At 65.8% G+C, this 115,343-nt stretch carries 98 protein-coding genes and 1 tRNA gene (1 of these 99 running past the window's edge); 52 read left to right on the plus strand and 47 right to left on the minus strand.

Going from position 1 to position 115,343, the window contains the following annotated elements:
• Positions 1-203: 203 nt before the first annotated feature.
• The 5 genes from yidD to ACFPAH_RS13605 all read right to left on the minus strand — a co-directional run bounded on the left by yidD (position 204) and on the right by ACFPAH_RS13605 (position 3,644).
• A complete protein-coding gene (yidD, locus tag ACFPAH_RS13585; protein ID WP_379746162.1) occupies positions 204-968 on the minus strand; it encodes a membrane protein insertion efficiency factor YidD in 765 nt (254 codons plus the stop codon).
• A gap of 20 nt (positions 969-988) precedes the next feature.
• Entirely contained in the window at positions 989-1,177 is a 189-nt protein-coding gene (yacG, locus tag ACFPAH_RS13590) for a DNA gyrase inhibitor YacG (protein WP_379746165.1), read from the minus strand.
• Positions 1,178-1,195: 18 nt separating this feature from the next.
• The gene (gene zapD, locus ACFPAH_RS13595; RefSeq protein ID WP_379746168.1) at positions 1,196-1,951 is read right to left on the minus strand and encodes a cell division protein ZapD; all 756 of its coding nucleotides are present in this window, start codon (positions 1,949-1,951) and stop codon (positions 1,196-1,198) included.
• Positions 1,952-2,130: 179 nt separating this feature from the next.
• Complete coding sequence (gene coaE / locus ACFPAH_RS13600; RefSeq protein ID WP_379746171.1) at positions 2,131-2,775, minus strand: dephospho-CoA kinase; 645 nt, start codon at positions 2,773-2,775, stop codon at positions 2,131-2,133.
• A 5-nt stretch (positions 2,776-2,780) separates the two neighbouring features.
• Positions 2,781-3,644 carry a prepilin peptidase gene (locus ACFPAH_RS13605; RefSeq protein WP_379746174.1) on the minus strand — a complete coding sequence of 288 codons (864 nt, stop codon included), beginning with the start codon at positions 3,642-3,644 and terminating at the stop codon, positions 2,781-2,783.
• A 208-nt stretch (positions 3,645-3,852) separates the two neighbouring features.
• On the opposite strand from ACFPAH_RS13605, the gene ACFPAH_RS13610 reads away from it, so the two are divergent.
• Positions 3,853-4,527 carry a hypothetical protein gene (locus tag ACFPAH_RS13610; protein WP_379746176.1) on the plus strand — a complete coding sequence of 225 codons (675 nt, stop codon included), beginning with the start codon at positions 3,853-3,855 and terminating at the stop codon, positions 4,525-4,527.
• Positions 4,520-5,188, plus strand: coding sequence for an RES family NAD+ phosphorylase (locus ACFPAH_RS13615; RefSeq protein WP_379746179.1), 669 nt, complete (start codon positions 4,520-4,522; stop codon positions 5,186-5,188). Before ACFPAH_RS13610 ends, ACFPAH_RS13615 begins: the two co-directional genes overlap by 8 nt.
• Before the next feature lie 15 nt (positions 5,189-5,203).
• Here the strand turns inward: ACFPAH_RS13615 and ACFPAH_RS13620 are convergent, their stop codons facing one another.
• Positions 5,204-5,470, minus strand: a complete 267-nt coding sequence (locus ACFPAH_RS13620) for a hypothetical protein (protein WP_379746182.1) — start codon at positions 5,468-5,470, stop codon at positions 5,204-5,206.
• 346 nt (positions 5,471-5,816) lie between these two features.
• Between ACFPAH_RS13620 and ACFPAH_RS13625 the strand changes: the two genes are divergently transcribed.
• A complete protein-coding gene (locus ACFPAH_RS13625; RefSeq protein WP_379746185.1) occupies positions 5,817-6,995 on the plus strand; it encodes a pyridoxal phosphate-dependent aminotransferase in 1,179 nt (392 codons plus the stop codon).
• Positions 6,996-6,997: 2 nt separating this feature from the next.
• Here the strand turns inward: ACFPAH_RS13625 and ACFPAH_RS13630 are convergent, their stop codons facing one another.
• Positions 6,998-7,171, minus strand: coding sequence for a hypothetical protein (locus ACFPAH_RS13630; RefSeq protein WP_379746188.1), 174 nt, complete (start codon positions 7,169-7,171; stop codon positions 6,998-7,000).
• Between the two features lie 11 nt (positions 7,172-7,182).
• Positions 7,183-7,542: an NADH-quinone oxidoreductase subunit A gene (locus tag ACFPAH_RS13635; protein ID WP_379746191.1), complete on the minus strand. Its 360-nt coding sequence runs from the start codon at positions 7,540-7,542 to the stop codon at positions 7,183-7,185.
• Between the two features lie 162 nt (positions 7,543-7,704).
• Between ACFPAH_RS13635 and ACFPAH_RS13640 the strand changes: the two genes are divergently transcribed.
• Together ACFPAH_RS13640 and ACFPAH_RS13645 are read left to right on the plus strand one after the other, a co-directional pair.
• Positions 7,705-8,619, plus strand: a complete 915-nt coding sequence (locus tag ACFPAH_RS13640) for a LysR family transcriptional regulator (protein ID WP_379746194.1) — start codon at positions 7,705-7,707, stop codon at positions 8,617-8,619.
• A 444-nt stretch (positions 8,620-9,063) separates the two neighbouring features.
• Positions 9,064-10,662, plus strand: a complete 1,599-nt coding sequence (locus ACFPAH_RS13645; protein ID WP_379746197.1) for a methyl-accepting chemotaxis protein — start codon at positions 9,064-9,066, stop codon at positions 10,660-10,662.
• Here ACFPAH_RS13645 and ACFPAH_RS13650 read toward each other — a convergent pair.
• From ACFPAH_RS13650 to uraH, 9 genes are all read right to left on the minus strand, one after another.
• Positions 10,659-10,853, minus strand: a complete 195-nt coding sequence (locus ACFPAH_RS13650) for a hypothetical protein (RefSeq protein WP_379746200.1) — start codon at positions 10,851-10,853, stop codon at positions 10,659-10,661. The genes ACFPAH_RS13645 and ACFPAH_RS13650 overlap by 4 nt on opposite strands.
• Positions 10,841-11,044, minus strand: a complete 204-nt coding sequence (locus tag ACFPAH_RS13655; RefSeq protein WP_379746203.1) for a hypothetical protein — start codon at positions 11,042-11,044, stop codon at positions 10,841-10,843. The genes ACFPAH_RS13650 and ACFPAH_RS13655 overlap by 13 nt, the downstream gene beginning before the upstream one ends.
• 108 nt (positions 11,045-11,152) lie before the next feature.
• Entirely contained in the window at positions 11,153-12,388 is a 1,236-nt protein-coding gene (locus ACFPAH_RS13660; protein WP_379746206.1) for a type II secretion system F family protein, read from the minus strand.
• 13 nt (positions 12,389-12,401) lie between these two features.
• Complete coding sequence (pilB, locus tag ACFPAH_RS13665; RefSeq protein WP_379746211.1) at positions 12,402-14,138, minus strand: type IV-A pilus assembly ATPase PilB; 1,737 nt, start codon at positions 14,136-14,138, stop codon at positions 12,402-12,404.
• A 341-nt stretch (positions 14,139-14,479) separates the two neighbouring features.
• Complete coding sequence (locus ACFPAH_RS13670; RefSeq protein ID WP_379746214.1) at positions 14,480-16,048, minus strand: methyl-accepting chemotaxis protein; 1,569 nt, start codon at positions 16,046-16,048, stop codon at positions 14,480-14,482.
• Between the two features lie 124 nt (positions 16,049-16,172).
• Positions 16,173-16,580: a hypothetical protein gene (locus ACFPAH_RS13675; RefSeq protein WP_379746217.1), complete on the minus strand. Its 408-nt coding sequence runs from the start codon at positions 16,578-16,580 to the stop codon at positions 16,173-16,175.
• 10 nt (positions 16,581-16,590) lie between these two features.
• Complete coding sequence (locus ACFPAH_RS13680; protein ID WP_379746220.1) at positions 16,591-17,844, minus strand: hypothetical protein; 1,254 nt, start codon at positions 17,842-17,844, stop codon at positions 16,591-16,593.
• 294 nt (positions 17,845-18,138) lie between these two features.
• Entirely contained in the window at positions 18,139-18,696 is a 558-nt protein-coding gene (locus tag ACFPAH_RS13685) for a ClpP family protease (protein WP_379746223.1), read from the minus strand.
• 87 nt (positions 18,697-18,783) lie between these two features.
• On the minus strand, positions 18,784-19,137 hold the full coding sequence (uraH, locus tag ACFPAH_RS13690) for a hydroxyisourate hydrolase (protein WP_379746226.1): 354 nt from the start codon (positions 19,135-19,137) through the stop codon (positions 18,784-18,786).
• A gap of 264 nt (positions 19,138-19,401) precedes the next feature.
• Here uraH and xdhA point away from each other — a divergent pair, with 264 nt between their 5' ends.
• From xdhA to ACFPAH_RS13740, 10 genes are all read left to right on the plus strand, one after another.
• Positions 19,402-20,880 carry a xanthine dehydrogenase small subunit gene (gene xdhA, locus ACFPAH_RS13695; protein ID WP_379746228.1) on the plus strand — a complete coding sequence of 493 codons (1,479 nt, stop codon included), beginning with the start codon at positions 19,402-19,404 and terminating at the stop codon, positions 20,878-20,880.
• A 10-nt stretch (positions 20,881-20,890) separates the two neighbouring features.
• Positions 20,891-23,242 carry a xanthine dehydrogenase molybdopterin binding subunit gene (gene xdhB / locus ACFPAH_RS13700; RefSeq protein ID WP_379746231.1) on the plus strand — a complete coding sequence of 784 codons (2,352 nt, stop codon included), beginning with the start codon at positions 20,891-20,893 and terminating at the stop codon, positions 23,240-23,242.
• On the plus strand, positions 23,242-24,339 hold the full coding sequence (xdhC, locus tag ACFPAH_RS13705; protein ID WP_379746234.1) for a xanthine dehydrogenase accessory protein XdhC: 1,098 nt from the start codon (positions 23,242-23,244) through the stop codon (positions 24,337-24,339). Before xdhB ends, xdhC begins: the two co-directional genes overlap by 1 nt.
• Positions 24,339-25,658, plus strand: coding sequence for a guanine deaminase (gene guaD / locus ACFPAH_RS13710; protein WP_379746237.1), 1,320 nt, complete (start codon positions 24,339-24,341; stop codon positions 25,656-25,658). Before xdhC ends, guaD begins: the two co-directional genes overlap by 1 nt.
• A 203-nt stretch (positions 25,659-25,861) precedes the next feature.
• Positions 25,862-27,370 carry an adenosine deaminase gene (locus tag ACFPAH_RS13715; RefSeq protein ID WP_379746240.1) on the plus strand — a complete coding sequence of 503 codons (1,509 nt, stop codon included), beginning with the start codon at positions 25,862-25,864 and terminating at the stop codon, positions 27,368-27,370.
• 571 nt (positions 27,371-27,941) lie between these two features.
• Positions 27,942-31,334 carry a TonB-dependent receptor gene (locus tag ACFPAH_RS13720; protein ID WP_379746243.1) on the plus strand — a complete coding sequence of 1,131 codons (3,393 nt, stop codon included), beginning with the start codon at positions 27,942-27,944 and terminating at the stop codon, positions 31,332-31,334.
• 172 nt (positions 31,335-31,506) lie between these two features.
• Positions 31,507-33,225, plus strand: coding sequence for a bifunctional metallophosphatase/5'-nucleotidase (locus tag ACFPAH_RS13725; protein WP_379746246.1), 1,719 nt, complete (start codon positions 31,507-31,509; stop codon positions 33,223-33,225).
• A 46-nt stretch (positions 33,226-33,271) separates the two neighbouring features.
• Positions 33,272-34,339, plus strand: a complete 1,068-nt coding sequence (locus ACFPAH_RS13730; RefSeq protein ID WP_379746249.1) for a S1/P1 nuclease — start codon at positions 33,272-33,274, stop codon at positions 34,337-34,339.
• A gap of 210 nt (positions 34,340-34,549) precedes the next feature.
• Positions 34,550-35,395, plus strand: coding sequence for a MipA/OmpV family protein (locus ACFPAH_RS13735; RefSeq protein ID WP_379746252.1), 846 nt, complete (start codon positions 34,550-34,552; stop codon positions 35,393-35,395).
• 128 nt (positions 35,396-35,523) lie between these two features.
• Complete coding sequence (locus ACFPAH_RS13740) at positions 35,524-36,903, plus strand: hypothetical protein (RefSeq protein ID WP_379746255.1); 1,380 nt, start codon at positions 35,524-35,526, stop codon at positions 36,901-36,903.
• A gap of 213 nt (positions 36,904-37,116) precedes the next feature.
• Here the strand turns inward: ACFPAH_RS13740 and ACFPAH_RS13745 are convergent, their stop codons facing one another.
• The 6 genes from ACFPAH_RS13745 to ACFPAH_RS13770 all read right to left on the minus strand — a co-directional run bounded on the left by ACFPAH_RS13745 (position 37,117) and on the right by ACFPAH_RS13770 (position 43,834).
• Positions 37,117-38,082 (minus strand): ABC transporter permease, encoded by a 966-nt coding sequence (locus ACFPAH_RS13745; RefSeq protein ID WP_379746258.1) that lies wholly within the window; start codon positions 38,080-38,082, stop codon positions 37,117-37,119.
• A gap of 3 nt (positions 38,083-38,085) precedes the next feature.
• Positions 38,086-39,171, minus strand: coding sequence for an ABC transporter permease (locus ACFPAH_RS13750; protein ID WP_379746261.1), 1,086 nt, complete (start codon positions 39,169-39,171; stop codon positions 38,086-38,088).
• A 4-nt stretch (positions 39,172-39,175) separates the two neighbouring features.
• Entirely contained in the window at positions 39,176-40,705 is a 1,530-nt protein-coding gene (locus tag ACFPAH_RS13755; protein WP_379746264.1) for an ABC transporter ATP-binding protein, read from the minus strand.
• 93 nt (positions 40,706-40,798) lie between these two features.
• Positions 40,799-41,794 carry a BMP family lipoprotein gene (locus ACFPAH_RS13760; protein WP_379746267.1) on the minus strand — a complete coding sequence of 332 codons (996 nt, stop codon included), beginning with the start codon at positions 41,792-41,794 and terminating at the stop codon, positions 40,799-40,801.
• Positions 41,795-42,193: 399 nt separating this feature from the next.
• Positions 42,194-43,075 carry an alpha/beta hydrolase gene (locus ACFPAH_RS13765; RefSeq protein ID WP_379746270.1) on the minus strand — a complete coding sequence of 294 codons (882 nt, stop codon included), beginning with the start codon at positions 43,073-43,075 and terminating at the stop codon, positions 42,194-42,196.
• A 219-nt stretch (positions 43,076-43,294) separates the two neighbouring features.
• A complete protein-coding gene (locus tag ACFPAH_RS13770) occupies positions 43,295-43,834 on the minus strand; it encodes a DUF2231 domain-containing protein (protein ID WP_379746273.1) in 540 nt (179 codons plus the stop codon).
• A 174-nt stretch (positions 43,835-44,008) separates the two neighbouring features.
• On the opposite strand from ACFPAH_RS13770, the gene ACFPAH_RS13775 reads away from it, so the two are divergent.
• Positions 44,009-44,311 carry a YciI-like protein gene (locus tag ACFPAH_RS13775; RefSeq protein WP_379746528.1) on the plus strand — a complete coding sequence of 101 codons (303 nt, stop codon included), beginning with the start codon at positions 44,009-44,011 and terminating at the stop codon, positions 44,309-44,311.
• An 81-nt stretch (positions 44,312-44,392) separates the two neighbouring features.
• On the opposite strand, the gene ACFPAH_RS13780 is transcribed toward ACFPAH_RS13775, so the two are convergent.
• Positions 44,393-45,583 carry an SMP-30/gluconolactonase/LRE family protein gene (locus ACFPAH_RS13780; protein WP_379746276.1) on the minus strand — a complete coding sequence of 397 codons (1,191 nt, stop codon included), beginning with the start codon at positions 45,581-45,583 and terminating at the stop codon, positions 44,393-44,395.
• 275 nt (positions 45,584-45,858) lie between these two features.
• Here ACFPAH_RS13780 and ACFPAH_RS13785 point away from each other — a divergent pair, with 275 nt between their 5' ends.
• From ACFPAH_RS13785 to pcp, 3 genes are read left to right on the plus strand one after another with little or no spacing between them, the layout of a single operon-like run.
• The gene (locus ACFPAH_RS13785; RefSeq protein WP_379746279.1) at positions 45,859-46,551 is read left to right on the plus strand and encodes a DUF969 domain-containing protein; all 693 of its coding nucleotides are present in this window, start codon (positions 45,859-45,861) and stop codon (positions 46,549-46,551) included.
• Positions 46,548-47,507, plus strand: coding sequence for a DUF979 domain-containing protein (locus ACFPAH_RS13790; RefSeq protein ID WP_379746282.1), 960 nt, complete (start codon positions 46,548-46,550; stop codon positions 47,505-47,507). Before ACFPAH_RS13785 ends, ACFPAH_RS13790 begins: the two co-directional genes overlap by 4 nt.
• Before the next feature lie 13 nt (positions 47,508-47,520).
• Complete coding sequence (pcp, locus tag ACFPAH_RS13795) at positions 47,521-48,165, plus strand: pyroglutamyl-peptidase I (RefSeq protein ID WP_379746285.1); 645 nt, start codon at positions 47,521-47,523, stop codon at positions 48,163-48,165.
• 192 nt (positions 48,166-48,357) lie between these two features.
• Here pcp and ACFPAH_RS13800 read toward each other — a convergent pair whose 3' ends face one another.
• The 3 genes from ACFPAH_RS13800 to ACFPAH_RS13810 are packed head-to-tail and all read right to left on the minus strand — an operon-like array spanning position 48,358 to position 51,334.
• Positions 48,358-49,260, minus strand: a complete 903-nt coding sequence (locus tag ACFPAH_RS13800) for a LysR family transcriptional regulator (RefSeq protein ID WP_379746531.1) — start codon at positions 49,258-49,260, stop codon at positions 48,358-48,360.
• Positions 49,261-49,270: 10 nt separating this feature from the next.
• Complete coding sequence (locus ACFPAH_RS13805; protein WP_379746288.1) at positions 49,271-50,197, minus strand: pseudouridine-5'-phosphate glycosidase; 927 nt, start codon at positions 50,195-50,197, stop codon at positions 49,271-49,273.
• 39 nt (positions 50,198-50,236) lie between these two features.
• Positions 50,237-51,334: a carbohydrate kinase gene (locus ACFPAH_RS13810; RefSeq protein WP_379746291.1), complete on the minus strand. Its 1,098-nt coding sequence runs from the start codon at positions 51,332-51,334 to the stop codon at positions 50,237-50,239.
• 361 nt (positions 51,335-51,695) lie between these two features.
• On the opposite strand from ACFPAH_RS13810, the gene xapA reads away from it, so the two are divergent.
• From xapA to ACFPAH_RS13855, 9 genes are all read left to right on the plus strand, one after another.
• Entirely contained in the window at positions 51,696-52,550 is an 855-nt protein-coding gene (gene xapA / locus ACFPAH_RS13815; protein ID WP_379746294.1) for a xanthosine phosphorylase, read from the plus strand.
• A 15-nt stretch (positions 52,551-52,565) separates the two neighbouring features.
• Positions 52,566-53,759 (plus strand): phosphopentomutase, encoded by a 1,194-nt coding sequence (locus ACFPAH_RS13820; RefSeq protein WP_379746297.1) that lies wholly within the window; start codon positions 52,566-52,568, stop codon positions 53,757-53,759.
• Positions 53,756-54,712, plus strand: a complete 957-nt coding sequence (gene deoC / locus ACFPAH_RS13825; RefSeq protein ID WP_379746300.1) for a deoxyribose-phosphate aldolase — start codon at positions 53,756-53,758, stop codon at positions 54,710-54,712. The genes ACFPAH_RS13820 and deoC overlap by 4 nt, the downstream gene beginning before the upstream one ends.
• Positions 54,713-54,730: 18 nt before the next feature.
• Positions 54,731-57,109: an aldehyde dehydrogenase family protein gene (locus ACFPAH_RS13830; RefSeq protein ID WP_379746303.1), complete on the plus strand. Its 2,379-nt coding sequence runs from the start codon at positions 54,731-54,733 to the stop codon at positions 57,107-57,109.
• Positions 57,110-57,326: 217 nt separating this feature from the next.
• Complete coding sequence (gene deoA, locus ACFPAH_RS13835; protein WP_379746306.1) at positions 57,327-58,658, plus strand: thymidine phosphorylase; 1,332 nt, start codon at positions 57,327-57,329, stop codon at positions 58,656-58,658.
• Positions 58,655-59,059 carry a cytidine deaminase gene (locus ACFPAH_RS13840; RefSeq protein WP_379746309.1) on the plus strand — a complete coding sequence of 135 codons (405 nt, stop codon included), beginning with the start codon at positions 58,655-58,657 and terminating at the stop codon, positions 59,057-59,059. The genes deoA and ACFPAH_RS13840 overlap by 4 nt, the downstream gene beginning before the upstream one ends.
• A gap of 165 nt (positions 59,060-59,224) precedes the next feature.
• A complete protein-coding gene (locus ACFPAH_RS13845) occupies positions 59,225-62,083 on the plus strand; it encodes a type VI secretion system Vgr family protein (RefSeq protein ID WP_379746312.1) in 2,859 nt (952 codons plus the stop codon).
• A gap of 9 nt (positions 62,084-62,092) precedes the next feature.
• Positions 62,093-63,499 (plus strand): hypothetical protein, encoded by a 1,407-nt coding sequence (locus ACFPAH_RS13850; RefSeq protein WP_379746315.1) that lies wholly within the window; start codon positions 62,093-62,095, stop codon positions 63,497-63,499.
• A gap of 2 nt (positions 63,500-63,501) precedes the next feature.
• On the plus strand, positions 63,502-64,224 hold the full coding sequence (locus ACFPAH_RS13855; protein WP_379746318.1) for a hypothetical protein: 723 nt from the start codon (positions 63,502-63,504) through the stop codon (positions 64,222-64,224).
• A 251-nt stretch (positions 64,225-64,475) separates the two neighbouring features.
• On the opposite strand, the gene ACFPAH_RS13860 is transcribed toward ACFPAH_RS13855, so the two are convergent.
• The 4 genes from ACFPAH_RS13860 to ACFPAH_RS13875 all read right to left on the minus strand — a co-directional run bounded on the left by ACFPAH_RS13860 (position 64,476) and on the right by ACFPAH_RS13875 (position 67,051).
• Positions 64,476-65,234: a LytR/AlgR family response regulator transcription factor gene (locus ACFPAH_RS13860; protein WP_379746534.1), complete on the minus strand. Its 759-nt coding sequence runs from the start codon at positions 65,232-65,234 to the stop codon at positions 64,476-64,478.
• On the minus strand, positions 65,234-66,124 hold the full coding sequence (locus ACFPAH_RS13865; RefSeq protein WP_379746321.1) for a sensor histidine kinase: 891 nt from the start codon (positions 66,122-66,124) through the stop codon (positions 65,234-65,236). The genes ACFPAH_RS13860 and ACFPAH_RS13865 overlap by 1 nt, the downstream gene beginning before the upstream one ends.
• Before the next feature lie 2 nt (positions 66,125-66,126).
• The gene (locus ACFPAH_RS13870; protein WP_379746324.1) at positions 66,127-66,378 is read right to left on the minus strand and encodes a hypothetical protein; all 252 of its coding nucleotides are present in this window, start codon (positions 66,376-66,378) and stop codon (positions 66,127-66,129) included.
• Positions 66,379-66,472: 94 nt separating this feature from the next.
• A complete protein-coding gene (locus tag ACFPAH_RS13875; protein WP_379746327.1) occupies positions 66,473-67,051 on the minus strand; it encodes a GNAT family N-acetyltransferase in 579 nt (192 codons plus the stop codon).
• A 423-nt stretch (positions 67,052-67,474) separates the two neighbouring features.
• Here ACFPAH_RS13875 and ACFPAH_RS13880 point away from each other — a divergent pair, with 423 nt between their 5' ends.
• The 9 genes from ACFPAH_RS13880 to ACFPAH_RS13920 all read left to right on the plus strand — a co-directional run bounded on the left by ACFPAH_RS13880 (position 67,475) and on the right by ACFPAH_RS13920 (position 79,015).
• Complete coding sequence (locus tag ACFPAH_RS13880; RefSeq protein WP_379746330.1) at positions 67,475-68,791, plus strand: aspartate aminotransferase family protein; 1,317 nt, start codon at positions 67,475-67,477, stop codon at positions 68,789-68,791.
• 12 nt (positions 68,792-68,803) lie between these two features.
• A complete protein-coding gene (locus ACFPAH_RS13885) occupies positions 68,804-70,306 on the plus strand; it encodes a CoA-acylating methylmalonate-semialdehyde dehydrogenase (protein ID WP_379746333.1) in 1,503 nt (500 codons plus the stop codon).
• Positions 70,307-70,581: 275 nt separating this feature from the next.
• Complete coding sequence (locus ACFPAH_RS13890) at positions 70,582-71,967, plus strand: NAD(P)-dependent oxidoreductase (protein WP_379746336.1); 1,386 nt, start codon at positions 70,582-70,584, stop codon at positions 71,965-71,967.
• Positions 71,955-73,316 (plus strand): NAD-dependent dihydropyrimidine dehydrogenase subunit PreA, encoded by a 1,362-nt coding sequence (gene preA, locus ACFPAH_RS13895; protein WP_379746339.1) that lies wholly within the window; start codon positions 71,955-71,957, stop codon positions 73,314-73,316. The genes ACFPAH_RS13890 and preA overlap by 13 nt, the downstream gene beginning before the upstream one ends.
• 101 nt (positions 73,317-73,417) lie before the next feature.
• The gene (locus ACFPAH_RS13900) at positions 73,418-74,920 is read left to right on the plus strand and encodes an NCS1 family nucleobase:cation symporter-1 (RefSeq protein ID WP_379746342.1); all 1,503 of its coding nucleotides are present in this window, start codon (positions 73,418-73,420) and stop codon (positions 74,918-74,920) included.
• 18 nt (positions 74,921-74,938) lie between these two features.
• Entirely contained in the window at positions 74,939-76,330 is a 1,392-nt protein-coding gene (gene hydA / locus ACFPAH_RS13905) for a dihydropyrimidinase (RefSeq protein WP_379746345.1), read from the plus strand.
• 96 nt (positions 76,331-76,426) lie between these two features.
• Complete coding sequence (locus ACFPAH_RS13910) at positions 76,427-77,668, plus strand: Zn-dependent hydrolase (protein WP_379746348.1); 1,242 nt, start codon at positions 76,427-76,429, stop codon at positions 77,666-77,668.
• A gap of 139 nt (positions 77,669-77,807) precedes the next feature.
• Positions 77,808-78,137, plus strand: coding sequence for a hypothetical protein (locus tag ACFPAH_RS13915; RefSeq protein ID WP_379746351.1), 330 nt, complete (start codon positions 77,808-77,810; stop codon positions 78,135-78,137).
• Between the two features lie 8 nt (positions 78,138-78,145).
• Positions 78,146-79,015, plus strand: coding sequence for a DMT family transporter (locus tag ACFPAH_RS13920; protein ID WP_379746354.1), 870 nt, complete (start codon positions 78,146-78,148; stop codon positions 79,013-79,015).
• Between the two features lie 84 nt (positions 79,016-79,099).
• Here ACFPAH_RS13920 and ACFPAH_RS13925 read toward each other — a convergent pair whose 3' ends face one another.
• Complete coding sequence (locus ACFPAH_RS13925; protein WP_379746357.1) at positions 79,100-80,038, minus strand: LysR substrate-binding domain-containing protein; 939 nt, start codon at positions 80,036-80,038, stop codon at positions 79,100-79,102.
• A 224-nt stretch (positions 80,039-80,262) separates the two neighbouring features.
• Here ACFPAH_RS13925 and ACFPAH_RS13930 point away from each other — a divergent pair, with 224 nt between their 5' ends.
• The gene (locus ACFPAH_RS13930; protein ID WP_379746360.1) at positions 80,263-81,495 is read left to right on the plus strand and encodes a urate hydroxylase PuuD; all 1,233 of its coding nucleotides are present in this window, start codon (positions 80,263-80,265) and stop codon (positions 81,493-81,495) included.
• 25 nt (positions 81,496-81,520) lie between these two features.
• Here ACFPAH_RS13930 and ACFPAH_RS13935 read toward each other — a convergent pair whose 3' ends face one another.
• From ACFPAH_RS13935 to ACFPAH_RS13945, 3 genes are all read right to left on the minus strand, one after another.
• Entirely contained in the window at positions 81,521-83,218 is a 1,698-nt protein-coding gene (locus tag ACFPAH_RS13935) for a vWA domain-containing protein (RefSeq protein WP_379746363.1), read from the minus strand.
• Between the two features lie 104 nt (positions 83,219-83,322).
• On the minus strand, positions 83,323-85,647 hold the full coding sequence (locus tag ACFPAH_RS13940; protein WP_379746366.1) for a hypothetical protein: 2,325 nt from the start codon (positions 85,645-85,647) through the stop codon (positions 83,323-83,325).
• A gap of 81 nt (positions 85,648-85,728) precedes the next feature.
• Positions 85,729-88,098 carry a S9 family peptidase gene (locus tag ACFPAH_RS13945; RefSeq protein ID WP_379746369.1) on the minus strand — a complete coding sequence of 790 codons (2,370 nt, stop codon included), beginning with the start codon at positions 88,096-88,098 and terminating at the stop codon, positions 85,729-85,731.
• A 260-nt stretch (positions 88,099-88,358) separates the two neighbouring features.
• Here ACFPAH_RS13945 and ACFPAH_RS13950 point away from each other — a divergent pair, with 260 nt between their 5' ends.
• The gene (locus ACFPAH_RS13950) at positions 88,359-89,606 is read left to right on the plus strand and encodes an ROK family transcriptional regulator (protein ID WP_379746372.1); all 1,248 of its coding nucleotides are present in this window, start codon (positions 88,359-88,361) and stop codon (positions 89,604-89,606) included.
• Positions 89,607-89,714: 108 nt separating this feature from the next.
• Entirely contained in the window at positions 89,715-91,742 is a 2,028-nt protein-coding gene (locus ACFPAH_RS13955) for an acyltransferase family protein (RefSeq protein ID WP_379746375.1), read from the plus strand.
• Positions 91,743-91,846: 104 nt separating this feature from the next.
• Here ACFPAH_RS13955 and ACFPAH_RS13960 read toward each other — a convergent pair.
• Positions 91,847-91,923 (minus strand) — tRNA-Pro (locus tag ACFPAH_RS13960).
• A 58-nt stretch (positions 91,924-91,981) separates the two neighbouring features.
• Positions 91,982-92,971, minus strand: a complete 990-nt coding sequence (gene ispB, locus ACFPAH_RS13965) for an octaprenyl diphosphate synthase (protein WP_379746378.1) — start codon at positions 92,969-92,971, stop codon at positions 91,982-91,984.
• 269 nt (positions 92,972-93,240) lie between these two features.
• Between ispB and rplU the strand changes: the two genes are divergently transcribed.
• The 5 genes from rplU to proB all read left to right on the plus strand — a co-directional run bounded on the left by rplU (position 93,241) and on the right by proB (position 96,699).
• Positions 93,241-93,552 carry a 50S ribosomal protein L21 gene (gene rplU / locus ACFPAH_RS13970; RefSeq protein WP_082493710.1) on the plus strand — a complete coding sequence of 104 codons (312 nt, stop codon included), beginning with the start codon at positions 93,241-93,243 and terminating at the stop codon, positions 93,550-93,552.
• A gap of 36 nt (positions 93,553-93,588) precedes the next feature.
• Positions 93,589-93,867, plus strand: coding sequence for a 50S ribosomal protein L27 (gene rpmA, locus ACFPAH_RS13975; protein ID WP_379746381.1), 279 nt, complete (start codon positions 93,589-93,591; stop codon positions 93,865-93,867).
• Positions 93,868-94,050: 183 nt separating this feature from the next.
• Complete coding sequence (gene obgE / locus ACFPAH_RS13980; RefSeq protein WP_379746385.1) at positions 94,051-95,166, plus strand: GTPase ObgE; 1,116 nt, start codon at positions 94,051-94,053, stop codon at positions 95,164-95,166.
• Positions 95,156-95,584 (plus strand): hypothetical protein, encoded by a 429-nt coding sequence (locus ACFPAH_RS13985; RefSeq protein ID WP_379746388.1) that lies wholly within the window; start codon positions 95,156-95,158, stop codon positions 95,582-95,584. The genes obgE and ACFPAH_RS13985 overlap by 11 nt, the downstream gene beginning before the upstream one ends.
• A complete protein-coding gene (gene proB / locus ACFPAH_RS13990) occupies positions 95,581-96,699 on the plus strand; it encodes a glutamate 5-kinase (protein WP_379746391.1) in 1,119 nt (372 codons plus the stop codon). Before ACFPAH_RS13985 ends, proB begins: the two co-directional genes overlap by 4 nt.
• Before the next feature lie 135 nt (positions 96,700-96,834).
• Here proB and nth read toward each other — a convergent pair whose 3' ends face one another.
• Positions 96,835-97,518, minus strand: a complete 684-nt coding sequence (nth, locus tag ACFPAH_RS13995) for an endonuclease III (RefSeq protein WP_379746394.1) — start codon at positions 97,516-97,518, stop codon at positions 96,835-96,837.
• Positions 97,519-97,535: 17 nt separating this feature from the next.
• Positions 97,536-98,252 carry an electron transport complex subunit RsxB gene (gene rsxB / locus ACFPAH_RS14000; protein ID WP_379746397.1) on the minus strand — a complete coding sequence of 239 codons (717 nt, stop codon included), beginning with the start codon at positions 98,250-98,252 and terminating at the stop codon, positions 97,536-97,538.
• A 169-nt stretch (positions 98,253-98,421) separates the two neighbouring features.
• Here rsxB and ACFPAH_RS14005 point away from each other — a divergent pair, with 169 nt between their 5' ends.
• Positions 98,422-98,625, plus strand: a complete 204-nt coding sequence (locus ACFPAH_RS14005) for a hypothetical protein (RefSeq protein ID WP_379746400.1) — start codon at positions 98,422-98,424, stop codon at positions 98,623-98,625.
• A 231-nt stretch (positions 98,626-98,856) separates the two neighbouring features.
• On the opposite strand, the gene ACFPAH_RS14010 is transcribed toward ACFPAH_RS14005, so the two are convergent.
• The 5 genes from ACFPAH_RS14010 to ACFPAH_RS14030 all read right to left on the minus strand — a co-directional run bounded on the left by ACFPAH_RS14010 (position 98,857) and on the right by ACFPAH_RS14030 (position 104,222).
• On the minus strand, positions 98,857-100,092 hold the full coding sequence (locus tag ACFPAH_RS14010) for a polyhydroxyalkanoate depolymerase (protein ID WP_379746403.1): 1,236 nt from the start codon (positions 100,090-100,092) through the stop codon (positions 98,857-98,859).
• Positions 100,093-100,431: 339 nt separating this feature from the next.
• Positions 100,432-101,529 (minus strand): NAD(P)/FAD-dependent oxidoreductase, encoded by a 1,098-nt coding sequence (locus ACFPAH_RS14015; protein ID WP_379746406.1) that lies wholly within the window; start codon positions 101,527-101,529, stop codon positions 100,432-100,434.
• Positions 101,530-101,689: 160 nt separating this feature from the next.
• Positions 101,690-102,013 (minus strand): ferredoxin FdxA, encoded by a 324-nt coding sequence (fdxA, locus tag ACFPAH_RS14020; protein ID WP_379746409.1) that lies wholly within the window; start codon positions 102,011-102,013, stop codon positions 101,690-101,692.
• A gap of 362 nt (positions 102,014-102,375) precedes the next feature.
• The gene (locus ACFPAH_RS14025; protein WP_379746412.1) at positions 102,376-102,657 is read right to left on the minus strand and encodes a protealysin inhibitor emfourin; all 282 of its coding nucleotides are present in this window, start codon (positions 102,655-102,657) and stop codon (positions 102,376-102,378) included.
• Positions 102,654-104,222: a hypothetical protein gene (locus tag ACFPAH_RS14030; RefSeq protein WP_379746416.1), complete on the minus strand. Its 1,569-nt coding sequence runs from the start codon at positions 104,220-104,222 to the stop codon at positions 102,654-102,656. The genes ACFPAH_RS14025 and ACFPAH_RS14030 overlap by 4 nt, the downstream gene beginning before the upstream one ends.
• 178 nt (positions 104,223-104,400) lie before the next feature.
• Between ACFPAH_RS14030 and ACFPAH_RS14035 the strand changes: the two genes are divergently transcribed.
• On the plus strand, positions 104,401-104,682 hold the full coding sequence (locus tag ACFPAH_RS14035; RefSeq protein ID WP_379746419.1) for a polyhydroxyalkanoic acid system family protein: 282 nt from the start codon (positions 104,401-104,403) through the stop codon (positions 104,680-104,682).
• Between the two features lie 40 nt (positions 104,683-104,722).
• Here ACFPAH_RS14035 and ACFPAH_RS14040 read toward each other — a convergent pair whose 3' ends face one another.
• Entirely contained in the window at positions 104,723-104,977 is a 255-nt protein-coding gene (locus ACFPAH_RS14040) for an acyl-CoA-binding protein (RefSeq protein ID WP_379746422.1), read from the minus strand.
• Between the two features lie 187 nt (positions 104,978-105,164).
• Positions 105,165-105,521 carry an FKBP-type peptidyl-prolyl cis-trans isomerase gene (locus ACFPAH_RS14045; RefSeq protein WP_379746425.1) on the minus strand — a complete coding sequence of 119 codons (357 nt, stop codon included), beginning with the start codon at positions 105,519-105,521 and terminating at the stop codon, positions 105,165-105,167.
• A gap of 187 nt (positions 105,522-105,708) precedes the next feature.
• Between ACFPAH_RS14045 and ACFPAH_RS14050 the strand changes: the two genes are divergently transcribed.
• The 4 genes from ACFPAH_RS14050 to ACFPAH_RS14065 all read left to right on the plus strand — a co-directional run bounded on the left by ACFPAH_RS14050 (position 105,709) and on the right by ACFPAH_RS14065 (position 113,860).
• A complete protein-coding gene (locus ACFPAH_RS14050) occupies positions 105,709-106,530 on the plus strand; it encodes an EI24 domain-containing protein (RefSeq protein ID WP_379746428.1) in 822 nt (273 codons plus the stop codon).
• Between the two features lie 333 nt (positions 106,531-106,863).
• A complete protein-coding gene (locus ACFPAH_RS14055) occupies positions 106,864-110,442 on the plus strand; it encodes a transglycosylase domain-containing protein (protein WP_379746431.1) in 3,579 nt (1,192 codons plus the stop codon).
• 1 nt (position 110,443) lies between these two features.
• Positions 110,444-111,853: a TAXI family TRAP transporter solute-binding subunit gene (locus ACFPAH_RS14060; RefSeq protein ID WP_379746434.1), complete on the plus strand. Its 1,410-nt coding sequence runs from the start codon at positions 110,444-110,446 to the stop codon at positions 111,851-111,853.
• A 63-nt stretch (positions 111,854-111,916) separates the two neighbouring features.
• Entirely contained in the window at positions 111,917-113,860 is a 1,944-nt protein-coding gene (locus ACFPAH_RS14065) for a CocE/NonD family hydrolase (protein ID WP_379746437.1), read from the plus strand.
• A gap of 143 nt (positions 113,861-114,003) precedes the next feature.
• Here ACFPAH_RS14065 and ACFPAH_RS14070 read toward each other — a convergent pair whose 3' ends face one another.
• Positions 114,004-114,459 (minus strand): rhodanese-like domain-containing protein, encoded by a 456-nt coding sequence (locus tag ACFPAH_RS14070; RefSeq protein WP_379746440.1) that lies wholly within the window; start codon positions 114,457-114,459, stop codon positions 114,004-114,006.
• 339 nt (positions 114,460-114,798) lie between these two features.
• Here ACFPAH_RS14070 and glnA point away from each other — a divergent pair, with 339 nt between their 5' ends.
• Positions 114,799-115,343, plus strand: partial view of a type I glutamate--ammonia ligase gene (gene glnA / locus ACFPAH_RS14075; RefSeq protein ID WP_379746443.1) — the 5' portion only. It continues 871 nt past the right edge of the window; the window shows 545 of its 1,416 coding nt (coding positions 1-545); the start codon lies at positions 114,799-114,801; the stop codon falls past the right edge of the window.

Here is a 115,343-nt window from a genome sequence, read left to right on the forward strand (position 1 = left end):
CGCCGAATGCACGGCACAGCGCCCGTACATTGGCTCCCGGAGCCAACGCCAACATCACGAACTCGAGACGAAAGGACATTTTGGAACTCTCCTTCCAAGGCATCGCACGCTCCCAAAGTCAGCAGTGCAATGATCATAAAAGGTGTTACCTATGTCCCTAGCCAAGTGTTTAGGATGTCCCTGTGCTGAACAGAGTGCCCACCCTACGTCTTGGGATTTCGTTTCGGGCGCACCGTGCTTTGCCCAATTGCCTTGCGTTTGAGGCGGTAGGACAAGCTGGTCAGACCCATGCCGCAGAAACCGGCCGCCAATCCGCCCAAGATCCAGCCGCCGCCCAGACCCGCCAGGAGGAGACCTGCTCCTGACGACACCAGCCCGGTGCCGTAGACGAGCCGCGGGATGGTGATCACGCTTCCATCCTTTTTCAGCAGGTAGTACTCGTACGCGAGATCGATTTCTTCGCGCTCGCGAAGCATGGCTAGTTCCTCATTCATCTCCGGCGACGGCGCCGGCTGCCTGGGCGGCGTGCGTTCACGGGTACGGCGCCAGGCGCGGCCGTTTGCGCGCTGGCGCCAGATCCTCCAGCGGCGCTTTGCGCGCTCGTATTTCCTGTCCAGGTAGCGCTCGAGCGGGTCGCAGCTGCAGTCGCAGGGATTGGAGCCGGAGGTGTCGCAAGGCATGGAGCAGGAGGTGTCGCAAGGCAAACCGCAGTCGCATTCGCCGCGCTGGTAATGCAGCACCGGGTTGGGAATGGCCGCACGGCGGCGATGCGTGTCGCCGCACAGGCGCAGCCGGCGCCGCAGCAGCGACAGGCCGGTGCGCACGCCAAAGCGTTCGATGACCCGATAGCCGTAGCCCGAGCACCCATCGCGCCCGGTCGCACGGCGGTAGGCGCAGGAAAAGCCTTTATGGGGGGAGAGGTAATGCTGGTAGCCGCGGATGGCGCACAGGGACAGCCTGGCAAGCAATCCGGGCCTGGACGCCAAGGTCAGTGCTTGTCTTCGTCCAGCGGATTGTCCTGCGACTCGCCCGGTGCGGCGCCGGGGATGGTGTACTTCTCTTCGGCCCAGGCGCCCAGGTCGATCTGTTTGCAGCGCTCCGAGCAGAAGGGGCGATACTTGTTCTCAGGCGTCCATTCGACTTTCTTGGCGCAGGTAGGGCAGGCGACGACGGTCATGGCAATACTCGATAAAACTTAGAAATTACAGAGGGTCAGCTCGAAGGGCACGTCTTCTTCCAGCGACTTCGGTTTCAGGTCGCCACCCTGGGTGGTGAAGCGCACCCACAGCATGTACTTGTTGGCGGAGATCTCGGGGATCGCGCCCAGCGACTCGTCGATGCCGAGGCGCAGCATGTGATAGATCTTACCTTGCAACATCTGCTGGTAGCTGCCGGAGACCGCGATCATCTTGGTCGGACGGCCCGAATCGCGCAGCAGGCGCAGCACGAGGGCGAGGGCGTCGCACAGCGGTGCCAGCGGGCCGAACCAGCCCATGATGTCGGCGTGGCGCTGCGCGGCCGGGCGTTTCTGCCAGGCGTAATACGACGGTAGGTCGAATTCGCAGGCGCCGCCGGGGATGATGGTGCGGCCGCGGATACTCATCAGCCACTCGTTGTCGCGCACGTTCTGCCCGGTCTTGCCCTGGGCGGCGACGAGGGCGCTGCTCACCTGGTCGAGTTCGCCGAGGACGGCGTCCAGCGCGTCGGCCGCGACGGCCGGGTTGCTGCGGTAGGTCAGCAGGCTTTGCTTCTGGCGTTCGAGTTCCTGCAGCAGGTCGGATTTGAGGTCGGCGCGGCCGGCCACTTCCAGCATGTCGAAGATCGTCGCGAGCGCGACGTGGTGTTGCATGGGATGTTCCTGTTGCACGAAGAACTTGAATTTCTCGTACAGGTCCTCCAGCCGCAACAACGTGCGAATCCGCTCGTTGAAAGGATATTCGTAGACGATCAAAGTGACATTCCCCTGGATGTGGGCTGGCGAGCAACCCCGTGATTCTGAACCATGCGGAGCAAAATTACAAATCCCTTTGAGCGCCTAACAAAACCGCCATGGCCGCGTTGCAGCGCCTTGCCGTACCTTCGTACTGTCTTCGGCGCCGCGCCTTGCCCTGCCGGCTTTGTTAGGCGCTCTCATACGGACGGCGGCGTGGCGGCCATCCGCTGCGCCTCGGCCAGATAGAACGCATGCAGGCGCTCGACCTGGGGCGCCAGCGCCTCGATGCCGTCGTCGTTGAGGATCACGTCGTCGGCGGCCGCCAGGCGCTGGGTGCGGCTCGCCTGCGCGGCCATGATGGCCCGCACTTGCTCCTCCGACAGCTTGTTTCGGGCCATCACGCGCGCCACTTGCGTTTCTTCCGAACAGTCGATTGCAAGAATCCGCGCGACGCGCTCGGCCCAGGTGCCGGACTCGATCAGCAGCGGCACCACGAAGATGATGTAGGGGCCGCTCGCCATCGCCGCGGCGGCGGCGGTCGCCTCCCGGATGCGCGGGTGCAGGATGGCTTCCAGCCGCGCGCGCGCGCCGGGATCGGCGAACACCAGTTCGCGCATCTTCGCGCGGTCGAGCGCGCCTTCGGGCATCGCGAAACCGGCGCCGAATTCGGCCAGGATGGCCGGCATCGCAGCCCCGTGCGGCGCCGTCAGCGCATGCGCGATGGCGTCGGTATCGACCAGCGAGGCGCCGAGCGCGCCGAACATGTCGGCCACGGTGGTCTTGCCGCAGCCGATGCCGCCGGTCAGTCCAACGGAAAATGCGGGAGCGTGGGCGGCCGTCATGCTGCTTACGCGAAGTGGCCCAGGAACGCGGCGCCGATCTGCTCGCCGTAGAGCAGGGCGATCATGCCGGCGGCGGCAAGATAGGGGCCGAACGGGATCGGCTTGTCGCGCCCGCGCTTGGCGAACACGATCAGGCCGATGCCGACCAGCGCGCCGACGATCGAGGACAGCAGGATGATCGTCGGCAGCATCGCCCAGCCGAGCCAGGCGCCGAGGGCGGCCAGCAGCTTGAAGTCGCCGTAGCCCATGCCTTCCTTGCCGGTGACGAGCTTGAACAGCCAGTACACGGCCCACAGCACCAGGTAACCGGCTGCGGCGCCGATGACGGCGTCGCGCAGCGGCACGAAGGTGCCGTCCAGGTTGACCAGCAGGCCGGCCCACAGCAGCGGGAAGGTCAGGTCGTCCGGCAGCAGCTGGGTGTCGAAGTCGATGAAGGTCATCGCGATCAAGAGGTAGGCAAACAGCAGGGTTGCCAGGCCGGCCGTGCCGGACCCAAAAGTCCAGACCAGCAGCGCCGACAGGGCGCCGGTCAGCAGTTCGACGGCCGGGTAGCGCGCCGAGATCGGCGCCTTGCACTTGCGGCACTTGCCGCGCAATGCCAGCCAGCTTAGCACCGGAATGTTTTCCATGGCGGTGATCTGGTGCCCGCAGCAGGGGCAGGCGGAGCGGGGCACCATCAGGTTGTAGCGTTCGGTGTGCGGCAATTCCTTGCCGCTTTCCTGGGCAACGTAATTGTCGGACTCGCGCTGCATCATTTTCGGGATGCGGTGGATCACCACATTGAGGAAGCTGCCGATGAGCAGGCCGAACAGGCCGGCGACCAGGGCAGGGCCGAGCGATGCCGGGGCGGCGAAGAGAAGAGTTTCCAAAGGCTGGCGTCCAAAAAGAAGAATGGTTCCGTAGATCAACGTATTTTAGGGTGTTTCGGGCCCTTTTGCGAAGCAAGCTGTATCGCGACGACGCCTGGCCTGTTTCCTGGCAGGCGTATGGTTGTTTCTTACGCCCTTCGTGGTGCGAACCGGTTATATGGGTTATGATGGAATGCAGTTAGCCAGCATAATCTCATGAGGAGGCGCCATGATCGCACTGGAACACGAGATGCCGGGTATTTCGACCCTCACCGGCGATCCCGACGAGGTCCGCAAGGGCCTCGACCGGGTCGACGCCGAGCAGGTCGTGGCCGTGGCGCTGGCCCATGCCAGCCCGCGCGAAGCGGAGGCGATCGCGCAGACCTTTGCCAGCATCGCCGGGCTGGTCAAGACCCTGGTCGGCAACCACCGTCGCGCATCGCTCGAAGCGATCGTCGAGGCGCTGGTGCCGAAGGTGCCGCCCACGCCGAACGAGCTCAAGGAAGCCACCATGCTGGCGCGGGCCCGTACCGCGGTGATCGACAGCGGCGACTGGATGACGGCGGCCGAGATCGCCTCGGCAGCGGGTTTTAGCGCCAGCAATCCCAGCGCCCAGCCCAACAAGTGGAAGCGCGACGGCGCCATCTTCGCCATCCGCCACAACGGCATCGACTACTTTCCCAGCTATGGACTCGACCCGCAGTCCGGCTACCGGCCGCGCAAGGCGCTGGCGCAAGTCCTCGACACCTTCGGCGACACCAAGGACGCCTGGGGCCTGTCCTACTGGTTCATGTCCGCGAACAGTTTTTTAGGCGGCAAACGTCCGCGCGACCTGCTCGCCACCGACCCCGGACGGGTCATCGCGGCAGCGGCGGACGAACGCGAAGGCGTACTGCATGGTTAAGGGTCCGGCCGCGAGGCCGGACGCCGCCAGGCCTGCGCCCGTACTGCACGTAACAACCACCAGCTGGCCGGCCGGCACCCTCATCCACCGGATACACCACCTCCAGTACGGCGCCCTCCAGTTCAATCCCGGCGTGCGCGGCAATGCACGCTTCAGCCCCATCCGGAATGCGGACGGCGGCGCCGTGCCGACGCTCTACGGCGGATCGAGCTTCGCCTGCGCGGCGATGGAATCGGTGTTCCACGACGTGCCGTTCGCGCCCGGCTTCAAGGCATGGGACAAGAACAGGCTGGACGGGCAGCTGCATTCGCGCTTCGCGCCGGACCGCGCGCTGCTGCTGGCAGACCTCGGCAGCAAGGCCTTGCGCAAGCTCGGGGTCCAGCGCAATGCCCTGATCGACACCGAGAAGGACCAGTACCCGCTGACCCGGCTGTGGGCCGAGGCCATCCACGCCCAGTGCCCGCAAGTGCAGGGATTGTGCTGGACCTCGCGCCAGGACGACAGCGCGCGCTCGCTGGTGCTGTTCGGCGACCGCGTCGATGGCGCGGCCTTGCGCCAGCTTGCGCCCTCGCGCGGCCTGGCGGCGGATGCGGCCGCCTATGGCGAATTGCTGGCACTGGCCGAGCAGATCGGCGTCGAAATCGTCCCCGGCCGTAGCTGACGGCAGTGCGGCGCCTTACTGCCCGGAGGAATTGAGCGGACGCGCGGACTGGTCGAGGGCATCGCGCGCGTCGCGCGAGCCGACGGTCCTGAGCGCGCGCTCGGTCGTGGTGCGCTTGGCGAGGCGGGTGCCGGTCATCGGCTGTTCGTCGCGGGGCACGGCCTCGGCGCCGGACGCGGATGAGCCAGCGATCAGCTCGCCGTCCGTTTTCCGTTCCGGCACGGCGCATCCCGCCAGTGCCACCACCATGCCAAGCGCCAAGCCTGCTGCCACAGTCTTCATGTCTTGCTCCTCGAAGTGAACATGTTGCTGGATCGTCAGCAGGCGGACCCTGCCAGGCGAAATCGTAGCATCTTGTCCATGCCCGCAGTTCGCCTGGTGCAAAAAAATCCATCTTGCATGGCGCCGGGGCGCCGGTCCCCGGTCAGCCGTGGACGCTGTCGATCCGCGCGCGGGCAGTGGCGGGTTGCTTTGGTGAGAGTTGGGTAGAATCCGTCAGGCTTGGAGCGCCTAACAAAACCTCCATAGCTGCGTTGCAGCTCCTCGCCGTACAATCGTACTGTCTTCGTCGCCGCGCCTTGCTCTGAAGGTTTTGTTAGGCGCTCTTAGTAACCATCGAACCTCGAACATGAAAATTTCCCAACGCGCCCAGTCAGTCGATCCCTTCTTTGCCATGGAGTTCGGCAAACGCGCCGCCGCCCTGGAAGCGCAAGGACACCCCGTCATCAAGCTCAGCCTGGGCGAACCCGATTTCGGCCCGCCACCGGCCGTGCTGGAAGCGGCGCGCGCGGCAGTGGAGGGCGGCTCGCTGCCCTACACCGCGGCACTCGGCATGTGGCCCCTGCGCGAGGCGATCGCCGGCTTTTATTTGCGCGAGCACGGCGTCACCATCTCGCCGCACCGTATCATCGTCACCGCCGGGGCATCGGCCGCGCTGCTGCTGGTGACCGCGGCGCTGGTCGATCCGGGCGACGAAACCATCGTCGGCGACCCCTCGTATCCGTGCAACCGCCAGTTCCTCAGCAGCTTCGGCGCACAGGTCAAGCTGGTCGCGACCGACGCCGGCAGCCGCTTCCAGCTGAGCGCCGCCAGCGTGCGGGCCGCCTGGACGGCGCAAACAAAGGGGCTGATGATCGCCACGCCCTCGAACCCGACCGGCACCTCGGTGCTGCCCGGAGAATTGCGCGCAATCTGCGACTGGGCGCGCGAGCACGGCGCCTGGCGCATCGTCGACGAGATCTACCTGAATTTGGGCGACCGCGATGCCGCCGGCCGGCCGCCGCAGACGGTGCTGGCGGTCGACGACGGCGCCATCGTCATCAACAGTTTTTCGAAGTATTTCGGCATGACCGGCTGGCGCCTGGGCTGGGCCGTGGTGCCGGAGGAACTGGTGCCGACCATGGAGCGCCTGGCCCAGAATTACTATATTTGCGCCTCCGCGCTATCCCAGCAGGCAGCGCTGGCCTGCTTCACGCCGCAGTCGCTGGCCGTCTGCGAGGAGAGGAGGGGCGAGTTCGCGCGGCGCCGGGAACTGGTCTTGAAAGGTCTCGCGGAAATCGGCCTGCCGGTGCCGGTGCCGCCGGACGGCGCCTTTTATGTGTACTTCGATGTGAGCGCGACCGGCTTGAGCGCCTGGCAGTTCTGCGAGCGGGTGCTGGACGAGGCGCATGTGTCGCTCACGCCGGGCAAGGATTTCGGCAACGCGGGGGCGGAGCGCTACGTGCGCCTGTCGTATGCCGCCAGCGCCGAAAGCCTGGCGGAGGCGATCCGGCGGCTCGGGGCCTTCATGGGCCGCCTTGGCAAGTAGGGCTACCAGCCGTACAAATACACGTAGGCGCCGGTCGCTGCGCTGACCGAGAAGGCCAGGTTCGCGCAAAACGACAGCACGCGGCTGTCGCGTTTGTTGTCCTTCTTGCGCTCCTGCCTGGCCGCATAAGCCAGGCCGAGCGCCGTCAGGCAATTCAGGATCAAGAGATTGGTCATGGCCGCCGGCCTCAATCCCATTCCATCGCGCCCTTCTTCCACTCGTAGATGAAACCTACGGTCAGCAGGAAGAAGAAGAACATCACCGACCAGAAGCCGACCGCGCCGAGTTCGCGCATCGCGGCGGCCCAGGGCACCAGGAACACCACTTCGAGGTCGAAGATGATGAACAGGATCGCGACCAGGTAGTAGCGCACGTCGAAGCGCATCTGGCCGCCTTCGAAGGCCTCGAAGCCGCATTCGTACTGCGACAGCTTCTGCGGGTCGGGCCGGTGCGGGCCGAGCACGCGCCCCAGCACCTGGGGCATGATGCCGACCAGGGTGCCGACGATGACGAAGAGGAGGACGGGGAAGTACTCTGAGAGGTCCATGGAGCTGAGGCCGAAGTGAATGTTGCTGTTCAAACGCTACGCAAGCGACGCTTTGCGCGATGGACAGGCGGGCACCCGCAGTTGCCGCACCGCCTGAATTTCGCGTATGGTATGTCGTCTTTATTGCTAATAAAAGTTAGCTGCTATCAGTGGAACTGATATATGGCCTTTGACCTCGATAACTTGAATGCGTTCCTTGCGGCAGTCGACCGCGGCTCTTTCTCGGCCGCGGCCCGTTCCTTGAACCGGGTGCCGTCGGCGATCAGCATGGCCATTGCGAACCTGGAGGCCGAGCTCGGCCTGCAACTGTTCGACCGCAGCGGGCGGGAACCGAAGCCGACCGTGCACGCGCTGTCGCTGCTGCCGCAGGCGCGCCTGCTGGCCGAGCAGCGCGACCGGCTGAACATCCACGCGCTCTCGCTCACCCAGGGGCTGGAACCTGCGCTGACGATCGCGCTGGTGCCGGAACTGATCGCCGCCGCTTCCTGGAGCGCGGCGCTCCACGCCTTGTCGCTGGAATACCCGCTGCTGGAAGTGGAAGTGCTCACCGCGCCCCAGGCGGACGCCCTCGGCATGCTGCAAAGCGGCCGTGCCCACCTGGCCCTGGTCTTCGAGCGCTACGGGTTGGCTGCGCACGAGGCCTTCCAGGAGATCGCGGAGGAAAGGCTGGTGGCGGTCGTCTCGCCCCAGCATCCGATGCTGGGGCGCGTCGTGGGCGGCTCGGTACGCGATGCCGACCTGCTGTGCGAGCGCCAGATCGTGGTCGCCGGCCGCGATTCGGCCGAGGTCGACAAGCGCATCGCGGTCTCGCGGCTGCAATGGAAAACCGACAGTCCCGCCGCGGCGCTGTCGCTGGTGGCGGCCGGCGCAGGCTGGGCCTGGCTTCCCTCGGCCTTCGTGCGGCCCTACCTCGCCGACGGCGCGCTGGTGGAAATCCCGACCGAGAACCTGACTAACGTCCTGCGCTTCTTCGTCGATATCGTGTGGACCACCGAAAGACCGCTGGGGCTCGCTGCCAAGCGCTTTATCGAGTTGCTCGATCCTAGCCGGGCGACGGGAAGCGGGCGCTGGGATTAGGCCGGCCCCCAAAGCAGTCGCTGCGTATTGACCCAGTATAAAAAATCACATACCGGTTATCGAGAACGTTTGCTGTCGTAATGTTTTCGGCTTGCGTACATCTACGTATCACAAGCGTTAGCGATCCAGTACCACCAGCCATGACGACATGGTGGGCAACGCGGCCGGTGGAGAGCCGCCAGCCGCCGGCGCCCGCCGGCGCGCGCGGCGACGGGCGCGCAGGTCCGGCATTTATTCCCTGACATTCATAAAATCTATCGGAATGATTCACGGGATTTTGTTTTCTTGCTTTAGTGCAACACCTATACTTTCTTCCCATAGCGCATAAGCGACATAACAAGACCATACGACATCTGCCGCGCGTCAAAGCGCGGCGCTCTGTCATCCGGTACTAACTGTCGCGCCCGGCAGCCGCCCCATCCCTACCCACCTAAGAAGCAAAAAATGAGACAACTGAAAATCGGCCCGCGGCTGGCGGCGGCATTTGGACTGGTGCTCCTGGTTCTGGGCGGCATCACCGTATTGAGCCTGGCGAGACTGTCCGAACTGAACGACAAAATCGAATCGGCGGTGCGCGACCGCTATCCAAAACTCCTGCTCATCGGCGGGGCCTTCGAAAACGTCAAGGATTCATCGATTCATCTGCGCAACCTGCTGATTCTCGACGATCCCGCGCGCGTGCAAGCCGAGCGCGCCGCCCTCGATGCGTCCGACGCGAGCGCAACGGATTTCCTGCAACAGTTCACCGCGCGCATGACCGCGCCGCAGGCCCGGCAGATCGTGGCCGACCTGTACGCGGCAAAACGGGCGTACGAAGCGGACAAGGCGGCTTACCTGCAGCTGCTGGCCGATGGCGACCGCGAAGCGGCGACGGCCCTGATCGCCGGCAACCTGTCGACCCATCTGTCGGTCTACGAAGGATCGGTGGGCAAACTCAACAAGCTCGGCGGAAAGCTGATGAAAACGTCGGCGGACGAGGCCGAAAAAGCCTACCGCGACGGGCAGTTGATCATCTCCGGCATGGCGCTTGCCGCGCTGCTGCTGGCCTCGGCGCTGAGCTACTGGATCAGCCGCAGCATCACGGTGCCGCTGCGCAATGCCGTCGCGCTCGCAGAAACGATTGCGACCGGCAACCTGGCCAGCGACATCGACTGCCGGGAGAATGACGAAACGGGCCGCTTGCTGCAGGCCTTGCAGGCGATGAATACGAGTCTCGCAAAAATCGTGGTGGATGTGCGTGCCAACGCGCAGGCGATCTCGGGCAGCGCCGGGGAAATCGCCGGCGGCACCATGGACCTGTCCTCCCGCACCGAAGAGCAGGCCAGTTCCCTCGAAGAGACGGCGGCCTCGATGGAAGAACTGACCAGTACAGTCAAGCAGGGGCTCGGCACGGCCCGCGAAGCGCTCGAACTTTCCCGCAGCGCGGCACAGGTCGCAGAAAAAAGCGGTGCGCAAGTGCATCAGGTGGTCGAGCGCATGGCGACCATCGAGGCAGCGTCGCGCAAGATCACCGACATCATCAACGTCATCGACGGCATCGCCTTCCAGACCAATATCCTGGCACTGAACGCCGCGGTCGAAGCGGCGCGCGCCGGGGAGTCGGGCAGGGGATTTGCCGTCGTGGCCAGCGAAGTGCGCAACCTGGCGCAGCGTTCTGCCGGCGCGGCGCGCGAAATCAAGGAGCTGATCGAGGATTCGGTCGCCAAGATCGCTGCCGGCAACGAGAACGCACGCGAAGCAGGCCTGACGATGGCGCTGGTGCAAGCCGAGATCAAGCGGGTCGCGCTCCTGATGAACGAATTCGAATCGGCAAGCCGCGAGCAAACGATCGGTATCGAGCAAATCAACCGCGCCGTGGTCCAGATGGACCATGTCACGCAGCAGAATGCTTCTCTGGTTGCGCAAACGGCCCATGCTGCGGAAAGCATGCATCGGCGGACGGAAGCGATGGTGGCCTCGGTACAGGTGTTCGTCGTGAAAGACGAATCCGAGGCCAGGCCGGCCCGTCCGCGCCTGGCGGGCCCCGTGACGGCAGCGCTCTAGCGCGGCAGCGCGGACCGGTCAGGAACCAGACGCGCGGCCGGTCCGCCATCGGCAAACAGCTCGACCACGACAGAACGCAGCCAGTTGCTCTTCGGGTCCTGGCGAAAGCGCCGGTGCGCCGCGATTTGCTGAGCATCGCCGAAACCAGGCTCGCCGTCGCCGACCGCTATCAGGTGCATCAGGATGCGCAATTCTGGTTCACGCCACCGACAGGGCGGCGCCAGCCGAGACGCTGGAAACAATGGGTGCTGTCCTCGATCGCCGTCTTTCCGCTGACCGTGCTGCTGCCGCAGCGGGTCGCCCAGATCGCGGCATGGATCGCGCCGTCGTTGCCGCATCCCGTTGTCGCAGCCGTGTCGGCGATGGCCATCTCGGCTTGCATGGTGTATCTATTGATGCCGGTTTTGATTCGCCCGGCCGGGGACTGGCTGCGGCGCCAGGCGCGGCCGTGGCGTGCGCGCCAGCCACCGGGCTGGCGCTTTTCCCTGCCTTACACCACCGCCCCCAGCTTGAAGATCGGCAGATACATCGCCACCACCAGGCCGCCGATCAGCACGCCCAGGATGACCATGATCAGCGGCTCCATCAGCGAGGACAGGGCGGCGACCGCCTCGTCGACCTCGTCTTCGAAGAAGTCGGCGACCTTGCCCAGCATCGAGTCGAGCGCGCCGGATTCCTCGCCGATGGCGACCATTTGCGTGACCATGCTCGGGAACACGTTCGCGTTCTGCATTGCCGTCGTCAGGCTGGTGCCGGTCGAGACCTCGAGCTGGATGCGGCGCGTCGCGTCGAGATAGACGGCGTTGCCGGAGGCGCCGCCGACCGAATCGAGGGCCTCGACCAGCGGCACGCCGGCCGCGAACATGGTCGACAGGGTGCGCGTCCAGCGCGCGATCGTCGCCTTGCGGATCACGGCGCCGAAAATGGGCAGGCGCAGCAGCAGCCGGTCCATCGCCTGCTGCATCTTGAGCGAGCGGCGCCAGGACTGGAAGAAGAAATAGATGGCGCTGAACAGCGAGCCGAAGATCAGCCACCACCACTGCACGAAGAATTCCGACATCGCCATCACGATCAGGGTCGGCGTGGGCAGGTCGGCGCCGAAGCTGGCGAACACGGATTTGAAGGCCGGCACCACCCAGATCATGATCACGGCCACCACGATGAAGGCCACCGCCAGGATGGCGATCGGGTAGGTGAGGGCGGACTTGATCTTGGACTTGATGGCGAGCGTCTTTTCCTTGTAGATCGCCAGGCGGTGCAGCAGGTCTTCCAGGATGCCGGCCTGTTCGCCGGCGCCGACCAGGTTGCAGAACAGCGGGTCGAAATAGCGCGGGTACTTGCGGAAGGCGTTGTTCAGGCTGGTGCCGGTTTCGATGTCGGCGCGCAGGTCGAGCACCAGCTTGGCCATCGACGGGTTGGCGTGGCCCTTGCCGACGATGTCGAAAGCCTGCAGCAGCGGCACGCCGGCCTTCATCATCGTCGCCAGCTGGCGCGTGAACATGGTCAGGTCCTTGTCGGTGATCTTCTTGCCGGCACGGTAGACCTTCTTCTTGACCTTGGTGACCATGATGCCCTGGCGGCGCAGCGTCACGTTGACGATCGCTTCGCCGCCGGCACGCAGCTCGCCGCGCACGGTCTTGCCGGCCTTGTCTTTGCCTTCCCAGGCGTAGACGGCTTCCTTGACTTGCGCGCCGGCGCGGCTTCGGGTGGTGAGGGAGCTTGCCATAGTTATTCGTCGCTTATTCGTTGGTGCAGCCGAGCACTTCTTCGAGGCTGGTCAGCCCTTGTTTCACTTTCATCAGGCCCGAGCGGCGCAGCGAGTTCACGCCGTCCTTCTCGGCCTGGGCGGCGATCTGCATCGAATTGCCGTGCGCCAGGATCAAGGTTTCGATCGCCGGCGTGATCGGCATGATCTGGTAGATGCCGACCCGGCCCTTGTAGCCGGAACCGAGGCAGCGCTCGCAGCCGACCGGGCCATACGGCTTCCAGTCGCCTTCCAGGTCGGTCTCGCGGTAGCCGGCCGCCAGCAGGGCCTCGCGCCCCATCTCCAGCGGCTGCTTGCAATGGCACAGGCGGCGCGCCAGGCGCTGCGCCGTGATCAGGATCACCGAGGAAGCGATGTTGAACGGGGCCACGCCCATGTTCATCAGGCGCGTCAGGGTCGAGGGCGCGTCGTTGGTGTGCAGCGTGGAAAACACCATGTGGCCGGTCTGGGCGGCCTTGATCGCGATGTCGGCCGTTTCCAGGTCGCGGATCTCGCCGACCATGATGATGTCGGGATCCTGGCGCAGGAAGGATTTCAGGGCGACCGGGAAGGTCAGGCCGGCCTTGTCGTTGACGTTGACCTGGTTCACGCCGGGCAGGTTGATCTCGGCCGGGTCTTCCGCGGTCGAGATGTTGATGCCGGGTTTGTTCAGCACGTTCAGGCAGCTGTACAGCGAGACCGTCTTGCCGGAGCCGGTCGGCCCGGTCACCAGCACCATGCCGTAGGGGCGCGAGATCGCGTCCATCAGCAGGTCGCGCTGGTCGGGGTCGTAGCCGAGCGAATCGATGCCCATCTGGGCCTGGGTCGCGTCGAGGATACGCATGACGGTCTTTTCGCCGAACAGGGTCGGCAGGGTGCTCACGCGCAGGTCGATGGTGCGGGTCGGCGACAGGATCAGGCGCATGCGGCCGTCCTGCGGCACGCGTTTTTCGGAAATGTCGAGCTTGGCCAGGACCTTGATGCGCGACACCAGCTTGTCGCGGATCGAGAGCGGCGGCATTGCGTGGTCGCGCAGCACGCCGTCGACCCGCATCCGGATCCGGTAGTACTTTTCGTAGGGCTCGAAGTGGATGTCGGAGGCGCCCAGGTTGACCGCGTCCATCAGGATCTTGTTGAGGAAGCGCACGACCGGCGCGTCCTCGATCTCGTTGCTCGCTTCCAGCGGCACCGCGGCCGCTTCTTCCTCGGCGAACTCGATATCGGCGCCTTCGCCGGCCAGGTCGTTCAGGCTTTGCTCGGCGCTCTTGGTGAGGGTGGCCAGCAGGGCCAGCAGGGTGTCGTGCGCCACGATCACGGGCTCGACCGCCGCTTCGCTCTGGAATTTGATCTGGTCCAGGGCCTGGGTATTGGTCGGGTCGGAGATCGCCACCGACAGGCGGTTGCCGCGCTTGGCCAGGGCGATCACGCGTTGCGCCGCCATCAGCTTGGTGTCGATCGCGCCGCTCGGGAGGGACTCGGGGCTGAAACTCGAGAGGTCGAGCAAGGGGTAGCCGAAGGTCTCGGCGCAGAACACCGCCAGCGATTGCGCATCGAGCGCGCCGCCGGCCAGGATGGCGTCGATGAAGGTGCTGCGCTCGAGTACGGCTTTCTTCTGAAAGGCGTCGGCCTGCGCCGCGCTCAGGCGGCCGGCCTGCACCAGCGCGCGTGCCAGTCCCGACATGTGAGCCGACATCGGTGTGCCTGAAGTCGTGTTCGGGAGGACTGCCGCCATATGAGCCAGTGGATAAAGTGCAAAAGGGTGCGAAACCGGGCCGCGCAGCATGCTGCCGGAGCCGCGGGCTCTTCGGATGATGCCTACAGGCATCAAATTTGTAAAGCGTTTCGACCGCGCAAGATGCGTGCGCACCACGTAGACGAAATGATACAGCGCCCCCCGGCCGCATCAGACTGTTGGCGGGGTAGTAAAGGGTGTTGTCGGCTTGATCAGGGCCTTGTTTGCAACCGGTGCACCTGCGTTGTCGCCGCATGCGGCTCCCGATCGCCTCTTTAAAACGATACCGGCGCCCTGGGGCGCCGGTTCGATCTTGCGCAAGCGTGCGCGGGCAGCGTTCGCTAGCGCAGCGCCAGGGGCGCCCGGCCCTGTCCCAGCGCCGCTGCGCCGCCTTGCCCGTCGAGCTTGAATACCGACAGCGCGCTGGTGAGCTGGGTCGTTTGTCCGGTCAGCGATTCCGCGGCGGCCGAGGCTTCCTCGACAAGTGCCGAGTTCTGCTGGGTCATCTCGTCCATGCTGCCGATGGCCCGGCCGATGTCCTCGATGCCTGCGCTCTGGCGCTGGCCGGCCATGGTGATCTCGACCATGATGTCTTGCACTTTCTTGACCGATTCGACGATCTGTCCCATCGTCAGACCGGCCTGGTCGACCAGCGCGCTGCCGGCGTTGACCTTTGCGACCGAGTCGCCGATCAGTTCCTTGATCTCCCTGGCCGCCGCCGCGCTGCGCTGTGCCAGGTTGCGCACTTCGCCGGCCACGACCGCGAAGCCGCGGCCCTGTTCGCCGGCGCGGGCCGCCTCGACGGCCGCGTTCAGCGCCAGAATGTTGGTCTGGAAGGCGATGCCGTCGATCACCGAGATGATCTCGACGATCTTTTTAGCCGAGTGATTGATGTCGCCCATCGTGCTGACCACGCCGCCTACTACTTCGCCGCCGCGGGTGGCGATGCCGCTGGCATTCACCACCAACGCGTTCGCTTCGTTGGCGTTGGCCGCATTCTGGCGCACTTCGCCGGTCAGGTTTTCCATCGCGCGCGCGGTGCGCTCGAGGTTGGCTGCCTGCGATTCGGTGCGGCCGGCCAGGTCGGCGTTGCCGCTGGCGATTTCTGCGCTGGCTACGGCGATCGTGTCGGCCGAGGACTTGATCTCGGCAACCATCGTCGCCAGGCGCGCGCGCATGTCTTTCAAGGCCACCAGCAGGCTGGTCGTATCCTTGGGGGCGGTGCGGATGTCCATTGCCAGGTCGCCGGCAGCGACGGAACGGGCGATCTCGCGCGCATATTCCGGCTCGCCGCCGAGCTGCTGCCAGATGGCGCGCACCACGAACCACGACACCAGGGCCAGGCTGAGAACGACAACCAGCGCGGTCAAGATCATCGTCCACAGCACACGGCGTACGTTCGCTTCGCTGCTTGCAATTCCAGCGGTGAACTGTTCACTGGCGCGCACTTGGGTCTTCTCGAGGTCGGCGGTCAGGGTTGCCAGCGAGCTTTGCATCTTCGGCACGACCACCTGCGGGTCGCCCTGCTCGAGATCGAGCATGATACGCGCCGCGGACAGGGCCGGCGCATAGTAATCGTCGAACTCTTTCAGGAGGCGAGCGCCGTTCTCGCGCTGCCCTTCGATCTGGCTGAATTGCCGGAGGTGGTCGCGTACCTTGCCGGCCTGTTGGCCGACGCTGTCGATACGCGCCTTGTCGCCTTCGGTGACGGCGTCGGCGAGGCCGGCGGTGATCTCCCGGACCTCGAGCGCGATCGCCTTGGAGGCATCGAGCACCGGATAGTCGGTACGTCCGGTGGAAGCGATCGAGGTCAGGGCATCGTTCGCGATCGTCGCGCTGACGCCGAGGCCGAGGCCGAAGACCAGGGTCGAGATGACAGGTAGTGCCCAGATTTTGCGCTTGATGCTCATGTTCGTGTGTCTCTCATTTTCGGCTCGGTCTTGCATTGTTTTGAAGGCGGCACAGCTTTCATGAATACGCCCTGCCGACATGAAGCGGGCAGGGCGGACTTTGACCACTGTGTTGCAGTCTTGCTTACGGCGCGGTGTAGACGACCTTGACGCTGGCGTCGACTGCGCTCTTCTCGATGTAGCCGATCGCCTTCGGATTGGCGGCGACGGCAGCCTTGACTGCCGCGCTGTTGGCGACTTCTTTCGGCATGGTGGCCTTGCCGGTGAAGACCAGCTTCGACCACAGGGCTTTGGCTTGCGACGCGTCCTTGTCGGTCACCTTCTTGTAGAACTCGCCACGGACGGGTGCGTCCTCGGGCTGGTCGATCGGGGTCATCGCGCTCGATTTGCCGAGGAAGAACTGGGCGACCTGGTCTTTCGACAAGGCCGCTTCCGCGGCCTTCGGGTTCACGATCACGACCACTTCCGCCAGTGCCGGCGCCGATGCCGCGAGAACGGCAGCGGCCAGGGCCGCTTTCAACAGTTTGTTCATGACGTGTTCCTTAGAAGACGAAGTCGAGGGCGACGGCGCCGACCGTGACATCCTTGTGGAAGCCCGGAGCAGCGTTGAGCAGCAGGCCGCTGCCGGCTTCCGGCTTGACGCGGTCGACCTGCGCCTTCAGTGCAACCGAACGGTAGAGGTCCCAGCGCACGCCAATCGAGGTCGTGCTCTGCTCGCCCTGGCCGGTGCCGGTGTAGGGCAGGCGCGCCGCGCCGGCGCGCAACGCGGCCATGGTCGGGGTGCAGGCGCCCGGGTAGCCGGCCGGGCAGGCAGCCGGCACGGCATTGGCCGGGAAGCCATCGATCGAGAGCTTGCTGTGGATGATGTAGGGCAGGACCTTGCCGAAGCGGTAACCGCCCATCAGGTACCAGGACGTGGTGTCGTTGACGTAGGTATCGGTCTTGCGCTTGGCAAATTCGGACTGGACGATGACATTGTTCCAGTCCATGCCCAGGCCGAGCGAAGTGAAGGAGGCGTCTTTCTCGGTCGCGTCGAGCTGGCCGGCCATGGCATTGAGCTGTGGGAAGCCATAGCCGGTGCCGGCCGCGCGCAAACCGGCGAGCAGCGCGTTCAGGCTTGCCGAACCGCTGATCGACACTTTGGCGTCCACGCGGCTGATGCGGGCGCTGAACGGTCCGTGCTCGGCGTACAGGTTAACGGCAAACATCTCCTTGCCCTTGGCGGTCAGGCCGCCGGCGACCGGGGCTTCGGCACGGCCGACGCCCAGCTGGCCGGTCAGGCTGGTGTCGCCGAAGTTCTGCTGCCAGGTCAGGTCGACGCCGTCCATGCTGTTGAACGGTACTTGCGAATACATCTCGACCGGCGGACGCAGGAAGGTATTGGCATAGCCGACGTTGCGGTAGTCCGAAATCATGAAGGCCGGCAGGCCGATGCGGCCGGCGCGCACGCTGAACTGGTCGTTGATGCGTGCTTTGGCGAATGCCCAGCCCAGCTCCGCGCCGTAGTCGTCTTCGGCATCGCGGCGCACCAGGCCCTGGCCAGTGAAGGAAAGCCAGTCGTTGATGCGCAGGTCGGCTTGCAGGCCGAGGTTCGAGTCGACGCCGGTACGCGGGTTTTTCTTTGCGCCGCTGGCCTGGTTGGGACGGCCGAATTCGGCGTTATTCGTATTGGTCCAGGTAAGGGCAGCGGTGCCGAAGCCGCTGACCTTGACCGAAGGACCTCCCGCATCTTGTGCGAAGGCCGACGAAATTGCCAGTGGCATAGCCAGCAGGGCGAGGATGATATGCTTGTTCATTAGACAACCTGTAACAGCTACTGCGTTTATAAGATGTGCTTCTTCTTTCCGTCTTCAGCACCCAAAATGGGTAGAACTGGCCGGAATGATTGTATCCACGCGGAAACTTAAACCCAAGAAAAAGCACGATCATGCGAAAAAACGACGGTATTTACCGTGATCGCGTTGCAGAAGTGAAACATCGTGTTGTCGGAAGCGAAACGGGGCAGCACCGCAACCGGATGTGCAGCGGGGCGCTACACCTACCGCGTGCAGCAGCGGCCGCGGGCGGGGAGCGCGGTGGGAGCGCGCGGCTCAGTTAAACCAGTGCGTGGCCGCGCCCCGCGCCGGCAAGCGGGCCTGGGCAGCCTCGTGGACGAGGCCGGCGCGGACGGCCTGTTCCGCGGTATAGATGCGGGCATTCCCGAACAGGTGAGGGCGGATGTCGTGGGTTTCGGGCGCGCCGCGGGTGGCTTCCTCGAAGATGCTGGCATAGCGTTCGGCGTCGAAATCGAGGCATTCGCGCCATTCCGAGACACGCGAGTGGTCGGCCGCGACCAGGTTGCCGAAACCCCAGTGCAGCGGGTGGACCAGGAAACGTGCGCCCGGACAGGCAAAGCGTTTTTCTCCGGCCAGGAAGATGACGACGCCGACCGATTCGACGCTGCCGATATTGAAGGTAGTCAGCGGCACCGGCAGCGATTTGAGGAAAAAGTAGAGCGCGAAGCCGGCCGTCATGTTGCCGCCTTCGGTCGACATGTGCAGTTCGATCTCGCTGGCGCCGCTTTGCAGGGCCTGCAGGCACAGGTTGCGCACGTTGCTGGCGGAGTTATGGTTGATCGGACCGATGAAATGAACGATATGCAGGGACATGGGGCGCTTCCTCCTGGCTGCTCAGGATAGCAAGTTCCCGGCGCGGGCAGCGCCCGGCTCGGCTCAGCTTCCCCTTCAGCTACCCCTTCAGCTACCGCGATAGGTCGAGTAGGACCAGGGCGTGACGACCAGCGGTACGTGGTAGTTCTGGCTTGGGTCGGCCACGCCGAACGCGATCGTCACGCGGTCGACGAAGCGCGGTTCCGGCAGCGCCACGCCTTGCGCCGCGAAATAGTCGCCGGCCGCAAACACCAGTTCATAGCACCCTGCGCGCAGGGCCTCGCCTTCGAGCAGGGGCGCAGTGCAGCGCCCGTCCGCATTGGTGAGCGCCTGCGCGAGCAGGGTGCGCTCGCCGTCGTCGACGCCGTACAGCTCGACGGCCACGCCGGCGGCCGGACGGCCGTGCGCGGTGTCGAGCACATGGGTACTGAGCTTGCCCATCGTTTCTCCTGTGTGCGCGGGTTGAAATCCGCTATCCATGGGATGATATACCCTTGCACTTGCGTCAACATATGATGGGCGATATACCCCGCATGCTGGGCCTCGCCATGCAGGGACGGGAACCGGCCTACAATGTCCCGGGCAGGGCACGTCGCCGGGTCCGGTTGATATATCCGTTTGGCAATAAGCAATATCATCGCGTGGATATAGTAAGCCGGTGCCGCCAGCAGGTATCCTGCACGCTGGGTTAAATCCGAGACAAGCATGGCCGAACCGATCCGCTTTTATTTCCGCAACGCCGTTCACGCAGTGACGGACGTGGCGCCGACGCAAACCATCCTGCAGCACCTGCGGGAGGATTTGCGCTGCACCGGCACCAAGGAAGGCTGCGCGGAGGGCGACTGCGGCGCCTGCACGGTGGTCGTCGGTTCGCTCGAGAACGGGGAGCTGGCGCTGAAGGCCGTCAATTCCTGTATCCAGTTCACGCCGACCCTCGACGGCAAGGCCTTGTTCACGGTCGAAGACCTGCAACTGCCCGACGGCCGCCTGCATCCGGTGCAGCAGGCGCTGGTCGAATGCCACGGCTCGCAGTGCGGCTTCTGCACGCCGGGCTTTGCCATGTCGCTGTGGGGCATGTACCTGAAAACGGAAGGGGCAGCCCCCTCGCGCTGCCAGGTCGACGATGCGCTCTCGGGCAACCTGTGCCGCTGCACCGGCTACCGGCCGATCATCGACGCGGCCGCGCGCATGGTCGAATTGCCGCGCGCCGAATTCGACCGCGCCGCCGTCGCCGCTCATCTGCAGGCGCTGCAGCGCGGCGACACGCACACTTATACCCATGAAGGGCGCAGCTTCCACGCGCCGCGCACGATCGATGCACTGGTCGCCCTGCGCGCGGCGCACCCGCAGGCGCTGATCCTGGCCGGCTCGACCGACGTCGGCCTTTGGGTGACCAAGCAGATGCGCGAGCTGAACGACATCCTCTATCTCGGCCACGTGGACGAGCTGAAATCCGTGCGCGAACGCGAGGGCATGCTCGAGATCGGCGCCGGTGTCACCCTGCAGGATGCCTATGCGGCCGTGTGCCGCCACTATCCCGACGAACTCAAGGAGCTGTGGCAGCGTTTCGCCTCGCTGCCGATCCGCAATGCCGGCACCCTGGGCGGGAATGTCGCCAACGGTTCGCCCATCGGCGATTCGATGCCCTGGCTGATCGCGCTCGGCGCGCAGCTGGTGCTGCGCGGGCCGCAAGGCGAGCGCGTGCTGGCGCTCGAGGATTTCTATCTCGGCTACCAGCAGAAGGACATGGCGCCCGACGAATTCGTGCAGGCGCTGCGCGTGCCGCTGCCGCGCCCGAACGTCCGTTTCCGTACCTATAAACTGGCGAAGCGCTTCGACCAGGATATCTCGGCCGTGTGCGCCGCCTTTGCCTTGCGCATCGAGAACGCGAACGGGCAGGAGCGCGTGGCCGAGGCGCGCATCGCCTTCGGCGGCATGGCGGCGACCCCGAAGCGTGCCGCCGCTGCCGAGGCGCTGCTGACCGGGCGCGCCTGGGACGAGGCGGCATTGACGGAGGCCATGGCCGCGCTGGCCCAGGATTACGCGCCGCTGTCGGACATGCGCGCGTCCAGCGGTTACCGCATGAAGACGGCGCAAAACCTGCTGCGCCGCTTCTGGCTCGAGACCCGCAGCGAGAACCCGCTGCCGGTCGCCGCCGTCAACCCATTCGCGGTCCAGGCCTGAGGAGAACCCCATGAACGATCCAGGCGCACCAGCATTCAAGGCCGCGGCGTGGAGCGCGGTCGGCCGCGCCCGGCCGCACGAGTCGGCCACGCTGCACGTGCTCGGCCAGGCCACCTATACCGACGACATCGCGGAAATGGCGGGCACCCTGCACGCGGCGCTCGGCTTGTCCAGCAAGCCGCACGCAAACATCGTCGCGCTCGACCTGGCGCCCGTCGCCGCCGCGCGCGGCGTGGTCTCCGTGTTGACCGTGCGCGACATCCCCGGCACCAACGACTGCGGCCCCATCATCCACGACGACCCGATCCTCGCCGACGGGAAGGTCGAGTATGTCGGCCAGCCGCTGTTCATCGTGGTCGCCGATACCCACGACAACGCCCGCCGCGCCGCGCGCCTGGCGCAAGTGGAATACGAAGAGCTGCCGGCCATCCTCACGCCGCAGGAGGCGCACGCCGCGCAGTCCTATGTCGTGCCGCCGATGCGCCTCGCGCGCGGGGACGCCGAAACCGCCTTCGCCAACGCTCCGCATAAAGTGGCGGGCAAGCTGTTCGTCGGCGGCCAGGAACAGTTTTACCTGGAAGGGCAGATCGCCTACGCGATTCCCGGCGAAGATAACGGCATGCTGGTGCAGTGCTCGACCCAGCACCCGAGCGAGATGCAGCACGTGGTGGCGCATGCGCTCGGCCTGCACTCGCACCACGTCGTGGTCGAGTGCCGGCGCATGGGCGGCGGCTTCGGCGGCAAGGAATCGCAATCGGCCCTGTGGGCCGCCGCCGCCGCGATTGCCGCCGCAAAGTTGAAACGCCCCGTGAAACTGCGCGCCGACCGCGACGACGACATGCTGGTGACCGGCAAGCGCCACTGTTTTTATTACGAGTACGAAGTCGGCTACGACGAGACCGGCCGCGTCCTGGCCGCGAAAGTCGACATGGTCTCGCGTGCCGGCTATTCGGCCGACCTCTCCGGCCCGGTCGCCACGCGCGCCGTCTGCCACTACGACAACGCCTATTATTTGTCGGACGTCGACATCCGTGCCGCCTGCGGCAAGACCAATACCCAGTCGAATACCGCCTTCCGCGGCTTCGGCGGCCCGCAGGGCGCGATCGCGATGGAATACGTGCTCGACGAAATCGCGCGCAATCTCGGCGTCGATGCGCTCGACGTCCGCAGGCGCAATTTCTACGGCAAGGAGGAGCGCAACGTCACGCCCTACGGCCAGGCCGTGGTCGACAACGTGATCCACGAACTGGTGGCCGAGCTGGAAGAAACCAGTGAGTACCGTGCCCGGCGCGCGGCGGTCGAAGCCTTCAACCGCAGCAGCCCGGTGCTGAAAAAAGGGCTGGCGCTGACGCCCGTAAAATTCGGGATCGCCTTCAACGTCACCCACCTGAACCAGGCCGGCGCGCTGGTGCACGTGTATGTCGACGGCTCGGTGATGGTGAACCACGGCGGCACCGAAATGGGGCAGGGCATCAACACCAAGGTGATGCAGGTCGTCGCGCACGAACTGGGCATCGACATGGATCGCGTGCGCGCCACCGCCACCAACACCAGCAAGGTCGCGAATACCTCGGCCACCGCCGCCTCCACCGGGGCCGACCTGAACGGCAAGGCGGCGCAGGACGCCGCGCGCCAGATCCGCGAGCGCCTCGCCGTGTTTGCCGCGGGCGAGTACGGCGGCGAGGCGGACGGGGTGCGCTTCGCGGCCGACACGGTGTTCGTCAACGGCATGGAGGTGCCGTTCCCGCACCTGGTACAAAAGGCCTACCTGGCGCGCGTGCAGCTCTGGTCCGACGGCTTTTATGCCACCCCCGGCCTGTCCTGGGATGCGAAGACCATGAACGGCCGCCCGTTTTCCTATTTCGCCTATGGCGCGGCGGTGTCCGAGGTCGTGGTCGACACGCTCACCGGCGAGTGGAAGCTGCTGCGCGCCGACGTTTTGTACGACGCCGGCAATTCGCTGAACCCGGCAATCGACATCGGCCAGGTCGAAGGCGCCTTCATCCAGGGCATGGGCTGGCTCACCACCGAGGAACTGTGGTGGAACCCGGGCGGTAAGCTCATGACGCATGCGCCCTCGACTTATAAGATCCCGGGCGTGTCCGACTGCCCGCGCACCTTCAACGTGCGCCTGTTCGAGAACCGCAACGTCGAGGACAGCATCCACCGCTCGAAGGCGGTCGGCGAGCCTCCGCTGCTGCTGCCGTTCTCGGTGTTCTTCGCGATCCGCGATGCGGTCTCCAGCGTCGGCGGGCACAAGGTCAACCCGCCCCTGAACGCGCCGGCGACGAGCGAGGAGATCCTCGACGCGATCGCCGCCGTCGAGGCCGCAGTTGCACCCGCAGCCGCACCCCAAGCGTGATGGACGACTGGCTCAGCGCTGCGCTGCGTGCGCCGGCCGTGCTGGTGACGGTCGCCATTGCCCAGGGTTCGGTGCCGCGCGAACCCGGGGCGAAGATGCTCGTCATGGCGGACGGCTTCGCCGGCACCATCGGCGGCGGGCACCTCGAGCACCGCGCGCTGGAGATGGCGCGCGCGATGCTGGCGCAAGGTGGCGAAACCAGGCTCGAGCGTTTTGCGCTGGGGCCGAGCCTCGGGCAATGCTGCGGCGGGGTGGCCTGGCTGGTGTTCGACCCGGTCAGCCGCGACCAAATGGCATTGCTCGATGCGCGCCGCCATGTCGATACCATCAGGGTCGTAGGGTGGACGGGTTCCCCGTCCACGCGTTCGGAGCACGGTGGCGATCCGGAGCGTTCGGCAGCACCAGCGCCGCCTGAACGCGTGGACGGCGCAGCCGTCCACCCTACGGGTACGCCATCATGGGCGCTGCTCGACGGCGCCGGGCAGCCGCTCGCCGGCGACGCCGTCCCGGCCTTCGACCGTACCGCTGGCACCCACGTGTTCACCGACGCCGCCGGCCGCAGCTGGCTGGTCGACCCCATCCTGGCCCCGCGCGCCCATTTGATGCTGTTCGGCGCGGGTCACGTCGGCGCCGCCATCGTGCGCGCGCTGGCCGAGCTGCCGTGCCGGGTCACCTGGGTCGACGAGCGCGAGGACATGTTTCCAGACGTGGTGCCGGCGAATGTCGCCGTCGAGGCCACCGACACGCCCGAGGCGCTGGTGCAGGCTGCCGCGCCCGGAACGACCTTCCTCGTCATGACCCACAGCCATGCACTTGACCTGCGGCTGTCGATCGCGATACTGTCACGGCCCGGCCGGGATTGGTTCGGCCTGATCGGATCAAGCACCAAGCGCCGCCAGTTCGAGCACCGCCTGCGCGAGCGCGGCATCGACGCGGCCCGGATCGAGGCCATGGTGTGCCCGATCGGCCTGCCCGGCATTGCCGGCAAGGCCCCGGCCGTGATTGCCGCCTCCGTCGCGGCACAACTGCTGACCGTCTGGGAGGCGTTTGAAACCGGCGCGCCCAGCCTTCCCCAAGTTTCTTCGGAACCCAACTGATGTCCACCGCACCACAGACCGTGCAAGCCTACCGTGCGAGCTTGCTGCATTTTCACGCCGACCCGGCCTTTGCCGAGGACGCCCATTCCTGGTTCGAGGACGGCCTGCTCGTCGTCGAGAACGGCCGCGTCCAGGCGGCCGGCGACTACGCCCGGCTCGCCGCCACGCTGCCGGCCGGCCTCGAACCGGTCGACTACCGCGGCCAGATCATCACGCCCGGCTTCATCGACACCCACCTGCATTATCCGCAGACGGACATGATCGCCTCCCCGAGCCCGGGCCTCTTGCCCTGGCTCGAGACCTACACCTTTCCGACCGAGCGCCAGTTCGGCGACCCGGCCCACGCGCGCGCGACCGCCGAGTTCTTCCTCGACGAGCTGGCCCGCTGCGGCACCACCACCGCGGTGGTCTACTGCACCGTGCACCGCGAATCCGTGGACGCCTTTTTCGAGGCGAGCGAAGCGCGCAACCTGCGCATGGTGGCCGGCAAGGTGCTGATGGACCGCAACTGCCCGGACTTCCTGCGCGACGTCGACGGCCAGCTCGGCGAGAGCGAAGCGCTGATCGGCAAGTGGCATGGGCACGCGCGCTCGCTGTACGCGATCACCCCGCGTTTTGCGCCGACCTCGAGCGCGGCGCAACTGGCGGCGATTGCCGAACTGGCCAAGGCCCATCCGGATGTCTTCATCCAGACCCACGTCTCGGAAAACAAGGACGAGTGCGACTGGGTACGCACGCTGTATCCGGACGCGCGCAGCTACCTGGGCGTCTACGACGGTTACGGCCTGATGCGCCCGCGCGCGTTGTTCGGCCACTGCATCTGGCTCGACGACGAGGACTTCGCGCGCATGGCCGCCACCGGCTCGGCGGTGGCGAGCTGCCCGACCTCCAACATGTTCCTCGGCAGCGGCCTGTTCGACTTCGAGAAGGCCGACGGCGCGGGCGTGGCCGTGACGCTCGGCACCGATGTCGGCGCCGGCACCTCGTTCTCGATGCTGCAGACGATGAACGAAGCCTACAAGGCGGCGCGCCTGAAAGGCAGCTACCTGCCGGCGCTGCGCATGTTCTATCTCGCCACCCTGGGCGCGGCGCGCGCAATGGACCTGGAAGGCACGATCGGCAGTTTCGCCGTCGGCGCCGAGGCCGACTTCATCGTGCTCGACCCGAAGGCGACACCCCTGCTGGCGCGCAGGAGCAGCCATTGCCATTCGCTGGAAGAGCAGCTGTTCGCGCTGGCGCTGCTGGGGGACGACCGGGCGGTGCGGGCGACCTATGCGGCAGGCGCCAAGGTGCACGAGCGGAGCGGGGCTGTTGCCTGACCCGTTATCGGTGCCTCCGGTCCGCGTGGGCAGTCGTGCCCACGCCGATCCAAGGTACCAATAACGGATCAGGCAATAGCCTCACGTCCGTCCGCCTCCCCGCATTGCCAACCTTGAACGAACCCGTTAGAGTTGCGCGGTCGCGCCCACAGCCGAGCTTGCCTGTGCCCGCGGCGTCGTCAACCCAATACGAAAGACCCGTCATGCAGAACACATTCGGCACCAGCCTGCTGATCGCCCTGGCTTTGTCGGCCGCGCCGGCGCTGGCAAAGGAACCGTCCAGCGCAGCGCGCCTGGCCAACGAGGCGGCCACCGCCCGCCATTACGCCACCCTGATCGCAGGCAGCGAGCCGAAGATGGCCGAGCTGACCATGTTCTTCACCCAGATGCCCAAGGGCGGCGACCTGCACCACCATTATTCGGGCTCGATCTATGTCGAGCAGTACCTCGAATTCCTCGACAGGCAGGGCCTGTGCGTGAACAAGCAGAGCTACCGCATCGAGACCGACAAGGCCGCCATCGCCGCCGAGCGCGCGAAACCGGCCAAGGAGCGCAACTGCCTCTCGAGCGCGGAAGTCTATGCCGACGACCACACCTGGCGCGAGCTGCTGCAGCGCTGGTCGAACAAGGATTTCAATAACCACGGTGCGATCCAGCCGCCGCCGGATCGTCTGTTCTTCCAGACCTTCGGCTATTTCGGCCCGGTCTCGAACGCGAACTTCGCGGAAGGCCTGCAGGAACTGAAAAAGCGCGCGATCGCCGAAAATGTGAGCTACATCGAGACCATGTTCAAGATGTCGCCTTTCGTCACCAATCCGGAATTCGACGCGCGCGCCTGGCAACTGGCCGGCGACGACGCGGGCTTGCAGGTGGAAATGCGCAAGGCGATGGAGGCGCTCGACCGCGATCCGGCCTTTGCCAAGTCGATCGCCGACTTCGTCGCCAAGATCGAAGACGCGGCCCAGGGCATCGACGACGAGCGCTTCACGATGCGCTACCAGACCTATGTGCTGCGCCTGCTCAATCCGTCGCAGGTGTTTTCCTCGATGCTGGCCGCTTTCAAGTCGGCCTCCACGGGCGGCAAGGTGGTCGGCGTCAACATCGTCGGCCAGGAAAGCACCCACGTGTCGATGCGCGACTATGCACTGCACATGAAGATGTTCGGCTTCCTGAAGTCGGTGTATCCGAACGTGAAGGTCGCCATGCACGCGGGCGAGCTGGCGATCGGCGACGTGCCGCCGGAAGGCTTGAAGTTCCACATCGACCAGGCCCTGAACGTGGCACGCGCCGACCGCATCGGCCATGGCATCGACCTGGCGCACGAGTCGAACGCGATCCAGATCATGCACAAGATGCGCGCCAACGACATCCCGGTCGAGATCAACCTGACCTCGAACGCTTTCATCAGCGGCATCGAAGGCGCCAACCATCCGGTCACGCTGTACCGCAAGTATGGCGTGCCTTACGTGATCTCGACCGACGACGCCGGCGTCACCCGCCATACGCTGTCGCAGGAATACGTGCTCTTCGCCAGCCGCTACAAGCCGAACTATGCGGAGATGAAAAAGACCTCGTACAACAGCGTGCGCTATGCCTTCCTGCCGCCACCCGAGAAGCTGCGCCTGACGCGCCAGCTCGACGCGCGCTTTGCCGCATTCGAAGCCGACATGGCGAAACTGGCGAAAGCTGCGGCGTCCTCGCCACGTAAATGAAAGCTGTGGCGTACCCGCCACGAAGATCACCCCGTTAGCATGAAGCACCCACGGCAGCCCAAGGCTGCCGTTTTTTTTTGCTGCACCATGCAGTGCATCATTATTGAACAGACGAAAGTTAGCTCGCAGCTAACATTTGTGGTGGAGCCACCACAAATTTCCGCCCCTGCCGGGGTGAACACTGAATTTATTTATCAAAATATTTCAGCAAAGAATGCACCCCTTATAATCCCGCCTTGTGATTTTGCTGGGGGAAACCCCCGCGCGGCGCGTCAAATGCCCGTTTTTGGGACGATTCAGAGGACAGGCCTCTGAATGGCGAATAAAAAACGTATTTGTCTCGGCTGTGACGCTCATGCATATTTGGCGGCGTTGCTCAATATGCTTGAAGTTTTTTCAAGGGGCGAGAGCGTAACGAGGATGAAACATTTCCTTCATACAATCGTCCCGGTCCACGGAAGGCCGGCTGTACGCCGCTGCGGTTGGCGGCAATTAAGGTTGCAGTACTTGTAAAGAGGGGCGCCTTTCGGGGCGCCCAAATAACTATTAAGTCTAATTTGGGGTTTTAACAATGATCACTCAACAACAGATCCGGCTGACCAAGCTGGCGCTGGCTTTGTCGATTGCGTTGTCGGCGGCGCCGACCTTCGCACAGAACACCACCTCGGCCATCAGCGGTCGCGTCGCCGGTCCGGATGGCAAGCCAGTGGCAGGTGCACAGGTCCAGATTCGCCACGCCGAGTCGGGTTCTGTCAGCACGGTCACGACCGATGCCGAAGGCCGTTACGTCGCGCGCGGTCTGCGCGTCGGTGGTCCATACACGATCACCATGACCAAGGATGGCGCTGTTGAGAAGGTCGACAACGTGTTCACGCAACTGGCCGAAACGGCTGCCGTGGACGCGACCCTGGGCCAGCAGATGCAGGTCGTGAAGGTGACCGGCCAAGCCGTTTCCAACAAATTCAACAGCACGAACATGGGTTCGGGTACGAGCATCGGCCGCGCCGACATCGTAGCCCAAGCTTCGATCAACCGCAGCCTGGCGGACTACGCGCGTAACGATCCACGCCTGTCGCAGACCGACAAGGAGCGTGGCGAGATCTCGGCCGGCGGCCAGAACTCGCGCTTCAACTCGATCACCATCGACGGCGTGTCGATCAGCGACACCTTCGGCCTGGAAGCGAATGGCCTGCCGACCAACAAGCAGCCGATTTCGATCGATTCGATCCAGTCGGTTCAGGTCAACATCTCGAACTACGACGTCACCCAGAAGGGCTACACGGGCGCGAACATCAACGCCATTACCAAGTCGGGCACCAACACCTGGCACGGCAGCGTCTATCAGGTTTACCGCGACGACAGCATGGTCGGCAAGCGCTACAACGCAACCGACGATACCTACTTCGATGCGCCTGAGTTCAAGGAACGCACCACCGGTTTCACCGTCGGCGGCCCGCTGATCCAAGACAAGCTGTTCATCTTCGCCAGCGCTGAAAATTCGAGCAGCACCAAGGCATCGCCGGAATTCGGCATCCTGGGCAGCAACCTGACCAACGTCGGTATCACCGAGTCGGCGATTTCGGGCCTGCAGGATGCGGCCAAGCGCACCTATGGCATCGACGTGGGCAGCGGCGAGACCCCGACCGGTCTCGAGCAGAAGGTCGAAGACCGCCTGGTGAAAGTCGACTGGAACATCAACGACAACCACCGCGCAAGCTTCCGCTGGCAGAAGACCGAGCAGAACGAGCCGGCATTTGCGGGCTATTCCGCATCGGGCATCGCGCTCTCGTCTTACCTGTGGAACGAGAAGAAAACCATCGAGTCGAGCGTCGCCCAGGTGTTCAGCGACTGGTCCCCGACCTTCTCGACCGAGTTCAAGCTGTCGCGCCGCGATTCCGGCAAGACGCACGACAATAACTCGCGCCTGCCGGCCATGGCCCTGCAGTTCGGCGGTGCACTGCCAGCCGGCACCCCGTCGTCGGTCCGTACCGGCAACCGCTTCATTAACTTCGGTACCGAACAGAGCCGCCAGTTCAACGAACTCGACACGACGACCTGGGACAGCTACGCCGGTGCCACCTGGCTGAACGGCGACCACGAAATCAAGGGCGGCGTCGATTACAGCCGCAACGAGATCTTCAACGCGTTCTTGCAGAACGTGAACGGCAACTACACGTTCCGCTGCGACAACACCACCGGCCTGACCTCGCAGCAAGTCGAGCAGTGCGTCCTGAACAACTTCGTCGCAGGCCGTCCAAGCTCGTACACTGCCCAGCTGGCTTCGCCTGGCTATACGCTGACGGACGCTGCTGCAAAGTGGACCCTGGCCAATACCGGCCTGTTCCTGCAGGACACCTGGAACGTCAACGATCAGTTGAAGCTGACCTACGGCGTGCGCTATGACCGTGCTTCGACCAACGATCGTCCGCTGCGTAACGCCGCAGTGGCCGGCGCCCGTGTCGCCGGTTCGTTCAACGCCGCTACCGGCGCCCTGGTGCGCGACACGGGCGGCTTCGGCGTCGACAACACCGTCACTATCGACGGCGACGACCTGATCCAGCCACGCGTCGGCTTCAACTACCGCCTCGACACCAAGCGCGCGACCCAGATCCGCGGCGGCGTCGGCCTGTTCGGCGGCGCAGCCCTGAACGTCTGGCTCGGCAATCCGTTCGCCAACGCCGGCATCGCAACCTATACGGTCGGTTGCGGCACCGGTAACTTCGGCGCCTGCCCAACTACCGGTCCTAGTATCTTCAGCGCCAATCCGGATGCCCAGCGCGCCCTGCCTGGTGTTTCGCCAGCAGCCAACGTCGACGTCCTGGCACGCGGCATCAGCCAGCCGTCGGTGTGGAAGGCCAACATCGCCGTCGAGCACGAACTGCCATGGTATGGCATGGTCGTGAGCCTGGAATACCTGCGCACCGACGTCAACAAGGGCGTGTACTTCCGCCAGCTGAACCTTGGCGGCGCAACCCGCACCGGTCCTGACGGCCGTCCGCTGTACTGGACCGCACCTGGCTACAACGCAGCCTGCGCCACCGGTACCGGCAGCATCACCTTCAGCACCAGCGGCGCCTGCACCGGCTTCCGCGCTCGTGCCCTGTCGAACGCTTCCTTCGCCAACGTGATCGAAGTGGCTGAAACCAAGAAGGGTGACGGCAACGTCGCTACCATCCAGCTGAGCAACAGCCGTTCGCGCGGCCTGCGCTGGAATGCGGCTTACACCTATACCGACGCGACTGAAGTGAGCAACCTGAGCTCGTCGACTTCGGGTTCGAACTTCGGCGCCCGTGCAAGTTTCGATCCGAACGAAGACGTGGCAGCGAACTCGGCTTACCTGGTGCGCGACCGTGTCAATGCGTCGATCAGCTGGGAAAAGGCCTTCTTCGGCACCTACAAGACGACCTTCGGCGCATTCTACGAAGGCCGTACTGGCAAGCCGTACAGCTGGACCTACAACAACGACATGAACGGTGACTCCGTCACCTCGAACGACCTGATGTACATTCCGACCGCTTTCGGTTCGGGCGAGGTCGTGTTCCGTGGCGATACCGGTACCAACCGTGCTAACGAGCAGAAGTTCTGGGACATCGTGAATGCGAACAAGGAACTGCGTAACTCGGCAGGCAAGGTGATCAGCCGTAACAACTCGTTCGCACCGTGGACGAATAGCATCGACATGCGTATCACCCAGGAAGTGCCGGGCCTGTTCGCCGGCCACAAGGGCGCGCTGGCGATCGACTTCATGAACGTCGGTAACATGCTGAACAAGCGTTGGGGCCGTATCAACGAAGTCGGCTTCGCGAGCCAGGGCGGTAACTCGCGCAGCTTCGTGGACTACGCTGGTATGCAAGACGGCAAGTACGTCTACCAAGTGCGTGATCAGGTCGAAGACTACGTGACCAAGCAGTCCCGCGGCGAATCGCAGTGGGCAGTCCAGGTGACCGCACGTTACGAATTCTGATTCGTTTCGACAGCGTTTGACCTGAAAACGGCCGGTGGCGACACCGGCCGTTTTTTATTCTTTAAGTGAGGGCAGGGCGCGGCCGCAAAGATGGCCGTGAACTAGCCTACGTGCAATAATTCCGCCTGCCCATGCGGCGCGTTCCGTATTCTTGATCAGTAAAAGGTAAGTCATGACCGTTTCTCCGCGCCTGCGCGCCCGTTTGTCGATCCTGGCGCTCGCGCTTGCCGTTGCCGGTTGCGCCACCGCGCCGCGCGGTCCGGCCGCTCGTGGCCCGGTCACGCTCAACCTGGTCGCCATCAACGACTTCCACGGCAACCTCGAGCCGAGCAAATACACGTATACGAGTGCCGCGACCGGCAAGACCGAGACCCTGCGCGCCGGCGGCATCGAGGCCATCAGCGGCGCGCTGGCGGCGTGGCGTAAAGAGGACGAAAACCTGCTGTTCATCGGCGCCGGTGACCTGATCGGCGCCAGCCCGGCGCTGTCGTCGATGTGGGCCGACGAGCCGAGCATCGAGGCGATGAACCTGATCGGCCTGCGCCTGTCCTCGGTCGGCAACCACGAGTTCGATGCCGGCCGCAAGGAACTGCTGCGCCAGCAGGCCGGCGGCTGCGATTCGCCGCGTCCGGCCAAGGCCTGCAAGCTGATGCCGGGCTATGCCGGCGCGCGCTTTACCTATCTCGCCGCGAACGTGCTCGACAGCGCGACCGGCAAGCCCTTCATGCCGGCCTACCGCATCGAGGACGTCAAGGGCGTCAAAGTCGGCGTGGTCGGGGCCGTGCTGCAGGGCACGGCCTCGGTCGCGGTGGCCTCGGCGATTGCCGGGTTGTCCTTCATCGACGAGGCCGAGGCCATCAACCGCGAACTGCCGCGCATGCGCGCCGACGGCGCCAAGGTCTTCGTGGCCCTGATCCACGAAGGCGGCAAGACCGACGAGGCGCCCGACCAGCCCGCCTGCAGCAACCTGAAGGGCGGCATCGTCGACATCGTGAAAAAGCTCGACCCGGCGATCCGCCTGGTCATTACCGGCCACTCGCACCAGGGTTACCTGTGCAATGTGGATGGGCGCGTCGTGACCCAGGCCGATGCCGCCGGCCACCTGCTCTCGCGCATCGCCATGACCGTCGATGCCGGCAGCGGCGCCGTCTCCGACATCCAGGTGCGCAACGTGGTGATGAACCCGGAACAGTTCCCGGCCGACCCGAAAGTCTCGGCCTTCCTGTCCGGCGTCAAGGAGAAGAGCCGCGCACTGCTGGCCCGTCCGATCGGCAAGCTCGGCGCGCCGCTGGTGGCACGCAAGGCCAACGAGGCCGGCGAATCGCCGCTCGGCAACCTGATCGCCGACGCCGTGCTGGACGCGACCCGGGTGCACGGCGCCCAGATCGGTTTCATGAACAACGGCGGCATCCGCAAGGACCTGGAAACGGCCGATGCGGCGCTGACGACCCACTTCGGCCATGCCCAGGCAGTGCTGCCTTTCGGGAACTGGCTGATCGTGATGGATTTGACCGGCGCCCAGCTCAAGCGCCTGCTCGAGCAGCAATGGCAGCGCCCGAGCGCGTCAGGCGCCACCATCCTGCAAGTGTCGCAAGGCCTCACCTATACCTGGGACGAGAAGCGCCCGGTCGGCAGCCGCATCGTGCCGGGCAGCCTGAAGTTCGAGGGCGCACCGGTCGAGGACGGCAAGACCTACCGCGTCGTGGCCAACAACTTCCTGGCTGAAGGCGGCGACAACTTCCCGGAATTTGCCAAGGGCACGAACCGCGTGGACACCCAGGTCGTCGACCTCGACGCGCTGAGCCAATTCATTGCAAAGCATCCCGGTAGCGGTGGCACCGGTACCGGGTTTGCTCCTCCTACCATGCGCATCAACAAGGCGCGCCCGTAATACACCGCAGTACCTTCGCTGTACTGTATCAACACCGGAGAATTTCATGAAAAAACTGGCTTGTGTCCTGGCGCTGACGAGCGCTTTCGTTTCGATGGATGCGCTCGCGTGGGGCAATGACGGCCACCGCGCCGTCGGCGCCATCGCCGACAAACTGCTTAAGGGCAGCATTGCCGAGAAGCGCATCGCCGAGCTTTTGCTGCCGGGCGAAACGCTCGAGTCGATCGCCAACTGGGCCGACTGCGTGAAGGGCACCTATTGCGGCCCGCAAAAGCCGGAAATGGTCGACTACGTGAACGCCAATCCGAAGCACGGCAGTTACCACTACACCGACGTGCCCTTCCAGCTCGAGCGCTACCACGACCACGGCGTCGGCACCTTCGACGAAGACATCGTGCAGACGCTCAAGCAGGCGATTGCCGTGTTGCAGGGCAAGACCGACCCGGCCCTGAATCCGCACAAGTTCACCAAGCGCCAGGCGCTGCTGCTGCTGGTGCACATGACCGGCGACATCCACCAGCCGCTGCACGTGGGCGCGGCCTTTGTCAGCAAGGACGGCAAGTTCGTGGTGCCGAAGACCCATGCGGAAGTCGACGAGGCGGCGATCTTCGATTCGCGCGGCGGCAACAACCTGCTGCTGGACGACCAGAAGCTGAGCGAGCTGAGCGCAAAGCTGATCCCGCCGGGCGAGCCGAAGCCGGTCCGGGAAGGGGTGCCGCAGGCGCTGACCAAGCCTTTCCACTCCTACTGGGACAGCACGACGGTGGACTACGCGTTCCGCCGCCTCGTCACCAAGACCCCGGAGCAGTTTGCCCAGAAGGCTATCGATAACCAGGCCACCGAGAAAAAGTATGCCATCAAGGCCAACAGCGGCGAGCCGATGACCTGGCCCTACCAGTGGGCCGACGACGCCCTCGTCGTCTCCAAGCTGGCCTACAAGGATGTGGTCCCGGGCAAGCTGGTGCCACAGACCAGCAAGAAGGGCGAGACCTACTACACCTTCACGCTCGAAGTGCCGGCCAACTACCCGGTGCCGAGCTCGGAAATTGCCAAGGAACAGCTGGTCAAGGGCGGCTACAAGCTGGCCGAAATCCTGAAGGCGATCTACGGCTGATCGCGCGCGGGCAGGGCGTGCGCGTCCGGCCCGGACCGGCTGTCGTTCGCACGCAAGAAGACGCCGCAGCGGCTCGCTGCGGCGTTTTTTTTCGCCGCCTGTCGCCAGCGGGGAACGGGAATGCAATTTTCATACTGAACATGCGGCTGGGCCGGCTCGCCGCGGCTAGAATACGCCTTCCGGCGCACCGCGCCTTCACCTGGTCACCGCATGAATCACCTTTTGCTTTCCTGCACGGCGCTTGCCTGCCTCCTTGCGGCCCCGGCGCTTGCCGCGCCTCCCGTCGAGCCCGCCGGGCCGCCGGCCCAGCCGCTGTGGGAGATCGGCCTGGCCGGCGGCGTGGTCAGCACGCCATCCTATCCGGGTGCCGAGGACCGCGAAACCCGTGGCCTGGCGTTGCCGACCCTCATCTACCGCGGCAAGATCTTCCGTGCGGACCAGTCGGGGATCGGGGCGCGCCTGTTCCAGAGCGATGTCGCCGAGCTCGACGTCGGGCTGGCGGCCTCGCTGCCGGCCCGTTCGGACGACGTGGCGGCCCGGGCCGGCATGCCCGACCTGGGCGGCCTCGCCGAATTCGGGCCACGCCTGCGGGTGCGGCTGGCCCAGCTCGACGAGCGTAGCGCGCTGCGCGCCGATTTCCCGCTGCGCGCCGTCATCGAAGTGCGCGGCGGCCTGCGCCACCAGGGTTACACCTTCGAGCCGCGCCTGGCCTACGACCAGCGCAGCCGCGACGGCAAGTGGCGCTTCGAGGCCCATGTCGCCGCGGTCGTGGGCGACGGCAAGATCAACCGCTACTTCTACGAAGTGCGCCCCGAGTACGCCACCAGCACGCGGCCTGCCTATGCGGCCGATTCCGGCCTGATCCTGGCCCGGGTCGGCGTGTTCGCGGCGCGCTCCATCAACCGCGACCTGCGCGCGTACGGCTTCCTGCGTGCCGAGAACTACGGCGTCGGCAAGAACGACAGCAGTCCCCTGCACCGGCGCGACAATGGCGTCTCGGCGGGGCTGGGCCTGTCCTGGACCTGGAAGCGTTCGCTGGCGATGGCGAACGACTGAGCGGCCGGGCGCCTGGGCGAGCGCCCAGGCTGATCGTTTCTTAATCACAATCTGTTGTCCATGCACAAGGGGAGGGCGCCGGCAGCGCGGAAGAATGGGCAGTTCGCATTCCACCGGAGGAAACGACCATGCCCTTCCGCTGCTTCTGCCGCAACTTCGGCCGCTGCTTTTGTCTGTTCCTTGCCGCCACCCTGTGCGGCCCGGGCGCCGCCGCGCCGCCCGACCCCTATCAACACCATGATGGCCGGGTGCCAAGCGGGTATGCGGGACCCTTGTTCAAGCTCAGCCACGACTACCCGAGCCGCTTGCCGGCGCCGCCCATGCCCTGGCGCGACGCCATCAAGCAGCTTCCGCTCGGCACCGGGAATGCCGCCGCCTATACCGAGGCGCTGAAGGCAAGCGTGGCCCAGGACATGGCGGCCCTGCTGGCGGCCGACGGCCGCTGGGATGCGGGGGCGCGCGGCTGGTACAACGACCCCTGGCTGGGGTCGCAGCGCGAAGCGCTGCACGGCATGCTGGTCGGGATCGAACGGGTCGACCCCGCGCTGTTCCCGAAGAGCGGCCTGCGCAAGCCGTTTACGACCTATGTCGTCACCTATTACGACCGGACCGCAGCCCAGACCATCGGCCGCATCTGGGCCGGCAATCCGCACGCGCCGCAACTGGCCGGCGGCGCGACCCAGTACGCGGAAGGCTCGCTGACGGTCAAGCTCGCCTTCACCACGGCCGGCCCGGCCGAGTGGCCGGCGATGCGCGGCGCGCTGTCCTGGCCGATCGCGATGACGGCCAACGCCACCACCGGCCACTTCGACCGGCCGACCCTCGCCAGGGGCTACCTGATGCAGGTCGATATCGCCGTCAAGGACACGCGGTCGAGCCCGCAGACGGGCTGGGTCTTCACCACCTTCGTGTACGACAGGGACGCGCGGCCCGCGGGCGGCGCCATCTGGGACCGGATGGTGCCGCTGGGGGCGCAGTGGGGCAACGATCCGGCGGCCGACAGCGCGCGCGACCCTGCTGCGCCCTTGCGCGAAACCTGGATCAACCCGCAAGCCCCGCTGTACGCGCGCGAAACCCTGGGCTGGGGCGGGCGCCTGTCGGGACCGAACGACCATGGCGTCAACGACATTTCGGTGGCGGGGCGGGGCACCCGCGTCCTCGTCCGCAACGCGCGCAACTCTTCCTGCCTGAGCTGCCACGGCAGCTCGCAGTGGAACCCGTCCAATCCGGACAAGGGGATGGCCTCCTTCATGATGCCGCTCGCCGCGCCTGCGCCCGGCGCGGCGCCGAACGCCGGCGCGCCCTACCTGAATTCGCCCGTGCCGGGTTCGGCCGAATGGCTGCGCTGGTTCCAGAACCGGCCGGGGAACGTGCCGATGGATGCCGGCAGCATCGCCGGCGACTACGACCTGGCACTGACTTTCCGGGTGCTGCCGGCCTGGCATGCGGCGACGACGGGGCAGGCGCATACCCTGCAAAAACTCGATGCAGGCGGCGCGCAGCGGTAGGGTGGCCGGCTATACCGTGGTGGCCGAATCGACGCTGCTTTGACGCCGCCCACGCGTTCAACCGGTGGACGCATTGACGCGTAGTTTCGGGAGCCGGTTGAACGCGTGGGCGGCGCAAGGGCCGCGTGGGTGCGTGTTCTCGGGTATAGCCGTCCACCCTACGCCAAACAAAAAGGCGGCCTACAGGCCGCCTTCGATTGCATCGAGCGCCGCTCAGCGCGATTTCACGAACGGCTTGCCGATCGCCTTCGGCGCCACCGACTTGGCCATCAGGCCGGCCAGCACGATCACGGTCACGACGTAGGGGATCATCTGGATCAGCGAACCCGGGATGCGGCCCACGACCGGCAGATCCACGCCTTCGATCTGGATCTGCACGGCCGAGAAGAAGCCGAACATCAGGCAGCCGAGCACGGTCTGCAGCGGGCGCCAGTTGCCGAACACGAGGGCGGTCAGGGCCAGGTAGCCGGCGCCGGCCGACATGTCGCGCAGGAAGAAGCCGCTCTGGACGATCGACAGGTAGGCGCCCGAGAACGAGCACAGCACGCCGGCGACAAGCATTGCCGTGTAGCGGGTCTTTTCGACCGAGACGCCGGCCGCATCGGCTGCGTGCGGGTTTTCGCCGCAGGCGCGCAGGCGCAGGCCGAAACGGCTGTGGTAGACCACCCAGTGCACGAGCGGCAGCAGCAGGAAGGCCAGGTAGACCAGCGGCGAATGACCGCCGATCAGGCTGTTCCAGACCCAGCCCAGCACCGGCACGTCGGCCACCGCCGCCGCGCCCGGCAGCACGATGTTCGACAGGCGCGCCGCGCCCAGGTCCGGCGTGCGGCCGCCCTGCTGGAAGATGTATTGGGCGACCACGAAGGTCAGGCCGCTCATGGCGATGTTGATCGCGATGCCGGCCACCAGCTGGTTGCCCTTCTGGGTGATCGACACGAAAGCCTGCACCATGGCCAGCAGCACGGAGACCGCGATGCCGGCCGCGATGCCGGCCCAGGGATTTTGCGTCGTGTAGCCGACGGCGGCCGAGACGAAGGCCGAGGCGAGGATCTTGCCCTCGAGGCCAATGTCGACCACGCCGCTGCGTTCGGCGAACAGGCCTGCCAGCGCCGCGAACATCAGGACCGGCGCATTGCGGATCGTCGAGACGACGATATTGGCGATATCAAAGCCTTCCATGGATTATCCCTTGCGTGTTGCGTTGATCAGTTTCAGGAGCGCGGGTGCGTAGAGGTTTTCCATCGCGCCGCAGAACAGGATGATCAGTCCCTGGATGAAGACGAAGGTCTCGACCGGGATGTTCGGTTTTTCCAGCGACAGGTCGAAACCGCCCTGGATCAGGGCGCCGAACAGCACCGAGGACAGGAAGATGCCGACCGGGTGCTGGCGGCCCATCAGGGCGATGGCGATGCCCACGAAGCCGGCGCCGGCCGGGAAGTTCAGGCTCAGGTAGTGGGTCGAACCCATGATCGAGTTGACCGAGGCCAGTCCCGCCAGGGCGCCCGAGATCAGCATCGCGACGATGATCATGCGGCTGATGCGCACGCCGGCGTAATGGGCCGCATGCTGGTTCAGGCCGGTGGCGCGCAGCTGGTAGCCCCAGGTCGAGCGCGAGACCATGACGCCGTAGATGACGAGGGCGGCGATCGCGATCGGGAAGCCGATGTTCAAAGGCGTGTCGCCGAAGAAGGGGAACCAGGTGTTCAGGGTCGGCAGCGCGGCCGATTCGGCGAACACGCGGCTGGCCGGATTCTGCTCGCCTTCGGGGATCAGGTACTTCACGATGATGAAGTTCATCAGGCTGGCGGCGATGAAGTTGAACATGATGGTCGTGACCACCACGTGGCTGCCGCGCTTGGCCTGCAGGTAGCCGGGCAGGAAGGCCCACAGGGCGCCGAACACGGCGCTGCCGAGCATGGCCAGCGGGATCAACAGCCAGGGCGACAGGGTCGCGTCGAAGGACAGCACGGCCAGGGTCAGGCCGAGGCCGCCGAAATACATCTGGCCTTCGGCGCCGATGTTGAACAGGCCCGCCTTCATGGCGATCGACACGGCGAGACCGGTGAAGATGAAGGTGCTGGCGTAGAACAGGGTGTAGGCCAGGCCCTCCGGATTGACGATGGCCGAGTCGATCAGGATGCGCATCGATTCGACCGGGCTTTCGCCCAGCAGGTGGATCACCAGCGCGGCCACCAGCAGCGCCGAGAGCAGGTTCAGGAGCGGCAGGGCGATGCCCGTCGCCCAGCGTGGGAGTTCGGTTGTTTTCATGTGTTTAATGCTTGTGCATTCCGCCCATCAGCAGGCCGATGCGGGTGGTGTCGAATTCGTCGATATTCAGTTCGCCGGTGATGCGTCCACCCGACATGACCACGATGCGGTCGGCCAGGGCGCGCACTTCTTCCAGCTCCACCGAGACCAGCAGGATGGCGACGCCTTCGTCGCGCAGGCGCAGCAGCTGGGTGTGGATCGATTCGATGGTGCCGATGTCGACACCGCGGGTCGGCTGGCCGACCAGCATCAGTTTCGGCTGGGCCGACACTTCGCGCGCGATCACGACCTTTTGCTGGTTGCCGCCCGAGAGCAGGCCGATGCGCATGTCGGGATTGTTCGGGCGCACGTCGAAGGCCTGCAGCAGGTGGGCGCAGCGCTTGGCGATGGCGTCGAAGTCGAACAGGCCCCAGCGGTTACGCACGCGGTCTTCGTAGCCGAACACGGTATTCTGCATCACCGAAAAATCCTTGATCACGCCGTCGCGCAGGCGGTCTTCCGGCACGTGGCCGATGCCGAGCTGGCGGAAGGCGGCGGGCAGGCCGTCGGCATTCGCGCGGCGGCCGAATGGCAGGGCCTTGCCCTCGAGTTCGATGTTGCCGGAGGTCGGCAGGCGCATGCCGGCCAGGATCTCCATCAGTTCGCTCTGGCCGTTGCCCGAGACGCCGGCAATGGCGACGATTTCGCCCGCGCGCACGTTCAGGTCGATGTCGGCCAGCAGCTGGACGCCGTTCGCGTCCTGCAGCTGCAACTTGGAGACGTTCAATACCGGGGCGCCCGGCTTGAAGGGCTTGCGCGGCAGGTTGCCTTCGATCGGACGGCCCACCATCATGTTGGCCAGCTGCTCCTTCGAGGTCTCGGCGGTGGTGACGGCACCGGCCACGCGGCCGGCGCGCATCACCGTCACCTGGTCGGTGATGTCCATGATCTCCTGCAGCTTGTGGGTGATCAGGATGATGGTCTTGCCCTGGTCCTTGAACAGGCGCAGGATTTCGAACAGCGAGGCCGTTTCCTGGGCCGTCAGGACGGCGGTCGGCTCGTCGAGGATCAGGATGTTGGCGCTGCGGTAGATCTGCTTCAAGATCTCGACGCGCTGCTGGGCGCCGACCGAGAGGTCGTGGATGGTCGCCAGCGGATCGACGTCGAGGCGGTAGCGCGTGCAGATCTCGCGCAGCTTGTTTTCGACTTCCTTGCGCTTGCTGGCTAACTGGAAGCCGCCTTCGGCACCCAGCATCACGTTGTCGAGCACGGTCATGTTGTCGACCAACATGAAGTGCTGGTGCACCATGCCGATGCCGAGATCGATGGCCTCGTGGCTGGTGCGGATGGTGCGCTCCTGGCCGTCGATCAGGAGCTGGCCGCTGTCGGCGTTGTAATAGCCGTACAGGATGCTCATCAAGGTGGATTTGCCGGCGCCGTTCTCCCCGATGACGCCGTGGATCGAGCCCTTGGCGATCGAGAAGCTGACGTCAGCGTTCGCTTGCACCGGCCCGAAGGCCTTGCTGATGTTGCGAAATTCTACGGCTGGCTGCATAGCGATCAGTAGTGAAAAAGGTGAGTCATGCATTCAAAAGCGCGCCGGACCGGAAAATCCGGTGCGGCGCGCCTCTTGTGAAACGTACTTAAATTAGACCGGGCAGCGGCTGGCGGCGCGGTAGTCGATGACCTTGATCTTGCCGTTGATGATGTCGGCCTTCACGCCATTGACGCGCTTTTCCATCTCCGGGCTGACGACCTTGCGGTTGTCCTTGTCCAGCACCCAGTCCACGCCGCCTTCCTTCAGGCCCTTGTGGGTGACACCGGCTTTCCAGGTGCCGTTCTTGACCTGCATGAACGAGTCGTAGACGGCGACGTCGACGCGCTTGACCATCGAGGTCAGCATCGAGCCCGGATGCAGGTAGTTCTGGTTCGAATCGACGCCGATGGCCAGCTTGCCTTTTTCCTTGGCCATCTGCAGGGCGCCCATGCCCGAACCGCCGGCCACCGCGAACACGACGTCGGCGCCGCGGTCGAACTGCTGGCGTGCCAGCTCGCCGCCCTTGGCCGGATCGTTCCAGGCCGCGCTGGTGGTGCCGACCATGTTCTGCATGATCTCGATCTTCGGCTGCTGCGCCTTGGCGCCCTGGCCGTAGCCGCAGGCGAACGCGCGGATCAGCGGAATGTCCATGCCGCCGACAAAACCGATCTTCTTCGACTTCGAGGCCATTGCCGCGGCGACGCCGACCAGGTAGGAGCCTTCTTCTTCCTTGAACATGATCGAGTTCACGTTCGCGCCCGGCGCGATCGAGTCGATCAGGACGAATTTCACCTTCGGGAATTCCCTGGCGACCTTGGCCACGGCCTGGGTCTGCGAGAAACCGATGGCGGCGATCATGTCGACCTTCTTGCGCGCGAGACCGCGCATGACCTGCTCGGCCTGGGTATCGCTGTTGGCCTGGACTTCGATGTAGGGGATCTGCGTTTCTTTCTTGAAGCGCTCAGCGCCTTCGAAAGCGGACTGGTTGAACGATTTGTCGAACTTGCCGCCGGCGTCATAGACGATGGCCAGTTTCGGATTCGCCGCGACTGCGCCGCCGGCGACGCACAGCGCCGCAATGGTCATGCTGAGTTGCTTGAATTTCATGAATTAGCTCCTGGAATTTCGATATTGTACCCGGCGCAACGGCTGCGTTGGGGAGGGGTTACCTAGAGGCAAGGCTCAACATGCAGACTCAACTCTGACGCCGGCCGGCTGCGCGCTACGCAAGCGCCCGTTCGATGCCGTGCGGATTGTGTCAGTCCCGGACATTTCATGCGGTTACGATTTGTATCGGAGCCCTTTCGGGGAGGCGCTGCGTGCGCGGATGTCGCGTCATCGCAACAGCAAACGTCCTGAAGAAGGGCAGCCAGGGGCCATACGGTACCAGTGCAGCTCAAGCTGCCAAATATGCATCAGCCCACCAACACAAGGCAAATACGATTTTACTTGGCAATTTATTCGGTGGAAATATAAATGCCGACAACTATCGGCAAATTTTTTCCATCAAGCCACAGTTTCCAGCAATTCGGGCATGAGCTGGGGCGTGGGCAGGGGCGCGGCAAAGCGCTCGGCCAGGAAGCCCGCGATGCGTCGTTGCGTCGCTTCCAGATAAGGAATGGTCAGGTGGTTGGAGCCGGGCACGACCTCGTCGAGGATCAGGTTGGCCAGCTTCTCGCACAACTGGTCGGTATGCGAGTGGGGCACGATGTCGTCGAGCTCGGCGCGCAGCACGCAGGTCGGCACCTTCAGCGAAGGGGCGTACTTGATCGACTCGAAGCGGTGGCGCAGCATGTATTCGATCGGCATCGCGCGGAACTTGCGCTTGGCAATTGCCAGGATCGAATCGTAAGGGGTGATCAAGACCACCGAGTGCGCCGCCCGTTCCTTGGCGACCTGCACCGCCACGCCGGAGCCGAGGCTGCGGCCGACGATGGCGATGCGGCGCGCGTCGACCTGGCCCAGGCTGGCGAGCCAGTCGAACAGGGTGCAGCCATCGTCGATCATCAGGGTTTCGTCGGGAATGCCCTGGGAGTTGCCGTAACCGCGGTAATTCATCGCCAGCACGGTCATGTTCGGGAACAGGTTGCCGGCATCGCGCACGACCCACGAGACTTCTTCCGAGCGGCCGCCGAAATACAGCACGGCAGGGCGCGGGCCGGGCGTGCGCGGGGTCATCAGCCAGCCGCAGAGCCGGGTGCCGTCCTTGGCGCGCAGGACAATCGGACGGGTACGGTGGCCGGCGCTGCGCGGACTGGCCACTTCCGGGGTGATGGTCGGGTTGAACACCAGCCTGCGCTGGTTGGCGGCAACGGCAGCCGTCAGGCCCAGCCACAACACGCTGGCAAACCCTGCCATTCCCGCCGCCATTTTTTTCGAAGTGTTCATGGCGCCAGTGTAACGCGGCGTTATGAAATGTTCTGTGCGCCATATCGCCATGCATCGCAACATGGATTGTGCTCGGCGGGACAGTATGGTTTTCGCTACACGCGCATGGACCGGGCGAGCTGACCGCAGAGGCGGACGCAAGCGGCCGCGCAGGCGGCGGGGCGGCCCGGCAAGCGCCGGCCAGCGCCGCCCGGGCGCTGCCGGGCGGCCTTTCGTAGATCAGCGCGCCACCGGTCCGCCGGCCGGCATGTGCCGTTCGGCCGCGATCATGGCGCGCACCATCGTTTCGTCGCCTGGGGCCTTCAGTTCCGGTGCCTGCTGCACCGGGCTGACGCCATTCACGCGCATACCTTGCTCGTAGACGAGGCGCCCGCCGAACCAGCCCGACAGCACCACCCCGGCCGCGGCCAGCGCCGACATGGCCAGCGAGCCGCCGCGGTGGCTGTGCGTGTCGCGCCGCATGACGACATTGGCTGTGGTCAGCGCCAGCGCGCCCGCGTTCAGGAGCGCGTGGACGTTGGCGGTGCGTTTCACGTCGGTGTCGCGTTCGATCGTCATGTAGTCCATCGCGCCGGCCACGCCCGCGGCCAGCCCGCCGACCAGGCCACCCGCCAGGCTGTAATAGGAGGCGCTGGCGTAATCGTCCTTGCCGGTCGCCCGGTGCATGGCGTCGAGGATGAAACCGAAGGGAATCAGGGCGGCCGGGGCGACGACCAGCATCGGGTGCAGCGGATGGCCGGCGAGGGTGGATTTGGGCATGGCAGGATCTCCTGGCGTTGTCGGTAGGTCGAGTGAGTCTGACACAAGCCCGTGATCGCTTCCGCACCGTTAGCCCAGGCAATATCCCAGGAAATTCCGGCGCGCGTCCGGCGTGTGCGCTGGCCGGCTTCGGGTAAGATGGGCCATCTATTGCCTATCCAACAAGGACGCGCCGTGCACTTCCTGCTGACCTACGATCTCGCTCCCGATTACCTCGAACGGCGCGCCGAATTCCGCAACGCACACCTGAAGCTGGCGTGGGAGGCACAGGCGCGCGGCGAGCTGGTGCTGGCCGGGGCGCTCGACGAGCCGGTCGAGCGGGCGCTGCTGGTTTTTAACTGCGACAGCGCCGAGACGCCCCAGTTGTTCGCCGCGCGCGACCCGTATGTCACGCACGGCCTGGTACGCGCCTTTCATGTGCGCGGCTGGAACACGACGGTGGGCGACATGGCGACCACGCCGACGCGCCCGGAATAATCACGGGCTGCACGCGCCTGCAACTCCGGCACCGGCAGGCGCAGGCCGGGCGTGCCGTGCGCGGCCGCGCCCCGCGCCGGATCAGCGCGGCACCAGTTTCAACACCAGGTTCTGCGAGGTTGCCGCCAGCGTTCCTGCGCCCAGCACGGCAATGCCGCGGGGCGCGTTCAGGCCGCCCGGCAGCGGGCCGAGCACGTTGTTCTGGCTGCCGGCCACGCCGATCACCGTACTCACGGAGCCCCGGGTGTCGATGCGGCGGATGGTGCCGTTGCCGGTGTCGGCCACGAACAGGTTGCCGGCGCCGTCGATGGTCAGCCCCGCCGGGTGGCAGAAGCGTGCCGCCGCCAGCGTGCCGTCGGCGCTGCCGCATTGCCCGGCCACCCCGGCCAGGGTGCGCACCTCGCCGGCGGGCGAAATCTCGCGGATGGTGGAATTCAAGGTGTCGGCCACGTACAGGTAGCCATCCCGGTCGACTTCGATGTCCTGCGGTTCGCAGAAGCGCGCCGCGTTGCCGCGGCCGTCGCTGCTGCCGCAGGAGCCGGCCACCCCGGCAATCGTGGTGACGTTATTGGCGCGGTCGATACGGCGGATGATGTGGTTCAGGGTATCGGCCACGTACAGGTTGCCCTGGCGGTCGAGCGTGATGCCCTGCGGCGCGCAAAAGCGCGCGGCGCGCGCGTTGCCGTCGACGCTGCCGCACTGGCCGGCGGCACCGGCGAGGGTGGTGACGGCCCCGGCGGGACTGATCTCGCGGATCGTGGAGTTGCCGGTGTCGGTCACGTACAGGTTGCCGTCGGCATCGGCCTCGAGCCGGGTCGGCGTGTTGAAGCGCGCGCTCGAGCCGGCGCCATCGAGGCTGCCGATCGCACCCGTGCTGCCCGCGAGCGTGACCGCCACGCCTTGCGGCGTCACCTTGCGGATCGTCGCGCTGTTCGTTTCGGCGACGTACAGGTTGCCGTCGGGCGCGGCGACGATGCCCTCGGGGCCATCGAAACGGGCGTTCGAGCCGGAACCGTCGAGCGAGCCGCCGCATTGCGGACACAGGCCGCCGGCGATCAGGAACACGCCGGTGTCGGCGGGCGCCGGCGGCGGGCCCGGGTCGTGGTGCCGGTCGTGACCGTCGTAATCGGTGTAGCCGAAGCCGAGCGAGACGCCGCCACCGCAGGCAGCCAGCGCGGAGCACAGCAGGAAGGGGCCGAACCGGCGCGCATGGCGGGAAGCGCGGCCGGACAGGAACCGGCGCAGCAGCTGGAGGAAGGCTGGCATGGGCATGGCGTCTCCTTGGCGGTGTCAGGACATCCGGCAGGACATCCCGCTTTTTATTCTACCGAGCTTAATCAGCGCTTGCCCCGCGCATATGAGCGCGATCAAGCGTGCACGGGTGGACGTGGGGACGGCGCGACGCAGCAGCCGCCGCGCTGATCCCGGCCGTGCAAACGGCCCGCATCCGGCCGCCATCCGCGCCCGGAAAACGACGGTTTTGTTTCGCGATTGCAAGCGACCTTCGGTTACACTTGCCCGGCTATTCAATCCGAGTGAGACACCGCATGCAAACTGCCGTCAACCTGTGGCCGCTGCTGGGCGTGGCCGTCATCGCCGCCGGCTTCCTGCTGCGCGCCAATCCCGTGCTGGTCGTGGTCGCCGCCTGCGGCGTGACCGGCGCCGCGGCGGCGATGCCCTTCATGCACGTGCTCGAGTCGCTCGGCACGGCCTTCCTCAAGACCCGCAACCTGCCGCTGGTGCTGCTGCTGCCGCTGGTGGCGGTCGGCCTGCTCGAGCGCTACGGCCTGAAAGAGCACGCCATGGCCAGCATCGCGAAGATCCGCTCGGCCACCAGCGGGCGCCTGTTGATCGTCTACCTGTTCCTGCGCGAGATCTCGGCCGCCGCCGGCCTCACCAGCCTCGGCGGGCAGCCGTCGATGGTGCGCCCGCTGGTGGCGCCGCTGGCCGAAGGGGCGGCCGAGGCGCGCATCGGCAAGCTGTCCGACCGCCTGCGCTACCGCATCCGCGCGATGGCGGCGGCCACCGACAACGTCGGCCTGTTCTTCGGCGAGGACATTTTCGTGGCCTTCGGCGCGATCGTGCTGATGCAGACCATCCTGCGCGCCGAGGGCATCGAAGTCGATCCGCTGCACATGGCGCTGTGGGGCATCCCGACCGCGGTGTGCGCCTTCATCATCCACAGCTGGAACCTGCGCCGCCTGGACGCCGCGATCCGCCGCGAAGGGGCGGGCGCATGATTTTTTCGCTCGAATTGTTGTACGTGCTGGTCGGCCTGCTGCTGGCCTTCGTCGCGCTGCTGACCGTCCTCGACCGCGACCACCCGCGCCGCGTGACGTCCAGCCTGTTCTGGGGGCTGTATGCCACGGTCTATCTCGGCGGCGATGTCATGGCCCCGGCGCTGGCCGGCGCCATCATGATCGCGATGGCGCTGCTGGCCGGCTGCGGCTTCGTCAAGCCGGGCAAGCACGGCACGCTCGACGCGGACACCCGCCGCGCCAGCGCCGCGCGCCTGGGCAACCGCCTGTTCCTGCCGGCCCTGGTGATCCCGGTCGTCACGGTGCTCGGCGCCACGCTGCTCAAGGACGTGCGGATCGGCGAATGGGCGCTGTTCGACAAGGCGCACCTGACGCTCGCCAGCCTCGGCATGGGCGCGCTGCTGGCCATCGGCGCGGCCTGCTGGCTGACCCGCGCCAGCCCGCTGCAGGGCCTGCGCGAAGGACGGCGCCTGGTCGACGCCATGAGCTGGGCAGTAACGCTGCCGCACCTGCTGGCCGTGCTCGGGCTATTATTTACCGAAGCCGGGGTCGGCAAGGCCGTGGCCCAGGTAACGACGACCTGGTTCGCCGTCGACTCGCGCTTCGCGGCCGTGGCGCTGTACTGCATCGGCATGGCGCTGTTCACGATCATCATGGGCAATGGCTTTGCCGCCTTCCCCGTGATTGCGAGCGGCATCGGCGTGCCGATCCTGGTGGGGCAGTACGATGCCAATCCGGCGGTGATGGCTGCCATCGGAATGTTCAGTGCGTATTGCGGTACCTTAATGACGCCGATGGCAGCGAACTTTAATATCGTCCCCGCGGCCTTGCTGGAGTTGCCTGACAAAAACGCCGTGATCAAGGCGCAAATCCCGACGGCGCTGCCGCTGCTGGCGGCCAACATCGTCCTTCTCTACTTCCTGATGCACTTTTCCTGACCAAGCGATCGCCATGAAAAAAACTGTGCTGCTCACTGGATTCGAGCCCTTCAATGGGGCGACCATCAACCCGGCCTGGGAAGCGGTGCGTGCGCTCAAGGGCTGGAGCGGCGAGGACTTTTTCGTGGAAGTGCTGCAGCTGCCCTGCGTATTCGGCTTCGCCAACCGCGTGCTGCGCGGCGCGATCGACGAGATGAAGCCGGATGTCGTGATCTGCGTCGGCCAGGCCGGCGGGCGCGCCGACCTCACGGTGGAGCGGGTAGCGATCAATATCGACGACGCGCCGATCCTCGATAACGACCGCCAGCAGCCGGTCGACGCACCGATCGTTGCCGGCGCGCCGGCGGCGTATTTCGCGACGCTGCCGGTGAAGGCAATCGTCGCCGCCATGCGCGAGCGCGGCCTGGCCGCCTCGGTGTCGCAGACGGCCGGCACCTTCGTGTGCAACCACGTGTTTTATGGCTTGATGCACCACATCGACGGCAGCGCGATGCGGGGCGGGTTCATTCACGTGCCTTACCTGCCGGAGCAGGCGGCGGCCATCCAGGGCGCGCCGTCGATGGCGCTGGCGGAGATTGTCGAGGGGCTGCGGGTGGCGGTGGAAGTGGCGGTGCGCGGGGGGCAGGATGTCGCGTTGGCGGGTGGGGCTACCCACTGACACGTAGGGTGGGCGGCTCCACCCGGGCGCGCGGTTCAATGCGGCATGAGCGCCGCTCACGCGTTCAACGCATGGTTGAAATGACGCGAAGTTTTTGAGGCCGGTTGAACGCGTGGGCGGCGTCCCGGCCGCAAGCAGGCAAATATCCGGGTGGAGCCGCCCACCCTACGCCCCTTCGATACATCGTTGACCTCAAGCCCCGTCCGGCTTCAGGATCTTCAAGAACGCCCGCACCACCGGCGCGTCGTCCTGGCTGGTGTACGTGATGTACAGATTCGCCGACGGCGGATTGGTCCTGATCGGCAAAAACACCACGCCCGGCCAGCCGATGCGGCTGGTCGTCTCCGGCATCAGGGCTACGCCCAGGCCGGCGCCCACCATCGCCAGCAGGGTTTGCGGCTCGGCCGCTTCCTGGAAGATGGCCGGCTGGAAGCCGGCATTCACGCAGCACTGGATCAGGTAACGCGGTTCGGCCGACTGGTTCAGGTGCAGGGTCAGCATCGGCTCGTTGGCGATGTCGATCAGCTCGATCGCATCGCGCCGCGCCAGCGCGTGCTCCTTGTGGACGGCCACGCAGACGTGCTCGCGAAAGCAGAGTTCCTGGCGCAGGCTGGCCGCCTTCAGTTCCTCGTCTTCCAGGCGCGGCTCGCGCCAGAAGCCGACGTCGATCTGCTTCGAGCGCAGCGCCTCGAACTGCTGGTCGGGGCCGAGTTCGTGCAGGGTCCAGGTCACGCGCGGGAACTCGGTCTGGAAGCGCTCGAGCAGGCTCGGGATCGGGCCCCACATGGCGGAACCGACGATGCCCACGCGCAGGCGCCCGACCTCGCCGCGGTCGATCTGGCGGATGGTGTCGATCGTCATGCGCATGCGCCCCAGCAGCTCGGAAGCTTCCGCCATCAGCGCCTTGCCGGCCACGGTCAGCTCGAAGCTGCGCGTGGTGCGCGCGAACAGGCGCACCCCGAGTTCGGATTCGAGCTTCATGATCTGCTGCGAGAGCGGCGGCTGCGAGATGTGCAGCCGCTCGGCGGCGCGGCTGAAACTCTTTTCCTCGGCCACGGCGAGAAAGTACTTCAGTTGTTTCAGGTCGATCGACATGGGGCGCGCTTCAGGCAGCGTGGGCAGGATGGGCATTGAGCGCCACGGCCAGGCGCGAGCCGACCAGGGCGTTGTGCTTGACCAGCGCGATGTTGGTGGCCAGGCTGCGGCCCTCGGTCAGTTCCTTGATGCGCGCGAGCAGGAAGGGCGTGACCTGCTTGCCCGTCACGCCCTGCTGCGCCGCTTCCCCCAGGGCCTGTTCGGTGATGCGGTCGATCTCGTCCTTCGGCATCGCCGATTGCTCCGGCACCGGGTTGCTGACCACCACGCCGCCCGCCATGCCGAGCTGCCATTTGGTGCGGATGAAGTTCGCCTGGTCGGACGCAGCGTCGAGCTGGAAGTCGGCCTTGAAGCCGGACTCGCGCGTGAAAAAGGCCGGGAAGCCCGGCTGGCCGACGCTGATCACCGGCACGCCCTGCGTTTCCAGGTATTCGAGCGTCAGGCCGATGTCGAGGATGGATTTGACGCCGGCGCAGACGACGGCCACGCTGGTCTGGGCCAGCTCCTGCAGGTCGGCCGAGATGTCGAAGCTGGTTTCGGCGCCGCGGTGCACGCCGCCGATGCCGCCGGTGACGAACACTTCGATGCCGGCCAGTTGCGCGCAGATCATGGTCGCGGCCACGGTGGTCGCGCCCAGCAGGCGCTGCGACAGCACATAGGCCAGGTCGCGCCGGCTCACCTTGATGGCGTCCGGCGCCGTGCCCAGCTGCTCGAGCTGGTCTTCCGACAGCCCGATGCAGATCTTGCCGCCGATGATGGCGATCGTCGCCGGCACCGCGCCGGCGTCGCGGATGATCTGCTCGACTTCGCGCGCGGTCCGCACGTTCTGCGGGTAGGGCATGCCGTGCGAAATGATGGTCGACTCGAGGGCGACGATGGGCAGCCCGGCATTGCGGGCGGCGGCGACTTCAGGGGAAAACAGCAGGAACGATTGCATGATGGTCCAGTCAATAAGCCAGTCAATAGGCCAGTCAGGTTAATCCGGGATGAGGGCGCCGAAGGTGTCCGGCGCCAGTTGCGGGCAGACCGTCTCGCGGCAGGCGATGGTCAGCGCGGCCAGCTGCAGGCCGCGGCGGCAGGCCAGCGCCAGGTCGTTGCCGCCGCCTTGCAGCGACAGGCAGACCGCGGCGGCGAAGGAATCGCCGGCGCCGGTCACGTCGACCACTTCGGCATCGGGCGCGGCCAGGTGCTCGACACCGCCCGGGCAGGTGAACAGCACGCCGCGCGCGCCGAGGGTGACGATCACGTCCAGGGCTCCTTGCGCCTGGACCTCGCGGCAGGCTGCCGCCAGGTCGGCGTCGTTGTCCAGGGTGCGGCCGACCCGCGCGCCGAGTTCGCCCGCGTTGAGGATCAGGAGGCGCACGCCTTCGAGCGAATGCGGCAGGTGGTTCATCTTCGGCTCCGACACTGCGACCAGCACCACCGCGATACCCTCCTGCGCAGCGTCGCGCTGGAGGGTGGCGATGGCCTCCAGGGACAGGTTCAGGTCGGCCACGATCAGCGAGGCGCCGGCGCGCTGCTGCTGGCGCGTGTCGAGGAAGGCCGGGGTGATGCGGTCGTAGAGGGCCATGTCGGCCAGCGCCACCATCATCTGGCCGTCGGCGTCGAGCACCGCCGTATAGGTGCCGCTGCCGGCGCCGTCCAGCCTCAGGCAGCCGCGGGTGTCGATGCCGGCGCTCTCGGCGTGGGCGAGCAGGGCGCGTCCCGAGGAATCGTCCCCGACCGCCGTGATGAGCGCCACCGCCGCGCCCATGCGCGCCAGGTTCTCCGCGATGTTGCGGGCGACGCCGCCGAAGGATTCGGTGCCGCTTGCCGGGTTCGAGGTACCCATCAGGAGCGGGCCGCTCGCGCGCAGCTTGCGGTCGATGTTGGCCGCGCCCACGCACAGGATCGGGCGCTGGTCCGGCAGCACATAGGCGCGCCCGAGCAGGCGGCGTTCGCGCACCAAGGCAGCGATATGGCCGGCCACGGCCGAGCGCGACAAGCCGAGTTCGGCGGCGAGCTCCTGCTGCGCAATAAAAGGATTGGCGCGGATCAGCTCGTACAACTGTTCTTTTTTCGAGAGTTCAGTCACGGTCGGGCACTATTCAACAAATGTTTGTCAATGGTAGACAAATGTTTGGAGGTGGTCAACGGATATTCATCGGTCCATTGTCACCCTGGCCAGACTGTCGCGATCGCCCAACGGAGCACCACGCCAATCTACGCCGATTTATTTGCCAGTCATATAAATGAGCAAGAGAAATGGTATTTGCCATACATATCCGGGATAATGCATAGTTAGAAGAATTTTTGGCGCATCTGTCCACGCCCGGTGCCCGACTCCCGCGCCCCCGGCCGCTCCCCGACAGTCCGCACGACCGCCCTGCATCGACGCATTACCGGCCGCATTCATCGCTCACATTCATCGACCAGATTCAACAGAAGGAAAGCCCATGTCCAGCAATACCCCATTCGAAGCCGCCGACATCATCCGTGCCCGCAAGCCCGGGTTCGAGCCACGCGTGGCGATGATCCTCGGCTCCGGCCTCGGCGTCCTGGCCGAGCAGATGACGGACGCGGTCTCGATCAGCTACAGCGAACTGCCGGGCTTCCCGATCAGCACCGTGCACGGCCACGCGGGCGAACTGGTGCTGGGCACCCTGGCCGGCGTGCCGGTCGTGTGCATGAAGGGGCGCGGCCATTTTTATGAGGGCTATGGCGCCGCCGTCATGACTTCGGCCGTGCGCACCTTCAAACTGCTCGGCTGCGAGATGCTGCTGGTGACGAATGCGGCCGGCTCGCTGCGCGCGGAAGTCGACGCCGGCAGCGTCGTCGTCCTGAGCGATCACATCAACCTGCTGCCGGGCAGCCCGATGGCCGGCCCGAACGACGACCGCTTCGGCCCGCGTTTCTTCAGCATGGCCAATGCCTACGACAGCGAACTGCGCGAACTGGTGAAAGCCACCGCGGCAGACAAAGGCATCACCGTGGCCGAAGGCGTCTACCTGGCCGCCCCGGGCCCGAACTTCGAGACCGCCGCCGAAATCCGCGCCTTCCGCACGCTCGGCGCCGACGTGGTCGGCATGTCGGTGGTGCCGGAAGTGATCTCGGCACGCCACTGCGGCCTGAAAGTGGTCGGCATCTCGGCCATCACGAACCTGGCCGAAGGCCTGACCCCGTTCCCGCTCTCGCACGAGCAGACCCTGAAGTACGCGGCGATCGCCGCCAAGGACCTCGTTACCCTGATCCACTCGTTCACCGAGCGCCTGGGTTCCATCCCAGTTGTTAAAAACCCGGCTGCGGCCTAATCGATAGAGGACTTCATGTCGCGCGCATTCATTCTCCTGCTCGATTCCTTCGGCCTGGGCGCGCTGCCCGATGCCGACAAATACGGCGATGCCGGCGCCAACACCTTCGGCCACATCGCCAAGTGGGCGGCGAACGAAGGCAAGCCGATGTCGCTGCCCAACCTCGAGCGCCTGGGCCTGGCCGCCGCCGCCCACAAGGCCAGCGGCGAATGGGCCGCCGGTTTTACGCAACGCGAGGGCTTTACCGGCGCCTGGGGCGTCGCGAGGGAACAGTCGACCGGCAAGGACACGCAGAGCGGCCACTGGGAAATCGCCGGCGTGCCGGTGCTGTTCGACTGGGGCTACTTTCCGAAGACGGTGCCGTCGTTCCCGCAAGAGCTGACGGATAAACTGCAAGAGCTGACCGGCGTGCCGGGCTGGCTCGGCAACTGCCACGCCTCGGGCACCACCATCATCGACGAACTCGGCGACGAGCATGTCGCCAGCGGCAAGCCGATCCTCTACACCTCGGCCGACTCCGTGCTGCAGATCGCGGCCCACGAAGAGCATTTCGGCCTGGAGCGCCTGTATGAAGTCTGCGAAGCGGCCTATGAGCTGGTCAAGCCCTACAACATCGGCCGCGTGATCGCGCGTCCCTTCCTGGGCGCAAACGGCAAGTACAAGCGCACCGCGAACCGCCACGACTACGCCGTGCCGCCCACAGGCCCGACGCTGCTCGATCACGTCAAGAACGAAGGCGGCGAAGTCATCGCCCTCGGTAAAATCAGCGACATCTTCGCGGCCCAGGGCGTGACCCAGCTGATCAAGGGTGCCGACAACATGGCCCTGTTCGACCGCCTGGTCGAAGTGGCCGACAGCGCGCCGTCGAAGTCGCTCACGTTTGTGAATTTCGTCGACTTCGACATGCACTTCGGCCATCGCCGCGACGTTGCCGGCTACGCGAACGCGCTCCACGAGCTCGATGCGCGCCTGCCCGAATTCATGGCGAAACTGCAGGATGGCGACCTGGTCGTGATCACCGCCGACCATGGCTGCGACCCGACCGCGCCCGGTTCGGACCACACCCGCGAACACATCCCGATGATCTTCTTCGGCCCGCAGGTCGCGCCGCAGGAACTGCCGGTCGCGGAGACCTTTTCCAGCATCGGCGCCACGCTCGCGAAGCACCTCGGCGTCAAACCCCTTTCCAACGGAACCGCACTGCTATGACCCAGAACCTGGACTTCAAACGTAACACCGCCGTCGGCCTCGACCTCGGCTGGGTGAACCACATCAAGGTCAACCGCAATGCGGCCGACCGCCGCGCCGCCAGCCTGGCGAACCGCCGCACGGTCAAGAAGGAATACCAGGCCGCCTGGCTGGTGCGCGCGGTGCAGTGCATGGACCTGACCACCCTGGGCGGCGACGACACGCCGGGCCGCGTCGAGCGTCTGTGCATGAAGGCGATGCGCCCGCTGCGCGCCGACCTGATGCAGGCCTTGGGCCTGGAGTCGCTCACCACCGGCGCCGTCTGCGTGTACCACGAGATGATCCAGCCGGCCGCGAAAATCCTGCAGGGCCGCCTGCCGATCGCCGCCGTGTCGACCGCCTTCCCGGCCGGCCTGTCGAGCCTGGAAACCAAGATCCGCGAAATCGAACTGTCGGTGGCCGCCGGCGCGACCGAGATCGACATCGTCATCACCCGCCAGCACGTGCTGACCGGGAACTGGCAGGCGCTGTACGACGAGATGGTGGCCTACCGCGCCGCCTGCGGCGACGCCCACGTCAAGGCCATCCTCGCCACCGGCGACCTGGTCACGCTGGACAACGTGGCGAAAGCCTCGTGGGTCTGCATGATGGGCGGCGCCGACTTCATCAAGACCTCGACCGGCAAGGAAGGCGTCAACGCCACCATCCCGGTGTCGCTGGTGATGGTGCGCGCAATCCGCGAATACTACGAGCAGACCGGCTTCCAGGTCGGCTACAAGCCGGCCGGCGGCGTGTCTACCGCCAAGGCCGCGCTGCAATACCTGACCGTCATGAAGGAAGAGCTGGGCAACGACTGGCTGCAACCGCACCTGTTCCGCATCGGCGCATCGAGCCTGATGACCGACATCGAGCGCCAGCTCGAGCACTACGTGACCGGTGCCTACTCGGCCGCCCATCGCCACGCGCAACCTTAAACACCGAACGGATTCGTCATGCCAACAATTAACGAGATTTTGCAAACCATGGATTACGGCCCCGCACCCGAGAGCACCAAAGAAGCACAGGCGTGGCTGGACCAGCATGGACGCCGCTTCGGCCTCTTCATCGACAACGCCTGGAGCGAAGGCGCCGAGACTTTCGCCTCGAACAACCCGGCCGACGGCTCGGAACTGGCGCAGGTCACGCAAGCGACCAGCGACGACGTCAACCGCGCCGTCGAAGCCGCGCGCCGCGCGCAGCCGGGCTGGGTCGCCATGGGCGGCCACGGCCGCGCCAAGGTCATGTACGCGATCGCGCGCCTGCTGCAGCGCCACGCGCGCCTGTTCGCCGTGTTAGAGACCCTGGACAACGGCAAGACCATCCGCGAAACCCGCGATGCCGACTTGCCGCTGGCCGCACGCCATTTCTACCACCATGCCGGCTGGGCCCAGCTGCAATCGGAAGAATTCGCCGACTACCGCGCCGTGGGCGTGGTCGGCCAGATCGTGCCGTGGAACTTCCCGGTGCTGATGCTGGCATGGAAAATCGCGCCGGCGCTGGCCGCCGGCAACACCATCGTGTTTAAACCGGCCGAATACACGTCCTTGACCGCGCTGCTGTTCGCCGAGATCTGCCAGCAGGCCGGCGTGCCCGCTGGCGTGGTCAACATCGTCACCGGCGACGGCCGCGTGGGCGAAGCCATCGTGAATCACCCGGGCATCGACAAGCTGGCCTTTACCGGCTCCACCGAAGTCGGCCGCATCATCAGGAAGGCCACGGCCGGCAGCGGCAAGAAGCTGTCGCTGGAACTGGGCGGCAAGTCGCCCTTCATCGTCTTCGACGACGCCGACCTGGATGCGGCCGTCGAAGGCCTGGTCGACTCGATCTGGTTCAACCAGGGGCAGGTGTGCTGCGCCGGCTCGCGCCTGCTGGTGCAGGAGTCGGTGTACGACCGCTTCATCGCCAAAGTCAAAGTGCGCATGCAGAACCTGCGCGTCGGCTCGCCACTGGATAAATCGAACGACATCGGCGCCCTGGTCGACCCGGTCCAGCAGCAGCGCATCCACGGCCTGGTGGAAGCGGCGCGCGCCGAGGGCTGCGAAATCTGGCAACCAAGCTGCGAAGCACCGAGCGCCGGCTCCTGGTACCTGCCGACCCTGATCACCGGCGCCTCGACCTCGGCGGCTGTCGCCCAGACCGAAATCTTCGGGCCGGTGCTGGTGGCGATGAGCTTCCGCACCCCGGGCGAAGCCGTCCAACTCGCAAACAACACCGTGTATGGCCTGGCCGCCTGCGTCTGGTCGGAATCGATCTCGCTGGCGCTGGACGTTGCCCCGCAAATCAAGGCCGGCGTGGTCTGGATCAACACCGCGAACCAGTTCGACGCGGCCTGCGGTTTCGGCGGCTACAAGGAGTCCGGCTTTGGACGCGAAGGCGGCAAGGAGGGCATGTACGAGTACCTGACCCCGCTGTCGGAAGATGCACGCCCAAGCGCACCGATCGTGGCCGAAAAAGGCAAGGTACGCCAGGCCGAAGGCGGCAACCCCTTCGCCGTCGACCGCACTGCCAAGCTCTACATCGGCGGCAAGCAGGCCCGCCCTGACGGCGCCTACAGCCGCGCGATCAACGGCGCCGACGGCACCTTCCTGGCCGACGTCGGCGAGGGTAATCGCAAGGACATCCGCAACGCCGTGGAAGCCGCCCACAAGGCTGCCGGCTGGTCGAAGGCCACCGCGCACAACCGCGCGCAAGTGCTGTACTACATCGCCGAGAACCTGGCGATCCGCGCCGAGGAATTCGCTGCTCGCCTGGCCGCCATGACCGGCGTGCGCGACCCGCAGCGCGAAGTGGCCGCGTCCATCGAGCGCCTGTTCTACTGGGCCGCCTGGGCCGACAAGTACGACGGCGCTGCCCACCAGCCACCGATGCACGGCATCACCGTCGCGCTGAACGAGCCGGTCGGCGTGATCGGCGTGATCTGCCCGAACGAGAATCCGCTGCTCGGCTTCATCTCGCTGGTCGCGCCTGCGCTGGCCTTGGGTAACCGCGTCGTCGCGGTGCCGTCGGAAGCGCACCCATTGTCGGCAACGGACCTGTACCAGGTGCTCGACACCTCCGACCTGCCGGGCGGCGCGCTCAACATCGTCACCGGCTCGGCCGACGAGCTGGCGCGCACGCTGGCGACCCACGGCGACGTCGATGCCGTCTGGCGCCACGACGGTTCGGCGCAAGGTTGCGCCGAAGTCGAGCGTCTCTCGTCCGAGACCCTCAAGCGCACCTGGGTCGGCGGCGCCAAGGGCCGCGACTGGTTCGATGCGAAGCAGGCTTGCGGACGTACGGTCTTGCAGCACGCGAGCCAGGTCAAGAACGTCTGGATTCCTTACGGCGTTTGATCGCTTCAAAAAATACGGTCACGTTTGCAAGGTGACCGGTAGGGTGGACGGGTCCCCCGTCCACGCGGTGATAGTTGACGTATGCCGGTTCGAGCACGAAACCGGAGCCGATAGCGATCACCGCGTGGACGGCAGAGCCGTCCACCCTACGTCGTTTCAACGCGGCCGATACGGTCGCGTCATTTGAATATTTGAATTGTAGAGAGGCGAACATCCCATGTTCCTCCCCCAAGAAATCATCCGCAAGAAGCGCGACGGCGGCATCCTGAGCGCCGAGGAAATCCAGTTTTTCGTGCGCGGCATCCCTGACGGCAGCGTCACCGAAGGCCAGATCGCGGCCCTCGCGATGGCCGTCTACTTCAACGACATGACGATGGACGAACGCGTCGCCTTCACGCTGGCGATGCGCGACTCCGGCCAGGTCATGGAGTGGAAATCGCTCAACCTGCCGGGCCCGGTGGTCGACAAGCACTCGACCGGCGGCGTCGGCGACGTGGTCTCGCTCATGCTCGGGCCGATGATCGCCGCCTGCGGCGGTTTCGTCCCGATGATCTCGGGCCGCGGCCTGGGCCACACCGGCGGCACGCTGGATAAATTCGATTCGATTCCGGGCTACAGCACGGTGCCGGACCCGGAGAAATTCCGCCAGGTCGTCAAGGACGTGGGCGTGGCCATCATCGGCCAGACCGCCCAGCTGGCGCCGGCCGACAAGCGCTTCTACAGCATCCGCGACACCACGGCGACCGTCGAATCGGTGGCGATGATCACCGGCTCGATCCTCTCCAAAAAACTGTCGGCCGGCCTCGATGCCCTGGTGATGGACGTGAAAGTGGGCAGCGGCGCCTTCATGCCAACCTATGAAAAATCGGTCGAACTGGCCGAAAGCATCGTCAGCGTCGGCAACGGCGCCGGCACCCGCACCTCGGCCATCCTGACGGGCATGGACGAGTCGCTGTGCCATGCGGCCGGCAATGCGCTCGAGGTGCGCGTCGCCATCGACTACCTGACGGGTAAAGCGCGCCCGGCGCGCCTGCACGAAGTGACGATGGCGTTGTGCGCCGAGATGCTGGTGATTTCAGGCCTGGCCGCCAACGACAACGAGGCCCGCGCCAAGCTGCAGGCGGCCCTCGACTCCGGCGAAGCGGCCGAGCGCTTCGCGCGCATGGTGACCGCGCTGGGCGGCCCGGCCGGCCTGATGGACAAGCCCGACGCCTTCCTCGAAACCGCCCCGGTCATCGTGCCGGCCCCAAGCCTGCAAGCCGGCTACGCCACCTCGGTCGACACCCGCGGCCTGGGCCTGGCCGTGGTCGCGCTGGGCGGCGGACGCGTGCGTCCGCAGGATGCAATCGACTTCGCCGTCGGCTTGAGCTGCCTCGTCGAACTCGGCGACAGGATCGAAGTCGGCCAGCCGCTGGCCATGGTCCACGCGCGCAGCGCGCAGGCGGCGGAGCAGGCCGTGCGCCAGGTGCAGGCCGCCTACCGGGTCGGCGCCGAGCAAGCCGCGCCGGCTCCGATGATCCACCGTACCATTCGTCCGGAAGCCGTATGAAATACGACAAGCTGATTGCCGAAGCCAGGGCGGCACGCGAACTGGCCTACACGCCGTATTCGAAGTTCCAGGTCGGCGCCGCCCTCGAATGCAAGGACGGCCGCATCTTCCGCGGCTGTAACGTCGAAAACGCCTCCTACGGCCTGTGCAACTGCGCCGAGCGCACCGCGTTCTTCTCGGCCATCGCCCACGGCTACAAGCCGGGCGACTTCGCGGCGCTGGCCGTGATCGGCCAGACCGACGGCCCGATCGCGCCCTGCGGCGCCTGCCGCCAGGTCATCCTGGAGCTGGGCGGCAACGCGCTGCCGGTGGTGCTGACCAACCTGAAGGGCGACATCCACGAGACGACGGCGGCCGGCCAGCTGCCGAACGCGTTTGGCGGCTGGGACCTGAACAAGTAATCCTGTCGTTCATACGATGAAAAGCGCTGCACGCGTCAAACGCTGCAGCGCTTTTTTTGTACCCGTCTTTCCCATGCGGCTAGGCAAGCTGACTGATTTTCCTCAAGAGCAATACCGCGATCTCGACGTGTAATCGCTGGGTTCACGTCCATCGAGGGGAAAGAAATGCCAGAGCAGGCCGATGTCGCCGGACTCCTTGCATCGTTCAAGCGTCACACCCAGGACACGCGCCTGCTGCGCCTGGCGACGCCGCTGGGCAAGGACTTGCTGGCCGAATGCGTGCGCGGCGAGGAAGCCATCAGCCGCGGCTATGCCTTGCGCATCGACGCGCTATGCCTGGACGCGCATCTTCCGCTGAAAAGCCTGGTCGGCCAACCGGCGCTGCTGCAGCTGCTGACCGCCACCGCCGGCGTCCTGCGCCCCTTCCATGGCTACGTCACGGCAGCCGAGCTGACGGGCGCGAACGGCGGCTTCGCGCGTTACGTCCTGACCCTCGAACCCTGGACGCGCTTTCTCTCGCTGGGCCGGGACAGCCGCATCTTCCAGGACATGACGGTCCTCGAGATCCTCGACAGCGTGTTCCGCTCCTGGGCCGGCCGCGGCAGGCTGGCGCCCGACTGGCGCTTCGACCTGGCCGACAGCCGCGTCTATCCGCGGCGCAGCTTGAGCACCCAATACCAGGAAAGCGACTGGGCCTTCGCGGAACGCCTGATGCACGAGGAAGGGCTGTTCTATTTTTTCGAGCACGACGGCGATCCGGACACGCCCGCGCTGGGCGGGCACACCCTGGTCATTGCCGACCACAATGGCGCTTTTCAACCGAATCCGGCGGCAGCGGTGGCGTTCACCCAACCGGGCGCCGTCATGCGCGCCGACGCCATCGACCGCTGGCGCACCGCATCGCGGATGGCGACCAACGCGGTCGAGATGGGCAGCTGGGACTACCGCACGCTGCGCCAGCGCCAGGTGAGCGCGGCCGGCATCGATGCCGAGGCGCCGCTGGCCAGCCGCGATGCGCCCGGCGTGTATGCCTGGCAGGACCGCGAGCAGGGGCAGCGCATCGCGAGCAACCAGATCGAAGCGATCGAGGCAGGACGGCAGGTGCACGTCGCGGCCGGCACCGTGCGCAGCTTCGTTCCCGGTACGACGTTCAGTCTGCACAGTCATGCGTGCGTCGACGATGGGTGCCGCTTCCTGATCACGCGGGCCGTGCACCTGATGCACAACAACCTGGGTGCCGACCTGCTGGGCGGGGTCGCACAACTGCTGGGGCAGGGCGGGGTTGCAGCGGCTGCGGCCGGCGAATTCCGGCTGTCCGAGACGCGCCCCTTGTACCGCAACCGGATCGATGCGCTGCCTGCCGCGGTTCCTTACCGCAGCAGCGGCACCGACGCCGACGGCCGCCTGCTGCATCCGCGCCCGACCGTGCGCGGCCAGCAGACGGCGATCGTCGTCGGCCCGCCGGGCGCGGCCATCCACACCGACCGCGACCACCGCATCAAGGTCCAGTTCCACTGGCAGCGCGGCGCCGCCAGCCACAGCCGCCTCGCTCACCCTTGCGAGGCGGGACATACGGGCGCGCCGGGCGACGATCGCGCCGGCACCTGGGTGCGCGTCGCCACGCCGCTGGCCGGCGCCAACTGGGGCAGCAACATGCTGCCGCGCGTCGGCCAGGAAGTGCTGGTCGATTTCCTGGAGGGCGACATCGACCGCCCGGTCGTCATCGGCGCCCTCTACAACGGGCGCGGCCAGCCCGACGCCCAGCACAACCAGGCCGCCCACGGCCCCGCCGGCGCGACCGGGAATGCGCCGGCCTGGTTTCCGGGCGAGGAGGGCGGCCATGCCCATCCCGCGGTCCTGTCGGGCCTCAAGTCGCAAGCGATGGCGGACAGCCAGGGCGGCAGCGGCGCCTACAGCCAGCTCGTCTTCGACGACAGCCCCGGCCAGCCGCGCGTCGCCCTGCAGCGACATGGACGCGCCCACGACGGCGAAGCGGAGCTGAACCTCGGCCAGTTGCGGCACCAGAGCGATAACCAGCGCCTGCAGCCGGCAGGCTTCGGTGCGGAACTCAAGACGGCGCACAGTGCCGCGCTACGGGCCGGGCAGGGCCTGCTGCTGTCGTCGCATGGCGGCAATGGCGGCCAACTCGATTCGCGTGAGGCCGCCGCGCAGATCGAGGAGAGCGGGCAGTTGCAAGTATCCCTGGCGACGCAGGCGCACAAGCACAACGCGCGGCTCAAGGACGAGGCCGATCCTTCCGCACTGCCGGCGCTGGCGCAGATGTCGCGCAGCCTTGACGTCATCCAGGGCACGGAGGGCAATGCTCCGGCTTACGGCGAGCCGCAACTGCAACTGTCCAGCCCTGCCGGCATCGTCGCCGCCACGCCAGCCGACGCCGTCCTGGCTGCGGGCACCACCACCATCATCAGCGCGGGGCAGGACGTCAATCTGGTCGCGCAGGCCAATGCGGCGACGGTCGTCGCCGGCGGAATCGGCCTGTTCGCCTATGGGAAGGCGGGGAACAAGAGCAAGCCGAACCAGGAGGTCGGCATGAAGCTGCACGCGGGGTGCGGGAAAGTGAGCAGTCAGAGCCAGTCGGGGGCGACTTCACTCGTGGCGGACAAGACGGTAACCGTGGCGAGCGTGACCAAATCCGTCGCGGTGTCGGCGCCGAAAAAGCACGTGCTGCTGACTGCGCAAGGAGCCTACATCAAGCTCGAGGGCGGGAATATCGAGGTGCATGTGCCGGGGAAGGTGGAGTTTAAGGCGAGCAAGAAGGAGTTGGCCGGGCCGCTCAGCGTTGCGGGTGCTGATATCGCCATGAAGATTTCGGAGCTGAATATCAAGCGGGACCTCGAGATCGAATATGTGGATGCGGATGGGAACGTGTTGGCGGATGAGCCGATTGCCCTGCGGTTTTCGAACGATGCCGAAAAAAAGGTGACATTGGACCCCAGCGGCAAGGCCACCATCAAGAACGCGCCCTTGGGGCCGTTCGGAGCAAAACAACCAAGGCACAAGTAAGGAAAGTCAATGACTACGAAGAAGGCCAAGGCCGGAGCGGAAGTGAAAACGCAAGAAGTTTGCATCGATTTGCCTGGCGAATCCGTCCAGTGTTGGCGCTCAAGCGACAGCGTCAGAGTAATACTGCGCAAGCATCGAGACGTTTTCTTTGACATCAACCTTAAAAAAGATTCCGTGTATACAGTCGAGTCGAAACACGAGTTCTACAGCCCGAGAGAAAAGAAACTCGTTAAAAAAGCGACGTTTTTTGACGGTGAGCGGCTCAACATCTGGGTCGGCAGGGAGTTTAAAGGACGGCTTGTGTTGAAAACTGGCGATGCCGTCATCGGTGAGTACGAGGTCACCAAGCTTGACAATGTCAGTTATGGGGCTGATCCAAAAAACAAGCCTGAACCGCTCCTGGTAATCATGGGGCACAAGAAAGACGCCGAAACTCTCGTCTGCACGCCCAGCGATCCTCTCGGAGCCGCATATGCGCAATTGGCGATTCTTCCCATAATTGACCCGAAGCTACCCTTCCTGGCAGGCGCGGGTAGCAATTTCAATTATGCCTATCCCCAACAGCCACCGGAGGTCAAGGAATACGCCGCGCTTGCTGAAGTCAGAGCCGACCAGATTCAGCCGGAAGTATTAGCGAAACTCGAAAGCGGGGCTGTTACCAGTCATCCGAGCGAAATCTTTGTCGTTCCGAACAAGGGAGACGAGAACTCGCATCTGCATCAGGCACTTGGCGCGGCCGCTACTTACATTGCCGGCAACGAAAATCTGACAAGCAATTGGTTCAAAGAATCCGCTGGTTATGTGCAGGAAAATTTCAGATCTCTGGATAAGATTGCCATGAGCGTGCGTATCGAGAAAAAAGCAAAAGGAAAATACCGTGCATTAATAAAAGGAAAACCTCTGACGCAACTGGTCGCACAATCGCTCGGCGCAGGTAAAGCGAGAGTTGCGCATCATAACGGTGCGCTCGGATCGGCAGGAACCGGCTTTATCGACGGTGGGTTCGGTAAAAGCGGTAAATCTGGGTATGGGGGAGCACGCCGGATCATGATGACGGCGGCGGAAAACTTCAAAGGCGGCATGAAGATCCAGGTTGTCGGAACGGTTATCGACATATTTGTAGACGCACACTCGGTGTACTTCGATGAAAAAGGAAGCAGAGACTTATCCGAGTTCCTGGGGCGAGCAGGAGTGAGTATCGCGAAAGCAGGCCTTACGGCTGCGGTCGGGAGCGTTCTCGCTGCGGTAGGAATAATGGCTGTGACGGCGACAGCCGCAGCACTATGGGCGACAGCGGCGCCTGTATGGGCCGCAGTAGCAGTTGTAGTAGGCGGCTATATTTTGGCAGCTACGCTAGTGGACATGCTTGACAATCGATTCGGGATAAAACAGACAGTCGCCAACATGGCTCGATAAAGATGAAAAACCTTACCTTTGAACATATATTGCTGTCCTTGTTCTTCTCGTCCGGCGGTACTATGGGAGGCTGGGCTTTGACCACAAAGCTTGCGGGGGAAGACGCTGGTTTATCGTTTTTGAAGGTGGGAGGTGTAAGCGTGCTTGCGATGTTTGTTGTTCAGACAGCGTTTTTCTTAATGGGGAAAAAAAGGCTTGTCTACCGGATTCTCTTCAATATCGCTTTTTCGAGCTGTATCGTATGGTTCATGCTTTGTTTGCTTTTGCCTGTGTTGTGGGTCCAATCAGTCGGTAGTGGGTGGAAGTCAGCTCTGTTTTTATTCTTGCTCATGCTATGTTTTGCGAATATCGGAAAGGCTGGGAAGCTATTCGCGTCTGCTTGGGAAAGGGAAGGGGAGCGCGCTTTGCCACGTTGTTATAACAGTAAAAATAACACCTTGGACTGGCCCACGATTATATCTTTGATGAAATGTCCTCTAGCATTGTACATACCCGGTATCCCGGAGCGTATGAATCCAGTTGTTTCAGTTTCTATAATCGCATCAATGCTGGTGGGGCTTTCGCTTAGAAATACTTTTCCGACATTTAGTCTGTTTGCTTGGGGGATACCCTCCTGCCTGGTTATTTCGTTATTTATGCAGATGATAGGCTTGGGTGTTGCTCAGATTGAAAAAGTGCTAACACTTGAGAAACGGTACGGTGTGCTGCTCGGCCCCAAGATTTGATCGTCAATCATTACTCCTTTCCCTTTGCCATGGACGTGTCGCGGTTGCTGACATTCCGTAATCACAACCGCATCCGGCGACGCTACCGGCTCGGCAACATGGCCGAGGCGCGTCAAAGCCTTGTATGAAATCGGAAGGCAATGGCGGGGGCCCAGTGAAGACTTCGAGATGCACTGCGCGCGCCATCGTCGCCTTTCGACGACCCGGCTTACTCATCCGTCCATCGATATCGCATAGCTGAGCTGTCAGGATCACATCTGCTGAAACAAATGCGAATGATTCCGACTGACCTCCAGCTCCTGCGGATAATTCTTCACCCTCAGCATCTGCCGCCCACGCAAGTCCCGTGACACTTCGGCAATCGCATCGACCCGCACCAGCGTCGAACGGTGGATGCGCCAGAACTCATCCGGGTCGAGCTCGTCGGCCAGCTCCTTGAGCGTCTTGCGGATCAAGAGTTCGGTGGTGGCGGTCTGCACCCGCGTGTACTTTTCGTCGGACTGGAAGAACAGGATCTCGCGCGTGCTGACCATGCGCAGGTTGCCGCCGACTTGCGCCTGGATCCAGCGCAGGTAGTTGCGCTTCGGGGCGGCGCCTTGCTGGAGCAGGGAGCCGAGCTGGGCCAGCTGGGCGCCGATGTCCTGCGGAGCCTGTTGGAGGCGGCGGCGCAGGCGTTCGCAGGTGGTGGCGAGGCGTTCGGCGGTGACGGGTTTCAACAGGTAGTCGATGGCGCCGTGTTCGAAGGCGTCGACCGCGTACTGGTCGTAGGCGGTGGCGAACACGATGTGGCAGCGGTTGTAGAGCTGGCGCGCGGCCTCGATGCCGCCCATGCCGGGCATGCGGATGTCGAGGAAGGCGATTTGCGGCCGGTGGCGCGCGGCCAGTTCGACGGCCTCGATGCCGTTCGAGGCCACGGCCACGACCTCGAGTTCGGGCCAGACTTCCGCCAGCCGTGCGCGCAGCTGCTCGCGCATCGCGGCTTCGTCGTCGGCGATCAGGGCGGTCACCATCACGCGTCCTCCATCATCTTGTAGGGAATGCGCACCGAGGCGCAGGCGCCGCCGCCGGGCGGCGCTTCGATCACCAGTTCGGCCTGGGTGCCGTACAGCAGCTGCAGGCGTTCGCGGATGTTGGCGAGACCGACACCGTCGTCGGCATGCAGGTCGATGCCGACGCCGTCGTCGCAGACATCGACGACCAGGGTGGCGCCCTCGACCCGTGCCCGCACCAGGATGGTTCCGCCCTCGATCTTCGGTTCCAGGCCGTGCTTGATGGCGTTCTCGATCAGGGTCTGCAGCATCATGGGCGGGAAGGGCGCGCTGCCGAGGAAATCAGGCACCTCGAAACGCACGGCAAGCCGCTCCTTCATGCGGGCCTGCATGATGGCGAGGTAGGCGCGCGACAGCTCGAGCTGCTTGCCGAGGGTGGCGCCGCCCGACGACCGCATCTGCGGCAGCGCCGAGCGCAGGTAGGCGATCAGGTGCGCATGCACCTTGGCCGCCTCGGGCGGATCGGTTTCGATCAGGCGGCCGATCAGGGCCAGGGTGTTGAACAGGAAGTGCGGCTCGACCTGGGCCTGCAGGGCCGCCATCTGCGCCTCGGTCAGGCGCCGCTCGAGCGTGGCGACGTCTGCTTTCAGGGTGGCGTCGCGCGCCACCAGCTCGGCACGGCGCTTGCCGCCGGCCAGCACCTTGACGCCGAAGGAAATGAACATGTACCAGACCGCCGGCTCCGGGGTATTGAGCATCCCGAACGCGAAGAAGGCCAGCAGCCAGGTCACGGCCAGCTTGCGCCAGTCGACCACGGCAACCCAGTCGAAAAACGCCCACCACAATTTGCTGAGCTCCTTGAGCACCTCGCGCAAGGAGTCGAGCGTCCGGTTGATCTGGCTTGCCTGCACGTTCAGTCTCCCAGCGGGGTGTTCTTGTCGCTGTTAATCGCCAGCACTGCGTACTTGATGGCGAGGAAGATGGCAAACAGCATCAGCGCCAGCGGAATGACGGTGATCGCGCAGGCAACCAGCACCGCGGCCAGCAACAGGGCAGGCCATGGCAGTGCCGAGAAGGTGCGCAGGCTGCGGCGCAGGAGGCGCATGCCTTTGTCGGCAGCTTCTTCGAGCTCGGCGGCGAAGGAACGGGCGGTGGTGGTTTTCATGCGTGTACTCCTTGGAATGAAGGTCGGTAGAAGCACTGTATCGCCACCCGGAGATGGTGGCCAGAGCGCTCCGACGAAGCGCCGATTTCATGGGCTAACCAGTCGTGAGGACCGACGAACGGGACAGCGCGCGCTCGTCCCAGTAACGCTTGAGCAAACCATAGAAGGCGGTATCGGCGAACTCGCCGTGGACGAACCAGCGCTGCGGCATATACCCCTCCTGGCGAAAGCCGAGCCGTTCCAGCAGGCGTGCCGAGGCGTCGTTGCGCGGGTCGATGTCGGCCTCGATGCGGTTCATGTCGAGGCTGGAAAACGCATGCCCGAGCAGGGCTTCGAGCGCTTCGAAGGCATAGCCGCGGCCCCAGTGGGCGCTGGCCAATGCATAGCCGAGCTCGCAGCGGCGGTTTTGCTCGAAAAAGCCGCGCAGGTTGCAGATGCCGATCAGCTCGTCGGTGGCCGCCAGTGCGATCGCATAGCGGGCAAGGCCGCCCTCGCGATAGGCCAGCATCGCTTCCTCGATCATCTTGTCGGCCTGGACCATCTCGGTCCAGGGACCGCTCGACCAGAAGCGCACGACCTGCTCGTCTGAAAAGACGCCAAACAGCGCGGCGGCGTCGCCGTGGGTAAACGGGCGCAGCACCAGGCGTGCGGTGGTCAGTACGGGGGGCAGCATATCTGGCATGACGGTCCTTGGTCGCCATCACGAATCCTTACCCGCGATGGCTGAGTTTGCGTTAGATCAAAAGGCTTGGCATTCTCAACCTGCGCGGCAGCCAGCTGATTTACGATGTTTGTTTTTCGCTGTTGACTTCGCATTGTTGACGTTGCCGCCGTTAAGTTTGCCGTCATTCAGTCTGACGCCCTTCAGTCTGACGCCCTTAAGTCTGATATACGCAAATCGATATGACGGCAGCGCAGCGCGCGTTTATATTACCGGATCGGCAGGTTCTTTTGCATTTTTGCAACGCACGTGGTCCACGCCGGCCGGCTGTGGCGCCCCGTGGCTTTACATTCGCGGCGCAGGCGCGCACATTGTTACGATCGCTTCATCGTTTCCAACCAGACCAATCATTGGCTGTAATGAGGGAGAGTCCGCATGAACGAGTCCAGACCCGAATCGATGTCCGCCTTCTGGATGCCTTTCACGAATAACCGCGACTTCAAGGCTGCCCCGCGCCTGCTGGTCTCGGCCGAGGGCATGTACTACAAGGACGTGGACGGCAAGCAGATCCTCGACGGCACGGCCGGCCTGTGGTGCGTACCCTGCGGCCATGCCCAGCCCAGGATCGTCGCCGCCGTGCGCGAGATGATCGGCCAGCTCGACTTCGCGCCGACCTTCCAGATGGGGCACCCGGCTGCGTTCGACCTCGCCGAGCAGCTGATGGACTATACGGGCCACAAGTTCGGCCACGTGTTCTACACCAATTCAGGATCGGAGGCGGTCGATACCGCCCTCAAGATGGCGCTCGCTTACCACAAGGCGCGCGGCGAGGGCGGGCGCACCCGGCTGATCGGGCGCGAGCGGGGCTACCACGGCGTCGGCTTCGGCGGCCTGTCGGTCGGCGGCATCGGCCCCAACCGCAAGCAGTTCGGTCCGCTGCTGCCGGGCGTGGATCACCTGCCGCACACGCACAACCTGCTGAAAAACGCTTTCTCGCGCGGCGAGCCCGACTTCGGTGTCGAACTGGCCGACGAACTCGAACGCCTCGTCACCCTGCACGACGCCTCCACGATTGCCGCCGTCATCATCGAGCCGGTGTCCGGTTCGACTGGCGTGCTGGTGCCGCCCAAGGGATATCTGAAGCGGCTGCGCGAGATCTGCACCAAGCACGGTATCCTGCTCATCTTCGATGAAGTCATCACCGGCTTCGGGCGCCTGACCACGCCTTTCGCGGCCGACTATTTCGATGTCGAGCCGGACATGATCACGGCCGCGAAGGGCATCACCAATGGCGTGATCCCGATGGGCGCCGTGTTTACCAAGCGCTTCATCCACGATGCCTTCATGGAGGCGCCGGCCGGCATCGAGCTGTTCCACGGCTATACCTATTCCGGCCATCCGGTCGCCTGCGCCGCCGCGCTGGCGACCTTGCAGGTATTTAAGGAGCAGCAGATCCTCGAGCATGCCAAGTCGATCCAGTCGTATTGGGAAGACGCGGTGCACTCGCTCAAGGGGCTGCCGAACGTGATCGACCTGCGCACGATCGGCCTGGTCGCCGGGATCGAACTCGAGCCGATCGCCGGCAGGCCCGGCGCGCGTGCTTACCAGGCACTGAAAAAAGCCTTCGCCGACGGCATCCTGATCCGCACCACGGGCGATATCATCGCGCTTTCGCCGCCGCTCGTCCTCGAAAAACAGCACATCGACGAACTGTTCGGCAAGCTGGCCAACGTATTGAAAAACCTGGATTAAAGAGACACACGCATGAACCATTTAGAAATTATCGGCCACTTCATCGGCGGCCAGGTCGTCGACACCGCGGGCGAACGCTACGCCGACGTCTTCAATCCGGCCTTGGGCGAGCCCTGTGCGCGCGTCACCCTGGCCGGCGCCGACGAAGTCAACGCCGCCGTGTTCGCTGCCCAGGCAGCTTTCCCCGCCTGGTCGGCCACGCCGCCGCTGGCGCGCGCCCGGATCCTGTTCAAGTACCTGCAGTTGTGCCAGCAGCACACCGACGAATTCGCCGCGCTCATCACGCGCGAGCACGGCAAGACCTTCAGCGACGCCCAAGGGGAAGTGGCGCGCGGCATCGAAGTGGTCGAGTTTGCATGCGGCATCCCGCAGATGCTCAAGGGCGAATTTACCGACCAGATCGCGCGCGGCATCGACGCTTGGTCGATGCGCCAGCCGCTCGGCGTGGTGGCCGGCATCACGCCATTTAACTTCCCGGTGATGGTGCCGATGTGGATGTTCCCGGTGGCGCTTGCCTGCGGCAACACCTTTGTCCTGAAACCTTCCGAGCGCGACCCTTCTCCCTCGCTGCTGCATGCGCGCCTGCTCAAGCAAGCCGGGTTGCCGGACGGCGTGTTCAACGTGGTCCAGGGCGACAAGACCGCAGTCGACGCGCTGCTCGACAACCACGAGGTGCAGGCCATCAGTTTTGTCGGCTCGACCCCGATCGCCGAATACATTTACGCCCGCGGCAGCGCCGCCGGCAAGCGCGTGCAGGCCCTCGGCGGGGCCAAGAACCACATGGTCGTGATGCCCGACGCCGACATGGAGATGGCCGTCGACGCCCTGATGGGCGCGGCCTACGGCTCCGCCGGCGAGCGCTGCATGGCGATCTCGGTGGCGGTCGCCATCGGCGACGCCGGCGACAGGCTGGTGAGCGCGCTGGCCGCACGCACGGCAAAACTGAAAATCGGCGACGGCATGAGCTCGGGCGCGGAGATGGGGCCGGTGGTGACCCAGGCCGCGCGCCAGCGCATCGAGCGTCTGATCGGCGAGGGCGTGGAGCAGGGCGCCACCCTGGTGGTGGACGGCCGCAACTACCGGGTCGAAGGCCGCGAGAACGGTTTTTTTGTCGGCGGCACGCTGTTCGACCATGTGACGCCCGAGATGAGCATCTACCGGGAAGAAATCTTCGGCCCGGTGCTGTGCGTGGTGCGCCTGCCGGATGTCGGCAGCGCGGTCGAGCTGATCAATGCCAACGAGTACGGTAACGGCGTCGCCGTGTTCACCCGCGACGGCGGCGTGGCACGCGAATTCGTGCGCCAGATCCAGGTCGGCATGGTCGGCGTGAACGTGCCGCTGCCGGTGCCGATGGCCTTTAACAGCTTCGGCGGCTGGAAGCGCAGCATGTTCGGCGACCACTACGCCTACGGGCCGGAAGGCGTGCGCTTCTACACGCGGCACAAGGCGGTCATGCAGCGCTGGCCGAATACGGCGAGCGCGGGCGTGGAGTTCGCGTTTCCGCAGATGAAGTAGGGTGGGGTAATCGAGGCCAGCAGCCGCAATTGCGTGCCGGCGCGGACGCATGCGCAGTGTTAGCAGCACGGAGAAACCAGCAACGTAAAATCTAGGAAGGTAGGGTGGCCGGCTTGGCCGTCCACGCGTCGATAGTTGCGGCCAGATCAATTGCGCGACCAATTGAAGCCCACCTATCTCCGCGTGGACGGGAAGACCCGTCCACCCTACGAAAGCAGCACCACAGGTACGCAGCAGTTCGAACACCAGCACTCCAACAAAAACCAGGGATGCACATGATCGAGACTCTCCAGCACCTGCCGCCGGCCGCCGACTCGCACGGCACGCTCGCGGCGCAGTTCACGGACCTGGCCCCGCCCCTGACAAGCAGGCAGGCGGCCATCGAAGCGGCGCGCTGCCTCTACTGTTACGACGCTCCCTGCATGCGCGCCTGTCCGACCGGCATCGACGTCGCCAGCTTCATCCGCAACATCCACGACCAGAACATCGAGGGCGCCGCCGTCAAGATCCTCAAGCAGAACATTTTCGGCGGCAGTTGCGCGCGCGTCTGCCCGACCGAGATCCTGTGCGAGGACGCCTGCGTGCGCAACAATGCGGTCGAACGCGATCCCGTGAAAATCGGCCTGCTGCAACGGCACGCGATCGACAACGCGCGTTTTGCCGGCCACCCCTTCACCCGCGCTCCCGCCACCGGCAAGATCGTCGCCGTGGTCGGCGCCGGCCCGGCCGGCCTGTCGTGCGCGCACGGGCTCGCCATGCTCGGCAACGACGTGGTCGTGTTCGAAGCGAAACCGAAGGCGGGCGGCCTGAACGAATACGGCATCGCCAAATACAAGCTGCCCGGGGAATTCGCGCAGCAGGAAGTGGATTTTTTGCTGTCCATCGGCGGCATCGACATCCAGTACGGCCAGGCGCTCGGCGACAACCTCCAGCTGAGCGACCTGCACGCGCGCTTCGACGCGGTCTTCCTCGGTCTCGGCCTGGGCGCCAGCCGCCGGCTCGGCCTGGTGGGCGAGGACGCGCCGGGCCTGCTGGCGGCCACCGACTACATCGCCGCGCTGCGCCAGGCGAGCGACCTCTCGCTGCTTCCCGTGCCGCGGCGCGCGCTCGTCCTCGGCGCCGGCAACACGGCGGTCGACATGGCGGTCCAGATCCGGCGCCTGGGCGCCGACGAGGTCACGCTGGTCTACCGCCGCGGCTTCGAGGCCATGAGCGCAACCGGCCACGAAATCGCGATCGCCAAGCTCAATGGCGTGCGCATCCGCACCTGGGCCTCGCCGCTGGAAGTGCTGCTGGACGACGCCGGGCGCGTGGCCGGCATGCGCTTCGAGGAAACCCGCATGGACGAGGGCCGCCTGGCGCGCACCGGCGCCTTCATCGACATCGCGGCCGACGCCGTCTTCAAGGCCATCGGCCAGGCCATGGCCGAGCCGCCACCGGCCGACAGCCTGGCCCAGGGACTGTGGCAGGGCGGCGAGCGGATTGCGGTCGACGCCTCGCTGCGCACCAGGGTGCCGGGCATCTATGCCGGCGGCGACTGCGTCGCCTCCGGCCAGGACCTGACCGTGCAAGCCGTCCAGCACGGCAAACTGGCCGCGCTGGCCATCCACAATGCGCTCGTCATCGACAACCTTGCAGCGGAGGCAGCATGGCCGACCTGAGCATCGATTTCTGCGGCATCACCTCGCCCAATCCGTTCTGGCTGGCCTCGGCCCCGCCAACCGACAAGGCGTATAACGTCGTGCGCGCCTTCGAGGCCGGCTGGGGCGGCGTGGTGTGGAAGACGCTCGGCGAAGATCCGCCGGCGGTCAACGTGTCGTCGCGCTACTCGGCCCATTACGGCAAGAACCGTGAAGTGATCGGCTTCAACAACATCGAGCTGATCACCGACCGCAGCCTCGAGATCAACCTGCGCGAGATCACGGCCGTGAAAAAGGCCTGGCCCGACCGCGCGATGATCGTTTCGCTGATGCTGCCCTGCGAGGAAGCGCCGTGGGCGGCCATCCTGCCGCTGGTCGAAGCGACCGGCGCCGACGGCATCGAGCTCAATTTCGGCTGCCCCCACGGCATGCCCGAGCGCGGCATGGGCGCCGCCGTGGGCCAGGTGCCGGAATACGTGCAGATGGTCACAAGCTGGTGCAAGAAGCACACCCGGCTGCCCGTCATCGTCAAGCTGACCCCGAATATTACCGACGTGCGCGCGCCGGCACGCGCGGCGCTGGCCGGCGGCGCCGATGCCGTCTCGCTGATCAACACGGTGAACTCGATCACCCACCTCGATCTCGATCGCATGATCGCCTTTCCCGTGGTCGGCGGCGCCAGCACCCACGGCGGCTATTGCGGTTCGGCGGTCAAGCCGATCGCGCTGAACATGGTCGCCGAGATCGCGCGCGATCCGGTGACGGCCGGCTTGCCGATCTCCGGCATCGGCGGCATCGGCAACTGGCGCGACGCGGCCGAATTCATCGCGCTCGGCGCCGGTTCGGTGCAGGTGTGCACGGCGGCGATGCTGCACGGCTTCCGGATCGTCGACGAGATGAAGGACGGACTGGCGCGCTGGATGGACGAGAAGGGCTACGCCAACATCGCCGCCTTCTCGCGCAAGGCCGTGCCGAATACGACCGACTGGAAATACCTGGACATGAACTTCCAGGCCATCGCCCACATCGACCAGGACAAGTGCATCGGCTGCGGCAAGTGTTTCATCGCCTGCGAGGACACCTCGCACCAGGCGATTGCCCAACTGACCGGAGAGAAGGGCGGCCGCCGCTACGAGGTGATCCGCGAGGAATGCGTCGGCTGCAACCTGTGCGAAATCACCTGCCCGGTCGAAGCCTGCATCACGATGGTGGCGCAGGAAACGGGCAAGCCCTACATGAACTGGACCCAGGACCCGCGCAATCCCCGTGCCGAGCTGCCCCAGGCCACGCCGCTTGCGCAGGCGCCGGCCGCGGCTGAATCCGCGGCGGAATCCTCGGCGGCCGCCGCGGGCGCCGAACTGCCCATGTGAGCCGGCGGCGGGCGGGCCGTGGCCGGCCGATCCGCTCGCGCCGGCCAGTCCGTTTGCGCTACACTGGGTTGCACCTGCAACCCGAATAAAAAGGCACTACTGTGACGCAACATCACGCTGTCAGCAAAGAACTCTGGAACGACGACCTGGCGCCCACCAGCGCCGCGCAACGCACCTGGCGCTGGTATCACTTCGCCGCGCTCTGGGTGGGGATGGTCATCAGCATCCCCGCGTACATGCTCGCGTCCAGCCTGATCGAAGGCGGCATGTCGGCCTGGCAAGCGGTGCTCACGGTGTTCCTCGCGAACCTGATCGTGCTGGTGCCGATGCTGCTGGTCGGCCACGCCGGCACCAAGTACGGCATTCCCTATGCCGTGCTGGCGCGCGCCTCCTTCGGCACGCGCGGCGCCCGGCTGCCGGCCCTGATGCGCGCCGTCGTGGCCTGCGGCTGGTACGGCATCCAGACCTGGTTCGGCGGCAGCATGATCTACACGCTGCTCGGCGTGCTGCTCGGCGGCCCGATCGGCGGCGACACGCTGCCTGGCCTGGGCATCAACGGCGCCCAGCTGGCCTGCTTCCTGGGCTTCTGGGCGATCCAGCTGTACTTCATCGTGCACGGCATGGAATCGATCCGCAAGCTCGAAACCTATACCGCGCCCCTGAAAATCGCGATCTGCTTCGTGCTGCTCTGGTGGGTCTACGACAAGGTCGGCGGCTTTGGCCCGCTGCTCGACCAGCCTTCGCAATTCGTCGCCGGCGGACCCAAGGCCGGCCTGTTCTGGAGCGTGTTCTGGCCTTCGCTGACCGCCATGATCGGCTACTGGGCCACGCTGGCGCTGAACATTCCCGACTTCACCCGCTTCGCCAAGACCCAGCGCGACCAGGTCATCGGCCAGACGCTCGGCCTGCCGTTGCCGATGGCCCTGCTGGCGGCGCTGGCCGTGACCGTCACCTCGGCCACCATCGTCCTGTACGGCAAGGCCTTGTGGGACCCGGTCGACCTCGCCAGCCGCATGACCGGCGTGGCGGTGCTGGTGGCGCTCCTGATCCTGCTGATCGACACCGCCAGCGTCAACCTCGCCGCCAACCTGGTCGGCCCGGCCTACGATTTCTCGGCCCTTTCGCCGAAGCGTATTTCCTACCGTATCGGAGGCTACATCACGGCCGGCATCGCGCTGGCGATGATGCCGTGGAAGATACTCGAGAGCAGCCAGAACTACATCTTCATCTGGCTGACCGGATACTCGGCGCTGCTCGGGCCGATCGCCGGCATCATGATCGTCGACTACTATTTCGTCCGCAAGACGCAGCTCGATGTCGGCCAGCTGTACCGCGACGAAGGCATGTACACCTACCGCGGCGGCTGGAACGTCGCGGCGCTGGTCGCCTTCGCGGCCGGCGTCCTGCCGAACCTGCCCGGCTTCCTGAACGCGGCATTGCCGGCCTCGTTCCCGGACGTCGGCCCCGCCTTCAAGACGATTTACACCTATGCCTGGTTCGTCGGCGTCGTGATTGCCGCCATCGTGTACGGGCTGATGATGAAGGGCCGCACTGCGCCGGCGCTGAATACGGCCAACAGCACGGTAAACAACTATCCGATGTAAGCACCTGAAAGGGAGTCCATGACGACGCTCATCCGTGGCGGTACCATCGTGAACGCAGACCGTGCCTTTCGCGGCGACGTGCTCTGTTTCGGCGACAAGATCGTCGCCGTCGGCGACAACCTCGAGGCACCGGCGAACGCGGCAGTCATCGATGCCGGCGGGCAGTACGTGATGCCGGGCGGGATCGATACCCACACGCACATGCAGCTGCCGTTCATGGGCACCGTCACCGCCGACGACTTCTTCACCGGCACCGCGGCGGGCCTGGCCGGCGGCACCACGACGATCATGGACTTCGTCATTCCCGACCCGCAGCAGTCGCTGCTCGACGCCTACCGCACCTGGCGCGGCTGGGCGCGCAAGGCGGCCGGCGACTATACCTTCCACGTCGCCGTGACCTGGTGGGACGAATCTGTCCATGCCGAGATGGGAAGCCTGGTGCGCGAGCACGGCGTGAACAGTTTTAAACACTTCATGGCGTATAAGAACGCGATCATGGCCGACGACGAAACCCTGGTGAAGAGTTTCAGCCGGGCCCTGGAACTGGGCGCGATCCCGACCGTGCACGCCGAGAACGGCGAACTGGTCTACCAGCTGCAGCAGGACCTGCTGCGGCGCGGCGTGCGCGGCGCCAGGGCGCATCCGCTGTCGCGCCCGCCGGAAGTGGAGGCGGAAGCGGCCAACCGGGCGATCGCGATCGCCAACGTGCTCGGCACGCCGGTCTACATCGTCCACGTCTCCTGCGCCGAGTCGCTCGACGCCATTGCCCGCGCCCGCGCCAAGGGGCAGCGCGTGTATGGCGAGGCGCTGGCCGGGCACCTCGTCATCGACGACAGCGTGTATGCCAGCGAGGACGAGGATTTTGCGCGCGGGCACGTGATGAGTCCGCCATTCAGGAGCCGCCACCACCAGCAGGCGCTATGGCAGGGCCTGCGCGGCGGCAACCTGCACACGACCGCGACCGACCACTGCACTTTCTGCGCCGAGCAGAAAGCGGCCGGCAAGGACGACTTCACGCGTATCCCGAACGGCTGCGGCGGCGTCGAGGAACGCATGGCGGTGGTGTGGGACGGCGGCGTCGCCAGCGGGCTGCTGACCCCGTCCGAATTCGTGCGCGTGACCTCGACCAACGCCGCCCAGATCTTCAACATGTACCCGAGGAAGGGCGTGATCGCCATCGGCGCCGACGCCGACATCGTGGTCTGGGACCCGAACGGCACGCGCACCATCTCCAGCAAGACCCAGTTCGCCAAGGGCGGCTTCAATGTCTTCGAAGGCCGCACCGTGCGCGGCATCCCGACGCACACGGTCGCCGCCGGCAAGCTGGTCTTCGAGCGCGGCGAGCTGCGCGCCGAAGAGGGCGCCGGCCGCCACATCGACCGCCCGGCGTTCACCCAGCAGCAAGCGTAGACCCGTAGGGTGGGCGGGTTCCCCGCCCACGCGTTCAACCGGCCGCGGCATACCTCACCGCGACCGAAAACCGCTGCCTCACCACGGAAAAACACCATGCCCGACACCCTGCGCATCAACGGCCAACGCCTGTGGAACTCCCTGATGGAACTGGCGCAAATCGGCGCCACCGAAAAAGGCGGCGTCAAGCGCCTCACCCTGACCGACCTCGACCGCCAGGGCCGCGACCTGGTGGTGGGCTGGGCAGTCGACGCCGGCATGTCGGTCACCGTCGACAAGATCGGCAATGTCTTCATGCGCCGCCCCGGCCGCGATAACGCCTTGCCGCCGATCGTCACCGGCAGCCACATCGACACCCAGCCCACCGGCGGCAAGTTCGACGGTAACTACGGCGTGCTGGCCGGCCTGGAAGTGGTGCGCACGCTCAACGAGCACGGCATCGAGACCGCCGCTCCGATCGAGGTCGCCTTCTGGACCAACGAGGAGGGCTCGCGCTTCGTGCCGGTGATGATGGGGTCCGGCGTGTTCTGCGGCGCCTTCAGCCTGGAGACCGCGTACGCGGCGAAAGACGTGGAGGGCAAGACCGTGCGCGACGAGCTCGAGCGCATCGGCTACCTGGGCGAGGAGGAACCTGGCCGCCATCCGATTGGCGCCTATTTCGAGGCCCACATCGAGCAGGGCCCGGTGCTGGAGGACGCCGGCAAGGTGATCGGCGTGGTGCCGGCCGTGATGGGCCTGTCCTGGTACGACTGCACCGTCACCGGCATGGAAGCGCATGCCGGCCCGACCCCGATGGGCCTGCGCCGCGACGCGCTGCAGGTGGCGACCACGATCATGCAGGAGACCGTGGCGATCGCGCACCGCTATCCGCCTTACGGGCGCGGCACGGTCGGCATGGTGCAGGTATTTCCGAACAGCCGCAACGTCATCCCCGGCCAGGTCAAGTTCAGCATCGACCTGCGCAACGTCAGCGACGAGCTGCTGGGCACGATGCACGAGGAGATGCTCGCCTTCGTCGCCAAAACACGCAGCGAGACCGGCCTCGGGATCGAGATCGAACGGGTGTCCTACTACCCGCCTTGCCCGTTCCACCCCGACTGCGTGAACGCCGTGCGCGCCGCAACAAGCAAGCTGGGCTACTCGACGATGGACGTCGTCTCCGGCGCCGGCCACGATGCCATCTACACGGCCCGGGTCGCCCCGTCGGGCATGATCTTCGTGCCCTGCAAGGACGGCATCAGCCATAACGAGATCGAGGACGCCCAGCCGGCGCACCTGGAAGCCGGCTGCAACGTGCTGCTGCACGCGATGCTGGAGCGGGCAGGGGTGGCGGCCTGACACGGCGAACGCCCGATGCTCGCCAGCAGGGTGGAACGGGCGGCGCACCGCTCCCGGGTCCACATCCGGAGGCGTTGGCGTGGTGTTTCCCGCACGCGTATGCCCAATGTGCGCACGGAAACACCGCTAGAATGGCCCCATGCCAAGCAAATCTCCTACCTATCCCGGTCCGCTGACCGCGCGCGGCGCGGTACTGGCCGTGCTGTTGTCGAACGAAGACCAGACCGGGTCCGAGCCGCTGCGCGGCCGCGTCACCCTGGCCGCCATCGTGCGCACCCTGAAACGCAAGTACAACTGGCCGATCGAAACGAGCAGCTTCCCCTCGAATGCCGCGGACGGGCGCGCCACCTGGGCCACCGTGTACAGCCTGCCGCCCGCGGTGATCGAGCGCGCCCTCGAGCGGGGCGGGCGCGACTGGCTCAAGAGCCGGACTGCCGCGCGCCGCCAGCCGCCGCCCGGGTTCGATTGAATTAAGCCATGCGTGACGCCGCCAGCCCGCGCCCGCTCGTGACACTGGCCTATACGGCGGCCGCCATGCTGGCCTTTGCAGCCAACTCGCTGCTGTGCCGGCTCGCCCTGCAGGGCGGCGGCATCGATCCGGCCAGCTTCGGCGCGGTGCGGGTGGCGGCAGGCGCGCTGGTGCTGGCGCTGATCGTACGCTTGCGCCGGGACGGGCGGCCTGCCGCGCGCAGGGACTGGTGGTCGGCGGCGATGCTGTTCGCGTATGTCGCCTGTTTTTCCTTCGCCTACCTCAGCCTGCCGGCCGGCACCGGCGCCCTGGTGCTGTTCGGTGCGGTCCAGCTGACCATGTTCGCCGTCGCGCTGCGCGCCGGCGAACGCTTCTCCAGGCCCGGGTGGATCGGGCTGGCCCTTGCCGGCGCCGGCCTGGTCTACCTCGTGCTGCCGGGCGTGGCCGCGCCGCCCCTGGCCGGCACGCTGCTGATGGCGCTGGCCGGCGTGGCCTGGGGCGTCTATTCGCTGCGCGGACGCGGCGCGGGCGATCCGCTGGGCGCCACCGCCGTCAATTTTCTCTGCGCGACGCCGTTTGCCCTGGCCCTGTGGCTGCCGTTCGCCGGCGTCGCGCATGCCGACGCACGCGGCATCCTGCTCGCCGTCGTCTCCGGCGCGCTGACCTCGGGCGTCGGCTATGCGCTCTGGTACGCGGCGCTGCCCGGCCTGGGCGCGATGCGGGCGGCGATCGTGCAGCTGTCGGTCCCGCCGCTGGCCGCGCTCGGCGCCGTGCTGTGGCTGGAGGAAGCGCTCACCCTGCGCCTGGTGCTGGCTTCGATCGCGATCCTGGGCGGCATCGCCCTGGTGCTGCGGTATCGGGGGCCGGCGAAGCGCTGAACATGCCCTGGGTTCCTGTCTCCGCGTAGGCCAGCGGTGGCGCCAAGGCGCGCGGCCGCTGCCGCCCCCGGCGCAGCGATGCCTTCACTGCTGCACCAGCGCCCGCGCCGCCTGGCTGACCTGGTCGCGCAGCCACTTGTGCTCCGGCTGCTGGTGCACGCGCTGGTGCCAGAGCTGGTAGAAGCGCATCGGCGGGAATTTGATCGGCATGGTGAAGGTCTTCAGCGGCAGCGTCTTCTCGTAGAAACGCATGAACTGGCGGCCGGTGGTGAGCACCAGGTCGGTCTGGGTGAGCATGTAGGGAATCAGCCCGAAGTAGGGCGACTCGACCGCGATCTTGCGCTGCATGCCCTGGCGCGCGAGGAAGGAGTCGATCACCCCGTGGTAGCCCGGCAGCGTCTGCGAGGGCGCCACATGGGGCAGGCCCAGGTAGTCTTCGACCGTCATCGCGCCGGACTCGGTCCGGCGCGCATACGGGCTGTCGGCGCGCATGGTGCACACGATCGGGTCCTCGAACAGTTTCGAGATGTGCAGGTGGACCGGCGGCTCGTCCCAGTTGGCGATCACCAGGTCCATGTCGCCGTCGGACAGCATGCGCAGGTAATCGGCGCCGGCGCCCATGCCGTGGATCGCGACCCGGCTGTTGGGAGAGCCGCGCCGCACGGCGGCCACCACGTTCGGCAGGAACTGGGTGTCGAGGTAGTCCGGGGCGGCGATGTGGAAGGTGCGCGCCGCCTCCTCGGGCACGAAGGGCGACTTCTTGACGAACAGGCTCTCGGTCTCGTCGAGGATGCGCTTGGCGGGCTTGAGCAGGCTTTCGCCGTGCTGGGTCGGCACCATCCCGCGCGCCCCGCGCACCAGCAGCGGGTCGCCGGTCAGCTCGCGCAGTTTGCGCAGCGAGGCCGAGATCGAGGGCTGCGGCTGGTTCAGCTTGAGCGCCACGCGCGAGACGTTTTTCTCTACCAGCAGCAGGTAGAGGATGCGGATCAGGTGCAGGTCCAGGTGCTGGGGCAGGGCGGCCATGTCAGGGCAGTAGTGTATATCCGTTCGGTTATGACGAATATACGGTATCTTTCATGTTGTACAAAATGAAATCGGTTTATCGTCAACCAGTGAGAGCGCCTAACAAAACCTTCAGGGCAAGGCGCGGCGGCGAAGACAGTACGCCTGTACGGCGAGACGCTGCAACGCCGCCATGGAGGTTTTGTTAGGCGCTCTAAAGCCCCTCTACCGCGACAAGGACTGTGATGGACGTATTCGGATACCTGGCTCCCTATGGCCTCGAATGGCTCAACCTGCTGGTGCGCTGGCTGCACATCATCACGGGCATCGCCTGGATCGGGGCTTCGTTCTATTTCGTCTGGCTCGACAACACGATCAAGCCGCCCGCGCCCGGCTCCGAACTGGCGAAGAAGGGTGTCGCCGGCGAACTGTGGGCGGTCCACGGCGGCGGCTTCTACAACCCGCAGAAATACCTGGTGGCCCCGCCCGAACTGCCGAAGGAACTGCACTGGTTCAAGTGGGAAGCGTATTCGACCTGGCTGTCGGGCTTCGCGCTGCTGGTCATCGTCTACTACCTGAACGCGCAGGCGATGATGGTCGACCGCAGCGTGGCCGATGTATCAAGCTGGCAGGCGATCGGCATCGGCCTGGGCAGCCTGGTGGCAGGCTGGCTGGTGTACGACCTGCTGTGCAAGTCCCCGCTCGGCAAGCACGACCTTGCCTTCGGCCTGGTCGTCTTCGCCTTGCTGGTCGGCGCGAGCTATGTGCTCACCCACCTGCTCAGCGGCCGCGCCGCCTACCTGCACGTCGGCGCCATGATCGGCACCATCATGGTCGCCAACGTGGCCCACGTCATCATCCCCGGCCAGCGCAAGATGGTGAACGCGATGATGGCGGGCGGCAAGCCCGACCCGGTCTACGGCATCCGCGCCAAGCAGCGCTCGGTCCACAACAATTACTTCACGCTGCCGGTGCTATTCCTCATGATCAGCAACCACTACGCGATGACCTACAACCACCGGCATGCCTGGGCGGTGCTGGCGACGATCATGGCGGCGGGCGTGCTGATCCGTCACTTCTTCAACCTGCGCCACAAGGGCCGCATCGAGTGGAGGTACCCGGCCGCCGGCGTCGCCCTGCTGGCCGTGCTGGCGCTGCTGATCGCGCCGAAAGCGCCGCCGGCGCCGCAGCCGGGGGCCGACCCCATGGCCCAGTTCACGCAGGTCAAGGCCATCGTCGACCAGCGCTGCGTGAGCTGCCATGCGGCCCAGCCGACCCAGCCCGGCTTCGCCACCGCGCCGGCCGGTGTGATGCTCGACTCGCCCGAGCAGATCGGGCGGAATGCCGCGCGCATCTACCAGCAGACGGTGCAATTGAAAGCCATGCCGCTGGCGAACCTGACCCACATGACCGACGCCGAACGGGCGCAGGTGGGCGCCTGGTTCGAGGCAGGGGCCAGGACAGGAAAATTGCAGTGAGCGACGCGCGGCCGCAGCTCCCGCGCTAGGGCTGTCCCGCCTTGTCCAGCGCTTCGGCCATCCGCACCAGCTGGACGAATTCGGCGCGGTAGCCCTCGGCATCGGCGCCGCGCGCGCCGTTGGCCAGTTCCGCAATGTCGGCCAGCGGGTAGTTCGCTACCTGCTGCTCGCCGCGCAGGCGTTGCCCGAACGCGGCGACGGCGACGGCGAAGCGCTGCTCTTGCGGCGCCGACTTCAGTGTCGTATGCGCCGACTGCGCAAGAACGGGACGCTCGACCAGGCGGCTACGGGTTTCGCCCGGCAGCTTGTAGCGCACGCGCACAAACGCCAGCTCGCCGTCTTTTGCGCCGCGCGATGCCGGTTTCGCCTCGCCATAGCGCAGCGGATCGACCAGCGCGGCGCCGGCTGCGGCAGGGGTAATTTCGTAGATCGCGGTGACGGTATGCCCGGCGCCCATGTCGCCGGCATCGACCTGGTCGTCCTTGAAGTCCTGGCGGTTCAGCATGCGGGTTTCGTAGCCGATCAGGCGGTAGGCCGCGACCTGGGCCGGATTGAACTCGACCTGCATCTTGACGTCGTTCGCGATCGGGAACATCGTCGAGCCGAGCTCCTGCTGCAGCGCCTTGCGCGCCTCCAGCAGCGAGTCGATGTAGGCCGCGTTGCCGTTGCCGGACTGGGTCAGGCGCTGGAACAGCGCATCGTTCAGGTTGCCGTTGCCGACGCCGAAGACCGACAGGTAGACGCCGCTCTTGCGCTTGGCGGCGATGAATTGCTCGAGCTGGAGCGGGTCGTGGATGCCGATGTTGAAATCGCCGTCGGTGGCCAGGATGATCCGGTTCACGGCCCGGGTATCGAAGTGGCGCTCGGCCAGCGCGTAGGCACGCTCCAGGCCCGCGGCACCGGCCGTGCCGCCGCCGGCACCCAGGGCGTCGATGGCGGCGAGGATGGCTGGCTTGTCCTTGCCGCTGGTCGGTTCGAGCGCCACCGCCGTGCCGTTGGCATAGGTGACGATGGCAAGCCGGTCCTGCGGGCGCAGCTGCTCGGCGAACAGCCGGAAGCCCTGCTTGAGCAAGGGCAGGCGGTCCTGCGGCCCCATCGAACCGGAGACGTCGACCAGCAGCACCACGTTCATGGCCGGCCGCTCGGCTGTCTGCATGTCGTAGCCGCGCACCGCGATGTGCAGCAGCTGGTTTCCGGCCTTCCACGGGCTCGGCATGACCTCGGCCGTCACCGCGAACGGCTGCGCGCGGCCAGCCGGACGGGCGTACTGGTAGGGGAAGTAATTCACCATTTCCTCGACCCGCACCGCCGCCGGCGGCGGCAGGCGGCCGGTATTGAGCTGGCGCCGTACGAACGCATACGAGGCCGTGTCGACATCGGCGCTGAAGGTGGAGACCGGCTGGTCCTCGACCAGCACCACGCCGTTGGCCGCCTTGCCGGGGAAGCTGTTCATGCCGAGGGTGAAGCCGGGGACGATCATGACCGAATAGTTCGGCACGCCCGGTCCGGGCGCGTAGCTGCTGGCGGGCTGGATCGACGAACCGCTGACGCTGATGCGCTGCGAGGCGGCGAAGGGCGGCGGTGGCGGCGCCGGCGCAGCCACGGTTGCGTCGCGCTGCGCTGCGGCTTGCGTGGCCGGCGCCGTCGCCGGAGCCGTGCCGCAGGAGGCCAGCAGGAGCGAAGCCGCTGCCAGGGCAGGCAGCGTTCTGGAAGTGCGTCTCATGGCATCACCTTGTAGATTATTATTCGTACAAGATGCTGCAGGATTGGCCATCATGCAACAGTAGTTACATGTTGTAATTTTTTATTCCGTACGCATAGGCCGCCTCAGCGCGGCACGATCGCAAACTGCGGTTCCTTGGCGTAATTGGGCTTCACGCTACGCGCCATGAACAGCGCCCAGGCCTTGCGCCCGGCCTCGCCGCTAACGCCGGCCGCATAGGCGAGCGCCGGCTGCATGTTCGACGGGAAGCCGGCGGCCGAAGCCGAATAGCCGCCCATGTCGCCGGGCTTGTGACCGAGGGCGTCGGCCAGCTGGGCGCTGTCGCAGGGAAGGGCGGCAACGTCGGGGCCGACGGTGGCCGCATACGCTTCGGCGATCGTGTCGAAGATCGGCGCCGCCGGTGTCGCGCGCACCGTGTAGGTGTAGTTGGCGCCGGCCATCCAGCAAGCGCCCGGCCCGACCATGCGCGCGACCGGGAAGCGCGCCTTGTACTTGAGCAGCGGCTCGGCGTCCTTGAAGCCGAGTTCGGCCAGGTGGCCGACGCTGGACGTGAAAAAGTCGTCCTGCCAGGGCGCGACGGCGGTTTTCTTCTTGTACACCACCGCCGAGCCGTTGACGATCACCCCCAGCTTGTTGGCCTCGGGGTTGCGGCTGTACTCGGCGTTGTACCAGTCGAGATTATTGTCGAGGATGGCCAGCAGGTCGCGCTTGAGCGGGTGGCCGTCCGGGGTGATGTAGGCGGCCTGGCCCAGGGTGCGCAGGCTCCAGGCCTGGCCCCGCACCTGTTGGCGCTCGAGCAGGCCGCGCACGTTCTTGCGGTAGCCCGGGTTCGAGGAAAACACGTTGTACATCGCCCAGAACTGCAGCTCTTCGAGGTAGTAGTGATCGCCGGTGACGAGATAGGGCAGGTAGGCAAAGCCCGGCTGGTGCGCGCTGTCGGCCTGGTACGGCGTCTTGCACAGGGTCTTGGGGCAGGGCGGGAAGGCTTCCAGCTTGCCGGTCTTCGGGTTGCGCGTGTCGGACTTGCTGCCGAGCAGGGTCATGTATGGATGGTCGATCAGGCTGATCGGCAGGCCGGTGCGCTTGTCGCGGTAGTGGATCGACCAGCTGCCGGCCAGGTCGGCCGTGCCCAGCGTGATCTCCTTCGCCAGCGCGTCCATGCCGAGCAGGTACATGGCCGCCCAACCCGGCAACAGGCCAATGTCGATGCGCCCGCCGGTGCCGGGCATGGCGCGCTTGGCCACGCCGACGCCCATCGGTTCGGTCGCCGGGCCGCTCCACTTCGAGGCCAGCGAGGACAGGGCCGGACTCGACACGGACACCGAGGGATCGTAGTTGGGCAGCGCGCGCGTGGCCATCAGGTAGGCAGGATCGTGGCGCAGATGCAGCGCCGGCTCCTCGCCGGTCCAGGCCAGCTTGCGCCAGCGCGCATGGTGCCAGTGGGTGAGCTGCTGTTTCGCATAAACCTGCTTGCCGCCGACCGCGAGTTCGACGTCGTAGGTGATGTTGCTCGGATCGGGCTCATAGGCCCAGTTGTTCTCGACCACGACGTCGACCCGGGCGCGCTTCGCCGCGCCGTACCAGCGCACGGCGAAGCGGGCGGCCAGGTGCGGGTGTTCGGCGCCGCGCGCGTTGCGCAAGGGTCCGGCGACCTGCAGCTCGGTCACGACCGGGCCGTGCAGCCAGACCTGCGGTTTTTGCGCCTTGAACAGCGCGTCGCTCGACGCGGTATAGCGCTCGCCGTCGACCGTGATGGCAAGCGTGGCGCCGACCTCCGGCCCGGGTTTGGCCGACCCGCCCTGGTCCCCCTTGTTCGGGGCCTTGACCAGCGCGATGCCGAGGTCCTTGCCGGTCACGCGCGGCAGCACCGTCGACAGCACGGCATGGCGCACCGAGCCGTCGGGGTGGGAAGCCTTGACGTCCATCTGCAGCGGCAGCAGCGTGCCGTCGGCCAGCTTGCCGGCCAGCGTGCTGCCGCGCGGGACGTCGCCCGCCGCGAACACCTGGCCGAAGCTGAGCGGCACGTTCGACTGCGCGCCGCGCCCGGTGGACTCGACCACGACGCCGGTGATGCCGCCGGCCGGGATGGCGGTGCGGTTCCTTGGCGCCGGCCGCTCCTCGTCGGGCGCCGGCCGGGCGCGCTTGCGCGGCCCATCGTCCTCGTCGGCGTCCTCGCGGCGCTTGCCGGCGGCGCGGGCGTCAAGCCTGTCCCTGGCCTCGGCCGCCTTGCCGGGCGTTTCCTGGGGCGCGGCCGCGGCGCCGTGGCGCTCGCTCAGCACCCGGCTCGAATCGAGTTTGCCGGTGCTGGGCAGGCCGACGAAGCCGGGTTCGTCGCCGGCGCTTTTCTTCTCCTGCCCCTGGGCGCCGGTGGCGGCCAGCGCGATCAGGCAGGCGATGAGGATACGGGAAGGGGCGGAAGCTGGTTGCATGCGGTCGATCGGAGTAGTGACTACGGATGAGTACACAGTAAAGCAAAAAGCGCCCCGAAGGGCGCTCGTTTGATGCTCCGCTTACTGCTTGAGCGTGCGCTCGAACAGCTTGTAGATGCGGCGGTACTGGTCGAACCAGCTCTCCGGCTGCGTGTAGGCGTGGCGCTCGAGCGGATAGCTGGCCAGTTCCCAGTTATCCTTCTTCAGCTCGATCAGGCGCTGGGCCATCCGCACCGAGTCCTGGTAGAAGACGTTGTCGTCGACCATGCCGTGCGCGATCAGCAGGTTACCCTGGAGCTTGTCGGCATATTCGATCGGCGACGAGATTTTATAGGCCTGCGGATCGAGTTCCGGGGTGTTCAGGATGTTGGCGGTGTACTCGTGGTTGTAGCTGGTCCAGTCAGTCACCGGGCGCAGGGCCGCGCCCGACTTGAAGGTCTCCGGCGCGCGCATCAGCGCCATGAAGGTCATGAAGCCGCCGTAGCTGCCGCCGTAGATGCCGACGTTGGCCGCGTCACCCTGGTGGTTCGCCACCATGTACTTGACGCCGTCCTGGTAGTCGACCAGCTCCGGGTGGCCCATCTGGCGATAGATCGCGGTGCGCCAGGTGCGCCCGTAACCCTTCGAGGCGCGGTAGTCCATGTCGAGCACGACATAGCCCTTCTCGACCAGCAGGTTGTGGAACATCTGCTCGCGGAAGTAGACCGGGAAGCGCTTGGTCGTGTTCTGCAGGTAGCCGGCGCCGTGCACGAACATCACGACCGGATATTTTTTGCCCGGCTCCATCTTGGCCGGGCGGTACAGCTTCGACCACACCGGGTCGCCGCCGTCGCTCGACGGCACGGCCACGTATTCGGGCTCGATCCACTGGCGCGCCTTGTAGTCGGGCGTGCGGGTGTCGGTCAGCTTGACGGGCGTGCCGCCGGTGGCCGGCAGGGTCGCCAGCTGCGCCGGCATGTAGCTGGTCGAGTAGTGCACCAGCAGCTTGCGGTCGTCCGGCGACAGCACGAAACGCTCGACCCCTTCGAGGCCCGTCACTTCGCGCGTGGCGCCGTCTTTGGCGTCGACCGCGCAGACTTCATAGGTGCCCGGATTCTTGCGGTTGCAGAGCATGTAGGCGGTGGAGCCGTCGAAGTTCCACTGGACGTCGCCGGCTTCCCACTTGCCGCTCGTGAGCGCACGCGCCCGGCCAGCCTGGTCCTGCGTGTACAGGTGGGCATAGCCGCTTTCCTCGGACAGGTACCACAGCGTGTTGTTCGGCAGCCAGCCGAACTCGCTGTTGTCGTAGTTGACCCAGGCTTCGTCGCTCAGGCGATGCACGGGCTTGAGCTTGACCGCCGCCAGGTCGATGCTGGCGATCCAGCGGTCCTTGTTGTCGACCGCGCGCAGCATCACGGCGGCCTGCTTGCCGTCGAGGGTCCAGCGCACGGCATCGCGGCGGTCGGCGATGCGCAGCGGGCGGTTGCCCTTCAGCGGATCGAGCTTGGCCGCGGCGCGCAGCTGCGCCAGCGGGTCGGTGGCGATGCCGGGCAGGGTGTCGAACGGCAGGTCCTGCACCTTGTTGGTCGCCAGGTCGATCAGTTTCAGCGCATGCGGGGCCGGGTTGTTGCGGCCGACGCGGGTGCGCTCGTCGTCCGTCTCTTCGTAGCCCGATTCGGTCACGTAGCGCGGCATCTTGCCGATGCGGCCCTTCTCAAAGCCCTTGGCCGCGGTGACGACCACCAGCCAGCGCCCGTCGGGCGAGAGCGAACTGCCTTCGATGGTGACCTTGTCGCCCAGGTAGACCGGGGAGGGCGCGCGGGTCGGGTCGGCGCGCCGCTCTTCTTCCATGCGGGCGCGGCCCGCGTCACGGTCGTCCTTGGCGCGCTTCAGGGTGGAGAACAGGCGCAGCTGCATCTCGCGCAGCGCATCCGGATCGGTGAGGGCCGGGTCCTTCGCCGCGCGCGGCAACGCGACCGGCGATTGCAGGCGGCTGACGCGGTCCCAGCTGAACCAGTCGTGGCCGACCCGGAACTGCACGGCGCGTTCGTCGCTGGAGTACTGCGCGTCTTCGGCTTTCACCCCGCGCGTGATCTGGACCAGCGCGCCGCTTTTCAGGTCGCGCTCGAACAGGTCGCCGTTACGCGCCATGATGCTGCGCGAGTGCTTGCGATCGTAGACCACGAATGGGCTGTCGAGCCTGGCCAGTTCGGCGTCCGCGATCTTGCGCGGCCCGTTCTGGCTCGCCAGGAAGGTGTCGCGCAGCTGCGAACCGGTGCGCTTCTGCTTGAAGTACACGCTCTTGCCGTCCCAGCCCCACCATGCCTGTTCGACGGGATTGCCGATCCAGTCAGGGTGGGCCATGGCCTGGTCGAGGGTGATGGGCGTAGGGGCGGGTGTCGCTGCGGCCGCTGCCGGCAGCACGGCCAGCGCGGTCACCGCGGTGAGGAAAGTCAGTGCAGGAAGTCGCATCGTCATGTCTGGTGAGTGAGAAATAGCTTTCTGGCTAGAAAAACGCGAATGCATTCTAGCTCAGCAAACATGCGTGGCGCGTGGTCGGTAGTGAAAAATATTGCACTGTAAACACATGTATTGACATCCATGTGCTGCTGCCGGCCGCTTGGCAGCGCCCTCCGAACATGACGAGGAAATAATAAATCACATTGAATTATTTATTGTGAAAACCTATACTCGGCATTTCTCCGCGCGCCGCTTCCTTCCGTTCCCCTCCCATGCAGTCATTTTCCCGCACCACGCCTGCCCCGAACGATCCTCACGTGCCGCCGCGCATGCTCGGCTCGAACCAGATCGGCATGCGCGAATTCAACGAGCGCGTCGTGCTGCATGCGATCCGCCTGCACGGCAGCCTGCCGAAGGCCGAACTGTCGCGCCTGACCCAGCTGAGCAGCCAGACGGTGTCGGTCATCATCAACCGCCTGCTCGACGAAGGTTTCGTCGTCAAGCGCGACTCGCTGCGCGGCAGGGTAGGGCAGCCTTCGCAGCCGATCGCCCTCAATCCCGAAGGCGCATTCTCGATCGGAGTGCAGATCGGCCGGCGCAACCTGGATGTGGCCCTGATCGACTTCACCGGCGCGCCGCGCTACAGCAAGTCGATCGTGTACGGGGCGCCCTCGGTGGAAGCCGTGTTCGGCGAGGTCGGCGAGCACCTGGAGCGCATCGAAGAGCTGCTGGGCGGGGAGCGCGTGCGCCGCGTCAGCGGCATCGGCCTGGCCGCGCCGCTGACCTTCGGCGGCTGGCGCGAACTGGTCGGCCTGTCGCCCCAGGATGCCGACGCCTGGACCCGTACCAACATGCGCGAGCGCCTGCAGCGCATGACGCCGCTGCCGGTGGAGTTTGCCAAGGACACGGCGGCCGCCTGCGTGGCCGAACTGGTGGCCGGGCGCGGGCGCCATCTGAAGAGCTACCTGTACGTGTTCGTCGACACCCTGATCGGCGGCGGCCTGGTCATCAGCGGCCAGCCGCACGCCGGCCTGTACGGCAATGCCGGCGCGGTCGGCTCGATGCCGCTCGGCGTGGCCGGCGACGCCCGTCCCGGCGGCGTCCGGCAATTGCTGGCCTCGGCCTCGCTGGCAACGCTGGAAGACATGTTCGCGGCCGCCGGCCTGGACAACCTGCCGTCCGGCGACCCGCGCCTGCTGGCCGCGCCCTGGCTGCCGGTGACCCGGCGCTGGCTCGGGGAGGCGGCCGGCGCGATTGCCTTTTCGATCAACACCTCGGCCTGCCTGCTCGACCTGGAGGCCGTCATCGTCGATGGCGCCCTCGGCAGCCCCTTGCTGGCAGCCCTGGTCGACGCCGTGCGCACGGCCCTGGGCCACTACAGCTGGCAGGGCATCATGCGCCCGGAGATCGTTGCCGGCGCCATCGGGCGCGACGCCAAGGTGATCGGGGCGGCCTACCTGCCGCTGCATGCCAACTTCGCGCCGGGGCACGAGTCGTTCCTGAAGTCGAGCAGGGGCTAGGCGGCCGCCAGGCTTGCCGCTCCGGCACGGCGTGCCGACCCGTGATGATGAGCGCGCGGGCATAATTGTGTCTCCTATACAATGTCGTTTTCACATTGGCTTGCAACTATGAGCGTGTCGAAACTGTCAGTTGGGAACCAGGCGCGGGTGCCGTTTCGTCTCGATATCAATGGATTGAGGGCCTGGGCGGTGCTTGCCGTCGTCCTCTACCATTTCGGTGTCCCCGGCTTTGCAGGCGGCTTTGTCGGTGTCGACGTGTTCTTCGTCATCTCGGGCTACCTCATGACGGGCATCGTCGTGCGCGGCCTGGAGCGCGGCAGCTTTTCGCTGTTCGATTTCTATATGGCCCGCGGCCGGCGCATCATCCCGGCGCTCGCCGTGCTGTGCCTTGTCCTGCTCGTGCTGGGCTGGTTTTTCCTGCTGCCGCCGGACTACCGCCTCCTCGGCAGCCATACCGGTTACAGCCTCGCATTCCTGAGCAATATCGAATACTTCCGCGAGGCCGGCTATTTCGACAGCGCGTCCCATGAAAAATGGCTGCTGCATACCTGGTCGCTTTCGGTGGAGTGGCAGTTCTACATGGTCTTGCCCATCGTCCTGCTGGCGGCCTGGCGGCTGGTGCCCGGGCGCCGCATGCAGCTCTGGGTGGTGGCGGCCGGATTTGCCGCTTCCTTCCTCGGCTCGGTCCTGGTCACCCGGGAAAACCCGAGCGCGGCTTTTTTCCTGCTCCACACGCGGGCCTGGGAAATGCTGGGCGGCGGTCTGGTGCTGCTGCTGGGCCAGGCAGTGTCCTTGGACGAGCGCAGCCGGCGCTGGATCGAGCGCACCGGCCTGCTGCTGATCCTGGTGTCGGTCGCCGTGTTCGACAAGGACGCCGCCTGGCCGGGCTACCTCGCGCTGCTGCCGGTGGCCGCCAGCATGATGGTGGTCTTTGCCAACAACTCGTCGGTCTTCACCGGCAACCGGGTGGCGCAGTGGCTGGGTGAGCGCTCCTATTCGCTCTACCTGTGGCATTGGCCCGTCTGCGTGGCCCTCGTGTACGGCGAGTTGCAGCACGAACCACTGGCGATTGCAGGCGGCCTCCTGCTCACCTTGATCCTTGGACACCTGTCGTACGCAATCGTCGAGCGGCACGGGAAAACCGTGCTCGGCCAGGGCAACTGGCGCGCGGCAGGGATGCTGGCCGCCGCCGTGCTGCTGGCGCTCGGGCCCGCGCTGGCCGTGTGGCGCGCGGGCGGCGTCGACGGGCGCTTCTCGCCGGCGGTGGAACTGGCCGCCGCCGAAGCGGGCAACTATCATCCGCGCCGCAGCCGCTGCCATACGACGCTCGGCAGCGTGTCGCCCGCCTGCCACTACGGCGCCGGCGGCCGGGAGCGTACGGCGCTGCTGGTCGGCGACAGCCATGCCTCGGTGCTGGTCAGTGCCCTGGCAAGGTCGGCCACGGCGGCGCGGGCCGGCGTGGTGCAACTTTCGTACAGCGGCTGCCCCTACCTGCCGGGAATGAAGATGCGCGACGAGGTGTTGGCGAAACTGCCGCGCACCTACCAGTGCACGGCGTTCAACGACTGGGTGCGTGCGCAGATTGCGGGCGCGCCGGCGGATACGCCGGTCGTGATCGCAGGGCGTTATGCCTCGCTCGTGCTGGGGCACAACGAAGCGAGCGATCGCGTGGTGCCGGCCGCCTATTTCACGACGGAGCATGAAACCCTCACGCCGGCCGTGGTCAAGGAGTTTGCCCGCCAGATCGTCAGCACCGCCTGCGAAGCGGCCAAGGGCGGCCGCCCGGTCTACCTGGTGCGGCCGATTCCCGAAATGGGCCGCCACGTGCCGAAACTGGCCTCGCGCCGCATGAGCCTGGGCATGGGCGGCGAGGTGTCGGTGGCACGGGCGGACTACATGCGCCGCAATGGATGGGTGTGGGCGGCCCAGGACCAGGCCGCCCGGCAATGCGGCGTGAAGGTGATCGACCCCACCGCCTACCTGTGCCGCGGCGGCCGCTGCTACGGCACGCTGCAGGGCCGCCCGGTGTATTTCGACGACGATCACCTGAGCGAAGCGGGCAACGCCCTGATCGCACCCCTGTTCGGGCAGGTGTTCGGCGGACACGGCGCAACGGTGGTCAAGCTGGACAGGTAAGGGCGGCGGCAGGCATCGTCCGCGCGCTTGCGCCCGTGTGCCGGCCCCGGAAACGACAAAGCCCCATGGCTGGGGCTTCGAGGATGCGACTGACAGGAAATCGGTGGTCGGGGTGAGAGGATTCGAACCTCCGGCCTCTACGTCCCGAACGTAGCGCTCTACCGGGCTAAGCTACACCCCGACTGGGTTTGAGACGCATGGCAGCATGCGTCTCGGGATAGGCATAATCTTAAATTTTCTCAGTGGTTCCTGTCAACAGCGAAGCTGCACAGTTGCAGCAGGCTTTGCTTGTAGATGCTGTCCGGCAGGCCGGCGATCGACTCGGCGGCGCGGCGGCCGGCCGCTTCGGCCTCGCGCCGGGTGTAGTCGAGTGCGCCGCTCGAGGTGACGGCGGCCAGCACGGCGTCGAAATGCTGTTCGTCGCCTTGCTCGATGCAGGTGCGTACCAGTTCGCGTTGTTCGGGCGTGCCGTGTTCCATCAGGTAGATCAGCGGCAGCGTCGGCTTGCCTTCGCGCAGGTCGTCGCCGACGTTCTTGCCGATCTCGGCGGCGTCGCCGGCATAGTCGAGGACGTCATCGATCAGCTGGAACGCGGTGCCCAGCGAGCGGCCGTATTCGCCGGCCGCGGCCACCTCGGCGTCGCTGGCGCCGGCGACCAGGGCGCCCAGCTCGGCGGCGGCCTCGAACAGCTTGGCGGTCTTCGAGCGGATCACGCGCAGGTAGCTTTCGTGGGTGACGTCCGGGTCGTGCATGTTCAGCAGCTGCAGCACCTCGCCTTCGGCGATCACGTTGGTCGCGTCCGACAGCACCTGCATGGCCCGCATGTTGGCCAGGCTGACCATCATCTGGAACGAGCGCGAGTGCAGGAAGTCGCCCACCAGCACCGAGGCGGCGTTGCCGAACAGGGCGTTGGCGGTCTCGCGGCCGCGCCGCATCGAGGACTCGTCGACGACGTCGTCGTGCAGCAGGGTCGCGGTATGGATGAACTCGACGACGGCGGCCAGTTCGTGGTGCGCGGTGCCGCGGTAGCCGTGGGCGTTGGCCAGCAACAGCACCAGGACGGGGCGGATCCGCTTGCCGCCGGCGCTGATGATGTATTCGGCGATCTGGTTGACCAGGCTCACTTCCGAATGCAGGTGCTGGCGGATCACCAGGTTAACCGCGTCCATGTCGGCGGCAATCGATTGGGCGATGATGTTCTGTTGTGCTTTGGGAGTGGCGGCGGACAAGGCGAACCTGCGTAGACGTTGATATGCGGTGAGGCGATTATACGACATGCAAGCACGAGCCGTGCCATTTCGCCAAGCGTGGCGTGGCGCCGGGCGTCCGCCAGGGGGCAGGGCGGCGTTGCCGCAATGCCACGCCATCGTTCATGCCGACCCGGCTTTTGACGCAGCAGGGCTATCCGTGTATAATTCCCTGTTCCCCGGCACCAGAGAAGCACGGCACAATCGTCGCCGCAGGGATTTTTATTAAACAATTGATGAGGTTTTCAATCATGTACGCGGTCATAAAAACCGGTGGCAAGCAGTATAAAGTTGTCGCTGGCGAAAAACTTAAAGTAGAACAGATACCGGCAGACATTGGTTCCGAACTCACGATCGATCAGGTCCTCGCCGTTGGCGCGGGCGAAAGCATCAAGTTTGGTGCTCCCCTGGTCGAAGGTGCGACGGTGCTGGTGAAGGTCGTTTCCCATGGTCGCCACGACAAGGTCCGCATTTTCAAGATGCGCCGTCGTAAGCACTACCAGAAGCGTCAGGGCCACCGCCAGAACTTCACCGAAATCCAAGTGGTTTCGATCAACGGCTAATTGCCCCTCTCTTCAAAGTCATCAAGGAGTACTTAAATGGCACACAAAAAAGGCGGCGGCACTACCCGTAACGGCCGCGACTCAGAAAGCAAGCGCCTCGGCGTGAAGGTGTACGGCGGCCAGGCGATCAACGCCGGCGGCATCATCATCCGTCAGCGCGGCACCCCAGTGCGCCCAGGCGCCAACGTCGGCATCGGCAAGGATCACACCCTGTTCGCGCTGGTCGACGGCACTGTGAAATTCGTCAAGCAAGGCGTCGGCTCGAAGCAGTTCGTGACCGTCGTTGCAGCACCTGCCGAGGCAGTTGCAGCGTAACTCAGTTACCGCATGACGTACGCGCCGCCTCGAGCGGCGCACTTTGCAAGGCGCAAGCCTTCCATCGAAAGGCTCTGCCCACGGTAGGGCCTTTTTTAAAGCGCCTAACAAAAACCCCATGGCGGTGTTGCTCGCCGTGCCCTGAGGATTTTGTTAGGCGCTCTAGTTTTTTTGGCGGTCAAAATGAAGTTTATCGACGAAGCAAGAATTGAAGTCATCGCGGGCGACGGCGGCAACGGCTGCGCATCGTTCCTGCGCGAAAAGTTCCGTCCATTCGGCGGTCCCGACGGCGGCGACGGCGGCAAGGGCGGCTCGATCTGGGCGATCGCGGACCGTAACATCAACACGCTGGTCGATTTCCGGTATTCGAAAACCCACCACGCGCGCAACGGCGAACCGGGCCGCGGCTCCGACTGCTACGGCAAGGGCGCCGACGATGTGTACCTGCGCATGCCGGTCGGCACCCTGATCATCGATAACGTCAATGGCGAAATCATTGCCGACCTGACCGAGCACGGCCAGGTCGAACTGCTCGCCAAGGGCGGCGAGGGCGGCTGGGGCAACATCCACTTCAAAACCTCGACCAACCGCGCGCCGCGCCAGAAGACCGAGGGCAAGCCGGGCGAACGGCGCGAGCTGCGCCTGGAACTGAAGGTGCTGGCCGACGTCGGCCTGCTGGGCATGCCGAACGCCGGCAAGTCGACGTTTATTACGGCCGTCTCGAACGCGCGCCCGAAAGTGGCCGACTACCCGTTCACGACCCTGCATCCGAACCTGGGCGTGGTGCGCGTGTCGCACGCGAAGAGTTTCGTGATCGCCGACATCCCGGGCCTGATCGAAGGCGCTGCCGAAGGCGCGGGCCTCGGCCACCAGTTCCTGCGCCACCTGGCGCGTACCGGACTGCTGCTGCACATCGTCGACATGGCGCCCTTCGAAGCCACGGTCGATCCGGTGAAGGAAGCGAAAGCCCTGATCCGCGAGCTGGAGAAGTACGACGAGGACCTGCTGAACAAGCCGCGCTGGCTCGTGCTCAACAAGCTCGACGTGGTGCCGGAAGAAGAGCGCAAGAAGCGCGTCAAGGACTTCGTCAAGAAGATGGCCTGGAAGGGCCCTGTGTTCGAGATCTCGGCGCTGAATCGCGAAGGCTGCCAGGAACTGATCAACGCGATCTACCTGCACCTGGAAGCCAAGCGCGAAGTGGCCAACCGCACCGACGACACGCCGCAGATGACCGAGGAAGCGCGCGGCATTTCCTCGATCGATCCGGACGATCCGCGTTTCAAGACCATTGAAGAGTAAGGGCTTTACCTTCACGCGCGCCTGGGCGCGCGGCCAGCTGCTTTCGCTGGTGGCCACCGCCAGTTCGCTGGCGGCGCTCATTGCCATGCTCGATCCGGACCGGATCGCCACCGCAATGGGCCTGTTTCTCGTTGGCGTGAACGGCTACAGCCAGTTCTACGCCATCTATGTGGGCATGCGCCTCGCTATCGCGGGGTTGGCATGGCTGGCGGCGAGCCGGAGCGACCAGCCCCTGCTCGGCGATCTCGTTGCAGTATTCCTGCTGGCCCAGCCGGCCGGGCGCCTGGTCGCGGCATTCGCGATCGGCCTGCCGCATGGGTCCTTGTTGATCGTAAGCGGGATCGAGTTGCTGGCAGGCCTGTCCCTGCTGGCCTTGCGCCCGCGGGGAAAGAAAAGAGATCCGAGACTCGCACCATGAACTCCGTCATCCAACAAGCCTCCCGCATCATCGTCAAGGTCGGCTCCTCGCTCGTCACTGACGAGGGCCGCGGCCTCGACCACGGCGCGATCGCCCGCTGGGCCGCGCAAATCGCCGCGCTGCGGCTACTGAACAAGGAAGTCGTGCTGGTCAGCTCCGGCGCGATTGCCGAGGGCATGCTGCGGCTCGGCTTCGCCACCCGCCCGCACGACATCCACGAACTGCAGGCCTGCGCCGCCTGCGGCCAGATGGGCCTGGCCCAGATCTACGAATCCAGTTTCAGCACCCATGACGTGAAAACGGCCCAGGTGCTGCTGACCCATGCCGACCTGGCCGACCGCGAACGCTACCTGAACGCGCGTGCCACCCTGATGACCCTGCTGCGCCTGGGCGTGGTGCCGATCATCAACGAGAACGACACGGTCGTCACCGACGAGATCAAGTTCGGCGACAACGACACGCTCGGCGCCCTGGTGGCCAACCTGATCGAGGCCGATGCGCTCGTGATCCTCACCGACCAGCGCGGCCTGTATTCAAGCGACCCGCGCAAGGATCCGCAAGCCAGCCTGATCCAGCAGGCGCAGGCCGGCGACCCTGCGCTCGAGGCGATGGCCGGCGGCGCCGGCAGCAGCATCGGGCGCGGCGGCATGCTGACCAAGGTGCTGGCCGCGCGCCGCGCCGCCCGCTCCGGCGCCCACACCGTGATTGCCTGGGGCCGCGAGCCGGACGTGCTCACGCGCCTGGCGCAGGGCGAGGCGATCGGCACCCAGCTCGATGCGCCGACCACGCGCCTGACGGCGCGCCGCCAGTGGATGGTCGACCACCTGCATACGGCGGGCGAGGTCGTGCTCGACGCCGGCGCCGTGCAGAAGCTCACCCAAGAGGGCAAGTCGCTGCTGCCGATCGGCGTGATCGCCGTCAAGGGCGAATTCGGGCGCGGCCAGCTCATCACCTGCGTGAACGAGGCCGGCCTGCCGGTCGCGCGCGGGCTCACCAGCTACACCAGCAGCGAAGTGCGCCGCATCATGCGCCACTCCTCGAACGAGATCGAAGCCATCCTCGGCTATATCGAGGGTCCTGAGCTCGTGCACCGCGATAACCTCGTCCTTCTCTGACGCGATCCGGTTCAATTCCGCCGCGGTGGCCGAGGCGCAGCTCGCGTGGAGTCAGTACTCCACCCTACGGGCATCGCGGTTCGCAGGGTGGCGCGGCGGCGAACCGCTCCCGACTCCACGCTGTACAAGCCGCTCTTACCTCGATAGCACCGGTTCCGCCGGCGCCGGCGCGATCAATCCATCCGGCGCCGGGGTCTTGTCGCGGAACTCGCACAAGTCGTTGATGATGCAGTTCCAGCACTTCGGCCGGCGCGCCATGCAGGTGTAGCGGCCGTGCAGGATCAGCCAGTGGTGGGCGTCGAGCAAAAACTCTTTCGGCACGAACTTCAGCAGCTTCATTTCGACTTCGTCGACGTTCTTGCCCGGCGCGATTTTCGTGCGGTTCGAGACGCGGAAGATGTGGGTGTCGACCGCCATCGTCGGTTCGCCGAAGGCCGTGTTGAGCACCACGTTGGCCGTCTTGCGGCCCACGCCCGGCAGCGCCTCCAGGGCCTCGCGCGAATGCGGCACCTCGCCGCCGTACTGGTCGACCAGGATCTGGCAGGTCGCGATCACGTTCTTCGCCTTGGTGTTGTACAGGCCGATGGTCGAGATATAGGTTTTGAGCTCGTCCAGACCCAGGTCGAGGATCTTCTGCGGGGTGTTTGCCACCGGATACAGGCGGCGCGTGGCCTTGTTGACGCCGACGTCGGTCGACTGGGCCGACAGCAGCACGGCGATCAATAATTCGAAGGGCGTCGTGTATTCCAGTTCGGTGGTCGGCTTGGGATTGGCCTTGCGAAAGCGCGTGAATATTTCTAAACGTTTTGCCGGATTCATGTGCTCGTCTTTATTTCTTATTCTTTGGGCGGCGTGTCGGCTGCATTCGCCGCCGCGCGCAGGCGTGCCCGTTCCATGGCGGCGGCGATGATGGCGCGTTTGCGCTCCTTCTCGGCCAGTTCTTCCGGGGTATTCGTGGCCTCGGCGTTGACGGCGCGCATCTTCTCGACGGCCTTGGCGGCCAGGCGCGCATCGTTCTCCTCGCGTTCGCGCTTCAGGCGCTCGGTACGGAAATCGTGGCGGGCTCTAGCCGCGTCGGCCGCCTCCTGCGACCAGGCGGCCCAGCCGGTGGCGTCGCCGGTCACCGGGACCATGCTGATGCAGTCGACCGGGCAGGGCGCCACGCACAGGTCGCAGCCGGTGCACAGGCTCGGCAGGATGGTGTGCATCTGCTTGGCCGCGCCGATGATGGCGTCCACCGGACAGGCCTGGATGCACAGCGTGCAGCCGATGCAAAGCGACTCGTCGATGAAGGCGACCGGGCGCGGGCGTTCGACGCCGTTGGCGGGATTGATCGGGATCACCGGGCGGCCGGTGACGCTGGACAAGCGCCGCACGCCTTCCATGCCGCCGGGCGGGCACTGGTTGATCTGCGCTTCGCCATTGGCGATGGCTTCCGCATAGGGACGGCAGGCCGGATAGCCGCACTTGGTGCATTGCGTCTGCGGCAGCTGGTCTTCGATCAGGTCGGCTAGGGTCTTGGTCACGGCGGGGCGCTGGGCTAAAGCCGTCATTATCCAATAAATGCGCGACAAAAGCGCGGCCTGCGCGCTGCCGCGGCCGCAGGTCGGCAGCGGCCAGGTTTTGCCTTGAAACCGAGGCAAGCGAACGGGCGTCCCCGAAGGCCGCTGTTATCATGGCGACATGCCATGCGAGCGGCCTTTCCCTTTATCGGAGAACACAATGAACGAATGGATCATCGCCCCTTTGCTGGCTGTCGACGGAACGGCGACGCATCGTCCCGGCAGCGACGGCAGCGAGGTGGGCAAGGACAAGCACGACGAACCGCCGGAAGAGCGACGCCACGGCGACCGCCGCGAACACCACGACGAGGAGGTCGACACCGACTTTGCGCGTGGCGAAGACCGGCGCGAGGACGCGCCGTAGGGTGGGCGGCTGAACCGGGAGGCGGGAGGCTCCGCGGCTGGGGTGCCGCCCACGCGTTCAGCGGTCACCTGAAAGCGCGCGAGCGTGCATCTGCGGGTTGAACGCGTGGGCGGCATACGGGTAGCGTGTACGCAGCCGTTCGGGTGGAGCCGTCCACCCTACGATTCCCCGGACAGTCCGAACAAAAAAAATGCCGCGCAGTGCGCGGCATTCTCTATCCTGCTCCAGCGTTCAGCTGAATTCGCGGATGAAGGCGCCGATCTTCGGGCAGATGACCTCGCGCCAGCGGCGGCCCGAGAAGATGCCGTAGTGGCCGGCCTTCGGCGCCACGTAGTCGCGCTTCATGTTGTCCGGGATGCCGCTGCAAAGCTCGTGCGCGGCCTGGGTCTGGCCGGCGCCCGAAATGTCGTCGAGCTCGCCTTCGACGGTGAACAGGGCCACGGTCTTGATGTCCTGCGGGCGCACCAGCTGGCCGCCGACCTCCCAGGTGCCTTTCGGCAGGCGGTGTTCCTGGAACACGGTCTTGATCGTGTCGAGGTAGTACTCGGCCGGCATGTCGAGCACGGCGTTGTATTCGTCGTAGAACTGGCGGTGGCTTTCGGCCGATTCGTCGTCGCCGCGCACCAGGTGCTGGTAGAACTCGCGGTGGCTCTGGGCGTGGCGGCCCGGGTTCATGGCGATGAAGCCGGCGTGCTGCAGGAAGCCCGGGTAGACCTTGCGGCCGAAGCCTGGGTAATTGCCCGGCACCGAATAGATCACCGTGTTCTCGAACCACGAGAACGGCTTTTCGACGGCCAGGTCGTTGACGGCCGTCGGCGACTTGCGCGGGTCGATCGGGCCGCCCATCATCGTCATCGTCTTCGGCAGTTTCGGGTCCTTGTTGGTCGCCATCAGCGAGATCGCGGCCAGCACCGGCACGGTCGGCTGGCAGACGGAAATCACGTGCACGTCCGGGCCGAGGGCGCGGATGAAGTCCTGCACGTAATAAATGTAGTCGTGCAGGTGGAACGGGCCTTCCGACAGCGGCACCATGCGTGCATCGATCCAGTCGGTAATGTAGACGTCATGGTCGGGCAGCAGGGCGCGCACGGTGTCGCGCAACAGCGTCGCGTGGTGGCCGGACAGGGGCGCGACCAGCAGCACGGTCGGCTGCGCCAGGCTGGCCGCGGCCGCCTCGGGCAGGGCTTTCTTGAAATGCAGCAGTTTACAGAAGGGCTTGGTGACGGCGGTCTCTTCGATGATGCCGACCTTCTCGCCCTTGATCGTGGTGGTGTCGATGCCGAACGCCGGCTTTTCGTAGTCCTTGCCCAAACGATACATCAGCTCGTAACCGGCGGCGATACGCTGGGAAAACGGCGTGTGTGCGAAAGGGGAAACAGGGTTCGAAAACAGCTTCGATGACGCATCCGCCCATTGCATCAGCGGGGTCAGGAAGGAGCGTTGCATCTCGTGCAATTGGTAGAGCATAGTATTCCTTCGTGTGGTGCGCGTCGCGCGTCCTGCGCGATTTCATCAAATCATTATAGGGTAACTCGCTTGTCCATTGGAAATATCTGTTCCCGGCCGGACCGCGTTTTGATGCGCGCTTAAGGGGGTTATACACCCGTTTTTGATAGGGCGTCCGTGATGCGCCACACATAAAAACAAATGCCCCGGAGGGCCGGGGCATTGTCGTATTTGAGTAACTGAACCGGGGAGCACCCGATAAAGCCCTCATGGCGGCGTTGCTGCGTCTCGCCGTACTAGCGTACTGTCGTCGACGCAGCGCCTTGCCCTGAGGGCTTTCTCGGGCGCTCCTAGTTAAGCTTAATCGAAGACCGGGGTCTCGACGCCGAGGATCTTGTGCAGCTTCGGCGAGGTCGTCGTGTACTGCATGTGGATCTTCTTGTCGGGGAAGATATACGGCGCTGCGCCGAAGGCAGCCAGGGCCGCTTCGTGGAAGCCAGACAGGATCAGCTTCTTCTTGCCCGGGTAGGTGTTGATGTCGCCCACGGCGAAGATGCCCGGCACGTTGGTTTCGAACTTCTCGGTATCCATGACCTTGAGCTGGCGGCGCTCGATGTCGAGGCCCCATTCGGCGATCGGGCCGAGTTTCGGGGACAGGCCGAAGAACACCATCAGCATGTCGAGCGGGACGCGGCGCGTGACGCCGTCGGCGCCGGTGACCTTCACTTCGGTCAGTTTGCCGTCGGTTTCGTCAAAGCCGGTGACCTGGCCGATGATCAGCTGCATTTCGTATTCGTCGCACAGGGCCTTCATCTTGGCCACCGATGCCGGCGCGGCGCGGAAGTCTTCGCGGCGGTGCAGCAGCACGACCGATTCGGCCTTGCCGACGAAATTCAGGGCCCAGTCCAGGGCCGAGTCGCCACCGCCGCAGATTACCAGGTTCTTGCCTTCGAACAGCGAAGGATCCTTGACGCGGTAGTGCAGCTGGCTGCCTTCGAACTTTTCGATGCCGTCGACCTTGATCGTGCGCGCCTGGAACGAGCCGACGCCGGCAGCGATGAAGATGGTCTTGGTGATGAAGCGGGTGCCGGCCGAGGTTTCGACGTTGAAGCGGCCGTCTTCGCGGCGCTGCACGGTCGTCACTTCCTGGCCCAGGTGGAAGGTCGGCTCGAACGGCTCGATCTGCTTGAGCAGGTTGTCGGTCAGTTCCTGGCCGGTGCACACGGGCACGGCCGGGATGTCGTAGATCGGCTTGTCCGGGTACAGCTCGACACACTGGCCGCCGACGGCTGCGAGCGAGTCGATGACGTGGGCCTTGATCTCGAGCAGGCCGAGTTCGAAGACCTGGAACAGGCCGACCGGACCCGCGCCGATGATGACGGCGTCGGCGTCGATGGCGCCGGCGAACGAACTGTTAGGGGCGATGCTGCCCGCATCGTGGGTGGCACTGATAGTCATGCGCAAAGATCCTGTTGATTTTTGAAGAGGGAGGGGCGCCGGCAAGATGCCCGTTGATGCGTGCCCGTTGCTGCGATGGCCGCTAGTGTGCCATGGATGACGCGCAGCCGCTGACGGCGGTCGAAAACCGGCGCCAGCAGCCGCTGCGGCTGCTGATACCTTAGCGGGCCAGCTGTTCCAGCTTGTTCTTGACGTCTTTCCACTCGTCCGCGTCGGGCAGGGCCGGCTTGGTCTTGGTGATCGACGGCCATGCGCGCGACAGGTCGGCGTTGATCTTGATGAATTGCTGCTGGTCGCCCGGCACGTCTTCCTCGGCATAGATCGCATTGACCGGGCACTCGGCCACGCAGACGGCGCAGTCGATGCACTCGTCAGGGTCAATCGCGAGGAAATTCGGGCCTTCCCGGAAACAATCGACCGGGCATACATCGACGCAGTCGGTATACCGGCAGCGGATGCACGATTCGGTGACAACGTGGGTCATAACAGTCCTATCTATGGTGGGGTGCCGCGGCGTCAGCGCGAAGCGAGGCCGCCAACATGGCAAAGCACTGTATTTTAGGGCAATTCAGCTTTTCCTACAAATTACGCTTAGACACAATATACATAAGCAAATGAGGAGCGTGACGCCCGGTTTGCGGGGGCTGAGGCGGGGTTTAGGTCTGCGCACGGGATGGTTGAACGCGTGGGCGGCGTTCAAGTCGCGGGCTGAACGAGGATCGGGGTCGAGCCGACCACCCTACCCCAGCGGGGAGTAGGGTGGTCGGCTCCACCCGAACACATGAGCAGCGTCAACCTCAATGCCGCCCACGCGTTCAACTACAGCTCGCACACCGCACGCAGCGCTCAGGCGGCTCCGCGCAAATGGGCCAGCAGGTCCGGCCACCCGGTCGCCGCGAGCGAGCCGTCGTCGGCCAGCACGACCGACTTGCACTGCCCGCCATCCTCGACCGTGATCTCCCAGCGCGGCAGGTCGGCCCCGACCGCGCAGGGCGGCGTGGCGCCGAAGAAATCGACCCGGTGCAGCAGCGCTTCGAGATCGCGGCCGCCCGGCAGGCAGGCGGTGTCGAGCTCGACCTGGTGCGCGAGCCCGGCGAAGCCGCCCGTCAGGTTGGCCCGGATCTTCATGGGCGGTCCGCCGCCGCCGCGATTGCCGCCGCCGCCAGCGCGCCCGGTTCGTCCGGCGCCGGCGCCTCCGCGGTCCCTTCGCCGGCCGGGGCGTTGCGCCCGCGCGCGGCGCACCATTGGGCCAGCGCCTGGGCTTCGGCCTCGAGCACGCGTTCGATGTTGTAGTACTCGGCCAGGTTCATGGTGCCGCAGCAGGCGCGCCGGTCCTGCTGGGCGCCGGGCGCGTCGCAGACACCGGCGGCAAGCCGCTTGAAGCCGGGCGACGCCAGCGGCGAGGCGGCGTCGGTCGGATCGACCGGGGCCGGCGCTTCGCCCGCGTAATCCGGCGCCGCCACCACTTCGCGGATGGTGAACTGGTGGCGGATCGCATCGCTGTAGGCGGCCGGCTTGCCGTCGGCCAAAGTCAGGCGCAGCATCTCGTTGGCGACGTCGGCATAGGTGGCGGCAATGTCGGGCGCGGCCACCAGGGCGCGCAGCACCAGCCCGCGCAGCCAGGCCGCGACCCGGTGCAGCACGGCGGCGTCGTCTTCGAAGGCCGGGTTGCGCTCGAGCGCGAAGAGGTCGGCCAGGACGTCGTAGACGGCGCCGGTGAACACCTGCGAGATCGCATGCACCTGGGTGCCGGCCTGCGACAGCGTCAAGTCGTTGTCGGCATTCCTGAGGCCCGTGGTGCTGCCCAGCGCCAGGCCGAACTGTTCGGCGATATCGGCCAGGAAGGTTTTATCGTGCAGGCGCGCCTTGGTCTGCGCCACCACGGCTTCGCACTGGTCCAGTTGCGACAGCGCCAGGAAGATCGCGGTCAGGTCGCCGAAGGCTTCGTGCAGGCCGCCCGTTTGCGGCGGGGCGTCGGCCAGCAGCCAGTGCGGTTTCAGGCCGTCGAGCACGGCGTGGCCGGTTTCGTGGGCGACGATGTCGAACGAGCGGCAGGTAAACACGCGTTCCTTTTGCCCGGCCGGGACGAAATCGCCGAACTTCAGGCAGTTCTGGGTGCGGCTGTAGAAGGCGTTCATCACGTTCGGCAAACCGTAGGGAAAGATTTGCAGCGGCGCCGTGTCGATGCTGCTGTTCCATTGCCACGGCAGCGGCATTTCGCTGCCGCTCGACGATAGCGAGCGCTGGTACATCGTCAGGGTCTGGCGCACCACGGCAAAGGTATGGACGGCGTCGAACTGCGGCGTGTCGGGCATGGTGACGAAGTCGCCGAAGGCATTCGGCTCGACCGGGCTGATGCCGGGGTCGCCCGAAGCGATGCGGGCGTCGCGCGGGCCGGCCAGCACGATCCCCGGCAGGAAGGCCTTGCGCGTGCCCATCTCCGTTACCGAGGGGTCCTGCTTCCACATCAGCACGCGCGCGCCGAAGGCATAGGGCAGGGGAATGCTGGGATCGGACGGGGCATCCGCGTTGTTGAAGTTGACGGCGCGGGGCAGGCCCGGCTGGTCGAGCAGCTGGGCCGCCTTGCGGTGCTGGCGGTAGGACGCGCTCGGGGTGGGAATGAAAGCGACCGGTGGCTGGTCGCGCTCGACCGTGACGGGGTCGTCCGGCAGCAGGGTTCGATGTTGTTCCATGGCGCATCCTCGCGTGATTGAGATAGCTCATCAACTGAGCTCAGCAGATACTCGCGCCACCGGCGGATCGGGTCTTGAGCCGCATCAATTGCACGGCGGGCTGCTCAGTGACTGGCGTCGCGCCCATGCAACTGGCATCATGGCGGATTGTCTTGCGTTTGCAGAGGAAGGAACACAGATGGCCGACATCCAGATCGTCCAGGAACACAACCTGAGCCCGGAACGGGCGCGCGCCGCGGCGCAACAGGTGGCCGACAAGGTGGCCGCCGAATTCGACATGCAGTGCCGCTGGGATGGCGATGTGTTGCGTTTTGAACGGAGCGGCGTGGAAGGCGCCCTGACGCTCGGAGAGCAGCGCGCGGCGCTGCGGATCAAGCTGGGATTCTTGATGAGCGCCTTCGGGCCGGCGATCGAGGCGAAGGTGAGCGACAAGATGCGCCGGGTGTTCGCCGCGGCGTGACGCCTTGGCAGGGTGGGCACGCGTGCCCACCCCGCGACAATCAGCCCTTCAGCTCTTCGATCAGGTCGATGTACTGCTGCATCGCCTCTTCTTTCGAGGTGCCTTTCAGGCCGTCCCAGGCGTCGAACTTGGCGCGGCCGACCATGTCGGTGAAGCCCGGACGCTCGCCCGTGGCGTCGCCGTTCGTGGCCTGCTTGAACAGCGCGTAAATCTTCAACAAGGTCATGTTGTCCGGACGTTCCGGCAGGTTCTTCGAATCGGCCTGGGCCTGGTTGAACTGGTCTTGCAAGCTCATAAAAAACTCCTGTGCGTGTGATTGTCTAGGGCATTGCTTCTTGAGCAATGCATCGACTCATCTTAGCGCATGGTGCCGCGAAAACCCGGTTTTTGCCCCGCATTTTAGAGGGGATGCTCGACGCCGCGCGCGCCGCCAAAAGCAAACGGCGCCCGCAGGCGCCGTGTTTGCCGAAGCGAAGGCTTACTTATACGGCCAGCAGTTCGACGTCGAAGATCAGGGTGGCGTTCGGCGGGATCACGCCGCCGGCGCCGCGCGCGCCATAGCCCAGGCTGGCCGGAATGGTCAGGCGGCGCTGGCCGCCGACCTTCATGCCCTGCACGCCTTCGTCCCAGCCGCGGATCACGTGGCCGGCGCCCAGCGGGAACTGGAACGGGTCGTTGCGGTCCTTGCTCGAATCGAACTTCGCGCCGGCCGTGCCGTCGTCGTTGCGCAGCCAGCCGGTGTAGTGGACGGTGACGTAAGCGCCGGCCTTGGCTTCGGCGCCTTCGCCGACGACGGTGTCTTCGTACTGCAGGCCGGAGGCGGTGGTGGTAGTGGTCATGTTGTTCCTTCTGTATGCGGGGTTGAGGGGGCGATTGTAGTGCAAGCTTCCCCAACGCGCCATTCGGGACGGGCGCCGGCCGCTGCACGGTGTGCTGCTGCGCGAATGTTGTCTACAATGGGCTTTTCCACATCGGGAGCCGCACCCCCATGCCAGCACCTGTCCCGTTCGTCATCCGGAGGCGTCCATGAACCGTGTCCTCGGCGCCTGGCGCCGCGCCCTGCGCGCCCAGTTTTCGAAGCGCATGATCGGCCTGTCGTTCATTCCCTTGCTGCTGGCGCTGCTGGTCTGGGGCGGCCTGCTCTGGGCTTTCCTGCCGGGCCTGCTCGACTGGCTGCATGCGATCTTCCTCGAGTACGAATGGTTCCAGTCGAGCGGCAGCCTGCTGTCGACGCTGGGCATGGGGGCGCTCAAAGTGGTGGTAGTGCCGATCATGGCGATCATCCTGCTGCTGCCGCTCATGATTGCCTCTGCCTTGCTGTTCATGGGCATCTTCGCGATGCCGGCCATCGAGCGCTACGTCGGCCGGCGCGACTACCCCAGGCTCGAGCAGAAAGAGGGCGGCAGCTTCGCCGGCAGCGTCTGGATGAACGTGACGAGCGTGCTGGTGTTCGCGCTCCTGTGGCTGTGCACGGTGCCGCTGTACGCGATTCCGCCGCTGGCGGTGCTGGTGCAGGCGGCGCTGTGGGGCTGGGTCGCTTCGCGCGTGATGAGCTACGACGCCCTGGCTGCCCATGCCAGCGCGGACGAACGCAAGGCCATCATGCACCGCCACCGCTGGCCGCTGCTGGCGATCGGCATGGCCTCCGGCGCGCTGGGCGCCCTGCCGGGCATCGCCTGGATGGGCGGCGCCGTGCTGGCGGTGTTCCTGTTCCCGATCCTGGCCATCCTGTCGGCCTGGCTCTACCTCGTGATTTTCCTGTTCACCGGCCTCTGGTACCAGTACTACTGCCTGCAGGCCCTGGAAGAGCTTCGGCTGGCGGACACGAGTAGGCTGACGGCAGCGTAAAATGCATGCCTGAAGGGCAAGCCAGGAGGGTCCTGTAGGAGTGGAATACCCATGCCTGTAGGCATCAATGCCATCTAGATAACTCTGCCGTTGTTTTTTTGCGAAAAAGATCTGGCCCTGTCAATTTTGTTGAACAGGGCTACGTGCAAGACCTGTTGATGTGGTGGAATGATGGCTTCGGGGGTGGAGAAAACCGCGTGTTTTCGGCACGCTCCCTGGTGAACCAACGACGACCTCGATCACTCGAACAGGCCGGTAAAGTACCCAGTACAGCCGATGGCGAGCAGGTTGACAGGCATTGCAGGAAAAACGATTCAAACCGGTTAAGCCATCATGGAAAGCACTCGCCGTTTCAAACGGCCTCGTAACGTATTTCGCGCGGTGCGCAACCTGCGCACCCGCCCCGACGGCAATGCCGCGCCAGACCTGGACGCGGCGGCCCTGGAGCCGCAGTACGACACCGTCCCCCACCTGTCGCTCGTCACCGGCGTCGCACCCGCGGTCGCCGACGAGCCCGTGGCCGATGGCGCCGGCGAGCTGCCGCCGCCCGAGCCGGAGCGCGAAGGCGAGCCGCCGCGCGGCAAGGGGCGCGGCAAGCGCATCCTGTTCGGCCTGCTGCTGGTGGTCGTGGCCGCCGGTTCGGCCTATGCCGTCTACGAAACCCGTACCTCGACCCTGCAGGCCAAGCTGTTTGCCCGCATGATGGAGGACGTGCACTTCCGCATGGACAAGGGGCCGAGCGACGCGATCCACTTCCCGGCCATGAGCCCCTACGACGCGCGCCTCGGCTACGCGCACATGCCGGCCTTCCTCGACAAGCTCAAGACGCGCGACTACGTCATCGAGTCGCAGGCGCGCATGTCGCCGAAAATGCTGGAACTGGCCGAGCGCGGCCTGTTCGCCACCTACCACGAAAAGACCCGTACCGGCCTCGAGATCCTCGACTGGCACGGCCAGCCGCTGTTCGGCTCGCGCTTCCCCGAGCGCTCCTACGAGCGTTTCGACGACGCGCCCCAGCTGCTGGTGCAAAGCCTGCTGTTCATCGAGAACCGTGAGCTGCTCGACCCGGCCTATCCGAAGCGAAATCCTGCCGTCGAGTGGGACCGCTTCTCGAAAGCCGTCTTCGACAAGATCCTGGCCTCGGTGGGCATGGGCGGCGGCGGGCGCGTCGCCGGCGGTTCCACGCTCGCGACCCAGATCGAAAAATACCGCCATTCGCCGGAAGGGCGCACCGCCTCGCTCGAAGACAAGCTGATCCAGATGGCATCGGCCACGCTGCGCGCCTACCGCGACGGCGAAGACACCACCGGCACCCGGCGCCAGATCGTGCTCGACTACCTGAACACGGTGCCCTTGTCGGCCAAGTCCGGCTACGGCGAAGTCAACGGCATCGGCGACGGCATGTGGGTCTGGTACGGACGCGATTTCGCGAAGGTCGGCGCCGCCCTCAAGGGCCCGATCGACACCCCCGAGGCCGTGCTGATCTACAAGGAAGCGCTGTCGCTGATGATCGCCCAGCGCCGTCCGGCCTACTATCTCGGCGCCGGCAAGGCCGACCTCGAGACGCTCACCGACAGCCACCTGCGCGTGCTGGCCCAGGCCGGCGTGATCACGCCGCAGCTGCGCGACGCCGCGCTGCGCGCCAAGCTGCATCCGGCCCTGCATTCCGGCGTCGAAGCGCCGGCCGCCAACGCTTTCGTGTCGCGCAAGGCCGCCAACGCGGTGCGCAACCACCTCGGCTACATGCTGGGCGAGCCGCGCCTGTACAACCTCGACCGTCTCGACCTGTCGGTCGTGTCGACCCTCGACGGCCAGGCCCAGCAGGCCGTCACCAGCGTGCTGCGCCAGCTCACCACGCCCGAGGCCGCGGCAGCGGCGGGCCTGACCGGCAAGGGCATGCTCGGCAACGGCGACCCGGCCCAGGTGGTCTACAGCTTCACGCTGATGGAGCGCGGCGACAAGGTCAACTACCTGCGCATCCAGACCGACAACTACGACCAGCCGCTCGACATCAACGAGCAGGCCAAGCTCGACCTCGGCTCGACGGCCAAGCTGCGCACGCTCGTCACCTACCTCGACATCTTCGACCAGCTGTACCGCCGCTACGAGCCGCTCGATCCGAAGGCGCTGCGCGCAGTGCGCATCGATCCGAAGGATCGCCTGAGCCAGTGGGCGGTCGAGTACTTCCTGGCGCTGCCGGCGAATGCCGACCGCGGCCTGAAACCGATGCTCGACGCCGCCATGCAGCGCACCTATTCGGCCAATCCGGGCGAAGGCTTCTTCACCGGCGGCGGCCTGCATTACTTCGGCAACTTCAGCAAGCTCGACAACTCGAAGATCATGACGGTGCAGCACGCGCTGCAGCAGTCCACGAACCTGGTGTTCGTGCGCATGATGCGCGACGTGGCGCGCTACTACATGTTCCAGCTGCCGGGCTCCTCGGCCGCCTTGCTGGCCGACGCCAGCGATCCGCGCCGCGCCCAGTACCTGGCGCGCTTCGCCGACAGCGAGGGCAAGACCTTCCTCGCCAAGTTCTGGAACAAGTACAAGGGCAAGACCCCGGCAGAGGTCGATGCCCTGCTGCTGGCGGGCGTGCGTCCGGCCGCCTCGAAGCTGGCAGCGGCGCACCGCACGATCGCGCCGAACGCGACGCTGCAGGAATTCGGCGCCTTCATCGACAAGGCGCTGCCGGCCAACGAGGTCGACCAGGAACGCATCGAGAAGATGTACGACCAGTACGCCCCGGCCAACATGTCGCTGGCCGATCGCGGCTACGTCGCCTCGGTGCACCCGCTCGAACTGTGGCTGGTGGGCTACCTGCGCACCCATCCGAAGGCCGGCTGGAGCGAAGTGGTGGGCGCCAGCGTCAAGGAGCGCCAGGAAGTGTATTCCTGGCTGTTCAAGACCAGCCGCAAGAACGCCCAGGACAAGCGCATTGCCGGCCTGCTCGAGGTCGAGTCCTTCCTCAAGATCCACGCCCAGTGGAAGAAGATGGGCTACCCGTTCGACTCGCTGGTGCCCTCGTATGCGACGACCCTGGGCGCCTCGGCCGACCGGCCGGCCGCGCTGGCCGAACTGATGGGCATCATCATCAACGGCGGCGTGCGCAAACCCGTCGAGCGCATCGATTCGATGCACTTTGCCAAGAACACGCCTTACGAGACCCTGGTCAAGCGTTCGGCGAAGGTCGAGCACGAAGTGGTGTTGTCGCCGGAAGTGGCGCGCACCGTGGCCGACGCCATCCGCGGCGTCGTTTCGGACGGCACCGCCAAGCGCGTCAAGACGGCGTTCGCCACGGCCGACGGCAACATCATCGCCCTGGGCGGCAAGACCGGCACCGGCGACCAGCGCTTCGACGTGTATGCGCGCGGCGGGCGCCTGATCGAGTCGCGCTACGTGAACCGCTCGGCGACCTTCGTGTTCAACATCGGCGAGCGCTTCTTCGGCACCATGACCGCCTATGTGGCCGGCCCGCAGTCGGAACACTACGACTTCACCAGCGCGCTGCCCGTGCAGCTGCTCACCACGCTGGCGCCGAGCCTGATGCCGATGATCGAAGCCTCGCGTGGCGGCGTCTCGGCGCAGTTGCTGCAGCCGCAGCCGCAGAAGGTGGCGCCGCAGTTGGCGCAAACGCAGCCGGCGCAGCCGCAGCCGGCGGCTGCCGAGCCGGCGCCAAGGCCAGAGCCGAAACCGCAGCCTGCGGAGCCGAAGGCGAAGGTGGCAGAGCCGAAGCCGAAGGTGGCAGAGCCGAAGCCGAAGGTGGCAGAGCCGAAGCCGACGCCGGCAGAGCCGAAGAGCGCCGAGCCCAAGCCGAAGGCGGCGGAGTCGAAGCCGGTGCAAGCGAAGCCGAAGCCGAAGCAGCAGGAGCAGCAAGAGCAGCCTGAGCAGACGCGGCCGCAGACCCTTTTCTGAGGTGAGAAAAACACCGACTGGCGAACGGGCGCGCCGGGCCAGCCAGCGCGCCGTTTCGCGCATCCGCAACTTCAGCTTCGTGTCCCTGCGCGACCTGCTGGTCGCCGCCGGGCCGACGATCCTCCTGGTGGGGCTGGCCTGCTTCATCGCCTGGCTGCTGGTCGACCCGGCGCCGCCACGCCAGGTGCGCCTGGCGACCGGACAGGAAAACAGCGCCTACGAGGCCTTCGGCAAGCAGTACGCGCAGCAGCTCGAGCGCGACGGCATCGCGGTGACGCTCCAGCCCTCGCTCGGCTCGCACGAAAACCTCGAACTCCTCAAGCGCGGCGAGGCCGACATCGCCTTCGTGCAAAGCGGCTCGACCAGCGAGGAGCAGGCCGGCCAGCTCGGCCTCGTCTCGCTGGGCAGCCTGTTTACGGAACCGGTCTGGCTGTTCCTGAGGGATTCGGTCAAGACGAATAACCTGACCGGCCTGCGCGGCCTGCGCATCAACCTGGGGCCGGAAGGCACCGGCGTGCCGACCCTGTTTCGCCAGGTGCTGGCCGTGAACGGGGTCGAGCCGGGCGAACTGGCTATCGGCGCGCTCGAGAACACCCCGGCCACCGTCGAACTGCTGGCCGGGCGCATCGACGGCCTCGTCTTCAGCTCGGCGCCGGAAGCGCCGCTGATCCAGATGCTGCTGCAAACGCCGGGCATCCGCCTGTTCAACTTTTCGCAGGCCGAGGCCTATACGCGGCGCTTGCCCTTCCTGACCCACGTGACGCTGCCGCGCGGGATCGTCGACCTCGGGCGCGACATCCCGGCCCAGGACTATCACCTGATTGCGCCGACCGCGACCCTGGTCGCGCGCGAAGACCTGCATCCGGCCCTGGTCGACCTGTTCGTGAAGGCGGCCGTCGAGATCCACGGCGGGGCAGGGTGGTTCCAGCAGCAGGGCCAGTTCCCGTCGCCGAAATACACCGAGATTCCCGTGTCGGAGGAGGCGGCCAAGTACTACCGCGACGGCCCGCCCTTCCTGCAGCGCTACATGAGCTTCTGGCTGGCCAACCTGTTCGACCGGCTGTGGGTGATCGTGGTGGCGCTGGCGGCGCTGGTGATCCCCCTGTCTAAGATCGTGCCGCCGCTCTACGTCTGGCGGGTGCGCTCGCGCGTCTACCGCTGGTACGGCGAACTGCGCGCCGTCGAGCAGGCCTGGGAAGACGTGCAGGAGGGGCAGGATGCGTCCCGGCTCGGGATCGTGCGGGAAGACCTGCTGCGCCGCCTCGACGACATCGAGGACAGCGTCAACCACATCTCGATTCCGCTGGCCTATGCCGACGGGCTGTATGGCCTGCGCGGCCACATCAATATCGTGCGCCAGCGCGTGTTGGCCAAGGCCACGGCCGGACTGGATGGTGGGTTGACCGAATAACAATTCTTGATGGAATCAGTTTACACTGGCCGCCCGTGTATGTTGTTTCCGAAAGAATCCACCATGCGTCATCCGCTTTCCCTCCTGGCCCTCGGCATTGCGCTGGCGCTCGGCGCCCCGCATGCGCCCGCGCACAGTGCCGAGGCCCCCGCCGCCAAGCGCAGCCTGCGCGAAACCTATACCAAGTACGAATACCGCATCCCGATGCGCGACGGCGTGACCCTGTTCACCGCCGTCTACGTGCCGAAGGACAGTTCGCGCAGCTATCCCTTCCTGATGCAGCGCACCCCGTACAGCGCCGGCGTGCAGGCCCAGGGCGAACTGCGCTACGGCGTCGACTGGTATCCGGAGGCGATCGGACCCTCGCGCGAATTCGAGGACGCCGGCTATATCTTCGTGAAGCAGGACGTGCGCGGGCGCTACATGTCGGAAGGCAAATGGCAGGAGATGACGCCCCATGCGCAGGCGAAACGCGCCGCCGGCGAAGGGACCGAAAGCCAGGACATGCACGACACGGTGGCCTGGCTGCTCAAGAACGTTCCGAACCATAACGGCAAGGTCGGCATCTACGGCATCAGCTATCCGGGCTTTTATACGGCGGCCAGCATCATCGACTCGCACCCGGCCATCAAGGCGGCTTCGCCCCAGGCGCCGATTGCCGACCTGTACATGGGCGACGACTCGTACCACGGCGGCGCTTTCATGCTGGCGGCGAACTTCGATTTCTATGCGGCGTTCACCGAGGCCCCGAACCCGACGCCGCTGCCGAAGACGCGTGCGGACTTCGACTACGGCGAGACCGACGGCTACGACTTTTTCCTCAAGCGCCTGACGCTGCCCAACATCGTGGCCAGCATGAGCGAGCAGCAGCGTGCGCTCTTCATGCCGAACGTCGAACACGACACCTACGACGCCTTCTGGCAATCGCGCGCCATCGCGCCGCACCTGAAAAACGTCAAGGCGGCCGTGCTGACGGTGGGCGGCTGGTTCGACGCGGAAGACCCGCAAGGCCCGTTCACCACCTACAGCGCCATCGAAAAACAGAACCCGGGCATCGTCAACGCCCTCGTCATGGGACCGTGGGTGCACGGCGGCTGGGCGCGCGGGGAGGGGGCCCGCCTCGGGCACGTCGGCTTCGATGCGAAGACGTCCGAGTACTTCCGCAAGGAGCTGCAGTTCCCGTTCTTCGAGCAGCACCTGAAGGGCGTGAAGCCGGCCGCCAGCCTGGCCGAGGTCACCGCCTTCGAGACCGGCAGCAACGTCTGGCGCCGCTACGCCGCCTGGCCGCCGGTGCAGGCCAAAGCGCGCACCCTGTACTTCGGCGCCGACGGCAAGCTCGGCTGGCAGCAGCCTGCTTCATCGAGCGGCGCCGGCTACGACGAATACGTGGCCGACCCGCGCAAACCGGTGCCCTTCATCGGCTACCCGGCAACCGGCGTTCCGCGCGAATACATGGTCTCCGACCAGCGTTTCGCGGCCAGGCGGCCCGACGTGCTGGTCTATCAAAGCGAGGTGCTGGAAGAGGACGTGACGATCGTCGGCCCGGTCAGGCCCAAGCTGTTCGTCTCGACCACCGGGACCGACGCCGACTGGGTCGTCAAACTGATCGACGTCTACCCGGCATCCTACCCGCAGCCCCAGCCTGAGCGGCGCGGCAGCGACGTCCCGCCCCCTGGCGTGGAAATGGGCGGCTACCAGCAGCTGGTGCGCGGTAATCCGCTGCGCGGCAAGTTCCGCCACGGCTACGAGAAGCCGGTGCCCTTCACGCCCGGCAAAGTGGAGGCGGTCGACTTCGAGATCGGCCAGGTCAACCACACCTTCCGCCGCGGCCATCGCATCATGGTGCAGGTGCAAAGCTCATGGTTCCCGCTGGTCGACCTGAACCCGCAAACGTTTACGTCGATCCCGCGCGCGAAGCCGGAGGATTTTAAAAAGGCGACCCAGCGCGTCTACCGCGCGCCGGACACGCCGTCCGGCCTGCAGGTGCTGGTGCTGCCGCGGAATTGACGTAGGGTGGGCGGCTATACCGGAACGGGTGCATTCACGCTACTTGGAAGCCGCCCACGCGTTCAACTATCAGACGAACAATCGCGAACGATCATCCGTGCGTTGGACGCGTGGACGGCAGAGCCGTTCACCCTACATTCCGTTCACGCCCCGATCCAGGGCAGGCCCGCCTTGCACCAGCCGCCCACCGTCTTGCGATGGCCTTCGGCATCGCGGTCGCCCTCGAAGCCTTCCAGGATGTCGAAGGAATTGGCGTAGCCGAGCTCGGTCGCCACGCGCGCGCCATGGCGCGAACGCACGCCGGAGCGGCACAGGAACAGCAGGACCTCGTCCTTGCCTGCTACCTGCGCCAGCTGCTCGCCGAACTGGGGATTGGGCTGGCCGCCGGGATAGCTGGCCCACTGTACCGCCACGTGCTGGGGCTCGGGGACGGCCACGCGCCCGACCCAATCGCGCTCGGCGTTGGTGCGGACGTCGACGATTTTCACTTTCGGATCGGACTGGAGCAGGGTGAATGCTTCCTGCGGCGTCACGGCGCCGGCATAGGCTTGTCCGGGCGCCCGGGTGCGCGCCGTGGCGAGGATGTCTTCGGTTGTCATGTTGTTTCCTTGAAGGGTGATGCGCACCGCATTGGTGGCGGACTTGCTGAAACGGTGCGCCGTGCCTCAAAATGGTGCGCTTTGGCCAATATGCACCAAAATGGTGCAAAGGATGGGCTGCCGTGCACCGCGCTGCAAAACCGTGGCCTGGAGATTTTATGGTTAAACTCTCGGGTTGCCAAAGAACGATTGCGTATTTGTTCATGCCAGGAGGCCGGGAACGCATCTGGCACAGTTCCTGCATTAACCGTAGCAAGCAGGCCGCAGGCAGGCTGGACTGGCCGACAAGGCCATCGCCCAGGACCTGGCGAGGCAACCATTTTCAATTAGGAGAAACGCATGGCAAAGACCGCCGCAGATGTGATGCAGATGGTGAAGGACAACGAAGTCAAGTTCGTTGATTTCCGCTTCGCGGATACCCGTGGTAAAGAGCAGCACGTCACCGTCCCAGTGTCGCACTTCGACCTCGACAAGTTCGAGTCGGGCCACGCGTTCGACGGCTCCTCGATCGCCGGGTGGAAGGGCATCGAAGCATCGGACATGATCCTGATGCCGGACCCTTCCACCGCGAACCTCGATCCGTTCATGGAAGAAACCACCCTGTTCATGCAGTGCGACGTGATCGAACCGTCGGACGGCAAGGGCTATGACCGCGATCCGCGCTCGATCGCCAAGCGCGCCGAAGCCTACCTGAAGTCGACCGGCCTGGGCGACACCGCCTTCTTCGGCCCGGAGCCCGAATTCTTCATCTTCGACGCCATTCGCTGGAAGATCGACATGTCGGGCTGCTTCGTGAAGATCGACTCCGAGGAAGCCTCGTGGTCGACCGACGCCAAGATCGAAGGCGGCAACAGCGGCCATCGTCCGGCGGTCAAGGGCGGTTA

It is taken from the genome of Massilia sp. GCM10023247, from assembly GCF_042653325.1.
Classification (GTDB): Bacteria; Pseudomonadota; Gammaproteobacteria; order Burkholderiales; family Burkholderiaceae_D; genus Telluria.

Coding starts and splice junctions, on each gene's coding strand:
- ACFPAH_RS14055 (WP_379746431.1), top strand. CDS start 106,864: ATGGAAAGCACTCGCCGTTTCAAACGGCCTCGTAACGTATTTCGCGCG.
- ACFPAH_RS13750 (WP_379746261.1), bottom strand. CDS start 39,171: ATGAAAACAACCGAACTCCCACGCTGGGCGACGGGCATCGCCCTGCCG.
- ACFPAH_RS13610 (WP_379746176.1), top strand. CDS start 3,853: ATGATCGCACTGGAACACGAGATGCCGGGTATTTCGACCCTCACCGGC.
- ACFPAH_RS13635 (WP_379746191.1), bottom strand. CDS start 7,542: ATGGACCTCTCAGAGTACTTCCCCGTCCTCCTCTTCGTCATCGTCGGC.
- deoC (WP_379746300.1), top strand. CDS start 53,756: ATGACCCAGAACCTGGACTTCAAACGTAACACCGCCGTCGGCCTCGAC.
- ACFPAH_RS14070 (WP_379746440.1), bottom strand. CDS start 114,459: ATGACAACCGAAGACATCCTCGCCACGGCGCGCACCCGGGCGCCCGGA.
- ACFPAH_RS13950 (WP_379746372.1), top strand. CDS start 88,359: ATGCAGTCATTTTCCCGCACCACGCCTGCCCCGAACGATCCTCACGTG.
- ACFPAH_RS13945 (WP_379746369.1), bottom strand. CDS start 88,098: ATGCGACTTCCTGCACTGACTTTCCTCACCGCGGTGACCGCGCTGGCC.
- ACFPAH_RS13850 (WP_379746315.1), top strand. CDS start 62,093: ATGACTACGAAGAAGGCCAAGGCCGGAGCGGAAGTGAAAACGCAAGAA.
- ACFPAH_RS13670 (WP_379746214.1), bottom strand. CDS start 16,048: ATGAGCATCAAGCGCAAAATCTGGGCACTACCTGTCATCTCGACCCTG.
- yacG (WP_379746165.1), bottom strand. CDS start 1,177: ATGACCGTCGTCGCCTGCCCTACCTGCGCCAAGAAAGTCGAATGGACG.
- xdhC (WP_379746234.1), top strand. CDS start 23,242: ATGGACGACTGGCTCAGCGCTGCGCTGCGTGCGCCGGCCGTGCTGGTG.
- rsxB (WP_379746397.1), bottom strand. CDS start 98,252: ATGACGGCTTTAGCCCAGCGCCCCGCCGTGACCAAGACCCTAGCCGAC.
- ACFPAH_RS13645 (WP_379746197.1), top strand. CDS start 9,064: ATGAGACAACTGAAAATCGGCCCGCGGCTGGCGGCGGCATTTGGACTG.
- ACFPAH_RS13890 (WP_379746336.1), top strand. CDS start 70,582: ATGATCGAGACTCTCCAGCACCTGCCGCCGGCCGCCGACTCGCACGGC.
- ACFPAH_RS14010 (WP_379746403.1), bottom strand. CDS start 100,092: ATGCTCTACCAATTGCACGAGATGCAACGCTCCTTCCTGACCCCGCTG.
- ACFPAH_RS13740 (WP_379746255.1), top strand. CDS start 35,524: ATGCCCTTCCGCTGCTTCTGCCGCAACTTCGGCCGCTGCTTTTGTCTG.
- ACFPAH_RS13885 (WP_379746333.1), top strand. CDS start 68,804: ATGAACCATTTAGAAATTATCGGCCACTTCATCGGCGGCCAGGTCGTC.
- deoA (WP_379746306.1), top strand. CDS start 57,327: ATGTTCCTCCCCCAAGAAATCATCCGCAAGAAGCGCGACGGCGGCATC.
- hydA (WP_379746345.1), top strand. CDS start 74,939: ATGACGACGCTCATCCGTGGCGGTACCATCGTGAACGCAGACCGTGCC.
- ACFPAH_RS13615 (WP_379746179.1), top strand. CDS start 4,520: ATGGTTAAGGGTCCGGCCGCGAGGCCGGACGCCGCCAGGCCTGCGCCC.
- coaE (WP_379746171.1), bottom strand. CDS start 2,775: ATGACGGCCGCCCACGCTCCCGCATTTTCCGTTGGACTGACCGGCGGC.
- ACFPAH_RS13840 (WP_379746309.1), top strand. CDS start 58,655: ATGAAATACGACAAGCTGATTGCCGAAGCCAGGGCGGCACGCGAACTG.
- ACFPAH_RS13745 (WP_379746258.1), bottom strand. CDS start 38,082: ATGGAAGGCTTTGATATCGCCAATATCGTCGTCTCGACGATCCGCAAT.
- ACFPAH_RS13640 (WP_379746194.1), top strand. CDS start 7,705: ATGGCCTTTGACCTCGATAACTTGAATGCGTTCCTTGCGGCAGTCGAC.
- rplU (WP_082493710.1), top strand. CDS start 93,241: ATGTACGCGGTCATAAAAACCGGTGGCAAGCAGTATAAAGTTGTCGCT.
- ACFPAH_RS13855 (WP_379746318.1), top strand. CDS start 63,502: ATGAAAAACCTTACCTTTGAACATATATTGCTGTCCTTGTTCTTCTCG.
- ACFPAH_RS13920 (WP_379746354.1), top strand. CDS start 78,146: ATGCGTGACGCCGCCAGCCCGCGCCCGCTCGTGACACTGGCCTATACG.
- ACFPAH_RS13720 (WP_379746243.1), top strand. CDS start 27,942: ATGATCACTCAACAACAGATCCGGCTGACCAAGCTGGCGCTGGCTTTG.
- ACFPAH_RS13625 (WP_379746185.1), top strand. CDS start 5,817: ATGAAAATTTCCCAACGCGCCCAGTCAGTCGATCCCTTCTTTGCCATG.
- ACFPAH_RS13870 (WP_379746324.1), bottom strand. CDS start 66,378: ATGAAAACCACCACCGCCCGTTCCTTCGCCGCCGAGCTCGAAGAAGCT.
- ACFPAH_RS13620 (WP_379746182.1), bottom strand. CDS start 5,470: ATGAAGACTGTGGCAGCAGGCTTGGCGCTTGGCATGGTGGTGGCACTG.
- uraH (WP_379746226.1), bottom strand. CDS start 19,137: ATGGGCAAGCTCAGTACCCATGTGCTCGACACCGCGCACGGCCGTCCG.
- ACFPAH_RS14065 (WP_379746437.1), top strand. CDS start 111,917: ATGCGTCATCCGCTTTCCCTCCTGGCCCTCGGCATTGCGCTGGCGCTC.
- rpmA (WP_379746381.1), top strand. CDS start 93,589: ATGGCACACAAAAAAGGCGGCGGCACTACCCGTAACGGCCGCGACTCA.
- ACFPAH_RS13765 (WP_379746270.1), bottom strand. CDS start 43,075: ATGAACACTTCGAAAAAAATGGCGGCGGGAATGGCAGGGTTTGCCAGC.
- ACFPAH_RS13880 (WP_379746330.1), top strand. CDS start 67,475: ATGAACGAGTCCAGACCCGAATCGATGTCCGCCTTCTGGATGCCTTTC.
- ACFPAH_RS13955 (WP_379746375.1), top strand. CDS start 89,715: ATGAGCGTGTCGAAACTGTCAGTTGGGAACCAGGCGCGGGTGCCGTTT.
- nth (WP_379746394.1), bottom strand. CDS start 97,518: ATGAATCCGGCAAAACGTTTAGAAATATTCACGCGCTTTCGCAAGGCC.
- ACFPAH_RS14040 (WP_379746422.1), bottom strand. CDS start 104,977: ATGAGCTTGCAAGACCAGTTCAACCAGGCCCAGGCCGATTCGAAGAAC.
- ACFPAH_RS13660 (WP_379746206.1), bottom strand. CDS start 12,388: ATGGCAAGCTCCCTCACCACCCGAAGCCGCGCCGGCGCGCAAGTCAAG.
- ACFPAH_RS14005 (WP_379746400.1), top strand. CDS start 98,422: ATGAACGAATGGATCATCGCCCCTTTGCTGGCTGTCGACGGAACGGCG.
- ACFPAH_RS13800 (WP_379746531.1), bottom strand. CDS start 49,260: ATGTCGATCGACCTGAAACAACTGAAGTACTTTCTCGCCGTGGCCGAG.
- ACFPAH_RS13675 (WP_379746217.1), bottom strand. CDS start 16,580: ATGAACAAACTGTTGAAAGCGGCCCTGGCCGCTGCCGTTCTCGCGGCA.
- ACFPAH_RS13860 (WP_379746534.1), bottom strand. CDS start 65,234: ATGGTGACCGCCCTGATCGCCGACGACGAAGCCGCGATGCGCGAGCAG.
- preA (WP_379746339.1), top strand. CDS start 71,955: ATGGCCGACCTGAGCATCGATTTCTGCGGCATCACCTCGCCCAATCCG.
- ACFPAH_RS14045 (WP_379746425.1), bottom strand. CDS start 105,521: ATGACCACTACCACCACCGCCTCCGGCCTGCAGTACGAAGACACCGTC.
- ACFPAH_RS13830 (WP_379746303.1), top strand. CDS start 54,731: ATGCCAACAATTAACGAGATTTTGCAAACCATGGATTACGGCCCCGCA.
- ACFPAH_RS13820 (WP_379746297.1), top strand. CDS start 52,566: ATGTCGCGCGCATTCATTCTCCTGCTCGATTCCTTCGGCCTGGGCGCG.
- ACFPAH_RS13845 (WP_379746312.1), top strand. CDS start 59,225: ATGCCAGAGCAGGCCGATGTCGCCGGACTCCTTGCATCGTTCAAGCGT.
- guaD (WP_379746237.1), top strand. CDS start 24,339: ATGTCCACCGCACCACAGACCGTGCAAGCCTACCGTGCGAGCTTGCTG.
- ACFPAH_RS13655 (WP_379746203.1), bottom strand. CDS start 11,044: ATGCAAGCCGAGATGGCCATCGCCGACACGGCTGCGACAACGGGATGC.
- pcp (WP_379746285.1), top strand. CDS start 47,521: ATGAAAAAAACTGTGCTGCTCACTGGATTCGAGCCCTTCAATGGGGCG.
- ACFPAH_RS13680 (WP_379746220.1), bottom strand. CDS start 17,844: ATGAACAAGCATATCATCCTCGCCCTGCTGGCTATGCCACTGGCAATT.
- ACFPAH_RS14035 (WP_379746419.1), top strand. CDS start 104,401: ATGGCCGACATCCAGATCGTCCAGGAACACAACCTGAGCCCGGAACGG.
- ACFPAH_RS13735 (WP_379746252.1), top strand. CDS start 34,550: ATGAATCACCTTTTGCTTTCCTGCACGGCGCTTGCCTGCCTCCTTGCG.
- ACFPAH_RS13715 (WP_379746240.1), top strand. CDS start 25,862: ATGCAGAACACATTCGGCACCAGCCTGCTGATCGCCCTGGCTTTGTCG.
- ACFPAH_RS13780 (WP_379746276.1), bottom strand. CDS start 45,583: ATGCCCATGCCAGCCTTCCTCCAGCTGCTGCGCCGGTTCCTGTCCGGC.
- ACFPAH_RS13760 (WP_379746267.1), bottom strand. CDS start 41,794: ATGAAATTCAAGCAACTCAGCATGACCATTGCGGCGCTGTGCGTCGCC.
- ACFPAH_RS13685 (WP_379746223.1), bottom strand. CDS start 18,696: ATGTCCCTGCATATCGTTCATTTCATCGGTCCGATCAACCATAACTCC.
- ACFPAH_RS13790 (WP_379746282.1), top strand. CDS start 46,548: ATGATTTTTTCGCTCGAATTGTTGTACGTGCTGGTCGGCCTGCTGCTG.
- ACFPAH_RS13875 (WP_379746327.1), bottom strand. CDS start 67,051: ATGCTGCCCCCCGTACTGACCACCGCACGCCTGGTGCTGCGCCCGTTT.
- ACFPAH_RS14025 (WP_379746412.1), bottom strand. CDS start 102,657: ATGAAGATCCGGGCCAACCTGACGGGCGGCTTCGCCGGGCTCGCGCAC.
- ACFPAH_RS13725 (WP_379746246.1), top strand. CDS start 31,507: ATGACCGTTTCTCCGCGCCTGCGCGCCCGTTTGTCGATCCTGGCGCTC.
- obgE (WP_379746385.1), top strand. CDS start 94,051: ATGAAGTTTATCGACGAAGCAAGAATTGAAGTCATCGCGGGCGACGGC.
- ACFPAH_RS13935 (WP_379746363.1), bottom strand. CDS start 83,218: ATGAGACGCACTTCCAGAACGCTGCCTGCCCTGGCAGCGGCTTCGCTC.
- ACFPAH_RS13915 (WP_379746351.1), top strand. CDS start 77,808: ATGCCAAGCAAATCTCCTACCTATCCCGGTCCGCTGACCGCGCGCGGC.
- ACFPAH_RS13755 (WP_379746264.1), bottom strand. CDS start 40,705: ATGCAGCCAGCCGTAGAATTTCGCAACATCAGCAAGGCCTTCGGGCCG.
- fdxA (WP_379746409.1), bottom strand. CDS start 102,013: ATGACCCACGTTGTCACCGAATCGTGCATCCGCTGCCGGTATACCGAC.
- ACFPAH_RS13805 (WP_379746288.1), bottom strand. CDS start 50,197: ATGCAATCGTTCCTGCTGTTTTCCCCTGAAGTCGCCGCCGCCCGCAAT.
- ACFPAH_RS13925 (WP_379746357.1), bottom strand. CDS start 80,038: ATGGCCGCCCTGCCCCAGCACCTGGACCTGCACCTGATCCGCATCCTC.
- ACFPAH_RS13940 (WP_379746366.1), bottom strand. CDS start 85,647: ATGCAACCAGCTTCCGCCCCTTCCCGTATCCTCATCGCCTGCCTGATC.
- ACFPAH_RS13930 (WP_379746360.1), top strand. CDS start 80,263: ATGGACGTATTCGGATACCTGGCTCCCTATGGCCTCGAATGGCTCAAC.
- ACFPAH_RS14015 (WP_379746406.1), bottom strand. CDS start 101,529: ATGACTATCAGTGCCACCCACGATGCGGGCAGCATCGCCCCTAACAGT.
- xdhB (WP_379746231.1), top strand. CDS start 20,891: ATGAACGATCCAGGCGCACCAGCATTCAAGGCCGCGGCGTGGAGCGCG.
- ACFPAH_RS13770 (WP_379746273.1), bottom strand. CDS start 43,834: ATGCCCAAATCCACCCTCGCCGGCCATCCGCTGCACCCGATGCTGGTC.
- ACFPAH_RS13910 (WP_379746348.1), top strand. CDS start 76,427: ATGCCCGACACCCTGCGCATCAACGGCCAACGCCTGTGGAACTCCCTG.
- ACFPAH_RS14030 (WP_379746416.1), bottom strand. CDS start 104,222: ATGGAACAACATCGAACCCTGCTGCCGGACGACCCCGTCACGGTCGAG.
- proB (WP_379746391.1), top strand. CDS start 95,581: ATGAACTCCGTCATCCAACAAGCCTCCCGCATCATCGTCAAGGTCGGC.
- ACFPAH_RS13630 (WP_379746188.1), bottom strand. CDS start 7,171: ATGACCAATCTCTTGATCCTGAATTGCCTGACGGCGCTCGGCCTGGCT.
- xapA (WP_379746294.1), top strand. CDS start 51,696: ATGTCCAGCAATACCCCATTCGAAGCCGCCGACATCATCCGTGCCCGC.
- ACFPAH_RS14050 (WP_379746428.1), top strand. CDS start 105,709: ATGAACCGTGTCCTCGGCGCCTGGCGCCGCGCCCTGCGCGCCCAGTTT.
- xdhA (WP_379746228.1), top strand. CDS start 19,402: ATGGCCGAACCGATCCGCTTTTATTTCCGCAACGCCGTTCACGCAGTG.
- ACFPAH_RS13730 (WP_379746249.1), top strand. CDS start 33,272: ATGAAAAAACTGGCTTGTGTCCTGGCGCTGACGAGCGCTTTCGTTTCG.
- ACFPAH_RS13785 (WP_379746279.1), top strand. CDS start 45,859: ATGCAAACTGCCGTCAACCTGTGGCCGCTGCTGGGCGTGGCCGTCATC.
- pilB (WP_379746211.1), bottom strand. CDS start 14,138: ATGGCGGCAGTCCTCCCGAACACGACTTCAGGCACACCGATGTCGGCT.